The organism is Salegentibacter sp. 24, assembly GCF_004362395.1.
Taxonomy (GTDB): domain Bacteria; phylum Bacteroidota; class Bacteroidia; order Flavobacteriales; family Flavobacteriaceae; genus Salegentibacter.
Genome location: NZ_SNWE01000020.1, coordinates 1 through 81,735 on the forward strand (window position 1 = coordinate 1; position 81,735 = coordinate 81,735).

The window sequence follows — 81,735 nt, forward strand, 5'->3', positions numbered from 1 at the left end:
TTTCTTTTCAATCTTGTTTAATTCTTCCTGTGTCATTTTAAATCTGTTTGAGTATTAATATAAAAATTCTCAGACAGACTTCAAATTACACCCTCCAATGGTAAGACATAAACATTCTTTTTTCACAAATCTATTTTTGCGGCCTATCATCACAACAATAGGGTTTCAATTGGAATTACCTTTTCTGGTAATTCCATCCAACACAAAATGATATCTGGATACTTTCAGTAGTTTTTATGATTAAAGAGAGATTAATAAGTAAAGACGTTAATTTCTAAAGAGAAAATTAAATCCGCAAATTCCTTATCTTTAGTAAATCAGGGTAAGAAAAAGTTATCACACCTTTAAATCCTGATAATGAATGATTAAAAATCGAAAAACATTTCCAGCACCTTAGAAAGCAAGCTTTAAATTATAAAACCCTTTACGTGCTCAAAAATTATCTTTTTGAAAGTTTTAAAATCATTTTCAAAGTCATCCATCCTCATTTTAAGTTTATGATGTTTTTTACGGTAATCAGAATCAGATAAGCCTTTTACTTCTTTCTGCAAATTCGACAATAATCCTTCGTGTTCTCTGATGCTATCTTCTAAATCTTCAAAGAGATCTCCATGGATTTTATCAAGGTTCACCAGAAGGCCATTATAACTTTGTTTACCAATATCTGAAGAAGTGTTTTTTCTAAGTAAATTTTCAAAAAACTGAACTTCGTCTTTCCAAAAATCAATTTTAGCAAGCCATTCCATACTTTCAAAATGTAGTACATCTAATCCTGCTCCAATAAGTAAGGTAGCTTTAGGATTTAAATTTTTAGTTTCCATAATTTTATATTTTTTAAATTTTTGAAGAATTTTATGTAGTAATTCAAAAGCTCTTTCATTTCCTTATTCTTCGATTAATAAGCTTAGAAAGGGTATTGAGTGTAAATAATAAAATTGAATTTTCTTGTAGACCTTAACGTTAACGTTACCTCCCATTTTAACCTTCGAAAATCTTCAGATAAAGGTGCTTAATAATTTCAAAAAAGTAAATGATATTGATCACGCTAAAAATTACATAATTAACTAAATTACCAATCCATAATATTAAACTATACCAAAACTCCCCGATATATGTCAATAAGTCTTATATTTCCAAATGGTATTTAGAAGTTAAAACATTTGAAAACACATCTCCCATTTCCTTTAATCTTTTGGGTACGGTCTTAATATTAAAATCCAAAGGAGAAAATTCACCTTCTTCAATTTCGTTCCAAGATAATGGTGTAGAAACTGGTGTTCCGGTATAGCCACGAAGACTATAAGGAGCTACAGTATTTCTGGAAATCACATTCTGCAAATAATCTATACTTATTTTACTGCTTTTATGAGTTGTACCCTGGACCCTTAGTGTGGTGATTAAATCTGGATGTAATTTTTCAAGTGCAATACCAATCTTTTTCACCCAATTCCTTACTTCAATGAATGTGTATTCTGGAAAAATAGGTACGTACACATGCATCCCTGTACCACCGGAGGTTTTAGGAAAACCTGAAATTCCCAATGATAAAAGAAATTCATTTAAATATTTTGTTGCCCTTATAATACGCTCATAGCAAGTATTTTTACTGGCATCTAGATCGAAAATGGCTATATCAGGCTTAGAGTAGTCCGGTATTTTTGAAGACCATAAATGAAATTCAAAGCCTCCCTTAGAAGCAAACCACAAGATCCCGGCTTGTGAATCTATTATTGGAACCTGGATGGTCTTATCCTGACTAACTTCTTTATAAAAAGCTGTTTTAAATTTTTTTTTGTTTTCAACCACATCACCAAAATCTCTTTTGTAAAATGAAGAATTTCCTATACCTCTTGGAAAATAATGAACGGTTGCAGGCCTATTTTTAAAATACGGTAACATAAATTCGGTCATTTCTTTGTAATATTCAAGAACTTTTAGTTTAGTGATGCCTTCCAAGGGCCAGTAAATTTTTTGTGGGTGAGAGATCTTCAAATCATAAGCACCTACCTTCCAATTAAGCTCTTCTTCCTTTTTTGAAGCCATTTTAATATTTCTATAAAACTAATATCTCAAAAGTCGACATTATTTCCAGCATATAGAATGATTTATATCATTGGACTGATTTAATTCCTAGAGTAAATTACTTTTCGAATTCCGAAGAATAAAATTATGGTAAACAAGGAGTTTATTAAAGATTTAAGGAAAACAACAATTAAAAATAACCTATTGCTGGAGGCTTTCAAAGAACTTCCTGAAAGCCTCTTCATGCCGCAGGTTAAACCTCCATTCCCCGTAAAAGATACCTATTTGGAGGAAAAGATTATGGCCATTAAACCAAGATCTTTGGTAATATTTAAAATGCTGGAAAGTTTAAATATTGAGAAAGGAGAAAGTATTTTATGTATAGGGATAGACTCACCTGCTGTATTAGCTGCACTTTCGAGAATCTATAAAAGAGTCTATCTTGTAGAATTAAATGATATTTATGCCGAATGGGCTTTAGAAGTATTGAGCAATACAGGGGTGGAAAATGTTTTTATTAAAAGCGGAGATCCTCGAATAGGATGGAAGGAAAAAGCACCTTTTGATAGAATATTAATAGCTACAGAATTTGAAAATATCCCTGATGCATTAAAGGCACAACTTAAAATAGCCGGCCGTTTACTGATTCCTATTGGCCCGGATTGGGCCCATATAATGTTTCAGGTTATCGAGCGTATTTCAGAAACAGAGTATAGAACAGAAAGATTAAGGGATAACTTTTTTATCCCAAACCCTAAATTATTGCCTGAAATTGAATCTGAAGATTTTTCTGAAGAAGAGATTATTTCTCAGATCACCTCTAATGCTATAGCTTTTAAAAGCACAGAGGATTTCCCGGTAAACGACCTTTTGAATAGAATTGGTGATGCCAGGGTAGTATTAATTGGAGAAGCCTCCCACGGAACTTCAGAATTTTACATGGCCCGGCAGAAGATCACCAGGGCTCTTATAGAAAAGAAAGGCTTTAATATTATCTGTGCCGAAGCAGATTGGAGCGATGCTGAACAAATTGACGGCTATGTAAGGAATAGGACACTTAAGCAAGAGTGGAATCCTTTTACCCGTTTTCCTCAATGGATGTGGAGAAACAAAGAGGTATTGGGATTTATAGAATGGTTAAAAAAGTACAATCTTAGCCACAAGAATAGCATTGGGTTTTATGGGTTAGATCTCTACGGTATGGAGAATTCCATAAATCTTGTGATCGATTATTTAGAGAAAAGAGACACCAGTTTAGCCAGCCTGGCAAAAGAAAGATATTCCTGCATCACCCCATATATGGCAGATCATGCTAATTACGGAAAAATGGTGTTAAATAAACAACTATTAAGTTGTGAACTGGATGTTTTAAAAATGTTGACAGATCTGCTCTGGAACAAAAATAAATTGAACCATTCGCCTGAATATTTTTACGCCTATCAAAATGCTAATGTTGTAGTGGATGCAGAAAGATATTACAAAGCCATGTACTATGGAAGTGCAGAATCATGGAATTTGCGTGATTTTCACATGTTCCAAACGCTTAAGTCCCTTCTCTCCTATTTTAAGCCAGGAGCGAAGGCGGTCATTTGGGCCCACAATTCACATATAGGTAATGCCCTGGCCACGGAAATGTATTCCCGGGGAGAAATTAATATCGGTCATTTATGCAAGGAGTATTTTGGGGGCAAGTCTTATCATATTGGGTTTGGTACTCACGAAGGCTCAGTTGCTGCAGCACATAATTGGGGAGGAAAAATGGAAGTTATGCAGGTAAACCCCTCGTTGAAAAATAGTTATGAAAATCTTTGTTATAAAACACTAATACCTTCCTTCACGCTTCCATTGAAAGAAATAGTTTCAGGAAATAAGTTAAGAAAACTTTTAAGCACTCCTAAACTGGAGCGTGCTATTGGGGTTATTTACAGGCCTGAAACAGAACGTTCAAGTCATTATTTTCGGGCTGTTTTACCTTCTCAATTCGATGAATATATTTGGTATAATACTACTAGCGCAGTTACTCCATTAACTACAGCTACACTGGACCAAAAATTACTGGAGAATCATCCGTTTAGTTTAATAGATGAATAACTGATGTGTACTGTAGCAAATTTCAAGAAGCTTTAGAAGCCTCTTGTAACAGCCGTTGTACTTCCTGGTCTGTCACCTGGTCAAAATTCTCGTAGAACTCCCCTACCGCCATAAAAGAATCTGGGACCAAGGGGCATATTACCTGATCTATAATCGGTGAACTTTCAAACTTCTTTATTGTAGAATGTGGAGCGACCGGAGCTGCCACAACAATTTTAGTTGGTTTTTCTTTGTACAGCATTTCGATAATTGAAAGCATCGTGTTCCCGGTAGCTATCCCATCGTCTACAACAATGAGTATCTTATCCTTGAGTGACAATGGTTCCCTATCACCATAATATTCCTTTTGTCTACTGGCAAGCTTTTCTCTTATTCTGCCCGTCTCTTTTTCAATATAGGAAGCAGGAATCTCTGCTGCAGCATTACTTAAAATCCTGCTTTTAAGGGTCACGGCCCCTATCGCGAATTCCTTATGCAAAGGATGCCCAATCTTTTTTGAGAGTACGATCTCCATTGGCAGGTTCAGTACTTTGCTAATGATGAAACCCAGCGGCACTCCACCTCTGGGTATGGCAAGAACAACAGCATTTTTACCTTTGTAATAATGCAGCTTCTTAGCCAATAATAAAGCCGCTTCTGTTCTATCTTTATACATTTATTTTAGATATTTTTTAAACCAGTTTGTAGACAAAACGGCAACTTCTTACAGTTTCCCGGGTTCTTCAAATAAATGAGTTGCGCCCTCGACGATTTCTATCTTTTTTATTCCTGGTAAAAACTCGTAAGCTTTCTTATTCAGTTCGAGTACCGGTTTATCATTCCCCCCCACTATAAAAAGAGTAGGCGCTTTAACTTCTTTAAGCACGGGCATTGCCATATCTGGTCTGCCTCCCCGGGAAACGATAGCCTCAATTTTTGTGGTTTTACTTGTTGCCGCCATGATAATAAGATCAATTTCTTGATCTGCAACTATATTTCTTGTAGCTTCAATAGGTGGTAAGTTCAATATAAAAGGAAGAAAGTATGCTTATCTGGATTAGAAAATTCCTCTATACCTGCCAGAAGCTTATTAAACTAATCTTGACTATTATTGTCACTCCAAATTTTCAGATTATGATATTCTAATTTCACCGAAAGCCCTTTCAAAACATTGGATTTTTAGCTTAAAAAATATTGATGCAATTTTTAATATTGGCTATGAGGAGGCTAAAATGGTATTACGAAAAAATAAACATTTACTTTCTCAAACTGAACTCAAGGTCTAAAGAATGCCTATTATCTCATTTTTAATTCAAGAAGAATCACCATTTATTTAGTGAACTTAATAGCTGGTATTAACTTCAATTCTTGATTCGTGCTTTTAACTAATTCTCAAAACCTTTCCTCCTCTTATTTTCTTATTCTTAAGTTCTAGTAAAGCTTTATTAGCTTCTTCTAATGGATATAGCTCAACTTCAGGCTTTATACCGCTTTTAGCAGCTAATTTCAGAAAGTTCTCTACATCCTTGCCAGTTACATTGGCTACACTTTTAATTTCTTTTTCCAGCCAAAGATGGCTCCTATAAGAAAGGGCTTTTAAGTATTCTTTGTCTGCATTTTCCTTCCTAATCGCATTGATAACCAATCTTCCCCCTTTCTCAAGATTATAAAGGGCATGCACAATAGGTTTCCAGGCTGGAGTAGTATCAATGATGCAATCCAGTTTATGTGGTGACACAGCTGTACTATTCCCTGTCCAGAAAGCGCCAAGTTCATTGGCGAAAGCCCGTTCCTTTTCTTTTCTGGCGAACACATAAACTTTAGTTTCAGGATAGCGATAATTCACCATTTTAAGAACGAGATGGGCCGATGCGCCAAAACCTGTAAGTCCCAAATTTTGTCCGTTTTTTAATTGTGCAAGTTTTAAGGAACGATAACCAATGGCTCCAGCACATAATAATGGTGCCGCTTCGGCATCAGTAAAAACGTCGGGGATTTTATAGGCATATTTTTCTGAAACACACATATACTCTGCGTAGCCACCATTCACATCCCTCCCCGTAGCAAGAAAATCATCACATAGGTTTTCATTTCCATCCAAACAAAACTTACACTTACCACAGGCAGAAAAGATCCAGGCCACCCCGACGCGTTCGTCAATTTTAAATTTGGAGGTTTCTCCTCCTAACTTTACTATAGTTCCCACAACCTGGTGCCCCAGAATTATAGGAAATTGAGCAGGAGCTGTTCTTCCTTCAATTTCATCCAATTCAGTATGGCAAACTCCACAAACTGAAATTTTTATTAATACTTCATCAGGTTTAGGCTCAGGAATGGGCATATCCACTAAAATCAGGGGTTGCCTGTTTTCCTCTAAAGAGACTATTTTATTAAGCACCATTGCTCTCATTCCTCTATAATTAAAATGATGATATTACCATTTATCAAGTTTAAAAACTTACCAATTCATTGTGGTAAGATTTTATCAACTTCAAATATTTTTTGGCTTCCACCAGTGCTTTCCTTTTAGACGATTTTTCAGAAGAACTGGACGCGCGAAGACTATTTACTTTAGCCCGAACATTAGCACGATAACTTTTATAATAGATAAAAAGCTGCTGTTCCGATATATTCCTCATAACTGGAAACAGAAAGTTGTAATGACTAACGAAAAGTGCGGAAAGGTCTTCTCTATTTGAAGCATCAAGGTCCATACAGAGAAACGCAACTTCATTGAGTACATCTATCTGTCGATAATTGTCATTGAATTCTATACAATCAAAAGGTTGTGGTGCCGGCAAAAAGAAAATATTTCCTGTATGTAAATCGCCGTGACAATCCCTGAAAAACCCTGATTTAAGACGTAGTTGAAGTAACTCATGATTTTTATTTAAAAAGTTATTGGATGTTTCAATACAAGTATCAATGAGTTTATCAATTCCTTTCCCCAGATTTTCAGTAAGAAATTCCTTTTGAGTTTCCAGTTCTGAAAACTCATTCTTTAGATCCAGTACATTTTTATCATAAATCAACTTTGTTTTCTTATGAAAGGAAACTATGCATACTGCTAGATTTTTTATATCCGTAGAATTCACCGTCTTTTCCGATAAAAGTATGTCCATTTGCTTATGAGGATCTAGTTTACGCATTTTGATAGCATAATCTACCACCCTGCAATTTCTCCCTCCTATCGCATAGTTCCCGTTTAAAAGAAATATTGGTAAGACTCCGAGATATATATTTTCAGAAAATCTTCGGTTCAATTCAATTTCTCGCTTACAATAATATTCCCTCAATTCAAGTGTAGAAAAATTTAGAAAGGGATAATGAACGGGCCTTTTAATCTTATAAACAAACTCATCGCATAATATTACCCAGGAAATATGAGTTTCAATTAATTCCTTTAGATGACTTCTCTCAGGGAAAGAACCATTGGAAAGCAGTTGCTTAATTTGTTGCTTTGTCATTTTTTAGGTAGTTTAAAGCCTTTTGCAGCATATCATCTATATTCATATTTGTGGATTTCAGTTTTAGATGTGGCTGTTCTAGGGGTTCCCATTGCTGCTTAATGATTTGATAAATATTAAAATCGGCTTCACTAAACGGCCTTGCTTTTTTTAATCTCTCTTTAATTACATTTTCATCTGCCCAAATTTCAATAATAGCTAGTCTTTCTTTGGTACTTTGAAAGAATGCCTGTTTTATCTTATTACTATAGAATGTAGCATCAACAACTACACCCTTCCCTTTCGATTGTAATTCCTGTACTTTATTTAAAAGAGCACTATAAACCTTTTGCCTTTCGGAATCTGAATATGTTCTTTTTGAGAACATTTCCTTCCTCAGTCTATCGCTATTCAAGTACTCGGCATTTAATTTCTTTGCTAGTCTACTACCAAAGTAACTTTTACCAGAGCCGGGCAAACCAATAACTAGAATTACCATATTAATTTTTAATTATTGAAATTTAATGAAGATAAATACTATTACGAATGACTTAAATCATAAACATAGTTTTTAAACTATTTTACCCACTTGAGATAAAATAAGAATACTCCAGTTGAATATTCTATTTCTATGCTGAGTGATCTTAATGCTGCAGCACTCAAATCAGAGTCTAGATCCCGCCAGCAGTAGCATAAGTAAGATATAAACTGTCTGATTGTATTGTGACCGATAAATTGATTAGTTCCCTCCACAGGATTTTGATTGGAAATATCAACATAGTCCATATAAAAAACAGCAAAAAGTATCTTTTTCCCTAATTAAATACGATAGCTTCAATTAAAACTAATATTAGCAGGTTTAACACGAGAAGTATTAGAATTACACCAAACTTTTTTTAGATAAAATGCCTGATATACATCATTTTATACAATAAATATAGGCTCTAAATTATCCGTAGTAATATTAAAAAATGAAACTCATAAAAACACTACTTGTTATTTTAGGAAGGTCGCTTCCCATATTGACTTTTGGACAGAGAACGGAAATAAAGGCCAGGTAACGGTCTCAGAAAGACAGGAAGATGATATTTACCATACTGGGGAAACAATTAAGGTCATAGCCCCAGTTTTTGGTGATGTGGTTCTGGCCGGCAGTGACATTATCTTAAAAGATACCATATATCAGGACCTATTAGTGGCTGGTGGCGAGATATTTGTATCAGGTTTTGTTGCTGATGATATTAGGGCTGCCGGTGGTAAACTTACTATCGATTCTGAAGTTAGAGACGATGTTATCGTAAGTGGAGGTCAGGTAATAATTACAGAAAATGACGTGATTCATGGAAATCTTATCAATTTTTCCGGAAATATAAATATGAATGGCGTAATAAAAGGTATGTTCAGATCTAATTCGGGTAACTTAACCATGAATGGAACTATAGAAGGGGATGCCCTTTTTAAAGGGTGGAAACCTTAAATTAAATGGAGAAGTAAAAGGTAAGTCCAAAATAATTTCAGAAAACCTTAAAATAAGTGATAATGCAGTATTCCACCGAAATGTTAATTATTGGAATGAAAAAGGAACAGTAGATTTTAAAAATTCACTCTTAGGCGCAACCGCTAAAATTGATGAATCCTTAATACAAGGCCAAGAAGAATTTTCCTGGCAGCATCTTGACTGGAATAGAAGCAATTTCCTCGGTATTTACATCATTCCGATACTTATAATTTGCATAAATCGTAACTTCAGATAATTCTTGAATTTGAGCAAATATTTGTGAAGAAAACACAAAAATTAAAGCTCCAATTAATAATTTTTTCATGATCTCTCAAGGTGCGTCAGGAGAATAAAGGATTATCTGAAGCCCAGGTTCAAGAGCGCAATCAAAAGCGTATACAATATTCCCGCATAAAAGGGGATATGTACCGGATCCAGGAATCAGTCACAAAATCGCGTACAGGAACAGCTTAACGTGGGAGATGGGATATCTGTAAGACCAGATGGAACATACCAGGTTCGTAACCAACAACAAATGCGTCTTCAAAATGGCGAATGTTTATCTATGTATGGTGGGAAACTCGCCAATATGTATCAGTTTCGTAAAAATATAGCGCAGAAAAATATGATCCAGAACAAGATGCAGAAGAACATTGAAAAAGACATTCCAAAGGGCGTCCAAAAACAGGTTCAGAAAACTCCCCAGAAAGGGAAAATCAATTAATCAGAAAGGCGGCAATCAAAATTGGTTGCAGGCTTTTTTAAAATCTTAAAAAGCTACTTCTATTCTTAATAATATTTCAGGGGCTTGGTTTATGGGCCCAGGCCGATAAAAACCTACGAGAAAAGAAAAGCAGTGCAGAGATATCTTTACTATTTGCAGACATGAGCTACTCCAGTGATGCGATTTTAATGGGACGAAGAGATTCAGTGACGGCTCCTTACATAATGCCGTCAGTGGGATATTATAATCGTTCCGGTTTTTATGCCGATGCTTCTCTCTCTTATTTGGTAAAAGATGAAAACAGGGTGGATATGGGTGTGCTAAGTGCCGGTTACCGTTTTGATGCCAACGGAATTTATGGGGGGATTGCAGCTACTAAATATTTCTTTAATGAAGAAAGCTACAACGTACAATCACAAACTTCCGGAAATGTGATGGCATTGTTGGGCTATGAATTTAATTTTTTGGAACTGAGCGTAATGGGAAGCGCTTATTTTTCAGAAGATGGAGATACAGATTTTTTTGCAGGAGTAATTTTGGATAACACTCTTAGTTTAATTGAAAACAAACTTATTTTTAATCCTTCTTTCCGGTTGAATGCCAGCTCCCAGTATTTCTATCAGGAATATTATCAAACCAGCCGTTTGGGAAACCGAAAGAGAAAAAACGTTATGCAACAGGTTCCGGTAGGGACTATAGAGTTAGAAGAAGCTTCAAACTTCAATATTCTATCAGTAGAATTGAGTCTTCCCGTTTCATATTATCATAACCAGTTCATTTTCTATTTTAAGCCCCATCTTGCATTTCCGGAGGGAGAGAGCAAAATCATTACCCAAGACGCCGTGTATGAAGAAACCTTAGATGATATTTTCTATTTTTCTGTGGGGATAGGTTATTGGCTTATTCCTTGAAAACGCTCTATTAAGAAATGTTTGGTCTTGCAAAGCAATAGAAAAAGAAATATTCAAAAAGAATTTTTGTGAATTCAAACCGCATTAATTATCTTCTTTACCAAATCCCGATTCGAGTGATTTTGAATAAAAAAATAACACCATATGGTACTTTTCTATTTGCAAGTTATCGCCTTTATAAATAACTACCTTTTATTGCCTCTTCCATTTTTACAGTAAATTTTTATTTTTTGATCAATAAAACAAATTGAAATTAATTTCAATCCTTTCTAAATCGTATATTTAAATTACTGATATTCAAGTTCAAAAAATATAAGCCTTTCTAAAAACTAAAAAATTTCATAAGTGTTACCTGGAAAATAAAAACTGTGTAATATCGGTTTTTTATAAAGACTTTATGATGAAAATAAGCGCTATAAGTAATAAAAATATTCCTAGAGGAGAAGCCGTAAAAGCTAAAGATATCAGGGATGGCATATTTAATTTAATTAAAACAGATTTTCCAAGCTTTGACAAGAATGCTTATATTTCTATTGCAGAACTGAATAAATATAGAAGACTTTATTTAAGCTCCCTAATACTTCTGGAGAAAGGAGAATTGGCGCTCCTTGATAAAGATGTGATCGATGCGATAAGAAACAACTCAATTCTTTCGGAAAAAATAGAGGACGAGATAGAAGCTGAACTCACATTGGGGCAAAAATTAGCCGACCAGGTAGCGGCCTTTGGGGGCAGCTGGACATTCATCATAACCTTTTTTATAGGTATAATAATCTGGGTGGCGATAAATGTTTGGTTTCTTAGCAAAGAACCGTTTGATCCCTATCCTTTTATCTTGCTAAACCTCATCCTTTCCTGTTTGGCAGCAATTCAGGCCCCTATCATAATGATGAGCCAAAATAGACAAGAACAAAAAGACAGGGAAAGAGGAGAACACGATTATAAAATAAATCTAAAAGCTGAACTTGAAATCAAATTATTAAGTGAAAAAATTGATCACTTAATGGTTAATCAGAACAGAAAACTTTTAGAGATTCAGGAAATACAAACTGACTATTTAGAAGATCTCATGAACGAACTTAAAAAAAAACAATAGAACCAAAATTGTCTTTTTAACTCTGGTTATCTTATACACACTTATTTTTTCCCGTTTTCCAGGAATATGATGCGACCGGCTTTTTTAACAAAATCTTCGTCGTAGGTAACTAGTAAAAGCGAAAGCCTCTTTTTAAGATTTTAGAATATTAAAAAGATTTAGAATTATAGCTATCTAGTTTCTCATCGTTTTAATTAAAGGCTCATTTATTAAATCACGTGTTTCAGGATTTATCACCGAATTTGCTTGTGATCACCTATCTCTGAGTTATGATGGAAGATTATCTGGCAGGGAAATCATAGGAAATATGCAAGTCCGACGGAACCACAGCATGAGTGATTAAATAGTAAAATAGCTAAAAGGTTGGGAGGGAATATATTTGAGTAATTGCTTTTCCTGGGGGGCTTTAAATCAAGAGTAACCTTATTATTCTTAATTTAAAGCCCCTCCAGAAAATTAAAAAATAGAGTAAGCTTAAGAAAATTATAACCCCACGTACTGCAAATCCCGGTAAGCTATGAACCTCCTTCTAGATCAGGAATATCCTTCATTTTACCATTTACAGATTTACCTAAAACAATAACCTCTTTACTTTCTTTATATTCTTCAATAGCAAGCATTAATTGCTTTTTGGTATCTCTTCTAATTTTGATGCCAGTTTTTTGGTTTTTATTTCTAACTTCAATATAGTACCCATCTCTCAGGTCTTTCGCTTTAGTGGAAGGTCTTCCCATAATTAATGTCTAAATTTAAAATAGTAGTTCAATCTTTTTAATAAATATTTCTTGGGCCTAAAATAAACATAAGAAATAAACCAATAAGGAAATAAGACAGTAATATCGAAATTATTCGAATATTTTGCCTTATTTCATCATAACCTTAAAACATTGTAAAAATTTATTTTTAATTATGCCCATCGTCCCATTACGGGTAATCAATTAGCATTAATCAACCTCTAATTTAATCAATTTTTTGATTCGTTCCTAGGGATAAAAAAGAAAGTTTGCAGATTGTCTTTGGTAAAACATCCAAAGTTCGACAATGCTACTATTTCCGAGTCTTAAGCCATAACTATTTCAAAGAGGCAAATCCTATTTTGACACTCCGGATAACCATATTCTTAACCGGTAAGAGAAACCCAGGTAGCTATTTATACTTTAAATAGGGACCACTGAATCTATTAGGAGCTATACCCAAATGAAATTTGCCATTTTAGCGCTTTTGTTTATCCCAATAAACATATAAAATAAAAAGTACTAAACTGATTAATGAACCCCATAACAAACCGGTTTTGAGTTGCTGTGTACTATCACCTATAACGGCGATAAAAAATGTAAGTGGTGCTATCCCTAATAAGGTAGCTCCAATAAACTTCCAGTAGCCAATTTTTAGAATCCCACCAACAAAACTAATCGCATCATTACTTAAAAATGGATTGATCCTGGTGACAATTACGGCCCAAAAACCATAGTCTTCAATAAAGTCGCTAATCTTATGTTCTGTTTTAACACCAAGTAACTTTTGCACGATTATAGGTCCAAAATAACGACCGATAAAATATCCTACGGAAGAGGCACAAAAAATAGCAGCAAAAACAATTAAGCTCCCTCCAAGTGGCCCATATGCTAATATGGAAACTATCATTAATGCTATTGATGGAATGACTAAAAGGAACATTTGTGCAATCATCGCAACAATTAAAACAAAGGGTCCTATCCACCCAAAATCTGAAACCCAGGCTTCTATTTTTTGTTTATCGTTACTGGTAAGTACCTTCCAGGCTTCATTAAAAAATTCATTCATTGCCGGGATAAAAAAATAACCTCCTACAAGAATAGCAATTACAATAAGTGAAAACACTAATGGAGCCTTGCTTTTTTTTACGTTGGTATGATCTTGTCTTTCTATCATTGATTTAATTAAAAACTACTTCCAGAATATTTGCCTTCCCTCCTTTTCCTTCATTGGATATAAATAATCGCCCATCTTCACTAAAAGTAAGTCCTTCAGCCTGCTCAAAATCATCTTCATCTAAAGCATAGCGTCGCTCTAATTTCATTTTACTATCGGCAATAAGGAGCTGGGGTGCTCTGCCATCGAGGATATAAAATTTATTATTTTCAGGGTGTATGCTCAACGCCGAAGGCTCTAGTTTTTTACTAAGCTTTGTATCTCTTCCAGCTAATATGCGATCTCCCATATTCAGGCGAAATTCAGGCTGTTTCTGTACTTCCCCAGATTCCAAAGAAAACTGGTAGATGCCTTTATAGGTTTTATCCTGAGGTTCGCGGTCTTTAATAGCAAGAAGTAAACGCTTATTATTTTTATCCAGGGCTAAACTTTCCAGGTTTTGTTCCTCGGTCAAAAAGTTACTGTGAGGAATGGTTTGAGAATTGGCGGACAAAAAGTTTCGGACCTCAAAGATTTCTCCATCACTTCTCAAAATATAGGCCGTGTCCCCAACAATCCGGATATCTTCATAATCCCCCGATTCTGCAAATGATACGCGCTTAACAATTTTTGAAGTTTTAAGATCGAAAATAAAAATGATACCATCTTCATCCTGTATACAAGCCATTTTATCGGCACCCATCCAGTCTATCCCTGAGATCTCATCAAGTTCTTCAGGTAGTTTCCAGGCCTTGATAATCCTATAGTCAACAGGTAGATCCTGAAGTTTATCTTTCGTTACAAATTCTGTGTAACCCAGCAATATCAGGCCCGCTAGGCTTAATACTCCAAAGACGATTAACGCCACTATTTTGTTCACCATTTTCATTATTTTATTTTTATTACCAGGTGGAAATCCTACTGGTTACCTGTCCTGATTCATCAAAAATTATTTTACTATCATTTGGTTCTTCATCAAATTCTACCTGATAATAGCTGGTTCCCAGAATTTCTATTACCTCCACCTCTTCAATTTTTGTCCTAACAAAACTCTTCATAATACCAGCCTGGACGCGCTGTGGAAGAGCCTTATAGGTGAAATCATACTTATATTTATCAAAAGTTCCGTCCGGATTTAAGAAAGCCTGGTATTCCACATTATTGACAGTAAACTCTGCCTCATACATATCAGCATTTTTATCCCATTCCAGGTCCTTGGCATTCGAAAATTGCTGGGTAAATCCGTTGATTACCACAGAAGGAATGTCCGTATTTCGCATATCATCATCGTCACAAGAACTAAGCCCGAGCCCAATAGCCAGGATCATAAAAAACGTCCTTTTCATCTTTTCTGCTTTTACATTTTAAGCAAAGTTGGGGTACAAAACTGGAATAAACCTGGAATCCAAGAATAAGAGAGTTTTTAGGAAAATTTTAAGAATCTACTTGGGGAAAGGAAAGCAGGAAGCTATGTTTTCCCTCATAGGTATAATTGAGTAGGATATTGTATTTTTCAGCAATGGTATGTGCAATGGCCAGTCCAATGCCATTTGATCCCTTGACCTGTGAATTCTTCTGAAAACGGGTAAATACCTTATCAGTATCTAGAGAACCCTGGTTAGAAATATTACTTATATTGAAGCTTTTTGATGAAATCCTGATATTAATTTCACTACTTCTTTCTCCATGCATAATGGCGTTCTTTAATAAATTAGAGAGTAAAATTCGTGCAAGCCCCTTATTCATCTTATATTCTAATTGGGAAAAATTTTCTACATTTATTTTCATTTCCTTGTGACTGGCCAGATCTTCAAAATCAAGCTTTAATTCATCTATCAAATCATTGAAAACAACTAATTCCTCTTCTGGAAATTGCTGATTTTCAATTTTAGAAAGTAAAAGCAAGGAATTGTTCATTCTGGTAAGACCTTCCAGGTTATTTAAAACAGAAGCTACCAGTTCGATTTGCTCACTATTAAGGTCTTCATTTTCTACCAGGAGCTCTAATTTGTTGATACTTATAGCCAGGGGAGTTTGTAACTCATGGGCCGCATTTTCTATAAATTGTTTTTGGCTATTGTAACTTGAGATAGATTTCCCCAACATTTGTTCTATGCGGGTATTAAGCAAGTTGAATTCCTCAATGGTCGAGGGAATCGTTTTAATTTGTTGATCTTTTTCCAACCTGAAATTTTTAAGCTGTTGTAACAGGCCATAGAAGGGATTCCATATTTTTTTTAGGATCAGATTATTCAACAAAACAATACTTAAAATTAACCCGATATAAAGAAGAATAAGAGAAAACAACAAGTCTTCTATTAGATCATCCTCCTCTACCATTGAGGTAATGATCTTTAGTTTATAGAAGTTATCTCCATTTTTAAACACGGTTTCCAGTAATCTAACGGGCTCATATTCTTTTTCATTCTGCATATACATGAGCGTATCGCGGTAAGAATCCCTAAAATTTATGGCTCGCTGATCACTAATTGGTCTGATGGTATAACTTCCATCTTCAAAATCTAAACGCTGTAAAATTTCGGGATTATTTTTGGCCTGTTTAATCACCAGCATCTTGTGATTATCCAAGCCATCATCCAGACTGTCATAAATTTCATCAAGCATTTCCAGGTAAAAAATAACAGCCCAAATCCCCAGAAGGAGAAACAATATAGCAGCGAAGTAGCTCGTAGTATAATTTAACAGTTTCATTCTTCCACCAATTTATAGCCAATTCCGTAAACCGCCTTTATTTCTATTCCGGCATCAGCAGTTTTAAGTTTCTTACGCAAATTTTTGATCTGGGAATAAATAAATTCAAAACTATCGGCCTGGTCAATATGATCACCCCAAACGTGTTCAGCTAAAGCCGATTTATTAACCAGCCGGTTTTGGTTTGAAACGAAAAATAATAGAATCTCAAATTCTTTTCGGTTTAAATTAAGGAGCTGCTCACCTATACTAGCCTCGTGTTCATCGAGATCTACACATAAATTACCAATCTTAATTTTGTTATTGCCCTTAAACTGTCGCCTCCTAAGTACCGCTTTAACCCGGGCATTTAACTCGGCCATATGAAAGGGTTTCGCCAAATAATCATCTGCCCCCAGATTCAATCCCTGTAGTCTATCGTCAAGGGAATTCCTGGCTGAAACAATTATAATTCCATCTTCTATTTCTTTTTTCTTGAGGTCTTCTAAAAGACTAAATCCGCTCCCGTCCTTTAAATTTATATCCAATAAAATGCAATCATAAGTATACACTCCTATTTTATTTCGGGCTTCAGATACGCTTTCTGCCGTCTCTACCACAAAATTTTCCTTTTCCAGAAAATCTTTCATATTCTGCAGCATATCCTGTTGGTCCTCTATAATTAGAATTTTCATAATCTTGACTATTATTTACCGGAAACTAAAAGATCCGAAGAAAACTTTACAACAAACAAAATTAAAAATCATCTCTTTAAGATAATCTGTTTATAATAGTACAAAGATGATAAACAAAACTGGAAAGAATTGGTAAATCGTAATCCGGATGCTGCAACTATATCCCTCTAGAATAGTTCTCTGTCCCAAAAAAAGGCGAAATTCCAACCAGCTTGATTAGAATGAAGGATGCTTTTTAGAAATATTTAGGATTTTCCCCGGGGCTATTCCTAATTCTTTCCAGTTTTAACGGCTTACTTCGCACAGAATTTAAAAAAACAATGATTATGAAAAAAGTAATTTTATCAGGAATTTTAGCAATTTCTTCCATCGGAGTCTTTGCACAAACAAGTACGAATAATTTACCAGCTACAGCTCAGGATTTTATCCAGCAGAATTTTTCATCCGTTTCAGTACAGGAAGTAGCCGAAAATAGTAACTGGAAATTATGGGCAGATGAGAAATATGAAGTAAGCCTTTCTAACGGGGTGGAACTGGATTTTGACAAGGACGGGAATATAATCGAAATCGACAGTAATAAAGATGAAACGATACCATTGTCGGCCTTACCTACTAATATTGTTTCCTATTTAAACCAAAATCATCCTAATGCCCAGGTTACTGGTTGGGAAAAACAAAATAAAGAACAGGAAGTTGAATTGACCGATGGAACGGAAATAGAATTTGATGGAAAAGGAAATTTCCGAAAAATAGATTAAGCCTCCTCAAGAAACAGTAGCATCTAACTATTGCCCCAGAAAAAAAAATCCTGGGGCATTTTAGTTAATGATAATAAAAAGGGGCGGTTTAAAACCACCCCAAACTAGTCAACCAAACACAGTCAATATAAAAACTAGTTGAAACTAAGTTTTAGAAATTTAAAAATCAGTATTTTAAGACCTCTAAAATCCTTGAAATGTTTACGAAGTGTGGTTTTAAAAACCAAATGGTCTTTTAAATAAAAATTCTCACACTGCACATCGTCGCATTCTTTTAAACCCTCCAGTTTATTTTTATAATCGAAGAAGGTGGTCAAATGAAACTCATTAGCTTTGTTTAATAGCTCAAGTTGCTTTATTAAATAACTAGCATCTTCTTTATTTATCTCAACTCTTACGGTTTCCTTTAAGCCTGAGTTTAAAATATTACTGAAGAAATTAATTTCCTCATTAATAAAAATCAGGTGCTCCTCCCAATCCTCAGATTCGGATTGGATACTTAAGATTTGTATTTCCTCATCATTATGATGTTCCTGAAACTTCTCCATCATCTTACTTTATTTTTGCATTTTTATTTCCTTTGCCATTTGTTCCACTTTTATAATATTTATGGAATTTTTACCGGTAGGGAATTCCCATTCCACCTTATCCCCCTGGGCATAGCCAAATAAAGCTAGCGCCATAGGAGCAAGAATAGAAATCTTATGATCCTTAATGTTGCTGTGATCGGGTGTCACTATCTGGTAAGTTCTGTTTACACCAAACGGAGTAGCGATTTCAACTTTTGAATTAAATCTAACCACATCCTCTGGCATCTTTTTTTCACTCACAATTTTTGCAAAATCGAGTTCGCTTCTTAACTTTTCTATAGATGCACGATAGGTACTATCTTTATAGTACTGCGCCATAGAAACGATCCGTTTTAAAAGTTCATATTCTAACTTCTCAATTATGATTACATCATATTTCATGTCTTTAAAAGAATTTATTAAGGAAATATACCTCGCTGGTTATATGCAGTCTCAATTCTAGAAATCGCCAGGATATAAGCCGCTGTTCGCCAGTCGGTATTTCGATCTTCAACTTCCTTTTCAACTTTTTTAAATACCTGGAGCAGTTTTTTCTCTAGTTTCCCCATCACCTCTTCCAGTTCCCATAATTCGCCATTTCTATTTTGCAGCCATTCAAAATAACTTCCAATTACGCCTCCAGAGTTACATAGGATATCAGGTATAATAGTGATCCCTTTTTCCAAAAGAATGGCTTCCCCTTCCTCGTTTGTGGGACCATTAGCACCTTCCGCGATTATAGATGCCTTTATCTGATAAGCATTATCCCCGGTTATCTGATTCCCAAGAGCTGCCGGAATTAAAATATCACATTCCAATCCAAAAAACTCATCAGAATCAATTTCCTTTGCATCTGCGAACCCCTGAATAGATCCTTTCCTTGGGCTTGAATGTTCAAATAAGCTTTCAACTGAAATCCCTTTCTCATTAAATAAAGTAGCGTGGGCATCCTGCACCGCAATAAGTTTAGCACCTTCGCCAATTAAAAATTTTGAAGCCCAATAGCCTACATTTCCAAATCCCTGCACGATAAAAGTTTTATCCTTTAATGATTCCCCGCGTGATTTTATAAGTTCTTTGGTAGTTAAATACACCCCAAATCCTGTGGCCCGGTCTCGACCTTCCAAACCACCAGAACCTACCGGTTTGCCGGTTACCACATGCTGGTTTTGTGAGCGCTCTGAAGTGGATATAGTAGACATATAGGTGTCTGCAATCCATGCCATGGTTTGCGCATTGGTATTTACATCCGGTGCAGGGATATCATGTTCCGGCCCTATATTTTCTCCCAAAGCATAGGTAAACCTACGGGTAATTCGTTCCAGTTCAGCGTCAGAATAATTCCTGGGATCCAGTTGGATTCCTCCTTTTGCTCCGCCATATGGTAAACCCGCTAATGAAGTTTTCCAGGTCATCCACATTGCCAGGGCTTTGGCTGCATCCACATCTACAGTTGGGTGGTATCGCAAGCCACCTTTATACGGTCCCAGGGCATTATTATGCTGTACCCTGTAGCCAGTGAAAATCTCCACTTTTCCGTTATCCATTTTTACCGGAAAGTGAACCACGATCTCATTATTAGTAATCTCCAGGATTTTCTTAATATTTGGATTTAAATCGATAATACCGGCCGTTTTATTAAACTGTTTAATAACCGTATCATACATACTTTGTTTCGGCGTATTCTTTGTCGTTATCATTTTTATCAAATTTTATTGAAAATGCTCGCAGAACATTTTTCTGTTGTCTTTCCAGGTGCAGTGGTGTCTTAAATCGCAATTGAAACAAAGCGTTTTAAAAAGTTCACTACCTGCTCGCTGTAGCTCCTTTTCACTTTCCTTCATTACTGCCGGGTTTTCCATTTCAGCTATATTCATAGAGTCTGTTTTTGGAAAGCATTAAAGCTAAAGACGTGCCCAAAAGATTAAAAAATGAGCTATTGATATTTAAACCGCTGAATTCCAGACACAATGAGGTTCAAACAAATTTATTCCAAAATTTTCTACTGGAAGGAAATTACCCGGTTGGGAGAAATTTACCCGGAAGCTTATTTGATTTTTTCCCGTAAGGTTTTACGGTCTATTTGCAAGATTTCTGCAGCCCTGGTTTTATTTTGATCTACTGCCGCAAGTACTTTTAGGATATGCCTTTTTTCCACCTCTTTTAATGCAGCTAATTCTTCCTCCACTTCTGGAATCTGGTATTTTACGGTAGCGGGCAGATCCTGCGGAAGAATTTCATCTTCACACATTATAATAGCGCGTTGAATGACATTTTCTAATTCCCGAATATTCCCCGGCCAATTGTAACGAGTTAAAATTTCAACAGTTTTTTTAGCTAATTTTAAATTGCTTTTTCCATACTCCCGTTGGTATTTATCTAGAAAGGTTTTGGCAAGGGGTAAAATATCTTCCTTTCGATCGCGCAAAGGTGGAGTAAGAATATCGACCACATTTAAACGGTAATAAAGATCTTCTCTAAAAGTTCCTTTTTCTACCATCTCCTGTAAATCACTGTTAGTAGCCGCGATAACCCGAAGCTGGATTTTATCTGAATTTCGGGCGCCAACTTTCCTGACTTCTTTTTCCTGAAGCACGCGCAATAATTTAACCTGAACAGCCAATGTAGCCGTACCGATTTCGTCTAAAAAGATGGTACCTCCGTTAGCTGCCTGGAAGTACCCTTCTCGGGTTTCAGAAGCACCGGTAAAGGCACCTTTAGTAGATCCGAATAATTCCGATTCTAATAAATTTTCCGGAATGGCACCACAGTTCACCGCGATAAACGGGTTTTGCGCAAAAGAACCTTTGTAATGAATGGCCCTGGCCACGAGTTCTTTTCCGGTGCCGCTCTCTCCTTTAATTAAAATAGTAGCACGGTTATTTTTCACCCTTTCTATAATATCCACTAGTTCTTCAAACTTTGCTGAAGAGCCAACCATCCCGGCATAATTGCTTTCTACCTGGGAACGCCTTATTGATTTGTGAATTAAAGGCAGGTTATTAAGAGACTTCTTAACAGAAAAAAGCAACTCGCTTTTTGTAAAAGGCTTTGGTAAATAATCTAAAGCACCTGATTTAATAGCGGTGAGTGCATTATCAATAGATGGATAACCGGTAATTACCAGTTTGGGTATTCCAGGATAATGATCATCCACATATTTTACTAATTCCATCCCATTCATCCCAGGCATTTGTAAGTCAGTTATTAATAGATCGATAGTGCTATGCTTTAATATATCTATCGCTTCAACCACAGAACCGGCTTTATAAGTATGATAATTTTCCTGGCTAAGGCTCCGGTCCAGAACCTCGAGCATATCAAAATCGTCATCAACTATTAACAAGTTTTCTTTCCTTAAAGCCATATCACAAGTTCAGGGGTAGTTTAATTTTAAAGATAGTTCCTTTTGGATGATTATCCGCAATACTAATTTCACCTCGATGGCTTTTAATGATACCGTGCACAACGCTTAAACCAAGACCAGAACCTTCTCCAAGGGGTTTGGTAGTATAGAAAGGTTCAAATATCCTATTCTTCAATTCAGGGGCAATTCCTTTTCCTTCATCGGCAATTTCAATACTATAAAAGTTCTCATTGTTATGAATATCAATAACAATTTGTGAATTTTCCGGAGAATAGTAAATGGCATTAATAACCAGATTAAAAAAGACCTGAGTTAATTGTATAGGGTCTACCTGTGCTTTTAAAGCAGGATCTTCAATATGGAGTTTAAATCTGATATGCGCCTTTTTAAAATTGGGTTTTAAAAGGGAAAGTGCTTGGGTAATCACCGGTTTTATTTCGATCTTTTTAAAATCCTGTGGCATATCACAAGAGAAAAACATCAGTTTTTTCACCACTTCCCTGGAATAAATGGCGGAGTTAAGAATCTTTTTAGCATCCCGCTTGGTTTGCAATTCCTTGGTTTTCTCTTCAATAAATTCAGCAAAACCCAAAATGTTACCAAGGGGAGTGTTTAGTTCATGTGCTATTCCCGCAGTGATTTCCCCCAAAATAGATAAGCGGTCGTTCCTCTGGGCAGTTTGCTTTAAAAGCTCCTCCTGCATTTTAATATTTTGACGCTCAAAAAATAAGGCAATTTCGTCGGCTACCTTGTCAAGCAGTCGTTGCTCCTCCACCAGGAAATGCGCTTTAGACAAATCTGAAGCTGGATAATGAACTTTTATAAAACCCATTTCCTTTTCGGAAATCTCAATAACACTTATTTGCGAATAGCTTTCTAATGGAATTAGGTTTGAACTTAGGTGATAAGTTTCACACTTTATCTCCACGCTAGCAAGCTCAGGAAACCGCCAGGCATTTTTGAGGATCTGGGTGACGGAATTCAAGGTCGCTTCATAAGAACCGTTAAACTCCCTAATAGCTGATGAAACCTGATAAAGACAGGAAAGCTCTTTTATTCGCTCTTGCAACTTTTCCTCAGTAGAAATATTCTCTGATGTCATAATTACCGGTTTATGTAGGCAAAGATATGTAGAAGTGGTAGTTTCTCTATTAGATCTGCCAAGAGAAAACATCATTTAAGAATGTTAAAGTCAGGTGGTACTATTAAAAAACCTGCTTGTATTCATGGAAGATTTTTGAATGTTTACAGAGCATAAAAAAATTCTCGGTAATACTATACAAGTTTCTATTTAATTTTTAGTCTACCTTATGAAATTAATTCCAAGAATTAAAATCTTAAGTTTCCGTAAACAGATTTTAAAAAAACTAAAAACTCTCGAAGCCATTTGAGTGCAACAGTGCGGTCCGCGATTAATGTTTAGCAAAAGAAAAAGCTCCAGGAGATCCGGAGCTTTTCTTTCGCCTTATTTCAACTTGGTTTAATTCACCATAAGGACTTAATTAATCAAACTGTAAATTTGACTCAGGTTCGATTTCAGAAACCGACTTCCTACCTCCTATTCGGTAAGAAATCCCTAGATTTATTAAATAATCAGCAAAAGCTGCATCACCATTACGAGGTTCCCCTGTGACAATTTGTGTTTCAAGATCTGTTACACTCTGCGGGCGCTGTCTCCTTAATGCAACGGGTACATTTAAATTGACAGAAAATTTATTATGCATAAAAGATACTCCAGGATCTATAGAAAGAACATTTCCGGGCCTTCTAAATCCATCGCTTCCACCAATCACATCTTCCACAGGCACTCCTTCAAAACGTGCACCAAGAGAAGCAGAGAAACTTTGGGATAAACTATAGCCAAGACCGGCGCGCAGCGCAAACTGGTCTGGCACTGACATAACAGATTCATTTTCAAGTATAGGACTCAAGGTTTCTCTGAAAGTTCTTATGCCGTTAGTTTCCCTTGGGTTAAAAAGATAAAATCCACCACCATAGATAAAAAATTCGTTGATTATCGTTCGATAAAACTGAAAATCAGCGGTAAGACCAAATCCTCCGTCTCCAGGCTGTATTGACTGATCAACCGGCCTAACTTGAGGTGAATTTTCAGGACCAACATTGTAAAAAATATCTGTAGCATTATAATTTCCAGTAGGAAGCTTTATACCCAAACCTAATGCCAAATTTCCATTTAGGTGAGTTGTAGGATTAAATAGCCAGTACCCCATTCCTATTCTTATATCTGCAAGACCCCGCGAAAAAGTTTTATGCCGCTCTTCACGTCCGTGTTCATATAAAGAAGAGCGTTCATTAAGGACAGTGGGGATGGTAATTCCTGCATACAATCTGTCGGTAATTCCATAATTCAGGCTAAAATCCCAGGAATGGGAATAATTTATTACTTCAGTATTATTTGAAACCCTATCGGGTTCTTCCTGAGTTCCTTTAAAATGTCTAAATGATTTAAAGTATCGATAGTTCATGCCAAGCTGAAAATCTCCCCTGCCAAGCAAATTGCTTTCTAATTCATTACCGACACTACAGGAAAAATGCCTAATAGCAACACAACCTTGTGCCTTGATCATTTGCGGAAGAATTAAAACTGATAATAGGAAAAGGAAAAGAACGTATTTTGTTTTCATAGGCCTATAATTGAACATTTTTACTTTGTCGTAGCACCAAAGTAGTTCTATTTTAAACAGGTATAGGCTAACAGAAAATCAAAAAGATTAAGCAAAGGTTAATTGAATTAATAAGGAATTAATTAAGTAGTAGATAGTTAATTTTTAGTAATATAGTTGCTGATTTGAAACGCAGAAAATTTTATATAGCCATCTTTATCATTTCGGTAGTAGGACTATTCGTTGTTCAGTACCAATATTTAAGAATTGGGCTCAATCTTGCTAAAATACAGTTTGAACAAAAAATTGAACGCGCCGGGAACGATTTAAAAAAAGACCTTTCCAAGGAGAATCAGCTTAGTTTTTTAATTGCGGAATCTCTGGAAGGCAGCAATTATTTCACCCTAAGCCAGGATAGTTTACAAGATGCTTCCAAACATTTTTTAAATGACTTTATAAGGGACAGGTTGGTGACAAACAAGATTAAAACTGATTTCTCATATAATTTATATTCCGAGGATAAAAGTATTGACTTTAAATCTCCATTGAGTTTTAAAAGCAAGGATGTTATTATAAAATATCCGGTAAAATTAGAAGGTTATCTCCCCGAAACCCTTGAAAAGGAGGTCACGCTTGAATTACATTTTAAAGACCTTAACTCCTATTTCTTTTCTCAACTTCAGGGACTGCTTATCCCGGGTTTGCTCTTCCTGGGTGTTATTATCTTTGTAGTGATCTGGATGCTTCGATTGTTTTACTGGCAAAGAAATTTAATTACCATCACCAACGATTTTATAAATAACCTCACTCATGAACTTAAAACCCCGGTGTTTTCCATCGGGGTAGCCACTAAAATCCTGGAGAAAGATTTAAACCAGACTCAAAAACCAATCGTATTCCATATTAGAAAACAAGTAGATCGCTTGAACAGGCATATACAACAAGTGCTGGAACTAGCTAGTTTAGAAACAAAAAAAAGATTTATAGAACTCGAAATGGTTGATTTAAGACCGGAACTTTTGCTGTGGTGTGAAGACTTTAAAATGCTATCTGAACTGGAAAATTTCATTTTTGAATTTGAACTGGAACCTGGAGAATATAAGGTAAAAATTGCCATATCACATTTTGAAAACGCTATTAATAACTTATTGGATAATGCTAAAAAGTATGCCGATCATCCACGAATAAAGCTAAAAGCATATACAGAAAAAATGAAGTTGCATATTTGCATTAGCGATAATGGAAAAGGAATTTCAGAAAAAGAAAAACAGCATATTTTTAAAAAATTCTACCGGGTTCCTGAAGGCAACTTACACAGCGTAAAAGGATACGGCCTGGGACTTAGCTATGTTCAGGAAGTTATAAAAAAGCATCAAGGTCAAATAAACTTAAACAGTGAATTACAAAAGGGTACACAAATCACCCTGATAATCCCTCTAAAAAATGCCAAATAAAAAGCATAAAATATTACTGGTTGAAGACGATGATTCCCTAGGCTATCTTCTTTCGGAATATCTGAAAATCAAAGGATTTGAAGTGTTTTGGGCCCAATCTGGAAAAAAGGCTTTGGAGCTTATTGAAGCAGATTCGTACGATTTAATAATTTTGGATGTGATGTTACCCGATATAGATGGGTTTAATCTAGCAAATAAATTAAAAATCCAATATCCAGAAACTCCCTTTATTTTTTTAACAGCCAGATCCCTAAAAATTGATGTCCTAAAAGGATTTTCTCTTGGTGCCGTTGATTATCTAAAAAAGCCAATTGATGAAGAAGAACTGGTAGCTAGAATTCAGGCACTTTTATCTAGAATTAGTCCCAATGAGAAGGTAATAGATGCAGAAGACTTTACGTATAAAATAGGTGAGTATAAATTTAATAATAAATACCAGGAGCTTATTTTTAATAAAGAAATTATTCAATTAACAGCAAGGGAAAGTGAATTACTGAATTTTTTGGTACAAAATAAAAATCAGCTTTGCAGCCACAAGGATATCCTGGTTCAGCTCTGGGGTAAAAACGACTATTTTAATCGAAAAAGCCTAAACGTTTTTGTTTCTCATCTTCGTAAATATTTAGAAAAGGATCCGAAAATTAAAATTGAAAACCGTCATAAAATGGGTTTTATTTTAAAAACTGAATAATTCATATCTTCTGCTTATTTTATCATAAACATCAAATTCGTAGACAACATTGATTTAAAATATACCGACTATTTTAGCTCCTTATCATAAGGTTTTTGTTAATTACCTTTTAATAATTAAGTATTTTCTGGATGCTACTTTTTTTTGTAATTACTCCTGCTATAGGAATAATGAAAAAGGCAGCAATATAGGCTATTCAATAATCCCAATTGATAATTCAGGGGAACCCCTTGTTACCCAATTTTCACAGAAGTCATCGTTAAAGAACCCGCTACAGCTTTATCATTAAAAAAAGTAAGGTTTTCATTTTTAGCCTTTAGTCCAAGGGTATAAAGCAATGGTATATAATGCTCAGGAGTTGGGATAGCCAGTTTCGCCTCCGCTCCAAGGTTTTTATAATTAATTAGCGGATTGAAATCTCCCTGAGAAATATACTTTTTCAATCTATCATTCATCTCCAGAGCCCAATCATAACCAAAACCTGGTTCTTCAATTTTATCCCAGGCTAGCATTCTTAAATTGTGTACCATATTACCGCTACCGATAATTAAAACACCTTTATTTCTAAGATCCCTTAGCTCTTTAGCAAGTTCAAAATGGTAGTTTTCGTCCTTACTATGGTCTATACTGAGTTGTAAAACCGGAATATCTGCTTCGGGATACATATGCCTGACTACAGTCCAGGCACCATGGTCTAAACCCCAATCGTGATCTTCTACAATAGCTGTAGATTTTACCAAGTTTCTGGTTTCTTGGGCTATTAAAGGACTTCCCGGTGCAGGGTACTGAACCTGAAATAATTCCTGAGGAAAACCTCCAAAATCGTGAATGGTTTTAGGAAATTCCATACTTGTAATTCTGGTGCCTTGAGTGAGCCAATGGGCCGAAACCACCAGTACAGCTTTTGGAGTAGGCATATCTAAAGCCATTGTCTTCCAACCGGTACTAAATTCATTATCCTGAATGCCATTCATAGGTGAGCCATGCCCAATAAACAAGACTGGCATGGGCTTCTCCTGCCTGGGCAGGTTGGCTGTGAACTTATTAAAATCTGAAAGGGCTGCCATTTTTTGAATTTTAGAGAGAGGAAGCTTTTGAAAGTTTTTAAGCAGACTTTTTCTCGTAAGCCTCCTCCTAATATTTATTGTTTAATGAACTCTCCGTCCACTTCAATTTTCACCTCATCACTAAGCATTGGCTCAGGGAAACCAGCACCTAAATTAAAGTCAGATCGTTTTATGGTTCCTGTAATTGCAAAACCGGAAGTCATATCTTTACTCTGCGGATTTTCTACTGTACCACGGTGCCAAACCTCTAAAGTAACCGGTTTTGTAACGCCATGGAAGGTCAGATCTCCGGTGACTTTATATTTGTCATCTCCAATTTTTTCTGAAGAATTACTTTTAAAACTCATCTTTGGGTGATTTTCAACATCAAAAAAATCGGCGCTTTTAAGGTGGTCATCCCTTCTTTCTACCCCCGTGTTAATAGAGGCTACATCTATTTCCATTTCGTATTGAGCATCACTAAAGTCGTCCTTAGATGCTGTAATGCTGCCTTGAAATTCTCCGAACTGACCTTCTATTTCAGCAATTCCGAGATGAACAATGTCAAAAGAAACCTGCGTATGAGCCGGATCGGCTTTCCAGGTTGTTTGCGCGAAAATGTTTGTACTTAAAAAAGCGATAAACAAAAAAGAAAATACTTGTTTCATAATATTTCGTTTAAGTTAATTAATAAAGTTTTCATTTTTAATAGGCCGCTGTAAAACGCTGATTGATATGTTTGGCATTCTCGGCCTCATCTACCAGTACCACTGCCATGTCCTGTACAGAAAGTTCACTTTTTCCTTCCTCATCAAACACAGCCTTTTCCAAGCCTTTTCTGTAAGTGTTTCGTCGCTCATGTGGTTTCCCGGGAGCCATACCTATTGCCGGACTAAAGAAAGTCCAATCGAGATCTTCTTCCCTTTTAATAATCTCGAGGTATTCACTCGCAGCGGTAGCACCGGGTTTAATTTCTTCGGGAAAATTAGGGTCATCTATCACCCTTGTTCTTTCGTTTAAAAACAGACTTCCGGCACCACCAACAACAATTAACCTTTTGACTCCCGATTCTTTGACAGCCTGCTGTATAGCTTGCGCCCCTTCTAAATATTCATTATAAATATTAGGATTAGACCACCCCGGATTAAATGCGCTTATCACGAGGTCATTACCCTTAACTGCCTCTGCTAGGTCGTCTGTGCTTTTTACATCGATATCTACTTTTTTGAGCAGTTCGTGTTCAGTTATTTTGTTTGTTTTTCTAGCAATTGCAGTCACCTCGTGCCCTCTATTTAATGCTTCTGATAATATGTGTGAACCCACAAATCCGGTTGCGCCTATAAGTGCTATTTTCATAATTTTATTTTTTAATCACAGTTGCCGTCAGGTGAACAGGAATCACCTTCAGAAATCTCCAGCTGACTTTGCTTTGGTTTAAATTCTTCCCATGCTTTCTCCAGGGTTTGTAAAAATGCAGCTGTAGGCTGCGCTCCTGAAATAGCGTATTTATCATCTATCACAAAAAAAGGAACCCCTCTAACTCCAATATTGCGTGCCTCCATTTCATCTTGTTTCACCTGGTAGGCAAAAGCATCAGATTCCAGCGTGTTTTTTACTTCTTCGGCTTCCATCCCAATCGAATTACCGATTTCCTGTAAAACTTCAGTATCATCAATATTCTTTGCTTCCTCAAAATGAGCTTTAAACAATGCTTCTTCAATTTTATTCCCCAGACCTTTTGATTTAGCCAGTTGAATAAGCCTGTGAGCCTTAAAGGAGTTAGCAGTGACCGAAGTTTCGAGATTAAATTTCAAGCCTACTTCAGCAGCCATATGGGTTGCCCAGCTAAACATTTCTTTTGCCTTGGCTTCGCTCACACCTTTAGCTTTAACAAAATACTCCAGGGTACTGAGATTAGGATCTGTCTTTAGGTTTGGATCAAGTTGATAACTTTTCCATTCAATATCTACTTCTTTTTCTTGGGGGAACTGTGAGAGAGCAGCTTCGAATTTCTTCTTACCGATATAACAAAATGGGCATCTTACGTCCGACCATATCTTTACTTTCATAATTTTTAAATTAAATGATTATTAGAATTACGCTTGTTTTATAAACTGAAGCTCTCCATTAATACGAACCTCGTCACTTACCATAACACCGCCGGCTTCTAAAATTGCATTCCAGTTAAGTCCCCAGTCTTTACGATTTATCTTGCCGGTAAAAGAGAATCCTGCTTTTTGATTGCCATAAGGATCTTTCATCATTCCACCATAATCTACATCCAGGTTAACCTCTTTTGCTGTCCCTTTTATGGTCAATAGCCCAGTTAGTTTGTAATTATCAGTATCCAATTTTTCAAAAGAAGTACCTACAAAAGAAATAGTTTTGTGTTTTTCAGTATCAAAGAAATCAGCACTTCTCAAATGGATATCCCTATCCTTATTATTGGTATAAACAGAATCCGATTTTACCGTAGCATTTAACTTTGCCTTATCGAAATCTTGTCTTATAGATTCAATCTCTCCATCAAATTCCTGAAATTCACCTTTCACATTACTGATCATAAGGTGTTTTACTTTAAAGTTGATTTCACTATGAGTTGGGTCTAAATTCCATGTGGTCGTTTCCATAATTTTACGTTTTAGTTATACTAAATTATTGTGATACAAAGATCGGGAGTAAGCTCGGTCAAATGATTCACCTATGTTAAGAAAACAGAGACCATTAGAGATTCTTACGAATCCTGCTTAGCGACTGGGGCTTAATTCCTAGGTAGGAAGCGATTAGATATTGGGGAATGCGTTGAATGAAATGGGGATAGCGTTTTGAAAAACCTTTATATCTATGATCGGCATCTTCACTTATAGTTTTGGCAATTCGGGTATGTAGGGAAGCCAATGCATTTTGGAGTAGAATTCTAAAAAACCTATCAAATAGCTGATGAGAAAAACAAAGTTTTTCAAAGTCTTTTTTATGAATCATTAGAGCTCTGGTTGGTTCCAGGGTCTCTATAGTGGAAACGGCAGCAGTTTCCCTAAAATAACTCGGAGCATCGGTGATCCAGTATTCTTCAATAGCCAATTGAATTACATTTTTATTTCCTTTTTCATTAAGATAATAGGAATAGCAAGCACCTTCAAGGATAAAAAATTGATAATTACATGCCTGGCCGGTTTCAACCAAATATTCTTTTTTATCATAGTTTTTCTCAAAGGAAAGCGCTTTTAGATCGGAAAGCATCTCTTCTGATATCTCTTCCCCCAAAGTTCTTTCCATATTTTTCCTGATGAGATCCTCCATTTTTAAATTCTTTTTCCTTTTTTTAGTTCCATCATTATGTTTAAAGATACAAAGAAGCGTATGGTATACTTTCAGGAAAAAATTAATTTTATAAAAATCAGATCATGGTATGAATGTCTTGTGCCAGAATTTGGGAATTTGGATTTTATTTCCGTTAAAATCTTGTAAAAAAATATTTTCGCTTTTATCAATTCTTAGCTTTAATTTCCACACTTAACTTAGACACAACATGAATATTGAGCAAATACTCGACAAAGTATATCCACTTTCCCACTCAACCAGACTTACACTCCAGGAGAATATCGTTAAAGTAAGTTTTCCCAAACATTACATCATTTTACAAGCAGATAGGATTGAAAAAAAAATCTATTTTATCAAAAAAGGAATTGCAAGAACTTTTTTCCTTATTGATGGCAATGAAATTACATTTTCATTTGGAAAAGAAGGGGATACAATTATTTCCATGGAAAGTTATGTTGCCCACAAAAAAGGTTATGAAAATATCGAACTGCTAGAAGACTGTGAACTCTACAAAATAAATATAGAAAACTTGCAAAAGCAATTTCGAGAGAATATAGAAATTGCAAACTGGGGCAGAAAATTCGCTGAATTACATCTTCTAAAAGCAGAAGAAAGACTTATTTCAAGACAATTCGGAACGGCAACAGAAAGGTATAAAGAGCTTTTAAAAAACTATCCGGACTTAATTCAAAGGGTTCAGCTAAAGCACATCGCTTCTTATTTAGGCATAACGCAAGTCAGTTTAAGTCGCATAAGAGCAAATATATAATACAACATATTTCTTATCATATGTAAAATATTTTCTGAAACCGGTTTCAGACCTTTGTCCAAAATCCGGAAAAATATGAATATAGAAATAAGAAAAACTTCAAAAAATCTTAGTAATCAAATTAAATGGACGCTTTCCTCCTTGCTACAAAAACAGTCCAAAATCACATAAAATTACTAGGGATCAAGGATATAAAAATTGATTAAATCATAAAAGAAACACAGAGAATAATAAAATGCAAACTATAATAATTAGAAAAGTAACTACAGAGCACATAAATGAATTACAAAATATCGGAAAGCTGACTTTTACTGAAACTTTCGCTTCAGAAAATAGTGGAGAAAATATGAAAAGCTATTTGGAGGAGGGTTTTTCACTCAAAAAACTAAAGGAAGAATTAATGGATGAAAATGCTGAATTTTATTTTGCCGAAATTAATCAAGAGGTAATTGGATATTTAAAAGTCAATATCGGACAATCCCAAACAGAAATTAAAGACCATAATTCACTTGAAATTGAACGGATATACGTGTTAAAAAAATTTCACGGTAAAAAAATTGGCCAACTACTATACGACAAGGCTATTGAATTGGCTAAAGAAAAAAATGTAGATTATGTCTGGTTGGGTGTATGGGAAAAAAACTTAAGAGCAATTCGATTTTATGAAAAGAATGGATTTGAAATATTTGACAAGCATATCTTTCAACTCGGAAATGATGCACAAACTGACATTCTGATGAGACTCGCACTTAACTAAAAAAGTCGAGTCGTTAAACTCGGCATCCCATTGGGCGAGAGAGAGAACTCGAACCTCCACACATTGCTGCACTAGATCATAAGTTGTTAAAATTATTTCAGAAAATACAGCATAACATCTTAAAATCAATTAATTACAGAATTTGAAGTGTCATTTAATATCAATTAGGTATATATATAAATGAAATCAACAACAAATGTTATAAATAATTAACTTAACTAGATGGACAATCAGATTGTTATGAATTCAGGCGCATCAATACCCCTTCAAAAAAACTAATAAAAAAAGGACACTACCTTTTACCAATCCGCACCTCACTTTCGAGTCATACCACGCCAGAAAATATTAATCTTTAATTTCTATCAAGTGCAAATAAATGGCTAAATTCTCGTTTGACTGAAGGGGCAATTAACGCTGGGATAACCATGCACCTTGCCCGACATTGCTTCGGAAATATTGCAGGCGATAAAATTCCGGGTCAAATGATCCAGCAATTATATAGATATAACTCTGTCACCACGACTATGTTGTGTTAATCCTATTTTATAAGCCAGGAAACCGATATAGCTCTCAATAATATTATTGATTTTTTAATAAACCCCTTCAATAAATTAAAACCTTGAAATTAATTCAAGTAGAAAAAACAGATTTTTAATTATAATAATCCCGAAAAATATTCGGGATTATTATGAAAGTTTTAAAAACTAATCTTTAATGCTTACAAGCTCATAGACACAAGGAATCACTACAAGATTCAAAACGGTTGCAGAAAGCAATCCACCAAGTATGACCACGGCCATCGGACTCTGGATTTCACTTCCCGGCTCCCCTCCTTTTAAGGCTAGCGGAATAAGTGCAAGGCCCGTTGTAAATGCCGTCATCAGGATAGGATTTAGTCTGTCGAGCGCTCCGGATTTGATGAGTTCATAACCTTTAAGTCCCTCTTTCCGAAGATCTTCATATCTCGATACCAGTAAAATTCCGTTTCGCGTAGCGATCCCAAACAAACTGATAAATCCTATTGTGGTAGCAATGCTAACAATCCCGGAAGTAAAGTACACGATTAGGATACCACCTATCAGCGCGAGTGGCAGGTTGATGAGTACGACAAAAGCTAGTTTCACATTATTAAATTCAAAATACAATAATAGGAAAATCACGAAGATCGCAATAATGGCAGAGATCAAAAGCATTTGTGAGGCTCTCGACTCGCTTTCAAACTGCCCGCCATATTGTATCCGGTAACCTTCAGGGATAGTAACAGAAGAATTCACGGTTTCACGAATTTCTTCCACCGCACTCCTTAGATCGCGTCCTTGAACATTGGCAGCAACAACAATCTTACGTTGTACATCTTCCCGGCTTATAGTATTAGGGCTACTTACAGAGGACACATTCGCCAACTGTTCAAGTGGAACTTGTGAACCATTTGGCAAACCTATCAAAGCGGTTTTGATCTTCTCAATGCTGTTTCTCACATCCTCCTTATATCGAACCACAAGATCAAAATACTTCTGACCTTCATAAATCTCACCTACCGCGTGGCCTGCAAAGGCCACATCAACCTGTTCCATTAACTGACCAACGCTCATTCCGTAGGCTGAAAGAATCTGGCGTTTTGGTGAAATCTTGATCTGCGGTACTTCAATCTGCTGATCAACAGCTACATCAACGAGTCCTTCGATTGGAGTAATATTCTGTTCCACACTTTTACCAATTTCATATAGTTGCTGAAGATCGGGTCCAAATATCTTAATTGCGATATTGGCCCTGGTTCCCGAGAGCATATGGTCAATACGGTGGGCAATGGGCTGCCCCAACGTTATATTAACTCCTGGAACTATACTTAGCTTTTCCCGTACATCTTCAAAAAATTCCTCTTTGGATTTATCTTCCAGAGAAAACGGTACATCTATCTCAGCGGCATTTACTCCCTGTGCATGCTCGTCCAATTCTGCCCTTCCTGTCCTTCTGGTTACCACCTCTACTTCGGGCATTTCAAGTAATAATTGCTCTACCTGCTTCCCTGTCTTATTGCTTTCTTCAAGCGACATAGCGGGAGGACCTACCACACTTATCACCATCGACCCCTCGTTGAATTCGGGAAGAAAACTTCTGCCTAATTGGGTAAATAAGGCGATGCTTAGAAAAAAGGCAACTACTGTTACCAGAATCACTGTTTTAGGAATTTTAAGAGCACGATTTAATGTGGCAGCATATCGTCGCTCCAACCATTTTTCTACCTTGGTTCCTTCAGCCTGCTTTTTTAACATTTTCTCCTTTTTCAAAAGATAGGTACATAATACCGGGGTAACCGTAACAGCTACAAACAATGAGGTTAATACGGAAGTTATAAAAGCAATCCCGAGAGGTTTTAGTAGACGACCTTCCATCCCTCCAAGAAAAAAAAGCGGTATAAAAGAGACGATTATAATAAGGGTTGCTATAATGATAGAACTTCTAATTTCAACCGAAGCTTCCCGTACCACAGTTATCACTGACTGTCTTTCAGCTTTAGGTTTTCGAATATTCTCGCGCAGTCGCTTATAAACGTTTTCCACATCAATGATGGCATCATCCACCAGGGCTCCGATTGCAATAGCCATTCCACCTAAACTCATTGTATTGATCGTGTAACCCAGCATATTCAGGACGATAATCGATACTAATAATGAGATTGGGATTGCCAGAAGTGAGATTAGAGTGGTACGCCAATTCATCAGAAAAATGAATAATACAATAGCCACAAAAAAAGCTCCTTCAAGCAGGGTCATATTCAGGTTACTGATCGAGGCGTCAATAAAATCTGCCTGGCGGAAGATTTGACTCTTTATTTCCACGCTTTCCGGAAGACTTGTTTCCATTTCGGCAATGGCTACATCCAATCTTTCAGTTAGTTCCAGGGTATTTACATCGGGTTGCTTGGAAATGGTAAGAATAACTGCCGGCTTCGCGTTCAGGGAGGCATCTCCAATCTTATCTGCAGCTCCTATTTTTACTTCCGCTACATCCTTTATCTTAATGCTCTGTCCGTTCACTTGTTTTACTACGGCTTCCTCCAAGTCTTCTATCGAGTAAGCCCTACCATCTCCGTTAATGATATATTGATTCCCATACTGGTTAAGAAAACCGCCAGGAGCATTGATATTTGCCTCTTTAACCTTCTCAGTTAATTCCTCCAGGCTTACATCATAATATTTCATTTTTTCGGGATCAGCCAAAACCTGGTATTGCTTATAATCTCCGCCGATTACCACCACATTGGCAATCCCTCCGATGGCTTTGATCCGGGGACGAATTTGCCAATCAGATAAGGTTCTCAACTCCATTGGGCTTAGACTGTCTGAGGTTATTCCCAATAACATTACTTCTCCCATAATGGAGGAGATAGGTGCCATGGTAGGAGCTCCTATTCCGGAGGGAAGGTTTTCACGAACCATCGGAATACGCTCACTCACGATCTGTCGTGCCTTATATATATCGGTACCCCAGTCGAATTCAACCCACACAATTGAAATTCCTGCGGCTGAAGAAGAACGAATCCTTCTTACATTTGGCGAACCGTTCATAGCAGTTTCAAGCTGGTAGGTCACCAGTTTCTCTACCTCCTCGCTCTCCATTCCGTGAGCTTCTGTTAATATAGTCACTGTAGGTGCGGTTAGGTCGGGGAATACATCAACGTTCATATTACGTGCAAGGTAAAACCCAGTAACGCTTAGCACTACTGCTGCCAGAAGAACTAAAATCCGATTTTGAAGCGAAATTGACAATATTTTATTTAACATCTAATAGAATTTAGTGTTGGTGACCATGCCCTGGTGTTTGTTCCGACATCGAAGCCATCTTCACCTGGTAGTTACCTGTAGTTACTACAATTTCTCCAGCCTCAAGGCCGCTAAGCACCTGTACATTTTTTCCGTTTCGTTTCCCAATCTTTACCGTTCTTTTTTCGAAACTTTCTCCACCAGTTTGTACGATCACAGAAAAATTACCGTAATCTTCAAGTAGTGCGGCTTCTGGCACCACAATTCCAGTTTCAGCTTTCCCAAGAGCGATCTGCACTTCGGTAAAACTACCTTCAGGCATTTCAACCACTTGGTTTACATTGATATATACAGGAATCATTGGTTTATGGTCTTCCACTTCCTTGCCTACGGAAACAATAGACCCATCTTCAATTTCATTCCAACTTTCTTGGTCCCCTTTATACCAGATATTAGCGATGGATTCCTTGCTCGGGTTATGAGATGCACTTAATTGTGTTTTCAGTAGCTTTGATCTATCCGTTCCTATAGTGATAAGATTCGCTCCCTGTTCAACATAATCCCCATTAGAGGTGTTGATGGATTTAATAAAGCCTTCAAAAGGGGCACGGATCTGCTTACCGCCTGCTCCGTAATTAGAAGCAAGTGCCCGGTAATTTGATTCAGCTACACGAAAGTCACTTTCTACCTTTTCAAATTCTGACTTTGGAACGATCTTATCCTTATAGAGTTCCTTCTTTCGTTCGTACTCAGCTTTCGCCTGCTCGTACCTGGCTTTAGCCTGCGTGATCTCCGCCTGAATATTATTGGAAGAAAGTCCTTCACTGCTTAAATTCATCAGCAATTGACCTTTTTTTACTTCACTACCTTCCGTTAAATTTTCTGAAACGAAATTCACCATTCCGTTGGCTCCTGCGGCAAGGGTTTTGTAGGTTCCCGGTGCCGCCTGCCAGACTCCCGAAGTATGAACGATGTTATAGACTTCACCTTTAGTCACAGGTTCGGTTTGAAAATCGATCTGCCAGGCCTGCTCCTTCAAAAAACTGATATCGCCATCTTTAGCTTCCACTACATTTTCTGAAGCTTCCGCAGCCGAGCCATACACTTGCACGTCTTCAATCACAATTCTGTCCGAATACTTAGGAGTTTTGAGGTCAAAAACTAGGTCGTATGTACCCGACTCCTTCGGTTGTAAGGCGGGAGAAAAAATTCCGGGCGAAGAAGGTGCTTCCACTGTATGGCGGATTCCGCTTTTTCCTTTAATGAGACTCACCGTAACCGATCCATTTCTAACTGGCTGGTGCTCATCCAGAATAGTGAAATGAGCAGCAAATTCGCTAGTTTCACCTTCCACTAAAGCTGGAAACTCTACAAAAAGTTCTGTCTGGTTTGACCAGATGGTCTTGCTTATTACCGGAACTCCCGAGTCAAGGTGGTTTCCTTCTGCATCGTGCGGGTGATCTTCCTCTGCATTATTTGCGCAGGAAAAAAGCAAAACCGAGATGCATACTATAAAAATATATCTCATATCTGATTTCAAATTTTAGTGAGCTTCGTGCTCAGTGCCGTCATCATGTGTATGTTGATCCGATTCCTTTTGGATATCAAGTGAATCCTCACCAACCTTAAACTCTTCCTGTTCCATATGATCTTCGTTTATATGACTGCCGTCTTGATTATGCGGATGTCCATGCTCTTCTTCCTCATGAGCGTGAGCATCTGCGCCTTCTTTATGTTCGTGTCCGTGGTCTTCATTAGCCGTATCGCGACAAGCCGAAAAACCAAATACTATTATTGATGCGATAAATAAATTCTTGAAATTCATAATATTTAAATTTAGATTATAATTGATGTTTTAAAAGTTCTGCTTTTAGCTGAAGAAGTTCTTTTTCCATCTCCAGCATATTGTTATAGGCCTGCCGGTAAAATTCAACTTCCCGGTAATAATCCATAAATGAGAATTCACCCAGCTCGTAGGCTTTAAACAAAAGTTCTTCGGAATTCAGTTCCCTAAAGGTCTCCCGGTATTCCTCGTATTTTCTCTTTAACAACTGATATTGCTGATAGTTTTCCTGAAACCTGGTATAAAGCTCGGCAGTTTCAGCCCCCGTTTTAGCCTGGGCAAATTCCAAATTAGCTTTGGCCGCTTTCACCTTATTCTTACTATTCCAAAGCGGGATTGAAAGACCGCCTAAAAAGCCGGAATAATTACTGGAATTCACTCCCTGATAATTATAACCAATGCTTAGGTCCGGAAGGATCTTACTTTTTTCCAGTTTCACCTGCTGCAGGGCAAGATTCTCTCGAGCTTTGAATTGCTGAATTTCGGCATCATGCGAAAGTTTCTCTTCCCACAGAATTTGCATTTCGGCCAGTTCAGAATCTACGAAAAATTGGCCCTGATCTGCCTCAATTACATTTCCACCGTTCAATTTCTGAAGTTCCAGCAATGTGTTGCTGATCCTGATGTTGATCCGGTCCAACTCGAACTGCTCCTGTAACCAGGCCACTTTGGCTTTATGCAATTCCAGGATGCCGATTTGTTCTTCATCGAATAAACGCTGTATCTGATCATATACCTGTTTGGCCTGCTCTACTCTTTTTTTTTCTAGTTTCTTTCGTTTCTGTAAAATTTGTAATTCCAGAAGCTGTTTCTTGGCATTCAGTAATACTTTCTGACGTACCATTTCATACTCCAGTTCTAACAATTCTTTCTGCTTTTCTATTCGTTTACTTCGGGCTCCGTAAACCGTGGGAAATTCAAATCGCTGAGAGATCTGATATTCATAATAATCATCGGTCTGGTGCTCTCCGAAAGGAAGATAGAAGGCAGATACCTGTGGATCTTGAAGGTTATTCTCGGTTTTATTACCTAGATTCTGACTAGCTATATAGGATTGATAAGCCTTAAGCTCTCTGTTATTCTGGCTTATCTGCTGCAAAATATCATTTATCCCTGTAGCTTGAGCAAATGAACCTATAGAGATAAGTATCCCGCATAAAGCAGAAACTATATATCTGTACATAGTTTTTGATTTTAGTTTAATCTATTTAATAAAGGTAGGCCCGCTAATTCTTAGCAGCCTGGCTAGATATAATTAAACTAATTCTGGAGGTCCCCGAAGTGACTGTAAGAATAAATATGAGTTAAAATATTCATTGGGAGGCTGATAAATTCCAGATTTTTTTGAATCCTTATCTGCTAAAACCAAATTCTCCAAATAGAATTTATTTAAAAAGTTCTTTTTGGTTTCTTTGTTTTCAACTCTGAAATCTTCGGTAGATTCCTTTATAACAGGAATTTCATTGGAAGTACCCGTATGAGAATGAATGGCCAGCAGATAAGACAAGAATCCATTCTGTTTATCTTCCTGCTTCCTTTCGTGGTGATGATCTTCACCGGAATGTTGATGTGCAATTTTTTTGCTTTCCTTTTGATGCTCATGATGCGCATGAGGTATGATCTGATGAAACGACATCAGAATAAAGATCCCTAGAAGGAAAAAAGCTTTTATTTGAGATTTAACTCGCACCTTTCAAAGGTAAAAATAAATACCTAGTTTTTTAACTATTTAAACAATATATGATATCCTAAAAATGATATTAAAAAATTTAAGTGAAAATAAATAAGCCGACTCGTTAAAGTCGGCTTATCCCTTTGTGCGGGCGAGAGGACTCGAACCTCTATCTAGTATTTGAAAAATCACCAGCTGCAAGTTGAATACGATGGATTAGAAATAAAAATTTTGTAGGTTCATCGCAAAAGATATTGCCGAAGTAGTACAATTTTTCAATAAATGATTTTTCTTTGACAACCTATATTAGAAAAACCTCATTATATTTTTTAGTAATTATTCGAGAAATGTAGCAAAAATCACTATATTTCTCGAAATTTTACTAAAGGTGAGTTTAAGCGAATTTATAAAAGAGCGATTATCCTATGAGGAATATGCTTTTACGTGGAATGAACTAGTTGAAGGAACGTCTGGTAAATCCGAATCCTTGATACGTAATGATCTTTATTATGCTGTGGGTAATGGTGATGTTGTTTCCCTCCGGCATAAATTCTATTTAATTATTCCGCCTAGATATTCTCATTCCGGCAAACTACCAATTGAGCTATATATCGATAAACTGTTTAGTTTCCTAAATAGGAATTATTATTTAGGATTGTATTCGGCCGCGAGGTATTATGGAGCAAGCCATCAACAAATTCAAAAGGAGTATATACTTCACGATAAAACTCCATTGCTTTCAGTCTCCAAAGGAGCTGTTAAACTCGACTTTTTTACCGTTTCCAACTGGCCAGAAAAAAATATCATAAATCGTAAAGGAGATGCTGGAATATTTAAAATATCCAGTCCAGCATTAACAGCAGTCGATTTACTACACCATCAATCCAAAATTGGTGGGTTGAACAGAACACTTTCCATTTTAGAAGAGTTGTTCGAGGAAGTAGAAGTTTCGGATGTAAATGATCTGCTCTCTTGGTATTCCCAAAGAAGCGTATTGCAACGTTTTGGTTTTTTGCTAAATGAATACAATTCCAATTCTGAACCAGCCGAATTAATTTATAGTCATTTGAAGCTTCAAAAGTTTTATCCTGTTTTATTAAGTCCTAAATCGAATCAAAAAGCAGGTGCCGTCAACAATCGTTGGAAAGTGGATGTTAATATTAAAATGGAAAGTGATTTATGATACCAAGACCAGATATAGCGAAATGGCAGGTGAATGCCCCCTGGAAAGAGTTTATGCAAGTCGAGCAAGATTTGGTGATCAGTAGGACGTTAGTGGAGTTATTTTCCGATGATTTTTTGAGGGAAAATTTAGCTTTTCGTGGAGGAACCGCACTACATAAACTTTACTTAAATCCTGCTCCAAGATATTCGGAAGATATTGACCTGGTGCAAATAAAACCGGGACCAATTAAACCAATTATGAAACGGATAGGTGAAGTCCTTACTTTCTTTGAAGAAGAAAGGCGTACTCAAGTTAAAGGACACGGAGCAAAAGCACTATATCGATTCAATTCAGAATATGAGAATATCAGACTAAGGCTAAAAAACACAACAATTGGGCTTGATCCAAATGTTGTACCTATGTTGTACCAAAATAAAAAAGCCGACTCGTTAAAGTCGGCTTATTCCTTGGTGCGGGCGAGAGGACTCGAACCTCCACACATTGCTGCACTAGATCCTAAGTCTAGCGTGTCTACCAATTCCACCACGCCCGCATTCAATATATTTGCTTGTTGTAAGCGGATGCAAATATACATAAATGTTTTAATTCACAAATAGTCTGGAAATATTTTTTTTACCTTTATCTCAGTTAAAAAATAAAATATGACGGATATTAAAAAATACGTTGAAGAAAATAAAGAACGATTTCTTAACGAACTCATTGAATTACTGAAAATTCCTTCAATAAGCGCTGACTCCAACTACAAAGACGCTATGCTGAAAACGGCAGAAGCTGTGAAGAAAAATTTATTGGCCGCCGGTTGTGATTCTGCCGAAATTTGTAATACTCCAGGCCATCCAGTGGTTTATGGAGAAAGAATAATAAATTTAAACCTTCCTACGGTTTTAGTTTATGGACATTATGATGTACAACCTCCGGATCCTTTAAATCTCTGGAATTCCCCACCGTTCCAGCCTGTTATCAAAAAAACAGAAATTCATCCAGAAGGAGCAATTTTCGCCCGTGGAGCCTGTGATGATAAAGGTCAGATGTTTATGCACGTAAAAGCACTGGAATATATGACCACAAACGACCAGTTGCCTTGCAATGTAAAATTTATGATTGAAGGTGAGGAAGAGGTAGGCAGTGAACACTTGGGCTGGTTCATTGAAAAAAACAAGGAAAAACTGGCCAACGATGTAATCCTTATTTCAGATACCGGGATGATCGGCAAAAATACTCCCTCTATCACTACCGGGCTTCGTGGACTCTCTTATATTGAGGTCGAAGTTACCGGTCCAAACCGAGATTTACATTCGGGGTTATATGGGGGGGCTGTAGCAAATCCAATCAATGTTTTAACTAAAATGATTGCTTCTCTAACCGATGAAAACAATCATATCACAATTCCAGGATTTTATGATAAGGTTGAAGAGTTAAGCAAAGAAGAACGTGCTAAAATGGCCGAAGCACCTTATAGCGAAGAAGCTTATAAGAAAAAAATAGATATAAAAGATGTTTACGGGGAGGCCGGTTACTCAACTTTAGAAAGAGCTTCGATACGCCCTACTTTAGATGTGAATGGAATATGGGGCGGGTATATTGGCGAAGGCGCGAAAACAGTACTGCCGGGAAAGGCTTTTGCCAAAATTTCTATGAGACTCGTCCCAAATCAGGACTGGCAGGAGATCACTCAACTATTCAAAAAATATTTTGAAAGTATAGCTCCTGAGGCGGTAAAAGTTGAAGTAAAGCCTCACCACGGTGGGCAGGCATATGTTACGCCTATAGACAATATTGGGTACAAGGCGGCTAGTAAAGCCTATGAAGAATCTTTTGGAAAAACACCAGTTCCCCAGCGAAGTGGAGGAAGCATCCCTATTGTTACCTTATTTGAAAAAGAGCTAAAAAGTAAAATCATTTTAATGGGCTTCGGTTTTGATACAGATGCCATCCACTCCCCTAACGAACATTTTGGAATTTGGAATTATCTAAAAGGCATAGAAACCATTCCGTGGTTTTATAAATATTTTACAGAAATGAGCCAGGAATAATCTTGGCCAGAAAATTCATTGGTATAAGGAAGACTAGATATAACTCACTATTATTAACCCGCCCATAAATTCAGGCGGGTTTTAAATGTAGCTACTATCTAACCTGGTATTAAAATTAGGGATATAAATTTCTCAATTAATAAAAAGATTTCACAGATAGTTGTCTGGGAAAATATCATTTTTATATTACAGGTTTCCATAAAATCATTTTTCAACAGGTAAATAGAAATTTCGGGAACTTAGTTTTACTATATTTACAAAGTTTGCTTATAAATTCATTTTAATCTCATGGAAAAGAAAATTCTTATTCCTACTAATTTCACAAAACACGCCTGGAGTACTCTGGTGTATGCTTTGAATCTTTATAAGAATATTCCCTGTACTTTTTTTATTCTCAATGCTTATGAAGTTCCCGTTAGAATTTCTCTTAGCAGAAATCACAGTGCAGAAATAGAATCTGCAAGGGCTGAGTCCGAAAAGGGATTGCAGAAAATTCTGCAGGGTTTAAATTTCAGAAAAGAAAACCAGAAACATCAGTTCGAAACAATTTCCCGAAATAAAGATCTTGCCGATGCTATACAGGAAAGTATAGATACACATAACATAGATTTGATCTTAATGGTTTCCCGAGGCGAAAATGTTTCGATAAACTCTGCCTTTGAGAATGAAATTTCAGAGGTAACAGAGAAGGTAGAAGACTGTCCTTTTTTAATTCTTCCGGAGCAAATGCAGGAACTTCCGGAGTCCAATAGAGAAATTGTTTTCCCCACAAATTTTAAATTTCCTTTTAAAAACAAAGAAATAGCTGCACTGATAGATATGGCCGTTAATCTAAATGCCAGTATCAGGATTCTGTATATTGATAGCGATGGCCGGCCTCTGTCCAAAGAACAGGAAACCAATAAAGAAACGCTAAAAACCTATTTTGCCGAGGTGAATTTTAGTTTCCATAAACTCACCCAAACCACCGTAACCACCGGAATACATCTGTTTATTGAAAGCCGGGAAAGTAATTTCCTGGCACTTTACAAACGAAAACAGGGGTTTTTCAGTAAGCTTTTCTCCCAGCGATTTAAAGAGGATATTGATTTTAATCCCAAGGTTCCGGTGCTCATTTTAAAAGAATTGGATTAGAATTATAAGTTTGTAGGGAGATGTTGATAATTTATCCGATGCTGAAAGCATCCTTTAGAAACAAAATAAATTATTAAATCTAAGGTGTAAAACTAATTAAAATGAGAAAGTAAGATGAAAACCCTTTCTAAAGAGCAGGAAGAAGGTATAATCCACCACCTAAAAGCGCGTTTTGAAGACTACGGACATCATTATAAACAATTGGAATGGGCCGGAATTGAAAAAAAATTAAAGGGAAACCCAAAAACACTTTGGTCTTTACATCTTATGGAAGAGACCGGGGGAGCACCGAGTATTCTTGATTACAATTCCAAAAAAGAAGAATATACCTTTTGTGATTTTTCAAAAGAAAGCCCCAATGGTAGAAGAAGCCTGTGTTACGATAGAGATGCACTGGAATCCAGGAAAAAATTCAAACCTAAAAGTAGTGCCCTGGATATAGCTACTGAAATGGGCATTGAGCTGTTAACCGAAGACCTATATCGGCAACTCCAGGAGTTTGGAAGTTTTGATACCAAAACCTCAAGTTGGTTAAAAACTCCCTCTGATATAAGAGAGTTGGGCGGGGCCATTTTCGGAGATTTTAGATATGGAAAAGTCTTTATTTACCATAACGGAGCTGAATCATATTATGGGGCCAGAGGTTTCAGGGGATATTTAAAGGTGTAAAACTCCCATGAAATGACTTTAAGGTAACTACCTAAAGATACCGGCGAAAAGAATATAATAAGGAATATTTCCAATATTTAGTATTTTTTCCTTTTAAACTTTCAGAAATAATTATAATTTGGCCGCATGAAAGATGTGAAATTTGCCATAACCGATATTGAAACCACAGGCGGCGGGATCAAGGGGAATAAAATCACCGAAATTTGTGTTCTGGTCGTACAAAACGCAAAAGTTATAGCCCAATATAGCTCTTTAGTGAATCCAGGCACGGAAATCCCGTTATACATTGAAACCCTTACCAACATCAATGATAAAATGGTTGCCAATGCGCCAAAATTTTCTGAGATCGCTTCAGAAATTGATAAAATTACCAAGGATTGCGTGTTCGTGGCCCACAATGTGAATTTTGATTATAATATTATTAAAGCTGAGTTTAGCTATCTGGATCTTGTCTTCCAAAGAAAGCGCCTGTGTACTGTTAGACTAGCTAAAAAACTTATCCCGGGACTTTTTTCTTATAGCCTTGGCAACATTTGTACCTCAATAAATATTCCTCACACCGATAGACACAGGGCTTTCGGGGATTGCGAGGCTACAGTTACGCTCTTTCAACGTTGCCTTGATTTGGATCCCGACTACGAAGTCTTCAACAATCTTCTAAACCAAAGAACTGCGGCCTCCTACCTTCCCCCGAATTTTAAAAATTCGGATCTTGACAAATTACCCGCCTCGACCGGAGTTTATTTCTTCAAGGATAAGAACGGTGTTCCTCTTTATATTGGCAAGGCCAAGAATATTAAGAGCCGGGTAAAATCTCATTTTCAGGAAAAATCAAACCGGAAATATAAATTGATGCAAGCTACTTTTAGTATAGATTATGAGCTTACCGGGAGTGAATTGCTAGCCCTTTTGCGAGAATCAGCGCTAATATTAAAATATTTTCCCGAATTTAACAAGGCGCAAAAAAAAGTTAGTCGGCCCTATACTCTCACCTCCTATCACAATCAAAAAGGTATCGAGCAGTTTGTGATTCATAAAAACAAGGTGTCACCTGTAAGCTGGATGAAATTTTATACCCGCGAAGAAGCGATAAAATTTTTAGAATTTATTTGCCAGGAATTTGATCTTTGCCCAAGGTATTGTGGTTTACAAACCGGCGTTTCCCATTGCAATCATTATAAGGTTACCAGCTGCAGCGGAATGTGTAAGGATGAAATCCATAAAGACCAGTATAACCATCGGGTGTCCAAGGCTATAGATTATATAAACCAGTATGAAAACTCCTGTCTGCTTGTGGAAAAAGGAAGAACGAAAGTGGAAAAATCATTTATTTACCTTAAAAAAGGTCGTTATGCGGGTTATGGTTTTATAGAAGAGTCGGAGGATATTAAGGGCTTAGAACAATTTGAGGACTATTTAATTCCACAGACAAATTCAAGTTATGCGGATAGGATTATAAATAGGTACTTTAATACTAACAAGAACATTACCCGTTTAAACCTAAACACCAGTGAAGAAGTTCCGGACAGACAGCCGGAAGAATGGTTCGGTTAATAGCTTGGGAATCGCAGAATATATTTATATATTTATAAGACTTTAAGGGTCATCCCTGGAAAAAAAAACGGCCTCAAAGAAGCCGTTTTTTAGTTTATCCAAATTTAGTTTCTATTGCACAGGCTGGAAGGTAAATCGCTGTCCTCCAACGGAAACACCTGCCATAGCACCGGCTTTAGGCATTGTAACTATAGCAACCCCCTCTTCAAAATTAATTGAACTGGAGACTCCTTCTTCCAGTACTACTGCTGAGGCATTTGCGGAAAGTTCATAATCATTTTCTTTAAATTCTTCCAGATCTGCCTCTGTTTCAAAAAATAGAACTTCTACAAAAGCTTTCCCCCCAGCTTGGAGTCCAACATCTAATTGTTTGAGATCTGAATAACCTATAACAGCATCGTTTTTATAAACAACCCCATCTCCGGAAGCAGCTCCTATAATATACGCTCCTTTTCCAACATTGGGAAAAATTGCATATCCTGCGGAATTCTCGAAAAATTCAGCGGCATTTGGGTAGGTTTGCTTCATTTCTTCTCTTGCCTCCCTGGCATCTTTTACAAGATCATCTTCAGTGTTCTGCATACTTCCACAACTTGACATTATCAACATAGTTAATACAAATAATGGTTTGTAAAAGTGATTTGTTAGTAATTTCATCTTTATTTTATTTTTTTGGTTCTTTTTCAAATTAAGTTTTATTCCAGACAATCGGTGTTAATCGATTGTTATTTCACTTTATCTTAGCGTTTTAGTTAAATGTTAAATCTTTAAACATGTTTCCTTAAAATATAATCAGCTCATAGAGATACGTGCGATCCGGACCTGAACCCCGATAGCCAGTATCCACAAATTAAAATTTGACTTATGACCAGACTCATAAAATAGCGGAAGGACAAGGCTGATATTTGTAAAGAAATATTGTTCAACTTAAAGCTAATATTATGAATACTGAAACTGTTAAAACCGTAGCCGATTATGTAACAGAAAACATTAAAAACGCACACTTGTTTAAAAAACATGGAATCGATTTTTGCTGTGGCGGCGGCGTTAGTCTGGCCCAGGCAGCGGAAAAAGCCAATGTGAGCCTTGAGATACTAGAAAAGGAATTACAACAAACCGAGATGGTAAGCAGCCCGGGTTACGATTACAAAAACTGGAAGCTGGATTTTCTAACTGATCATATCATAAATGTGCATCATCATTACGTGGAAGAAAATATTCCGCTGCTTATTCAGTATTCAGCCCGAGTGGCCAAAGTTCACGGACGCCAAAGACCCGAACTCATAAAAATCCAGCAGTTATTTACCAAGGTAGCCCAGGAATTAAGCGCTCACCTAAGAAAAGAGGAACTTATACTATTCCCCTTTATAAAAAAATTAGTAAAAGCCCAGGAAGAAGCAACGCCAGTTGCACAACCACAATTCGGGAAAATTGATAACCCCATAAAAATGATGGAAACCGAACACGATGAAGCTGGAGCCATTTTTAAAGAAATTGCTGATTTAAGCGATAATTACACCTGTCCTGAGTGGGCCTGCAATACCTATAAGGCATTGTATTCCAAACTTGAAGAGTTTGAAAACGATCTTCACCACCATGTACATCTGGAAAACAATATACTTTTTCCAAAGGCAATCCAACTTGAACGCAGCTTAACCAACTAAAAGTTCCACTGGAAGTGCCCCCAACACCGATATGAAATTTAACTATTTATTTTAGTAAGTTGTTTTAATTGTGTTGAAGATACCCCGTCACAGGAATGTCACGGGGTTAACACCTTCTTAGCTGTGATTTTATTATGATAATCCTGCACTGCTAAAGGTTTATGTAAATCTCTGTAGGCTTTTAAGACATAGATCATTTCAACTGGTTTGCGAAGAGTTCAGTGTTTTCTTTTTAAGCTAATTTCTTTTTAGTATCTTTTTCCTTATGCCCCGTTTAAATTTAAAAGCACACCACCACATTGCATTGGCTTATTTCTTCTTGGCTGCGCTGCTGGGAATATTATTACGATTGTTTTATATAATCCCGGTTGCCGGAAATTACAGGTATATTCTCCACGCCCACTCCCATACTGCTTTATTAGGTTGGGTTTATCTGGCTTTAACCGGAATCATTTATCGTTTGTTTTTTCACAGAACAATACTTTTAAAAAAATACTGCTACCTATTCCTGGCTACCAATATCAGTTTATTAGGGATGTTGTTTAGTTTTCCTTTTCAGGGTTATGCTATGATTTCTATTATCTTTTCCACGCTTTTTCTTTTTTGCTCCTATTTTTATACCGCTTTTGTGTTTAAAAATGTTCCTGAAATCTTCCGTAAAACCCAAAGTTTTAAACTAATAAAGGCAGCCTTGTGGTATATGGTTTTTTCCAGTATTGGCCCCTGGGCTTTAGGAGTTATTATGAGTACGCTGGGAAAAACATCCCTTTGGTATAAACTCTCTGTATATTTTTATCTTCACTTTCAATATAATGCATGGTTTTTACTGGCCATACTGGGTATTCTATTCTTTCTCTTTCAAAAATTAGAATTAGATTTTGAAGCAAGTAAATTCAAGCGCTTTTTCTTCCTGCTGAATTCAGGTGTGATCTTAAGCTTTTTTCTTTCCACCTACTGGACAAAGCCTCCATTAATATTTTACTTTCTTGGCGGTCTCGGAGCAATACTGGTATTACTTGCTTTCTTACAACTTTTCGCATTTCTACTTCAAAATAAGAAACTTCTGAAATCCGGATTAAGATCAATGGAATATCGGATTTTAAAGATTTCAGGCCTGTTACTGGCTGGCAAAATTTTAATGCAAAGTCTAACGGCAATCCCATACTTTGCTGATCTGGCTTTTCATAACCTGGATTTTGTTATTGGATACTTGCACTGGGTCTTTCTTGGTTTTGTGTCCCTGGCATTATTCGCTTTTTTAAACTGGTTAAAAATAATCCAAGTTCCCAGGAATGCATTTTACTTTTACCTGGCCGGATTTATAATTTCTGAAAGCCTTATTTTTTATAAAGGCCTGGTGCTGTGGTTAGGACTTCCATTTATCAGCAATTATTTCCTCATACTGGTGTTGGTAAGTGCGTTTATTCCTGTTGCTGTGGGATGGATTTTATGCGCTAATCTTTCAAAAAAATAATTGGTGTATTCCCAGGCCTCCGAAATATGACCATCCTCATTGATAGTCATTTAGTTTTTCACCAAGTTTGTTTTGATTAAACAAGAGAGAAATGATAGCGGAAAGTATTTTACTGGAGTTTGGAGCTTCAAAAGAAACTTACCATAAAGCTGACCAGCTTTTTAGTGAAGGAGAAATTGCACTTAATTTTTTTCAGATTATATCTGGGGAAATCAAGATGAATAATTACAATGCCGATGGTAAGGAATTTATCCAGGGAATATTTGTAGACGGCCAGAGTTTCGGGGAACCGCCCCTACTGGCCGATGTAAAATACCCGGCCAATGCTGAGGCCATAAAAACTTCAGAGGTTTTAAAACTGCCCAAGCTCAACTTCCTGGAGCTGCTTACCCAACATCCCAAGACCCACCTGAAACTTACCCGTACCCTGGCCAAAAGGCTTTTTTACAAAGCCATTATGGTTTCTGAAATTTCCAGCCAGGACCCCGAACATAGAATTATCAGGATCCTTGATTATCTCAAACGCTACGTGCATCATATTGAAGGCCCCTTTAATTTTAAAGTTAACTTAACCCGCCAGCAAATCGCCGATTTAACCGGACTGCGTGTAGAAACCGTAATCAGGGCTATGAAAGGTCTGGAAAAAAAAGGTGAACTAAAAATTAAAAGTGGAAAAGTCTATCGCTAATTCGGTTTAAAAATCTTTTTTCCCCGCCAGTCTTAGCATTCCCCAAACCGGAATGAACACCCAGGCTAACAAAACAATAAAACTTATTAGGCTTCCTTTAGTTGTACCGAAGAATTCTTTAAATACCGCACCAGTATATCCGAGCAAGGCCGAAATATCCAACTTCAATAAAATCAAAGTACGACTTAGATCTATGGGATTGAGCACGCTGGCAACCAAAGCAAAATCTTCTAAAGGATATTCCTGAAAATACATTAAAAGCAGTAGGAATAAGCCGTCGTATATAATGGCCAGGAATAGCCACATTACAATGGCCATACCAAAACCCTTAATCTTATTTTCAAATTTTAGGGCAATTCCGAAAGAAAGTGCAGTAAAAATAAAGGTCAAAAAAGCACCTACTACCAATAAAGAAAAGAAATCCCAGATGGCGGAAGATTCAAAAAGTCCATAAATAATAAAAGGAATTCCCAGTCCCAGCACCAGGCTCAATGCAAGTGAAATAGCCACCCCTAAATACTGACCTAAAAAAATATGCCTTCGGGCAATAGGCTGGGCCAAAAGCAATTCGGTAAACTCCCGGGAATTATAGAAATACATTATACCAAAAATGGTCCCAATAAGGGGGACCAAAACAATAACGACATTCATCAATGTAATAATGGCATTGGAAAGGTCATTATTCAAAAACAATAAAACTAACCCCAGTAAGAGGTAAAAAAAGAAATAAACGAAACTCCAGCGACTTCTGAAAAGATCAAAAAAACTGTATTTTAGAATTTTATACATGGGTGGGTGAGGTTAAGATTTGGGCTATAGCGTGTTCAAGGTCATCCTGCCTGGTTGCAGCTTTTAGTTCACTTACGCTACCATTAAAATAAATTACACCTTCCAAAATAAATAAAATCCGATCGGCAGTTTCTTCCACAAAATTCATAATATGGGAGGTGATAATTATAGTCTTCCCCGCTGCCTTTTCTCTTCCCAGGAGTTCCCTGAGTTTGATCAAAGAAGCAGGATCCAGACCTGAGGTAGGCTCATCTAAAATAATAAGCGGACTGTCAAACATAAAACAAAGCACGATATTCACCTTTTGACGGGTACCACCCGAGAGCTGGCTTAATTTTTTATCCAAGAAGCTTTGAATGCCGAAAAAAGCAATCAATTCTTCGTCCCGTGCAGGTTTTCCTCTTAAGTCTTTAATCATTCCAATTAGTTCTTTTACCTTAAGGTTTCCGGGGAAATTAGCGATCTGGGGGAGGTAATCAATTTCTTTACGATAATCACTTTGACCTCGAATTTCCTTTCCATTTACAGCTATTCCCCCTTTTTGGGGAATAACCATACCTAATAAACTTTTTATAAGCGTAGTTTTTCCTGAACCGTTTGGCCCCAGTACCGCTATTATACCCGGGATATTTGTTTCCAGGTTTAGGCCGTTTAACACCTGTTGCGAGCCAAAACGTTTATAAAGATTCGTTACCGTTACCATTGTATTTTTTTTATAAAAGGTTGACTATCCAGGACATCGGCCGGGGTAAATATGGGAGAAACTTTTTCTGAAAATTCAATTAGATCAATAAACAAACTTCTAAGCATTACGATACTCTCTGGGGTTTTGTTTACTAAATAAGAAAACAAGCTCACCGGACGATATGGTATATCGCCAAAACTGTCCTTATCCAGATCATAGCCAGAATAATTACTCCAAAAATTTCCGTTGAAGCTATTTTCGTTACTGTGGCCGTGATAGGTGAGGTCAAATGAATTATATAAAAAGTTATTTCGCTTAAAGACATTCCTATAACATCCACCTCTAATTTTTACCGCATAGCCGTTACTCTTAAAATTGTTTTCGATGTAATTAATACGGCTGGTATTATCGGCGCTAATCCCTACGGTATTTTCTTCAAAAGTATTTTGTATTAATTCTGAATCAGTAATTTCTTTTAACAACAACCCATAAGAAGCACTCCCCCAGTTATTTTTAAAGGTATTGCGATACATTTTTATATTTTTAGAATACATCACCGCTACTCCGGCACCATTGTTTTCAAAAAGATTCCCGGAATAAATATTTCCATCAGAAAACATAAAATGAAGCCCGTATCTTAAATTGTTTTTACAAACATTATTTTTGATCTCAGCATTATCGCTAAACTCCAGGTAAATTCCGTCACGAACACCCTCCACCTGGTTATCCTCAATATGCATTTCTGAAGTTTTCCAAAGATGAATCGCGTTCCCGGAATGTGCCTGGCTTTTAGCATTGCCACTGAATTTATTCCCGATAATCCTTCCGTTTTTCGAGCGCTCTATTAATATTCCGAAGAAAATTTTATCAAAACGATTGTTTTTTATTTCAAAATTGGCTGAATTACTGATCAAAATGGCAGCAAAATCACTGGTATGACTCCTTCCAATATTGATGATTTTAAAACCTTCAATTCTAAATGCTTGAGCACTTACAATAATTGCATACCCCTGCATTTGAGCATCAATGACCGGAAAATCTTCCCCGATCAGCACCAGGGATTTATCTTTTATACTGATATTATTCTCCTTGTAAAGACCGGATTTCACTCTAATTGTGTCTCCCATTTCGGCCATTTCAACTGCATCTTTTACCGAACTGATCTCACAACTTTTACATACCGTAATTTCCCCGCCGTAAAAGTTGAATCCGATAAAAATTAGGAATATAAGGAGCAAAGCTTTCATACCTGATTAATTCAATTGGTTTTTTAATTCTTCCCAGGCCTGGAGATTCCCTCCTTTACGGCTTTGCTTTTTCACTGCAGCAAGATTTGCTCCCATGGGACTTCTTAAACTGTCATGTTGAACAAATCCTGCTTCAGTAACGGGGAGCATATTACCTGGCTTATCATAATTGGCAACCAAAATGAAGGAGGTTTGGTAATCCTTCTGAAATATATCATGAACCATACATTCGATGGCATCATATTTATACTGCTTCCCTTTATCGGTTACCAATTGGGCCGCGAAGGCCTGATCTACAATAGTCATTTGACAAAAATGACAATTGTCTACACCATAATTTATGGGTTCAGGTTGAAAACTACAGGCCGAACATAAGAATATCAGGCCTATTATTGCAAGAGAGAATTTCATCATCTGTGATTTTTGAATGCCTTTTTTCTTATCCACCAGGCGATTAATGTTAGAAACATACCCACAAACATTAGATAAGCACCGATTCTTGGATAGGAATGGGCCGTAAAATTTAATATGTCCTGAGTACCCAGTAAAGGAGGTTTATAGTTGATCGGATTACCTTCCTTATCCGTTAATTTTATAATAGCTTTCGGGTCTAAATCGGTGCCATAATCTAACAACCAATTATTAAAATCATACATTCCCAGCGTTCCCAGAATGATCATTAAAATAAACCAACCCAAAAACCAGGAAGGATGAATTTTCTTAAAAAAGCCTAGTAAACCAACTAAAACTCCTAAAGCGGCCATCACGGCTATTACCATTGGGAATACCTGAAACTCCCACATTTCTTCTGGTTTTGGAATTTTCTTCATCCCTATATAATGGTTTACCCCGTCTATATTTTGAATATCAAATTCTTCTTCCCCTACAATCCCGCTAATGAATATGTCCATCCCCATTGGATCGGGATATTGCGGCGCGGCAAGTCGTATATTCCAAAGAGGGAAATAAAACAGGCCTAACAATAAGAGCGAGCCGATAATCATTAAAATTGCCGAGCGTTTCATAAGCTTAGGTATTGTTTATTAAATCTGGAGTTATAAAAAGTCATGGTTTTGTGGAACTTTTAAAATAAAGGAGGGCGCAATCTATTTTAGGTCAACCCTCCTTTATAAAAAAACCACCTTCAACTATTAACTTTTATATTCGTCGTCCAAGCCCCATTTCATCGGGGTGTTGCTTCCTTTAGGAGAAACCCGTATATAACCCTGCATTTCCTGGTGCAGCGCCGAGCAGAAATCGGTACAATAGAATGGCCATATCCCTGGTTTTTTAGGTTCCCAGGTAATCGTTTTTGTTTGCCCGGGCATAATTAATAATTCAGAAGTATTGGCACCAATGACTGAGAAACCATGGGGTACATCAAAATCCTGTTCCAAATTGGTAACGTGGAAATATACCTTATCGCCCACGTGAATACCTTCCAGGTTATCAGGAGCAAAATGGCTTCGTACCGTGGTCATAGAAACATGTACTTCATTTCCATCCCGGACCATTTTGGTTTCGCTTTCATTAAGTGCTGCATACTTATGTTTATTTTCATCAAGTCGATAAATCTTTTTGGAATTTTCTTTGATTTTATCGGCCTTAATAGCAGCTGCATAATGCGGTTCGCCATGAGTTGGGAAATCCAACAGTAATTCCATTTTATCCCCTGAAATATCAAACAATTGTGCTGAATGCTCTAATTCAGGACCGGTAGGTAAATAGCGATCTTTGGTAATCTTATTCAAGGTTATCATATATTTCCCTTCAGGTTTCCTTGAATTCCCTCCGGGAATCATAAGGTGCCCAACAGAATAATAACTTGGCTCTCTATCCAGAACTTCCCAGGTGCCTAATTTCCATTTCACTGCTTCGGAGGAAATAAAAAATGTAGTATAAGCATTCCCTTTGTCATCAAATTCCGTATGCAAGGGGCCTAAACCTGCATTTTTTACAATGCCGGCCAATGTAGATTCAAAACTCAGGATTGGAATTCCGTAGGCCTCACCATCAAATTCCTTATTTTCAATAGCCTTTAGCATCTTGCTAAATGAATGCACCGTAAGGTCACTGGAGAGTTTTCCGTTACCGATAATATATTCCCCCGATGGATCTACATCACAACCGTGAGGAGACTTAGGTGTTGGCATAAAAAATACTGCTCCAGGGACCTGGCGAGGGTCTACTCTAAGCACTTCGTTTTTAGTTGTTGAGACCGTTGTTTGCGTACTGTGATCAAACACATTATGAACATACTCTGCTTCCATTTTCTGGCCGCCACCATTTTCCACATATTCACTTATTTTTTTCCAATTTACCGCAGCGATAAAATCCTTATCATTTTGTGAGGCATTTACTTCCTGCATCGTATGTGCTTCCTCCGTGTTATAGGTAGTAAAGAAAAACCAACCATGAGAATCTCCACGACCCGGATGGGAAAGGTCATAATTAAATCCGGGCATATCCAGTTGAAAATCAATTTCCATATGGCCTTTATCATCTACTGCAATAAAAGTCAGGGGACCTTTGAAATTACCCTTCATCTCATTTATAGGCATATCCTTTTGCGGATAAGGAACTGAAAATCGGGTTCCGGCCACCACATATTCAGTATTTTCAGTAACATAAGAAGAAGAGTGGTTCCCTGCACTGTGAGGAATTTCAATGATTTCCTCTGTTTCAAAGGTTTCCAGGCTTATCCTGGCTATTCTTGGCGTATTATTTTCGTTGATAAAAATCCAGCGACCGTCTAATTCTCCATTGGTTTGAGAAATATCAGGGTGGTGAGCATCACCCCAGGGTACCATTCCAAACGAGGTCTTTAACATATCCTTGGTTTCTTCAGAATAACCGTAACCATTGGTCGGGAATTGAGAAAATACAGGAATTTCTTTTAACATTCTTCCAGATGGAAGTCCGTATACGGTAATATTGCCACTATACCCGCCCGATAAAAAGGCGTAATATTCGTCGTGTTCTCCCGGACTTACATACACCTTTTCAGCCGCGCTGGAAGCCATCGCACCCGATTTTTCGCCTTCTTTATTTTGATTACACGAAGTAAAGCTCGCCATAAGTACAAGAGCGGCTATGATATTTTTAATTGGTTTCATACGATTGGTTTTTATATTCAAAATTGAGATTCAGGTAACATTAGTTTTCAGCATCATACTGTCTAAAATATTCCACAATTGATCTGGCTTCATCTTCCTTTAGGCCCTGGTCAGCCATTATGGCCATATTGGATTCCACCATTAACCTTTTTGCGATAGGGTCTTTTTTAATCATTTCTTCAGGGTTAAGGATCATATTCATGATCCATTCAGGGGAGCGCCTCTGGGTTACCCCAACCAGTGCAGGACCGACAAATTTCTTATCCATCTTATGACAGGCAGAGCACATATTTTTGAAGATAACCGCTCCCTGATTTGCCATTTCTGAATCAATACCTTCAGGAAAATCCAAAGATTTTACAGGTCCGATACCCTTATTGGACAAATCGTCCCCAGCCTTATCTGGAGTACTAATGACTTCAGTTTCTTTTTCTTGAGTTTCTGATGAATAATCATCTAAACTAATATTCTCTTTCTCGTCTTTCTCAGAATTACCGCAGGCCATAAACGAAAACACTAAAGTTAAAGTCAGGCCTATTTTTACAATTAATTTCATAATGATTGATTTTGATTTCAATGGTAAAGTTACCGGAGAAGTCAACCCTATTTTATGACCCCAGTCATATCGAAAAATAAAACTTGGTAAATGACTATTTATTAACCGGCCGGTACCATTAATCAGCCCACTATAGAAAAAATTATACCGCTAAAATGTCAAAAAAGAAAGAATCAAAATTTCATTTACAGATGAATAACCAAAAATCTTACATTATCTTTATAGTAATTAAATCACTGAAAAACAACAAGCCACCAATGCGAATAGCCCTTGCCATATTGATTGGATTACACGGGGTCATCCATCTTTTTGGATTTTTAAAGGCATTTGGAATTATAGAATTCAACGCAATTGCTCAGCCAATTTCCAAAAGCTTTGGCATGTTATGGTTAGTAGCTTTCATCTTATTGAGCGTGACCCTGAGCCTATTGATAATCAATTTTCGTTATTGGTGGATCATAGGAATTGCTGGCGTGATGCTATCCCAGTTTTTAATTTTTAATTATTGGAACGAAGCCAAATTCGGAACCATCTTAAACCTGATAATTCTTGCATGCGCCTTAATAGCATTTTCAACATTAAATTTTCAAAGAAAAATAACTGCTGAAATAGATCAATTGCTAACCCAATCTCAACAACCAGAGAAAATACTCGTCACAGAGCAAATGATTTCAACGCTGCCTGAAGCTGTTCAAAAATGGCTTCTAAGTTCTGGAATTGTTGGCCAGGAACTAATTCAAAATATATATCTGGAGCAGAATATTAAAATGCTGATGAAACCAGAGCAAAGAAAATGGACCACAGCCAGGGCTAAACAATATTTTACCGTTGACCCTCCGGGTTTTATTTGGTCCGTCAAACTAAACATCAGACCAGGCATTTCCATTGTAGGGCGTGATAAATTTGTAGCCGGCAAAGGAGAAATGATTATAAAACTATTCTCTATTTTTCCAATTGCAAAAGCTCAAGGCAGCCCGAAAATAGATCAGTCTACATTACAAAGGTATTTAGCTGAAATCGTTTGGTTTCCATCTGCAGCTACAAGCTCTTATATAACATGGGAAGCGATCGATGAATTCTCCGCCAGGGCCACGATGAACTATAAAGGAACAAAGGCTTCTGGTGTGTTTTATTTTGACAACCATGGAAATTTTAAAAAATTTATAGCGATGCGCTACAAAGAAGCCAGCGATCTAAAGCCCACTAAATGGATCGTTAGCGCAACTAAAATAGAAAAACGCAATGGTATTAGTATACCCGTAGCATCCAAAGTTTCCTGGAAGTTAGACAGTGGAGACTGGACCTGGTTAAAGCTGGAAATATCAGAATTAAAATACAATTGTATTAAGTGAGGCCTGAGAAAAAGATGCAGGAAAGCTGGATTGCTATTATATATATTGATGGTGGAGCTAATCCCTCCCTAGGCTCCATGTTTTTATTTTCGCTATGCTTTTGGCGTTTCTACTTTTCGTTTAACAGTCCGGCCTTCTTTAATAAGCAGGCTGATATCTTCTAAAATTAAATAAAGACAGGGAACAATAACCAGGATAATGGAAGTTGCAAAAACAATCCCGAAGCCTAATGAAATAGCCATGGGAATAAGATATTCTGCCTGGCTTGAAGTTTCCAGTATAATAGGAGTCAGCCCTCCAAAAGTAGTCAGCGTGGTAAGCATAATTGGCCGGAAACGACGGAGACCGGCTTCATGGATGGCCTGGTAGACTGAGGAACTTTCGCGTTGCTTATTAGCGAAATCTATCATAATTAAAGAGTCATTTACCACCACGCCAGAGAGGGCAATTACTCCCATCAGGCTTACCACCGAAAGATCGTATCCAAGTAAAATATGTCCAATCACAGCTCCGACGATTCCAAAGGGAATGGCAGAAAGTACTATAAGAGGTTGCGTATAACTACTAAAGGCAATGGCCAGTAAGGCATATATGATTAACATCGCCATTGCAAAACCACCCCAAAGCGACTGGGTGGATTCCCTCATATCTGCCTGACCTCCTTCAAAACTCCAGGTCAGGCCCGGGTAATCCGCTCTGAGTTGAGGGAGAACCTGGTTTTGAACTGCTTCCAGCACCTGGCTAACGGTATTGGCAGGTTCTACATCCATTCCGACATTTACCACCCTGCGACCATCACGGCGGTTTATACTGGTAAAAGCTTCCCGTTGTTCCACTTCTACCACGTCAAGCAGTGGAACTTCGACTCCTGAAGGGCTACGAACCAGGAAGTTTTCTAAATTATCGATATCCTGTCTTTCTTCCAGCGGCAATTTCACCCGCACTTCAATTTCATTGGTGTTTCTTAATTGTCTCATCGCAAGGGCTCCGAAAAAGGCATTTCTTACCTGGCGGCCTATTTCATTGGAAGTAAACCCCAGGTTCCTTCCTTCTGGTAAAAGTTTAAAATCATACTGTACTTTTCCTTTGTTAAAATTGTCATTCAGATCCCGGGTATTATCAAAGGTTTTCATTTCCTCAAGGAATTTAGCACTCGCCTGTTCCAATACTTCAATATCGGTATGACTAAGGTCCACGCTAATATCCTGTTGATAACCTCCCGGGCCACGTTCTGCTTCGAAAGTTATTTGGTCCACTCCTGCAATGTCGCCAATATTATCACGCCATATCGCTATAAGTTCCTTGGCTGACATCTCTCTTTCATCCGGGGGAAGCATGACAATTTCCACATCAATAAAGTTCTGACCACGCACGTTAGTTTTCACCCCTTCTGCTACTTTATAAAGATCCTTTTCTTCAAACATGCTCAGGGTAGATTCGGTTATTTCTTCTGCAACCCTGGCAGCCTGTTCAGGAGTCGTGCTTACAGGAAGTCTTACTCCTGCTTCGATCTCATCAGCCGCAACTTCAGGCATCATGATCATTCCCATATGATCACTGTATCCATAACCTCCAATGATAAGCAGCAGCGCCATTGCTGCAGTCAGGGTAATGTACCGGTATTTAAGACATACATCAAGAACGGGACGGTAATATTTATCAATGATCCGGTTGTAGCCCTGAGCAAAAGATTCCTGCATTTTTTCAAGTCGAGCTGCCCATCCCTTTGTTTTTTTAGCTTTAAGATGACCAAGGTGGGAAGGCAATATAAATAATGCTTCCAATAAAGAAACTGCAAGAATGACAATAACCACTGCGGGCAAAGGCCACCAGAATTTACCAGTTTCCCCTGGCATAAAAAGCAATGGTACAAAAGCTATGATGGTGGTAAGGATGCTAAAAACCACTGGCTTGGAAACATCTTTTGTCCCGGCAATAGCCGCATCAATTGCACTTAATCCTTTTTGCCTGTATTGGTGAACATTCTCTCCTACCACAATAGCATCATCCACAACAATACCCAGCACCACCAGGAAACCGAACATCGAGATCATATTAATACTAAGTCCGAAAAGGGGCAGGAAGATAATCCCTCCGATAAAAGAAATGGCCATTCCCATCATCACCCAGAAAGCCAGCCTGTACTCCAGGAACAAAGCCAGGATCACCAATACGATCACAATGGCCATAATTCCATTTTCGGTGAGCAGGGATAGGCGCTCCCTGTAATCTTCAGCAGTATTGCTATCGATGCGAAATTTTACTCCCGGGGGTAACTGGAAATCCTCGATGATCTCCAGTACGGTTTCTTCAATTTCGAGCGGAGACTGATTTCCAATACGAAAAATACTAAGGTCTACGGAAGGTTTTTGGTTAAATTGACCGTGAAACCCTGTTTCCTCAAATCCGTCGGTAATCATTGCGATATCCTTAAGGAGGACCCTTGCCCCTGAAGAAGAGGAAACAATTGTAATATTCCCGAATTCTTCTGCCCATTGCTTGCGTTCCTTCATTCGAAGTAAAATTTCTCCGGAATGTGTTTCAACTGCACCCGCAGGTACGTCCTCACTGGACTCAGCTATGATATTGGCTACCTGCCCAAGCGTTAGGTTATATTGCCTTAAGTTATGCCTGGGGATCTCAATATGGGTCACATAATCAGGTACATTGCCTATCTCTACCTGCGTAATTTGTGGATTGCTCAATAGGCGGTTTCGAAGCCGTTCCGCTAGAATCCTTAGCGTCCAGATGTCTGATTCGCCATAAATGGCAATTTCCATCACATTGCGCTGGCGGGACTGAAGGTTTACCTGTGGCCGTTCAATATCGTCGGGAAAGGTCTGAATTCGACGCACTCCCTGATCTATATCCTGAAAAGCCTGCATCCGGTTGGTACCGGCTACCAGTTCAATAAGAATATTACCGGAGCCTTCATTGGCAGTAGAAGTAATCTCTTTAATTCCTTGAATTCCTCGAATGGCTTCCTCTACCGGGAGTAAAATTCCCTGTTCCACCTCAGCAGGGGCAGCCCCGGGATATGCCACATTCACTTCGACATAATCCAGCTGGAATTGTGGAAAGACTTCCTTCTGAATATTGAACATCGTCCAAATTCCACCACCTATTAGGATGATCATAAGCAGATTGGCGGCAATAGAATTCCTGGCCATAAATGCTATAGCGCCTTCCTTTCTTACTTTTTTATCTTTCCCTTTGCCCATAACTGTTACTGCTCTAGGTTTTTCTGCTGCTCGGCATTGTTTCCAGGGGTTGATTCGGATGCTTCGGTCCTAAGTTTGACCCCCTCGGAAACCACACTTAGATTTGTGGTAACCACTTCCTCTCCCTGGCTGAGCCCATGACTTATGTAAGCATATTTAGAATCTGTAAGAATGACCTCTACCTCTCTAATGGATAATTCCCCATCCTGGTTGACCCATACCGTCTGGTTTGTTCTCAAATAATCGCGGTTTAAACGAACTACCTCTTCGATTTCCCGACCCTGGACAGCTGCCTTGACAAAACCGCCTATAATGAGTTCTCGCTGGGTATTGGTCGTATCTTCTCTGGCCAAGGGATCCTCAACGCTAACGAGGACTCGGGCAAGACGGGTCTGATCGTCAAGAGCCCCTATCTGTTGATCCAGATAACCTACACGAGAAATTCCCTCCGGCCAACCGGTATCTCGTATCTCTACTGTTGATCCTTTTTTCTCTTCAGATTTAGGAAAAGATAACCATTGTAGTTTATCCACCGGAACGCTAAGGATGATCCAATACTTTTCGCTGCCTACCAATCGGCCCAGAACCTCACCCGGGCTAACCTGTGATCCCACCGTTACGTTCTGGCTCAAAATATGAGCATCAAAAGGAGCTTTAATCGTTGCCCGTGATAATTCCAGTTCGGCCTGTGCTACGGCCGCATTGGCTGCCTTTACCTGTGCTTTTATAGCATTTAACTGAGGTGTTCTAAGAACCAGGGCTCTTTGATTTTCAGAAAGAGAATCCACTCCTGCAAGTTCCAAATCCTGCTCCGCCACTTCCTGTCGTCCCATTTCCATTTTTAGGTTGGTTTGGGCCTGGAGTAAATCACTTTTTCTTAATTCCAAAGTATTTCGGAAATCTGAGGGATCAATCCGTAAGAGTACAGTTCCCTTTTGAACAAAGCCTCCGGGAACAAATTCATCTGACCTGTATATAATCTGACCACTCACCTGCGAACTTAACATCACATCTTCTACCGGCCGTACCATGCCGGTAGCCTGAATAACGGGTTGAAAATCTCCCTCTTCTGCTTCCACTACATCTATCAGCATTGGTGTTTGCTTTGTGGCACCTTCAGAACTTGCAGTAGGTTCAGTTGAAAAAATGAGAAAAGTAACAACTACCGCAAGGAGCAGGATGCCCAAACAGATGATCAATATTTTTTTAGTGCTCATATAAGCTTTCTCTTTATTAGAATTCCTGGGAATCAATTCGTTCTGGTTCAAACCCACCTGCCAATGCGCGATATAAAGTGATCCTGTACTCAAGAAGGGTTTGCCGGGCTTCAAGAATATCCCTTTGTAGCTGTTGTTCCTGATCCAAAGAAAGCAGCACGTCCAGGTATTCAGTAAGTCCGTTAAGATATTCTACTCTTAATTGTTTATTTGTTTTTTGTACAAGCTGCAGTCGCCGCTCCAGCACCTCTATTCTTTCCTTTTGTTTTTGTTCCTGTATTAGTGCATTTTCAACTTCTCTAAAGGCATCTAATACCGTTTGTCCATATAAATAAAGCTGCTGGTTCTTTAGAGCTTCCGTGCGATCAACCTCAGCACGAAGCCGTCCACCGTACAACAGGGGAGCAACCAAATTACCAGCCAGGGTATACGCCCAGTTCTGGAAAAGATTTCCATAATTATTTGCCCTGGACTGAGCACTCAAATCAAAGGATAGCCGCGGATATTTGCTTCTTATGGCCTGGGCCATTTCCCGGTCAGAAGCCAAAACTAAATGGTATGCCTGCTTGACATCGGGACGTCGTCTTATAAGTTCTAATGGAAGCCCCGTTTGGGGAAGAGGGGGTAATTCAGGCAGCCCATTTTCCGGTATTTTATATTGATTTTGAGGTGGACGACCCAAAAGCACAGCCAACTGGTTTTTTAGCAGGGCCAGTTGAGTTTCATAAAATATCTTCTGGTTCCGGGTACTTTCCAGTAATTGTTGCTGGCGCAGGATATCTACTGCCCTTATTTGCCCACCTGTAAATCTTGCCAGAAAAAGTCGTATGATATTTTCATTGGTTTCAATTTGCCTATTTGTTAATTCCAATTGTTTTTTCAAGGTGAGCAGTTGAAACCAGGTTGCACCTATTTCTGCTGAAAGGGTCATAGCCGCAGCCTGATAATCATAAAAGGATGCCTGTGCTCTAAATTTTTCCGCCTGAATTCCAGCGCGAATCCTTCCCCACAGGTCAATCTCATATCCGGCAGCAAGTCCTGCCTGAAAGTTTTCACCTCCTACAAAATCGGGTTCCGGACGACTTATTCCACTGCGGGCAGTAAATTCAATATCGGGCCATAAAAATGATTTTTCTCTTCTCACAATGGCCTGGACTGCCATAAACTGCTGCCAGGTCGCGGAAAGATTGAGATTTTCTGAAAGAGCGCTGTCAATAAGCTTATTTAGAACAGGATCATCAAATGAAGTCCACCATTTTTCCGGAATGACTTCTGTCCCGGTATAAGAAAACTCCTGAGCTTCTTCAATGGGGGCTTCTATATTTTCAAGTTTTGGGGAGCAGCTTAACGTACAAAGGCATATCAGTGGTAGCCATATACCAAATGGCAGCTTTACAGCGGATAAACCGGCTTTAGTCTGAAATAGTTTATGAGGTAAAATAATATCAACTTCAATAGAAACTCCTGCTACTATGATGCGTAATTGCATCTATGGCTGCTTCCGTTTCAGGTTCCTAATTCTTTATACATAGCATCTTGTAAGTTACTATTTTTTTGGAAGTTGACAACAGCTGCTTTATTTTAGAGAAAAAAGATTATTTAACTGTTGAAAAAACCTTTGTTTTTTGCCTTTTCTCTTAGCTCATCATGGGTTTAGATGAGGCTTATTTAAAGTCATAAAGAATTCAACCTCAATGGCTCTTTTTGAACAAAATGAAACGATATTTGTTACTAGTTTACTTATTCATTTTATCTTACCCTTGTTATAGATATTTAAAATACCTATTTTAATAGTTTCTGAATCAATAGCTCACAATTAGTAAATTCGATTTAATGAGGCATGCCATATGTTATATAAGTAATAAGGAAGAATCCCTAAGCTTTTCACTAGTACTTGAATTATTGGAATTCTCTCGCGAACAAAATTCAATACACGACATAAAAGGGGTTTTACTTTATTCTGAAGGAAATTTTTTCCAAATTTTAGAAGGTGATAAAAAAACAGTATTAGCATTGTTTGAAAAAATAAAAAATGACCCGCGTCATTATGGAATTATTCAGATAATTGGTCAAGACATAGAACAAGGTGCTATTGATGGCTTCAAGGTGGACGTAATTAAAGATGAGGAAAAAGTCACCCATGAATTACCTCCTGAATATACCGAGGCTTTAGTGGGTATACCACCTCAGACTAAAAGTTCCATGGAAAATATGCTCAGGACTTTTATCGCTACTCGTTAATCCTTACTAAAGGCATGAACTTCGTATTCTTTTCCTTGAAGGTCAAGTCGCCTTTGATCAAAATTGAGAAGGTTCGCAGTCTTGTATTTTAATATTCTCCTGTAGCACTTAAATTTCAGCTTCCTTAATGGAAGTCAACAGTGAAATGAGAATGTTTTTATCCTACTCCCCTTTTTGCTAAATTTCATAACTTCCTTCTAAGCTTTCTTTAAGTTTCTGTGCCATCGGAGTAAAGGAAGTATAGCAAACACCACCAGAAATGATACCGCCAATAAAAGGAATAGCTTTACTTATACCTTGAGAAAGGATTTTCTTTGTAAGCTTTAAGCCAACCCACCTGGCTATATTCTGCTTTAGTACGTAAAACGTTGTTTCATTTAATGTTATCTGAGGTACCCTCGAAAGAGTTTCAGCATTCAAGGCTTGTGAGACATTGACAACCGCTTGGTTTGAGTCTTTGACCCCATACATAACTCCTATAAATAAAGTGAGGTGAGAAACCAGGTCCTTATCACCCCGTAACTGTGGATAGCCGTATAAATATGCCAATTTTTGCGCTAAGACAATCACATGGTAGTAATATTGTGTTAAATCTGCTGGTATTGTCGCAAGCATAGCAAGGCCTCCTGGCATTCCTGATAATGTGGATATACCTGTAACTTTTAATGTATGACTTTTTATAATGTTTTTTGCAATCTTTTCACGTACCTCACTCGATATTCCCGCATGTCTTACTGAAGTAGTCATAGCTTTTTCAATCTGACCAATAGTACAATAGCCCCTGAGATTCCTCTCCAAAAAATCAAGCCGGTTAATCCTTGCGCCTGGAATTTCCAAGGACTTCTCTAAAATTTTATAATAGGCTTTATTGACGTCTTTCATATATTGTTTTTTAAAATAAACTGGAACTAAGAAACAGTTCTCTAACCCATAGGTTAGCTACATCCTCAAGCTATGCATGGTCGATAGAAAATATTCCTTTTCAAAAAAGATACATTAAAATGTCTGGAAAAACTGAGGTAATTAAAAGCTTATGAATTGATTATGATAATTTAAGAAATTTTATACCTGTAGTCACAAAAGTGGCTCAGGTTAAAAAACTAATTGTAGAAAACCTACTGCAAATTCTTATAGCTACCAGGCCGGATCCTGAAAAATTCAGATGGATAAAATTTTAAATATTAAAAAAAACCAATTTAAATCCTGAGGAATTAAAATATAGAAGAGAGATTGGGAAGATTTAGATAACAGTTGCTTTTTTTACCAAAAACAGGAAGGTTATCGCTCGTTAAGAAATACAAAGAAGCCTTTCTGGATAGATTTTGAGAAAAATTAGTTATATTTTTCTTTTCTTCTTTTTAGTAAAAAATTACTGGTGAACTCGATTATAAAAAATAGCACCGCTAAGCTTATGCCCCCAAAAATGAAATATCCATAATAAAGAAAATTAGGGATAAACAGACAAAGGAATACCATAAGGTAACAGATTCCCATTAATATGAGAACAAGATGACGCCAATATCGAATAATTATCATAACAAATATACTATTACCTCTCTTCTTACAATTATTATACCTTTCCAGTCTCAGCGATAAAATCTTATTTTTAGTAAAAAAAAGGACGGATTAGCTAATTAATTAAAAAAACATCATACAGGTCACCAATAGATCCCTTATTAAAAATCCCTTAGAATTCGAAACCTTATATGGTGAATAGATTTATCAATGCTTATTTGACAAGCCAACCAGCTGCGGTCTGTTTTGTTTCTGCAATATTTCCCATAAGTTATTCAGTATATATTGACATTTAAAATTTCGGTGAAAATGCCAAATAGGTCATTCCACATCCATCTACCAAAAAAACATCTATGTTCAACGCGTTCAAAGATTAAAAAACCAGAAAAAGCCAAGTATGAGTGAAATCATATTTCTTCTCCTTTTATAACTGTTCCTTTGAAGATACTTAAAAGAAATAAAAAAATGAAAAAAGCATCTTTAACCGAAAACATCACCTACAGCGAGAACCGACCAGCTGTGGAGGTCCTAATGGAAACGGAAACCAACAAAGAAATCCGAATAGTTTTTAAAACTGGTCAAGTCCTCAAAGAACATAAGACACCCTTCCCCATTGTCGTAGAAATATTTGAAGGGGCTATTGATTTTGGTATTAATGGTGAGAAACAATTATTGAATAAAGGAAGTTTAATTGCCCTGGAAGGAAATGTGCCACACGATCTTAGCGCGAAAGAGGATAGCATTGTAAGATTAAGTCTCACCAAAGCTGATTCCGCTAAACGAGTAGAAGAGGTTGCAGAAAGTTCAAAATGAACAAAAACAATCACCCTTAACACGGGCATTAGATTCTTGCTAAAATGAGTAAAAGGTCCTGAAAAAATTTGGGCTATTACAATCCATTGAGGCATAAAAATAACACCAAAGAATTCCATGGCCGACTTTGCCCTGGAATGAGGTGTACCGCTTCAATTACACAAAATAAAAGTTCTCAATCCTATACTCATAGATCTTCCATTTTTTGAGCCATCCGACGAATCTCCTGATCGAGTTCCATTACCGAATCTTTGAAAATTTTAAATAATTCATCATTCTTCCAAAAATAAAGATCTGGGTCATCTAATGAATTTAATATCCCTTGCATCCTTACAATAGGTGCTCGTACTAAATGGGATTGAGACCAAGAAATATCCTTTAAAATCTCATTTTTAGTTCTAATTTCTTCGATCATGCTTTTCGTTTCTGTCACATCCAGAACTGCTCCAACTATTCTTTTTGGTTTACCGGAGGGAAAACGTAGAATAAAACATCTATCTGTAACATAAATTTTTTCATTATTAATTAGAAACGCATAATCCTGCTTCCAAATTTGAACCTTTTTATTCTCCAAAGCTTCAAAAAAAGAAGTCTTAATTCTTTCCCTGTCATTTTCATGAATTTTACAAAACCATTGATCTAAACTGCCTTGATCGTTTTTCTTTCCGTATATCTTTTGAAAAGAAGCACTTCTTGTTACTTCATTTTTTTGAACTTGCCAGTCATAGATCATCTCATTACTGGCTTTCATAGCTAGGGAGAATCTTTCATTAGCTACCTCTAATTCACTTTCTTTCTCTACCAGGTCACTAATATCGCTAACTCCTCCCACAATACGAATGGGTATGCCCTCCTTATCTCTTATTATATAACCTTTATCCTGTACAAATGCATACTCCCCATTTAACTTTTTAAAGCGATATCGACAGGTTACAGCATTAGCTGTTTTATTATCGAGTTGTAATTTTAATGTAGTTGTAGCTTTTGTGAAATCCTCGGGATGAATTAATTTATTCCAAAATAAACCTTTATTAAATTTACTAGAGGAATAGCCCCAAATTTTGTTATTTCCCCTTTTAAAACGAATCACTTTTTTTTCTATTAAATCCCAGTCATATATAAGGATTTCAGAGGCAATTGCAGCTAATTCGAAACGCTTCTGAATATCCGTAGCTATTGTAGAAAGGCATTCTGATCTCTTTTGAAGCAATTTCTTATAATTATTACTGTGGAAATAATCTTTTAGGCGACTAAGAATAAAATTAAAAATGACCCTCTCCTCCTCCTGAAGCTTAGCTGGTGTCTTATCGGAATAAATAAGCAATGCGCCTTCAAGATTTTTACGCAAAAAAAGAGGAACTATGATTAAAAGATCCGCTTTACAATGATCAAAAAATTCGCTTAAAGCTGGGGTATCCAATTTTCGAAAATAGCCCGGTGAATCTTCGAATTTGTAATTTTCAAGTAAGCAGTTTATAACTCCTATTTGCCTCTTGCTGTAACTCCTTGAAGCAGATAAATTACTGCAGATTTGATAATTAAACTTGGAAAATTGAACAAAGTCAATACATTGGTAACCTAATTCCTTTTCTAAAATTACAAATATTTTTTTCCAGGAACCTAAATCATTTATAGATGTTTTGCTTAAATATTTTAAAAGCAGGAAACTTATCTCAGCGACTGTTTTTTGGGGCTGACACATACACACTATGCCGTAGCTTCAGCCAAGATTTTAAGTATCATTATTAAAAACATATATAACATAAAAACACTCCTTTGAAATTAAACATTTGTTAATATCAACTAAGTACGAAAGTAATTATAAATTTGTTATCGGTTAATTTTTTAAAACGTATTTTTTACTTTTATCCAGCTTATTTGCCTTTAATCGATTTATCTTAAGAGATTATATTGTATTCATAATTCGCAGTCTTCGATGAAGGAACTAGCATTTATGACTAAAGGAATTGGAAAGTCATTGACAAGTAGGAAAATGGTATATTAACTGTCAAAAAATTAAGAGCTATCGGTTTGCATAAATTTCAAACACTGTTACCCATGTGGGTAAAGCCAATTCCTTTATCTACAAAGTTTTTCTTTGATTCTATAAAATCAGATTTCACAAATATGAAGGCAAAACGAGTAATTGAGGTGCTTACTAAAAACCTCATTTAGTATAATAAGGATGCTTAACATATTAAAACTGAAATGCATACCGTACTTTTAAACCATAGGCCAAGGTCTTGAGTTCGCCCATATCTTGACTGAGCCCCTCATCCGGTAAGGATGATAACACACTAGCAATGGTAAATTCTGTTGGATCCTGAGGATTATAATTGATCAGTTTTGCCCGGGATATTTCAGGTTGGATATCATTAAGTCCATAATCAAGGAAAAGGCCCAGATAGATGGATTGTTCGTTTGCCAGCATTAACTTCAGTCCACTCTCAAAGTGACCTATAAAATTGGTTTTCAGCCCGAGGTCAGTCTTTGAACTTTCTCCCGGGCCAAACTCGCCAAAACCGGCAAATTCCGGGTCGGTGAGTTCCACATTATATTGAGGGTAATATCCACTGGTCATCAATGAGGTATACAGAGTTTCATACTCTGATTTTAACACCACACCTACTTTAATACCACTGGCGGCATAAAATCGAATTTTACCTGGTGTTTCGTATTGGACTTGCAAGGGAATATTCATAAAATAGACATCCTGATTTTCAGAAATATCCTCAAGGGTGTAGCGAAACTCAAAGTCCTCTCCTTCTGAATCCTGGGTGGTATAAGCTCCGTCTATTTGAGCCAGGTAAAGGGAAGCTTTCATATACTGTAACTCCACGCCAGTACCGATACTCCAATTTGGAGATAAATAATAAGCATAGCTTGCCCCGATACCAAAACCATTTTCCATATCACTCTTCTGATTGAATACTTCATAATCCAGCTTGGAAAAAGCACCCTGAAGGTAGAGTGAAACTTCATTTTTTGATTGTGCAAAAGATTGACTGGTCACATTTAACAGAGCAAGCAGTATTAAAAGCTTGCATAGGGATGTTTTATCAAATATTATTCTAATAGCTCTGTACATAGGTATAGTTTAATTTTTAAAATCTAATGCATATTATTTTACAATAAACTTCAGGGTTTTATGGATGTTTTGCGTATCTATTCTCAATAGATATATTCCTATCTGAAGATTGTTAGGCAAAGAGATATTTGTGAATTCACTTTTAGATTTCAAGGTTTTCAAAAGCACTCCGTTCAGGTTATGTATGGAAATTTCCATCGTTTCAAGTTCCTCCTTAGGGAAATCAACAAAAAGCTCCATGGTTCCACCAGATCTTACTGGGTTAGGTGCTAAAGTTACCTGGAAAGAACTTCTTAATTGAACGTTAGAGACACAAGTCCTTAAAACCTCCCCCTCTTCAGTTTCGACGACCACATAATAATTACTCTCTGGATCCAATGCATCATTGATATCATCTCCAACGGAATAATATTGACCATTACCCACCACGGAACCATTCCTATACCAACGATAACTCACAAATGAATAGCCGCCATTGGTTTCTGAATTATTATTTACCAGTAAAACATTATTGAATTTTTGTATAACGATATCTCTAAAATTGAAATTCTTCTCGATAATGATAGTGTAAGTTTTGGTGGAAGTCCCATCTTCGGAGGTTACCGTCACTGTCTTCTGATAAATACCTGGTGAGGATATGGTCATTGTAAGGTTAGCCTCCTGGTCAAGAGTAGCACCCTGATTGGGCTCAAACTGGATTTGGATCTGACTTACATTGTCCTCACAATCTATAAGGTAATAGATCTCTTCCTGGGGATTGGAGTACATCCTCCCGTTTATGGAAACCCTATTTAATTTCGCCTCATTTCCGATAATTGTGAGTGTCCTTACCACCGGATCTGCAGCTTCATAATTTTGATTTCCTTGCTGCTTGGCAGTAATGGTGATGGTTCCCGGGCTTAATATTCTCACAAAACCTCGTGAACCAACAGTTGCAGCTGGATCCTCTGATTCATAAGAATAAGAATAAACAACAGGCAAACCTGAACTTGATAAAGCATCCAGTTGGAAATAACCATCTCTTTGATAACGGTTTTCAAGGGCATCAAAACGGATTTCCTGGGGAGCCTTAGTAATGACAAGCTGTGCACTTAATACCTTATCCAAAGAATTAGCTGAGCTTATAGTCGCAACAACGGTATAATTCCCTGCATTAGTTTTCCCGTTGTTATCATAGCTAACACTTGCCCCCTGGGGTAGCCCGCTAACTGTGATGCTTTTTGTACTACCGTCATAAATAAAACTTTCATTCTCAAAGACCACCCCTTCAATTTCTGAATATTCAATAGACAAAGTCACTTCTTTTGAAGCAGCTAAATAATTATTGGTTTCTTTTGATGATACAGTAACGTCGAACGTTCCTGCCTCGCTATACCCCTGTTGTGGGCTATAAATCAATTCTGTTTCTGAGTGATTCAATTGTGCCTTTACGAGTTTCAATTCCCCATCATAGGTGAAGCTTTGCTGTGCATCGGTCGTAATTAGGGCCTGGGCTTTTTCTATTATCAAGTTTGCCGCTAATTCCAGATCGTTATAGTTCTCCTGACTGATCTTCGCAATGACCTTATGGATACCCGCCTGGGTCTGTCCGTTATTCACATAGGTTACTTGGGCCTCTTCTGGTAGGTGATCAACAAATATACTGTGCTGGCTGCCATCATAGGTATAGGTAGCATCTCCAAAAGTAACCTCTGTAATGGATGCAGGAGTGATAGTGATATCAGCTGTCAAGATCAAAGGAATATAGTTGGGTCCGGTAATAGTTGTCGTAACCTCTTGACGACCAACATTTACCCTTTCATTGTTCGTGTATAAAACTTTTGTTCCGCTCGGTATTTCTCCTTGTATTTCAAGAGATTTAGGAGTTCCATCATATATAAAGTTTGCATCTTCAAAGATGATTCCATCAATAGTTGCGGGCTTGATCTCAAAGGTAGTTCCTTCAAAATCAATCATATAATTTTTGGTTGCATTTAAGCTACCTAATTGGATCGCATAGGTTCCAACATTTTCTCCTTCAGCCCTACTCAAAATTCCTGTTAAGACGTTTTGATCATCTCCTCTTTTAAAACCTGTTGCAATATAGGTGAAGAGCGGATCTGATTCTCCATAGATCTTACTCTGTCCGACATTAGCAATGATCTGCAAGCTTGCTTTCGTAATTTCAAAATCTGAACTATTGAAACTAATTGAATAATTGTTTCCTGCTTTTAGACTTCCTTTACCGATAGCATACGTTCCAATATCCTCTCCTGGCTCTCTGTCTAAAGTACCAGAAAGCACAGGTAAAGAATCTCCATTTTCAAAACCGCTGACTGTATAAGAGAAAACTGGATCCGCATCACCGTAGACCTTGCTTTGATTGTCATCCACCGTAATGCTAAGTGTCTTTTTCAAAATTGAAAACTCCGTTCCCTTATAGTCAATGATATAGTTCCTACCTGCATCAAGAGTTCCTAAGGTAATGGAATATTTGCCCACGTGTTCTCCCTCTTGTCGACTCAGGGATCCGCTTAAAATACTTTCATCATCACCGTTTCCAAAATTGGTTGCGCTATAAGTTAGTACAGGATCATTTTCTCCATACATCTTAGCCTGGTTGGAATCAGCAATAACAGTTAAGCTTCTTGGAGTAATTGTAAAGTCTGTGCCCGAATAATTTAGCCTATAGTTGACCCCAGCATCAAGGGTTCCCTGAGTGATCATATAACTCCCTACGTTTTCCCCTGCTGTTCTGGTAAGTGCACCACTTAGGATGGTTTCATTATCTCCGCGTTCAAAACCGGTGGCTGTGTAGGAGATAACTCCATCTGCTTCACCGTAGATCTTACTTTGATTAATTTCTGGAGTGACATTTAAACTAGCAGGAGTGATCGTAAAGTCTGCTACTTCAAAATTGATCGTGTAGTTATCACCTGCACCTAGTGTTCCCAGATTGATAGGGTAAGTACCTACGTTTTCTCCCAATGCTCTTTGCAGTTCTCCTGTTAAAATTGAAACATCATCCCCATTATCTAGTCCCGTAGCAGTATAGGTTAAAACTGGATCCCCTTCTCCATAAACTTTGTTTTGATCCTCGGTTACTGTGATGGTCAGGGTCTTTTCTGAGATTGTAAAATCTGATCCCTTATAATCGATATTATAGTTCACACCAGCAGATAGGTCACCTAAGTTAATAGGATAGCTGCCTACGGTTTCACCCGATCGTCTACTCAAAGCTCCGGTTAAGATGCTCTCATCGTCCCCATTTCCGAAGTTGGAAACTTGATAGGTGAAAGTTGGATCAGTAGCTCCATAAACCTTGCTTTGATCCTGGTCAGCGATCACCCTCAGTGTTCTTGCCGTGATTTCAAAGTCAGCTCCAAAGTAGTCAATAATATAATTGTCCGTTGCTACCAGGCTTCCCAGGTTGATGGGATAAGTTCCAACATTTTCCCCTGCTTCCCTTTCGAGTTCTCCCGATAAAATAGACGGACCTTGAGTGAATCGAAAACCACTAACTGTATAACTAAGATTTGGATCTTCTTCACCATAGACTTTATTTTGACCTGCACTTGCGGTCACGGTCAGGGTGGCCGGGTTAATTTCAAAGTCAGCGCCCAGGTAATCTATGATGTAATTATCCCCAGCACTTAGACTCCCCTGGTTGATTGCATAAGTCCCAACATTCTCTCCAGCTTGCCTTTGGAGTTCTCCTGTTAAAATAGATGGCCCTTCACTAAATTGAAAACCGCTAGCTGTATAGCTAAGCTTTGGATCTTCCATACCATAGACCTTGTTTTGACCTGCACTGGCGCTCAGAGTAAGTGTTGCTGGTTTTATTTGAAAGCCGGTCCCGATAAAACTGATCGTGTAGTTATCACCTGCACTGAGCGTACCAAGATTGATAGGATAAGTACCAACATTCTCTCCCGCTTCTCTTAATAGATCACCACTTAGAATGGACTGATCGTCCCCATTTTCAAAACCGGTAGCAGTATAGGTTAAAACTGGATCTGCTTCTCCATAAACTTTGTTCTGGTCCTCGGTTACTGTGATGGTCAGGGTCTTTTCTGAGATTGTAAAATCTGATCCCGTATAATCGATCTTATAGTTCACACCAGCAGATAGGTCTCCTAAGTTAATAGGATAGCTGCCTACGGTTTCACCCGACAGTCTACTCAAAGCTCCGGTTAAGATGCTCTCATCGTCCCCATTTCCAAAGTTGGAAACTTGATAAGTGAAAGTTGGGTCAGCATCTCCAAAAATTTTGCTTTGATTCGGGTTGGCCATCACGGCTAATTCTCTTTGTTTAATTTCAAAATCCGATCCAATGTAGGTAATCGTATAATTTGTCCCGGCATTAAGTGTTCCCAGGCTAATGGGATAAGTACCCACGTTCTCCCCAGGCATTCTTGACAACTCGCCCGTTAGGATATTTTCATTATCACCATTTTTAAATCCAATCGCAGTATAGGTTAAAGTCGGATCATTTTCACCGTAGATCTTTTGATCATCGGCATCTGCAGACACCTTTAATGTAGCTGGAGTGATGGTGAAATTGACAGGAACAATGCTTATAAAGTAATTTGCTCCAGCATCCAGACTTCCTTTTTTCAGAGCATAGGTACCTACAGTCTCGCCTGTAATTCTGGTTAACTTCCCGGAAATAATACTTTCATCGTCTCCAAGATTAAAGCCTGTGGCAGTATAGGTGAAAACTGGATCACTCTCCCCGTAAACCTTACTTTGATTTAATGTCGGAGTAATTACCAGTTCTGAAGGGACATCATTGTCTGTGATGGTGATCATAGCTTTTTCGGAAGTGCCTATGGATACCTGTAGATTGTCTGTTTCCACCAGGCTAATAATAACCGTTTCATTCCCTTCCACATCCAGGTCATTCAGGACATCCAGCGGAATACGTACAGATTTGGTATTAGCGGGGAATATAAACGAAGTTCCGATATTTCCATAATCTGTCCCTTGAGTAGCTGTACCTGTTATCGCTATGTTTACTGTGGTATTGCTGGCAAATAAGTTGTCTGTGGTCACCTCGAACCCTCCATCAATATCATCTTCCTCTGCCTGATTTAAAGCGGTAATACTCAGCCTGGCTGACAAATCCTTGGTTACTATATCAGAAGCATTTGAACCTACATTTCCGGCAGCATCCTTCAAGGTCAACTCCAGTGTTATTTCGCCATCGGGCAAGCTGCTTAGGTCAATTCCTGAAATTCGCTGATTCGATAAACTCACCGTTCCAGAACCACTTATAATTGTACTACCGGCCTCACTGCTAAAGCTGTAATTAAAAGTAGTTCCCAATTCTGCTCCTGAGAGCGTAAAACTAACCTCCTCATCATTTACTCCATTGATAATATCCTGATCTATATTCACCGAATAGCCGGTAGGTTCAATCGCATCCACAAAAAGAAAGGCCGTAGAACCCACAGCATTGAGGGTTAGAATCGCATCATTACCGGAATCATCCACTATGGTGCTTCCATTGGAATTAAGTTTTCCTAAACTGATTCCATCCGTATCCAAATCCCCATTTTGAATTGTATATCTGAAGACTATCGCACTAGTACCAGAGCCAGAAAGGTAGCCGGCCTGTCTTGTTTGAGAACCAATGGTAATTGCAAGTTGAGGCGCTCCCCCTGTTGTATTGATCGTAACCTTTTCATTGAAGTTTATCGTAAAATCCAAATTCTGACCTGAAGTATAAGTTCCGTTAACTGGAGTTGATACGCTAGCCACTGCAGGCGCTGTTGCATCCACTAAAATACCGTTAGTAGTACCTATTGAATTTAAAAGAAGATTGGCATTATTACCTGCTGCATCTTGGATACTTCCTCCATTGGTAGCTAGTGCTCCAACTTGAATTCCGTCTAAATCTAAATCTCCTGGCGCAATGGTATATCTAAATACGATAGCACTGCTTCCTGAACCGGACATGTAATCAGCCGAGACATTTTCTTCTCCAATAATCAATACAATTGATGGAATACCAGTATCGGTCTTCACGTTTACAACTTCTGCAAAATTAACTGTAAAATCCAAATTTTGCCCCCCTTTGAAGGTCCCATCTGAAGGAGTATTTACGGAACTTACCACTGGAATCACTGCATCTACCAGCACTCCCGAAGTCGTTCCCATATTACTTAAATTCAAATCAGCTGCAGTTCCATCAGGGCTTTCCATGGTTCCATCATTAGTGGTCAAATTACCTATTGTTATGCCGTCTTGATCTTCTTCACCATTTTGAACAGTGTACCTGAAGACTAAAGAACTACTACCTGAGCCAGAAAGATATACAGCTGCTCTTGCTGAAGCACCAACTGTCAATGAAAGCTCAGGCATACCGTCAGCAGTATTTACTACCACATCACTTGAAAAATTAACTGTAAAATCCAGGTTTTTTCCCTCCACATAGCGATCGTTTGCCGGAACAATGACCGAAGTAACTCTTGGCAAAGCCAAAATTTCCAGCTTTGCCAAATAATCTTCACCGCTGCTGAGGGTTCCGTCACTTACTTCAAACTGGAAGGAAGTATTGATCGTTCCATGTTGGATATACTGTAAATTGCCCGTATCCAAAACATTCTTTGGGATTCGTTCACTTACAGACACCTCTTCTGCCTCATCATAAGAATTATCGCCATCAGCGTCAACATATAAGATTCCCTCTGCAGGAATTGACTCTATCTTCAAATCCACCAATGGTTCTCCATCTAAATCCTTGTAACCGAAATTTGCTGCAGAGAAAATATAAACCTGTCCCTCAAGCGGATTTACTGTGAAATTTATGGCAGTTGGAAGGTCGTTTACTGGGATGATATCTATTTCAATAGTAGCGATCAAAATATCATTTCCTCCTCCAAGGCCAATATTCCCATTATCATTAATTCTCACCTCTACAGAGGCGGAAGCATCACCGGTAAGATTGGCATCAGGACGGAAATTTATATTTGTTGGCTGACTGATGTAATTGGTTAAATTAGTCAAATTACCGGTTAAGGTTAACTCACCTGTCAAATGTCCAGAAAGGGTAATTCCTGTTCCGGCAGCTATATCAAAAATTCCTCCTGTAGCTGATAGTTTCAATGTCACCTCCCCGCTTCCAGCATCAACATCACTGATAGTTGCTGATGATATATCAAATGGATTATCAGAAGCATCTTCCTCCACAGCAATTGAATTCGGCAATCCGGTCAGTTTAGGATCATCATTAATAGCTTCAATGTCAAAACTCACCGAAGCGACATTGGAATCTACCTCTGCGTCATTGCTGAAAAATGAAATGGTTCCGCCATTGGTCCCATTTAAATCAGGATTTGGAGTAAAAGTAGCCGCTGTTAGTGCTGCATTAATATTGGCAAGGGAACCTGAAGCGGTAAAGCTAGTTGAACCATTTCCATCTCCGTTAAAAGTAATTCCTGTAGTACCCAGGCTTATAGTCCCTCCGGTAACTGTAAAGCTGACAGTTTGATCATCTCCATCTACATCAGCTACTGCAAAAGCATCCGAAATAGGAACGTCTACATCATCTTCCTGGACAACGGGAGCAGCTGGAGGTGTTGCCACTGGAGGCGAATTACTTACCTTACTTTTGTTATCCGTGGCTGGATTCCCAACATTACCTGATAAATCTGTTAAAGTTACTGAAAGGGTCACCGTTCCTACATTCAAGCTACCTAAGTCAATTCCCGTAACTTGTTGATTTACGGAACTGATCGTTCCTGAACCAGATATAGGGGTTCCGCCCCCTGAACTTGTAAAAGTATAATTATAGGTGGCATTTAGTTCCGCATCAGTAAAAGTGAAACTGACATCATTTTCAGTTGCATCTGCAATAGGATCCTGATCTATATTAACCGAATAAGCATTAGGGGCCTCATCATCGGTGCAGAAGCCGAAATTATCTACATTCAAATACTGGAATGCTCCTCCTATGGAAATTTCAAGTTGATCTACGGGAATTATAGAATTGTCCACTCCTCCTTCTGTAGAAAAATCCAAAATGGTATAACCACTATTTGTCGTCCCATCAGTTTCAAAACCAGAGTTCTTGGTAATTGTATAAACAGTGCTTCCACCTTGCTTACCTACCAAGGTAAGTGTTCCGTTTCCAGTTGGATTGGTTCCATCTGCTAAGGAGGAAAGATAAATAGCCATGCTATTAAGAAGGACAACACCATTATTAGAAGAAATGGTGTAGTTACCGGTTCCTGTATTTATTAGGGTATACCTTGAACCATCAATGCCGATTGTGGGAGTTTCAGTGCGCACCTCCATATTTCCGGTAATGCTAAAATTATTACTACCAATAGAAAAGGCTTTACTTCCATTGGTCTCATCTTCTAATGTCTCTATCAGACAAGGGCTCACATAATGAGTTTGTCCCGAGGTGAAGCCGGCAGTACCATTATTTCCGTTGCTGTTAGTAATATTGGTTCCTTCTTTAAGATCCAAACGTAAACTTCCTTCCCCTATAATATTATTTACTGTAACTGTATAGGAAGAACCTGAACCTGATACAGAACCAATAGAACCGTTTGCAGTACCCGTTCTATTTAAGTCGAAATCATCGCTGCTAACATTTAAAGCTGCTTTACTAAAATTAACTGCAAAAGTTATCGAAGAAACATTGGAAAGAGGTGCTCCTGTTAAGGAAATGGAAGTTATCTCAGCAGGAATCTCCGTTTCATCCACGAAGACAGGACCATAAGTAAAGTGGTCCAAATGGAAATTAATATCTACGGCTTGAATTCTTATTTCATCTACATCATAAAAATCTGGATCCCCAGCAAAGTCCTTCAATCCTGCGGTGCCGGAATTAAAATTAATAGATTTTGCTGGACCAACAGCTGATCCATTTTTAAAACCCTGAATGGTTCCTGAGGGGCTGGCAAAACCAGCATCTTGTAAGAATATACTCCTGAATTGAAATTCACTGCCATCATTTTTTTTAATAGTCCACCGGGTCAATGCTCCAATGTTGGTGTTAGTATCATAAAGACTAATTGAACCCTGAAAACCTGATCCGGATCTAGTCACAATTCCAGCACCATTTGCCAAATTTATTGAAAAGGTAAACCCACCGGTTGAATAGGACTGAGCCAAATATTGGTTTTCTGAAAGACCATTAAAATCAACGGTAGTAATTTGTGCAAAAGCTGTTTGCAGAAAGAAGGTAAAAAACAGAAAAATTAGAAGTAGTTTTTTTTTCATAATAGAAGGACGTAAAGAATTGAAGCAAGCGTAAAAAGTCCTTTGGAAAAAGTTGATTCCAAAGGACTATAAGAATTAGTTTCTACTTGGAAAAATACCAACTAGTGCTATAACATAATTAACTCCTAAATAAGGATTTCGATTGTTAAAAGGCATATTACCTCCTGAACTACCTATAGCTGGTGAAGCCATCGATGAATTAGCTGTGTTACCATAAGAATTAACAGAAACTACCGGACTTTGTCTATCTTCTTGAAACTTTGAAACAGCCGGATAATTTCCAACTGGACTAGATGCGGTCCCTGCCTCATTACTTGCTTGGAGGTTGTGAGAATGAGAAGGCATATTATTAGTGTTTAAGGTGATTTGTTCAGCTCCTGCTTTTTCTCCGATGTTGATTGGTGAAAGTCCAGGTCCTTCCCCTAATCCCACAGCGCTTCTTCCTCTTAGATCTGGCAAGGCAAAGTTAGTGCGACCATCTCCGCCATACATTGTTCCCAAAAGAGAAAATAAAGCTTCATTTCCTGAAATCGATAATAAACGACCGTCACAAAATGCCCAACCTCGTGGTTCGAAGTTGAATCCTACCATCATAATTTGTCCAATAAAAGGTTCCATAATAATTTGTTTTGAATTGTTGATTATTTAATTAATTGATATTTAAAAAATTAGAATATTTGAAAAGTTCAAAATGTTGTTTCATCTTGTCTGACATATCTCTGTTGAAGAATTAAGACCTTGAACCTTTGAAATGATCCATCCGCCGCTTTAATCATATCGTAATTTATTTCCTCTTCCCAATTTTTCATTTTGCCCTTAACCTCCCATACTTCCTAAATCTATAGAATGACATAAAAACCTCCTGCCTGATATAATCAGTTGTAGTTTTTCAAAGATTTTTGGAAGAGATTTTTGATACGGTATAGGCATCGGATTTTTTATCCGGCCCAAATAGTCCGGGCTTATTTTAGCATTTCCACTAGCTGCATCATTCTTTCCACCTACCGAGACGCTAGGCTTAGCGTCCACACTTAAGGTTTGGGTATAAGAAAATGTTTTGCAGAAAAAATAAGATTGGGAATAATTGGCTTGTAATTTTGAAGTAAGCCTCTTTTCGGTTCCATAGCTAACTAGCTCCGAATCAAATGCAGATTGTCCATCTCTACCGGATAATTTAATCTGTAAAAAAGAATCATCACTGTATTCTTCCCCTATGCCTGCCTTTATTAAATTTTCTGACAGCACATCTATATAAAATAGATCAACATATTTGGAATAATAATCAAGTATATCTTTTCCGTACCTATTCTCGATGATCATGTTTTCTAAGTTATAATTGGCAATAAATTTAGTATTTGGTTGCACTAATTGACCAACAAACTTAATAACAAAACATTAATGATATATGTAAGAATTTACATATAAATAAGGGAAAAACCCCCTTGATTGTTAATTTTTTATAAAACCTAAGAAGTGTTTTACGTTAAAAAAAGTTAAACTACCAGTAGGAGAAATTTTTAAAAATCATTTCCAAAGTCCCATCACGAAATTTTTCGAAATTCTTTGGTGGACCCCCAGTAAATAGTATGAAATCTTTTTTTAAATGTGAATAATCGTAATAATCCCAATTCTTTATTATTTCCGAGATGGTCTTTTTTTCTAATAAGAATTCTCTTAGTAAATTATTGAATTGTATTAATTTGATAAAAAATTTAGGGGATACCCCTATTTGCTTATAAAAGTAGGTATTTAAAGTACTTCTGGAAAATGGATATTTATTTAAAATATCTTTTATAGCCACCCTGCCCTGGCTTTTAAAAATATCCTCTATAATCTCATCTATCGGGGTAATTTTAGTCCATTGGGGATAAAAACTATCGAAGTAGTTATCTATTTTTTCTAAGGCTTTATCCGGACAGTTTACCTGTTCAAGTTCTTGGTATAATAAATTTAGTAAAGCACCAGATACCGCCATGGACATATCAAAATGGGAGTTACGAGCATTTTTCGCATCCTCTTTGGTTATATTATTCCAATGAAATGGCTTTATAGCAAGTGTAATTAATTTTGCACCTTTCTCAGCTTGTAATGAAAAATAATTCTCCACGGGCTGAAGTTGAATCCTACCCAATTCTGGTCTTGTCCCATCGGAGTTGATCTTTTGAATACTCCCATAAATAAAATTTAAATAAACCTTACCTGAACCGATTAAATTATAACTAGTAATCTCACTATCATAATTTATAATTGTGATACTTAAAAACAAAGGGTGATTTTGCAGGACCCGATTTAGAGAGAGTAAGGAGGTCATAAGTAAAACTCAGTACTTGAAATATTTTCAAAGCTTAAATATAGAAATTTTTAATTTTTCTTTAAACCTTCAATAATAAGGAGTGGTTTAGAAAGCATAAATCTTTAAACTGGAAAAATTTGTGACTGCTGATGATCCTGATCGAAATAAATCATTTAAGAATTACCAAATTATTTACTCTTCCCTGATGATTGGGAGTGTAATCTGAACTCTGTCCTTTGCTTCACTCCTTCGGGGGTACCCCCGAAGGAGTGGTTGCCAAATCGAGCCTAATGCGGTCTTCAAATC

Annotated in this window: 70 protein-coding genes, 1 tRNA gene and 1 pseudogene; 22 read left to right on the top strand and 50 right to left on the bottom strand. The window is 37.5% G+C overall.

Translation table 11 applies throughout. From position 1 onward, the window contains the following. Positions 1-407: 407 nt before the first annotated feature. Together DET49_RS13750 and DET49_RS13755 are read right to left on the bottom strand one after the other, a co-directional pair. On the bottom strand, positions 408-821 hold the full coding sequence (locus DET49_RS13750) for a hypothetical protein (RefSeq protein ID WP_133548652.1): 414 nt from the start codon (positions 819-821) through the stop codon (positions 408-410). Between the two features lie 304 nt (positions 822-1,125). Continuing rightward, positions 1,126-2,043, bottom strand: coding sequence for a DNA polymerase domain-containing protein (locus tag DET49_RS13755; RefSeq protein WP_133548653.1), 918 nt, complete (start codon positions 2,041-2,043; stop codon positions 1,126-1,128). Positions 2,044-2,169: 126 nt separating this feature from the next. Here DET49_RS13755 and DET49_RS13760 point away from each other — a divergent pair, with 126 nt between their 5' ends. Beyond that, positions 2,170-4,113: an erythromycin esterase family protein gene (locus DET49_RS13760; RefSeq protein WP_133548654.1), complete on the top strand. Its 1,944-nt coding sequence runs from the start codon at positions 2,170-2,172 to the stop codon at positions 4,111-4,113. Between the two features lie 22 nt (positions 4,114-4,135). Here the strand turns inward: DET49_RS13760 and DET49_RS13765 are convergent, their stop codons facing one another. From DET49_RS13765 to DET49_RS13785, 5 genes are all read right to left on the bottom strand, one after another. Further along, entirely contained in the window at positions 4,136-4,768 is a 633-nt protein-coding gene (locus DET49_RS13765; protein WP_133548655.1) for a phosphoribosyltransferase, read from the bottom strand. Between the two features lie 48 nt (positions 4,769-4,816). Further along, a complete protein-coding gene (locus DET49_RS13770) occupies positions 4,817-5,119 on the bottom strand; it encodes an alpha/beta hydrolase (RefSeq protein ID WP_208109655.1) in 303 nt (100 codons plus the stop codon). Between the two features lie 354 nt (positions 5,120-5,473). Beyond that, the gene (locus DET49_RS13775) at positions 5,474-6,502 is read right to left on the bottom strand and encodes a zinc-dependent alcohol dehydrogenase family protein (protein ID WP_133548657.1); all 1,029 of its coding nucleotides are present in this window, start codon (positions 6,500-6,502) and stop codon (positions 5,474-5,476) included. 40 nt (positions 6,503-6,542) lie between these two features. Next, the gene (locus DET49_RS13780) at positions 6,543-7,559 is read right to left on the bottom strand and encodes a hypothetical protein (RefSeq protein ID WP_133548659.1); all 1,017 of its coding nucleotides are present in this window, start codon (positions 7,557-7,559) and stop codon (positions 6,543-6,545) included. Beyond that, positions 7,540-8,037, bottom strand: coding sequence for an AAA family ATPase (locus DET49_RS13785; protein ID WP_133548661.1), 498 nt, complete (start codon positions 8,035-8,037; stop codon positions 7,540-7,542). Before DET49_RS13785 ends, DET49_RS13780 begins: the two co-directional genes overlap by 20 nt. 639 nt (positions 8,038-8,676) lie before the next feature. Between DET49_RS13785 and DET49_RS13790 the strand changes: the two genes are divergently transcribed. From DET49_RS13790 to DET49_RS13805, 4 genes are all read left to right on the top strand, one after another. Beyond that, entirely contained in the window at positions 8,677-9,015 is a 339-nt protein-coding gene (locus DET49_RS13790) for a hypothetical protein (RefSeq protein ID WP_133548663.1), read from the top strand. Between the two features lie 442 nt (positions 9,016-9,457). Beyond that, the gene (locus DET49_RS13795) at positions 9,458-9,760 is read left to right on the top strand and encodes a DUF6799 domain-containing protein (protein WP_317130326.1); all 303 of its coding nucleotides are present in this window, start codon (positions 9,458-9,460) and stop codon (positions 9,758-9,760) included. 161 nt (positions 9,761-9,921) lie between these two features. Continuing rightward, positions 9,922-10,671, top strand: coding sequence for a hypothetical protein (locus DET49_RS13800; RefSeq protein ID WP_133548667.1), 750 nt, complete (start codon positions 9,922-9,924; stop codon positions 10,669-10,671). 400 nt (positions 10,672-11,071) lie between these two features. Then, a complete protein-coding gene (locus DET49_RS13805) occupies positions 11,072-11,767 on the top strand; it encodes a DUF1003 domain-containing protein (protein WP_133548773.1) in 696 nt (231 codons plus the stop codon). A 515-nt stretch (positions 11,768-12,282) separates the two neighbouring features. Here the strand turns inward: DET49_RS13805 and DET49_RS13810 are convergent. The 6 genes from DET49_RS13810 to DET49_RS13835 form a co-directional block, all read right to left on the bottom strand. Continuing rightward, entirely contained in the window at positions 12,283-12,501 is a 219-nt protein-coding gene (locus tag DET49_RS13810; RefSeq protein ID WP_133548669.1) for a hypothetical protein, read from the bottom strand. A gap of 478 nt (positions 12,502-12,979) precedes the next feature. Continuing rightward, positions 12,980-13,678, bottom strand: a complete 699-nt coding sequence (locus DET49_RS13815; RefSeq protein WP_133548671.1) for a TVP38/TMEM64 family protein — start codon at positions 13,676-13,678, stop codon at positions 12,980-12,982. A 4-nt stretch (positions 13,679-13,682) separates the two neighbouring features. Beyond that, complete coding sequence (locus DET49_RS13820; protein ID WP_166636580.1) at positions 13,683-14,540, bottom strand: SdiA-regulated domain-containing protein; 858 nt, start codon at positions 14,538-14,540, stop codon at positions 13,683-13,685. Positions 14,541-14,559: 19 nt separating this feature from the next. Further along, positions 14,560-15,003, bottom strand: a complete 444-nt coding sequence (locus tag DET49_RS13825; protein WP_133548675.1) for a PepSY-like domain-containing protein — start codon at positions 15,001-15,003, stop codon at positions 14,560-14,562. Between the two features lie 88 nt (positions 15,004-15,091). Further along, entirely contained in the window at positions 15,092-16,369 is a 1,278-nt protein-coding gene (locus tag DET49_RS13830) for a sensor histidine kinase (protein WP_133548677.1), read from the bottom strand. Continuing rightward, the gene (locus DET49_RS13835; protein ID WP_133548679.1) at positions 16,366-17,043 is read right to left on the bottom strand and encodes a response regulator transcription factor; all 678 of its coding nucleotides are present in this window, start codon (positions 17,041-17,043) and stop codon (positions 16,366-16,368) included. The genes DET49_RS13830 and DET49_RS13835 overlap by 4 nt, the downstream gene beginning before the upstream one ends. A 326-nt stretch (positions 17,044-17,369) precedes the next feature. On the opposite strand from DET49_RS13835, the gene DET49_RS13840 reads away from it, so the two are divergent. Then, positions 17,370-17,801 (top strand): PepSY-like domain-containing protein, encoded by a 432-nt coding sequence (locus DET49_RS13840; protein ID WP_166636581.1) that lies wholly within the window; start codon positions 17,370-17,372, stop codon positions 17,799-17,801. A gap of 134 nt (positions 17,802-17,935) precedes the next feature. On the opposite strand, the gene DET49_RS13845 is transcribed toward DET49_RS13840, so the two are convergent. The 7 genes from DET49_RS13845 to DET49_RS13870 all read right to left on the bottom strand — a co-directional run bounded on the left by DET49_RS13845 (position 17,936) and on the right by DET49_RS13870 (position 24,382). Then, the gene (locus DET49_RS13845; RefSeq protein ID WP_133548682.1) at positions 17,936-18,352 is read right to left on the bottom strand and encodes a hypothetical protein; all 417 of its coding nucleotides are present in this window, start codon (positions 18,350-18,352) and stop codon (positions 17,936-17,938) included. 6 nt (positions 18,353-18,358) lie between these two features. Continuing rightward, complete coding sequence (locus DET49_RS13850) at positions 18,359-18,772, bottom strand: GreA/GreB family elongation factor (protein WP_133548684.1); 414 nt, start codon at positions 18,770-18,772, stop codon at positions 18,359-18,361. Between the two features lie 17 nt (positions 18,773-18,789). Further along, the gene (locus tag DET49_RS13855; RefSeq protein WP_133548686.1) at positions 18,790-20,070 is read right to left on the bottom strand and encodes a Glu/Leu/Phe/Val family dehydrogenase; all 1,281 of its coding nucleotides are present in this window, start codon (positions 20,068-20,070) and stop codon (positions 18,790-18,792) included. 12 nt (positions 20,071-20,082) lie between these two features. Then, positions 20,083-20,247 (bottom strand): hypothetical protein, encoded by a 165-nt coding sequence (locus tag DET49_RS18510; protein WP_166636582.1) that lies wholly within the window; start codon positions 20,245-20,247, stop codon positions 20,083-20,085. 170 nt (positions 20,248-20,417) lie between these two features. After that, complete coding sequence (locus DET49_RS13860; protein ID WP_133548688.1) at positions 20,418-21,737, bottom strand: sigma-54-dependent transcriptional regulator; 1,320 nt, start codon at positions 21,735-21,737, stop codon at positions 20,418-20,420. Between the two features lies 1 nt (position 21,738). Next, positions 21,739-22,839, bottom strand: coding sequence for a sensor histidine kinase (locus DET49_RS13865; protein ID WP_133548690.1), 1,101 nt, complete (start codon positions 22,837-22,839; stop codon positions 21,739-21,741). A 400-nt stretch (positions 22,840-23,239) separates the two neighbouring features. Further along, positions 23,240-24,382 carry a hypothetical protein gene (locus tag DET49_RS13870; RefSeq protein WP_133548692.1) on the bottom strand — a complete coding sequence of 381 codons (1,143 nt, stop codon included), beginning with the start codon at positions 24,380-24,382 and terminating at the stop codon, positions 23,240-23,242. 164 nt (positions 24,383-24,546) lie between these two features. Here DET49_RS13870 and DET49_RS13875 point away from each other — a divergent pair, with 164 nt between their 5' ends. Continuing rightward, a complete protein-coding gene (locus DET49_RS13875) occupies positions 24,547-25,815 on the top strand; it encodes a sensor histidine kinase (RefSeq protein WP_133548694.1) in 1,269 nt (422 codons plus the stop codon). Then, a complete protein-coding gene (locus tag DET49_RS13880; RefSeq protein ID WP_133548695.1) occupies positions 25,805-26,506 on the top strand; it encodes a response regulator transcription factor in 702 nt (233 codons plus the stop codon). Before DET49_RS13875 ends, DET49_RS13880 begins: the two co-directional genes overlap by 11 nt. 233 nt (positions 26,507-26,739) lie before the next feature. Here DET49_RS13880 and ygiD read toward each other — a convergent pair whose 3' ends face one another. The 6 genes from ygiD to DET49_RS13910 form a co-directional block, all read right to left on the bottom strand. Then, complete coding sequence (gene ygiD / locus DET49_RS13885) at positions 26,740-27,573, bottom strand: 4,5-DOPA dioxygenase extradiol (RefSeq protein ID WP_133548696.1); 834 nt, start codon at positions 27,571-27,573, stop codon at positions 26,740-26,742. 74 nt (positions 27,574-27,647) lie between these two features. Then, positions 27,648-28,220: a YceI family protein gene (locus DET49_RS13890; RefSeq protein ID WP_133548698.1), complete on the bottom strand. Its 573-nt coding sequence runs from the start codon at positions 28,218-28,220 to the stop codon at positions 27,648-27,650. A gap of 37 nt (positions 28,221-28,257) precedes the next feature. Beyond that, complete coding sequence (locus DET49_RS13895) at positions 28,258-28,908, bottom strand: NAD(P)-dependent oxidoreductase (protein ID WP_208109656.1); 651 nt, start codon at positions 28,906-28,908, stop codon at positions 28,258-28,260. An 11-nt stretch (positions 28,909-28,919) separates the two neighbouring features. Continuing rightward, on the bottom strand, positions 28,920-29,621 hold the full coding sequence (locus tag DET49_RS13900; protein ID WP_133548702.1) for a DsbA family protein: 702 nt from the start codon (positions 29,619-29,621) through the stop codon (positions 28,920-28,922). 27 nt (positions 29,622-29,648) lie between these two features. Next, positions 29,649-30,182 (bottom strand): YceI family protein, encoded by a 534-nt coding sequence (locus DET49_RS13905; protein ID WP_133548704.1) that lies wholly within the window; start codon positions 30,180-30,182, stop codon positions 29,649-29,651. Between the two features lie 94 nt (positions 30,183-30,276). Then, positions 30,277-30,828 (bottom strand): Crp/Fnr family transcriptional regulator, encoded by a 552-nt coding sequence (locus DET49_RS13910; RefSeq protein ID WP_166636583.1) that lies wholly within the window; start codon positions 30,826-30,828, stop codon positions 30,277-30,279. A 253-nt stretch (positions 30,829-31,081) separates the two neighbouring features. Here DET49_RS13910 and DET49_RS13915 point away from each other — a divergent pair, with 253 nt between their 5' ends. Together DET49_RS13915 and DET49_RS13920 are read left to right on the top strand one after the other, a co-directional pair. After that, on the top strand, positions 31,082-31,642 hold the full coding sequence (locus tag DET49_RS13915; RefSeq protein ID WP_133548708.1) for a Crp/Fnr family transcriptional regulator: 561 nt from the start codon (positions 31,082-31,084) through the stop codon (positions 31,640-31,642). A gap of 235 nt (positions 31,643-31,877) precedes the next feature. Beyond that, positions 31,878-32,399 (top strand): GNAT family N-acetyltransferase, encoded by a 522-nt coding sequence (locus tag DET49_RS13920; RefSeq protein WP_133548710.1) that lies wholly within the window; start codon positions 31,878-31,880, stop codon positions 32,397-32,399. A gap of 704 nt (positions 32,400-33,103) precedes the next feature. Here the strand turns inward: DET49_RS13920 and DET49_RS13925 are convergent. The 5 genes from DET49_RS13925 to DET49_RS13945 form a co-directional block, all read right to left on the bottom strand. After that, entirely contained in the window at positions 33,104-36,184 is a 3,081-nt protein-coding gene (locus DET49_RS13925) for an efflux RND transporter permease subunit (RefSeq protein WP_133548712.1), read from the bottom strand. Between the two features lie 10 nt (positions 36,185-36,194). Continuing rightward, entirely contained in the window at positions 36,195-37,691 is a 1,497-nt protein-coding gene (locus DET49_RS13930) for an efflux RND transporter periplasmic adaptor subunit (protein ID WP_133548714.1), read from the bottom strand. Between the two features lie 15 nt (positions 37,692-37,706). Further along, entirely contained in the window at positions 37,707-37,988 is a 282-nt protein-coding gene (locus DET49_RS13935) for a hypothetical protein (RefSeq protein ID WP_133548716.1), read from the bottom strand. 16 nt (positions 37,989-38,004) lie between these two features. Next, positions 38,005-39,189 carry a TolC family protein gene (locus DET49_RS13940; RefSeq protein ID WP_133548718.1) on the bottom strand — a complete coding sequence of 395 codons (1,185 nt, stop codon included), beginning with the start codon at positions 39,187-39,189 and terminating at the stop codon, positions 38,005-38,007. A 72-nt stretch (positions 39,190-39,261) separates the two neighbouring features. Next, complete coding sequence (locus DET49_RS13945) at positions 39,262-39,642, bottom strand: hypothetical protein (RefSeq protein WP_243729675.1); 381 nt, start codon at positions 39,640-39,642, stop codon at positions 39,262-39,264. 424 nt (positions 39,643-40,066) lie between these two features. Between DET49_RS13945 and DET49_RS13950 the strand changes: the two genes are divergently transcribed. Continuing rightward, positions 40,067-40,861 (top strand): type IV toxin-antitoxin system AbiEi family antitoxin, encoded by a 795-nt coding sequence (locus DET49_RS13950; protein WP_133548722.1) that lies wholly within the window; start codon positions 40,067-40,069, stop codon positions 40,859-40,861. 53 nt (positions 40,862-40,914) lie between these two features. Then, positions 40,915-41,223: pseudogene (locus tag DET49_RS13955) on the top strand (nucleotidyl transferase AbiEii/AbiGii toxin family protein); the annotation flags it as partial. Positions 41,224-41,311: 88 nt separating this feature from the next. Here DET49_RS13955 and DET49_RS13960 read toward each other — a convergent pair. Further along, positions 41,312-41,396 (bottom strand) — tRNA-Leu (locus DET49_RS13960). Positions 41,397-41,505: 109 nt separating this feature from the next. Between DET49_RS13960 and DET49_RS13965 the strand changes: the two genes are divergently transcribed. The 4 genes from DET49_RS13965 (at position 41,506) to DET49_RS13980 (ending at position 46,254) form a co-directional block, all read left to right on the top strand. Further along, a complete protein-coding gene (locus DET49_RS13965) occupies positions 41,506-42,897 on the top strand; it encodes a dipeptidase (RefSeq protein WP_133548724.1) in 1,392 nt (463 codons plus the stop codon). Positions 42,898-43,185: 288 nt separating this feature from the next. Beyond that, on the top strand, positions 43,186-44,031 hold the full coding sequence (locus DET49_RS13970) for a universal stress protein (protein ID WP_133548726.1): 846 nt from the start codon (positions 43,186-43,188) through the stop codon (positions 44,029-44,031). Between the two features lie 114 nt (positions 44,032-44,145). Next, positions 44,146-44,700, top strand: coding sequence for a DUF4256 domain-containing protein (locus tag DET49_RS13975; RefSeq protein WP_133548728.1), 555 nt, complete (start codon positions 44,146-44,148; stop codon positions 44,698-44,700). A gap of 126 nt (positions 44,701-44,826) precedes the next feature. Further along, positions 44,827-46,254 carry an exonuclease domain-containing protein gene (locus DET49_RS13980; RefSeq protein ID WP_133548729.1) on the top strand — a complete coding sequence of 476 codons (1,428 nt, stop codon included), beginning with the start codon at positions 44,827-44,829 and terminating at the stop codon, positions 46,252-46,254. A gap of 111 nt (positions 46,255-46,365) precedes the next feature. Here DET49_RS13980 and DET49_RS13985 read toward each other — a convergent pair whose 3' ends face one another. After that, on the bottom strand, positions 46,366-46,911 hold the full coding sequence (locus tag DET49_RS13985) for a lipid-binding SYLF domain-containing protein (RefSeq protein ID WP_133548731.1): 546 nt from the start codon (positions 46,909-46,911) through the stop codon (positions 46,366-46,368). A 284-nt stretch (positions 46,912-47,195) separates the two neighbouring features. On the opposite strand from DET49_RS13985, the gene ric reads away from it, so the two are divergent. From ric to DET49_RS14000, 3 genes are all read left to right on the top strand, one after another. Continuing rightward, the gene (gene ric, locus DET49_RS13990) at positions 47,196-47,918 is read left to right on the top strand and encodes an iron-sulfur cluster repair di-iron protein (RefSeq protein ID WP_133548733.1); all 723 of its coding nucleotides are present in this window, start codon (positions 47,196-47,198) and stop codon (positions 47,916-47,918) included. 265 nt (positions 47,919-48,183) lie between these two features. After that, positions 48,184-49,392: a hypothetical protein gene (locus tag DET49_RS13995; protein WP_133548735.1), complete on the top strand. Its 1,209-nt coding sequence runs from the start codon at positions 48,184-48,186 to the stop codon at positions 49,390-49,392. A 91-nt stretch (positions 49,393-49,483) separates the two neighbouring features. Then, the gene (locus DET49_RS14000; RefSeq protein ID WP_133548737.1) at positions 49,484-50,080 is read left to right on the top strand and encodes a Crp/Fnr family transcriptional regulator; all 597 of its coding nucleotides are present in this window, start codon (positions 49,484-49,486) and stop codon (positions 50,078-50,080) included. 6 nt (positions 50,081-50,086) lie between these two features. On the opposite strand, the gene DET49_RS14005 is transcribed toward DET49_RS14000, so the two are convergent. The 7 genes from DET49_RS14005 to DET49_RS14035 form a co-directional block, all read right to left on the bottom strand. Continuing rightward, positions 50,087-50,869 carry an ABC transporter permease gene (locus DET49_RS14005; protein WP_133548739.1) on the bottom strand — a complete coding sequence of 261 codons (783 nt, stop codon included), beginning with the start codon at positions 50,867-50,869 and terminating at the stop codon, positions 50,087-50,089. After that, entirely contained in the window at positions 50,862-51,572 is a 711-nt protein-coding gene (locus DET49_RS14010; RefSeq protein WP_133548741.1) for an ABC transporter ATP-binding protein, read from the bottom strand. Before DET49_RS14010 ends, DET49_RS14005 begins: the two co-directional genes overlap by 8 nt. Further along, positions 51,566-52,801, bottom strand: coding sequence for a nitrous oxide reductase family maturation protein NosD (gene nosD, locus DET49_RS14015; protein WP_133548743.1), 1,236 nt, complete (start codon positions 52,799-52,801; stop codon positions 51,566-51,568). The genes DET49_RS14010 and nosD overlap by 7 nt, the downstream gene beginning before the upstream one ends. 6 nt (positions 52,802-52,807) lie before the next feature. Then, positions 52,808-53,215, bottom strand: coding sequence for a nitrous oxide reductase accessory protein NosL (locus tag DET49_RS14020; protein ID WP_133548745.1), 408 nt, complete (start codon positions 53,213-53,215; stop codon positions 52,808-52,810). Further along, positions 53,212-53,826, bottom strand: coding sequence for a hypothetical protein (locus DET49_RS14025; RefSeq protein ID WP_133548747.1), 615 nt, complete (start codon positions 53,824-53,826; stop codon positions 53,212-53,214). The genes DET49_RS14020 and DET49_RS14025 overlap by 4 nt, the downstream gene beginning before the upstream one ends. A gap of 126 nt (positions 53,827-53,952) precedes the next feature. Further along, entirely contained in the window at positions 53,953-55,917 is a 1,965-nt protein-coding gene (gene nosZ / locus DET49_RS14030) for a Sec-dependent nitrous-oxide reductase (RefSeq protein WP_133548749.1), read from the bottom strand. 40 nt (positions 55,918-55,957) lie between these two features. Then, positions 55,958-56,473: a c-type cytochrome gene (locus tag DET49_RS14035; protein ID WP_133548751.1), complete on the bottom strand. Its 516-nt coding sequence runs from the start codon at positions 56,471-56,473 to the stop codon at positions 55,958-55,960. A 155-nt stretch (positions 56,474-56,628) separates the two neighbouring features. On the opposite strand from DET49_RS14035, the gene DET49_RS14040 reads away from it, so the two are divergent. Then, a complete protein-coding gene (locus DET49_RS14040) occupies positions 56,629-57,825 on the top strand; it encodes a DUF6920 family protein (RefSeq protein WP_243729677.1) in 1,197 nt (398 codons plus the stop codon). 92 nt (positions 57,826-57,917) lie between these two features. On the opposite strand, the gene DET49_RS14045 is transcribed toward DET49_RS14040, so the two are convergent. From DET49_RS14045 to DET49_RS14055, 3 genes are read right to left on the bottom strand one after another with little or no spacing between them, the layout of a single operon-like run. Continuing rightward, positions 57,918-61,046, bottom strand: coding sequence for an efflux RND transporter permease subunit (locus DET49_RS14045; RefSeq protein ID WP_133548753.1), 3,129 nt, complete (start codon positions 61,044-61,046; stop codon positions 57,918-57,920). Positions 61,047-61,051: 5 nt separating this feature from the next. After that, a complete protein-coding gene (locus DET49_RS14050; protein WP_133548777.1) occupies positions 61,052-62,263 on the bottom strand; it encodes an efflux RND transporter periplasmic adaptor subunit in 1,212 nt (403 codons plus the stop codon). Between the two features lie 16 nt (positions 62,264-62,279). After that, a complete protein-coding gene (locus tag DET49_RS14055; RefSeq protein WP_243729678.1) occupies positions 62,280-63,752 on the bottom strand; it encodes a TolC family protein in 1,473 nt (490 codons plus the stop codon). A 344-nt stretch (positions 63,753-64,096) separates the two neighbouring features. Between DET49_RS14055 and DET49_RS14060 the strand changes: the two genes are divergently transcribed. After that, entirely contained in the window at positions 64,097-64,504 is a 408-nt protein-coding gene (locus DET49_RS14060) for a BLUF domain-containing protein (protein WP_133548755.1), read from the top strand. Positions 64,505-64,681: 177 nt separating this feature from the next. Here DET49_RS14060 and DET49_RS14065 read toward each other — a convergent pair whose 3' ends face one another. After that, the gene (locus DET49_RS14065; protein ID WP_133548757.1) at positions 64,682-65,386 is read right to left on the bottom strand and encodes a hypothetical protein; all 705 of its coding nucleotides are present in this window, start codon (positions 65,384-65,386) and stop codon (positions 64,682-64,684) included. A gap of 1,098 nt (positions 65,387-66,484) precedes the next feature. Here DET49_RS14065 and DET49_RS14070 point away from each other — a divergent pair. Then, positions 66,485-66,832 carry a cupin domain-containing protein gene (locus DET49_RS14070; RefSeq protein WP_133548759.1) on the top strand — a complete coding sequence of 116 codons (348 nt, stop codon included), beginning with the start codon at positions 66,485-66,487 and terminating at the stop codon, positions 66,830-66,832. 187 nt (positions 66,833-67,019) lie between these two features. Here DET49_RS14070 and DET49_RS14075 read toward each other — a convergent pair whose 3' ends face one another. From DET49_RS14075 to DET49_RS14100, 6 genes are all read right to left on the bottom strand, one after another. After that, positions 67,020-68,180, bottom strand: a complete 1,161-nt coding sequence (locus tag DET49_RS14075; RefSeq protein WP_166636584.1) for a PAS domain-containing protein — start codon at positions 68,178-68,180, stop codon at positions 67,020-67,022. 849 nt (positions 68,181-69,029) lie between these two features. Then, a complete protein-coding gene (locus DET49_RS14080; protein ID WP_133548763.1) occupies positions 69,030-69,920 on the bottom strand; it encodes an outer membrane beta-barrel protein in 891 nt (296 codons plus the stop codon). Positions 69,921-69,953: 33 nt separating this feature from the next. Further along, on the bottom strand, positions 69,954-79,136 hold the full coding sequence (locus DET49_RS14085; RefSeq protein WP_133548765.1) for an MBG domain-containing protein: 9,183 nt from the start codon (positions 79,134-79,136) through the stop codon (positions 69,954-69,956). Positions 79,137-79,211: 75 nt separating this feature from the next. Next, positions 79,212-79,754: a phage tail protein gene (locus DET49_RS14090; RefSeq protein ID WP_208109657.1), complete on the bottom strand. Its 543-nt coding sequence runs from the start codon at positions 79,752-79,754 to the stop codon at positions 79,212-79,214. A gap of 198 nt (positions 79,755-79,952) precedes the next feature. After that, the gene (locus DET49_RS14095) at positions 79,953-80,456 is read right to left on the bottom strand and encodes a hypothetical protein (RefSeq protein ID WP_133548769.1); all 504 of its coding nucleotides are present in this window, start codon (positions 80,454-80,456) and stop codon (positions 79,953-79,955) included. A gap of 178 nt (positions 80,457-80,634) precedes the next feature. After that, positions 80,635-81,402, bottom strand: coding sequence for a helix-turn-helix domain-containing protein (locus DET49_RS14100; RefSeq protein WP_133548771.1), 768 nt, complete (start codon positions 81,400-81,402; stop codon positions 80,635-80,637). Between the last annotated feature and the right edge of the window lie 333 nt (positions 81,403-81,735).

What these genes read in the sequence shown, in the direction of transcription:
- DET49_RS13750 (WP_133548652.1), bottom strand. Translation starts at nt 821, where the DNA reads ATGGAAACTAAAAATTTAAATCCTAAAGCTACCTTACTTATTGGAGCA.
- DET49_RS13755 (WP_133548653.1), bottom strand. Translation starts at nt 2,043, where the DNA reads ATGGCTTCAAAAAAGGAAGAAGAGCTTAATTGGAAGGTAGGTGCTTAT.
- DET49_RS13760 (WP_133548654.1), top strand. Translation starts at nt 2,170, where the DNA reads ATGGTAAACAAGGAGTTTATTAAAGATTTAAGGAAAACAACAATTAAA.
- DET49_RS13765 (WP_133548655.1), bottom strand. Translation starts at nt 4,768, where the DNA reads ATGTATAAAGATAGAACAGAAGCGGCTTTATTATTGGCTAAGAAGCTG.
- DET49_RS13775 (WP_133548657.1), bottom strand. Translation starts at nt 6,502, where the DNA reads ATGAGAGCAATGGTGCTTAATAAAATAGTCTCTTTAGAGGAAAACAGG.
- DET49_RS13780 (WP_133548659.1), bottom strand. Translation starts at nt 7,559, where the DNA reads ATGACAAAGCAACAAATTAAGCAACTGCTTTCCAATGGTTCTTTCCCT.
- DET49_RS13785 (WP_133548661.1), bottom strand. Translation starts at nt 8,037, where the DNA reads ATGGTAATTCTAGTTATTGGTTTGCCCGGCTCTGGTAAAAGTTACTTT.
- DET49_RS13800 (WP_133548667.1), top strand. Translation starts at nt 9,922, where the DNA reads ATGAGCTACTCCAGTGATGCGATTTTAATGGGACGAAGAGATTCAGTG.
- DET49_RS13805 (WP_133548773.1), top strand. Translation starts at nt 11,072, where the DNA reads ATGAAAATAAGCGCTATAAGTAATAAAAATATTCCTAGAGGAGAAGCC.
- DET49_RS13810 (WP_133548669.1), bottom strand. Translation starts at nt 12,501, where the DNA reads ATGGGAAGACCTTCCACTAAAGCGAAAGACCTGAGAGATGGGTACTAT.
- DET49_RS13815 (WP_133548671.1), bottom strand. Translation starts at nt 13,678, where the DNA reads ATGATAGAAAGACAAGATCATACCAACGTAAAAAAAAGCAAGGCTCCA.
- DET49_RS13820 (WP_166636580.1), bottom strand. Translation starts at nt 14,540, where the DNA reads ATGGTGAACAAAATAGTGGCGTTAATCGTCTTTGGAGTATTAAGCCTA.
- DET49_RS13825 (WP_133548675.1), bottom strand. Translation starts at nt 15,003, where the DNA reads ATGAAAAGGACGTTTTTTATGATCCTGGCTATTGGGCTCGGGCTTAGT.
- DET49_RS13830 (WP_133548677.1), bottom strand. Translation starts at nt 16,369, where the DNA reads ATGAAACTGTTAAATTATACTACGAGCTACTTCGCTGCTATATTGTTT.
- DET49_RS13835 (WP_133548679.1), bottom strand. Translation starts at nt 17,043, where the DNA reads ATGAAAATTCTAATTATAGAGGACCAACAGGATATGCTGCAGAATATG.
- DET49_RS13840 (WP_166636581.1), top strand. Translation starts at nt 17,370, where the DNA reads ATGAAAAAAGTAATTTTATCAGGAATTTTAGCAATTTCTTCCATCGGA.
- DET49_RS13845 (WP_133548682.1), bottom strand. Translation starts at nt 18,352, where the DNA reads ATGATGGAGAAGTTTCAGGAACATCATAATGATGAGGAAATACAAATC.
- DET49_RS13850 (WP_133548684.1), bottom strand. Translation starts at nt 18,772, where the DNA reads ATGAAATATGATGTAATCATAATTGAGAAGTTAGAATATGAACTTTTA.
- DET49_RS13855 (WP_133548686.1), bottom strand. Translation starts at nt 20,070, where the DNA reads ATGATAACGACAAAGAATACGCCGAAACAAAGTATGTATGATACGGTT.
- DET49_RS18510 (WP_166636582.1), bottom strand. Translation starts at nt 20,247, where the DNA reads ATGAATATAGCTGAAATGGAAAACCCGGCAGTAATGAAGGAAAGTGAA.
- DET49_RS13860 (WP_133548688.1), bottom strand. Translation starts at nt 21,737, where the DNA reads ATGGCTTTAAGGAAAGAAAACTTGTTAATAGTTGATGACGATTTTGAT.
- DET49_RS13865 (WP_133548690.1), bottom strand. Translation starts at nt 22,839, where the DNA reads ATGACATCAGAGAATATTTCTACTGAGGAAAAGTTGCAAGAGCGAATA.
- DET49_RS13870 (WP_133548692.1), bottom strand. Translation starts at nt 24,382, where the DNA reads ATGAAAACAAAATACGTTCTTTTCCTTTTCCTATTATCAGTTTTAATT.
- DET49_RS13880 (WP_133548695.1), top strand. Translation starts at nt 25,805, where the DNA reads ATGCCAAATAAAAAGCATAAAATATTACTGGTTGAAGACGATGATTCC.
- ygiD (WP_133548696.1), bottom strand. Translation starts at nt 27,573, where the DNA reads ATGGCAGCCCTTTCAGATTTTAATAAGTTCACAGCCAACCTGCCCAGG.
- DET49_RS13890 (WP_133548698.1), bottom strand. Translation starts at nt 28,220, where the DNA reads ATGAAACAAGTATTTTCTTTTTTGTTTATCGCTTTTTTAAGTACAAAC.
- DET49_RS13895 (WP_208109656.1), bottom strand. Translation starts at nt 28,908, where the DNA reads ATGAAAATAGCACTTATAGGCGCAACCGGATTTGTGGGTTCACACATA.
- DET49_RS13900 (WP_133548702.1), bottom strand. Translation starts at nt 29,621, where the DNA reads ATGAAAGTAAAGATATGGTCGGACGTAAGATGCCCATTTTGTTATATC.
- DET49_RS13905 (WP_133548704.1), bottom strand. Translation starts at nt 30,182, where the DNA reads ATGGAAACGACCACATGGAATTTAGACCCAACTCATAGTGAAATCAAC.
- DET49_RS13910 (WP_166636583.1), bottom strand. Translation starts at nt 30,828, where the DNA reads ATGGAAAGAACTTTGGGGGAAGAGATATCAGAAGAGATGCTTTCCGAT.
- DET49_RS13915 (WP_133548708.1), top strand. Translation starts at nt 31,082, where the DNA reads ATGAATATTGAGCAAATACTCGACAAAGTATATCCACTTTCCCACTCA.
- DET49_RS13920 (WP_133548710.1), top strand. Translation starts at nt 31,878, where the DNA reads ATGCAAACTATAATAATTAGAAAAGTAACTACAGAGCACATAAATGAA.
- DET49_RS13925 (WP_133548712.1), bottom strand. Translation starts at nt 36,184, where the DNA reads ATGTTAAATAAAATATTGTCAATTTCGCTTCAAAATCGGATTTTAGTT.
- DET49_RS13930 (WP_133548714.1), bottom strand. Translation starts at nt 37,691, where the DNA reads ATGAGATATATTTTTATAGTATGCATCTCGGTTTTGCTTTTTTCCTGC.
- DET49_RS13935 (WP_133548716.1), bottom strand. Translation starts at nt 37,988, where the DNA reads ATGAATTTCAAGAATTTATTTATCGCATCAATAATAGTATTTGGTTTT.
- DET49_RS13940 (WP_133548718.1), bottom strand. Translation starts at nt 39,189, where the DNA reads ATGTACAGATATATAGTTTCTGCTTTATGCGGGATACTTATCTCTATA.
- DET49_RS13945 (WP_243729675.1), bottom strand. Translation starts at nt 39,642, where the DNA reads ATGTCGTTTCATCAGATCATACCTCATGCGCATCATGAGCATCAAAAG.
- DET49_RS13965 (WP_133548724.1), top strand. Translation starts at nt 41,506, where the DNA reads ATGACGGATATTAAAAAATACGTTGAAGAAAATAAAGAACGATTTCTT.
- DET49_RS13970 (WP_133548726.1), top strand. Translation starts at nt 43,186, where the DNA reads ATGGAAAAGAAAATTCTTATTCCTACTAATTTCACAAAACACGCCTGG.
- DET49_RS13975 (WP_133548728.1), top strand. Translation starts at nt 44,146, where the DNA reads ATGAAAACCCTTTCTAAAGAGCAGGAAGAAGGTATAATCCACCACCTA.
- DET49_RS13980 (WP_133548729.1), top strand. Translation starts at nt 44,827, where the DNA reads ATGAAAGATGTGAAATTTGCCATAACCGATATTGAAACCACAGGCGGC.
- DET49_RS13985 (WP_133548731.1), bottom strand. Translation starts at nt 46,911, where the DNA reads ATGAAATTACTAACAAATCACTTTTACAAACCATTATTTGTATTAACT.
- ric (WP_133548733.1), top strand. Translation starts at nt 47,196, where the DNA reads ATGAATACTGAAACTGTTAAAACCGTAGCCGATTATGTAACAGAAAAC.
- DET49_RS13995 (WP_133548735.1), top strand. Translation starts at nt 48,184, where the DNA reads ATGCCCCGTTTAAATTTAAAAGCACACCACCACATTGCATTGGCTTAT.
- DET49_RS14000 (WP_133548737.1), top strand. Translation starts at nt 49,484, where the DNA reads ATGATAGCGGAAAGTATTTTACTGGAGTTTGGAGCTTCAAAAGAAACT.
- DET49_RS14005 (WP_133548739.1), bottom strand. Translation starts at nt 50,869, where the DNA reads ATGTATAAAATTCTAAAATACAGTTTTTTTGATCTTTTCAGAAGTCGC.
- DET49_RS14010 (WP_133548741.1), bottom strand. Translation starts at nt 51,572, where the DNA reads ATGGTAACGGTAACGAATCTTTATAAACGTTTTGGCTCGCAACAGGTG.
- nosD (WP_133548743.1), bottom strand. Translation starts at nt 52,801, where the DNA reads ATGAAAGCTTTGCTCCTTATATTCCTAATTTTTATCGGATTCAACTTT.
- DET49_RS14020 (WP_133548745.1), bottom strand. Translation starts at nt 53,215, where the DNA reads ATGATGAAATTCTCTCTTGCAATAATAGGCCTGATATTCTTATGTTCG.
- DET49_RS14025 (WP_133548747.1), bottom strand. Translation starts at nt 53,826, where the DNA reads ATGAAACGCTCGGCAATTTTAATGATTATCGGCTCGCTCTTATTGTTA.
- nosZ (WP_133548749.1), bottom strand. Translation starts at nt 55,917, where the DNA reads ATGAAACCAATTAAAAATATCATAGCCGCTCTTGTACTTATGGCGAGC.
- DET49_RS14035 (WP_133548751.1), bottom strand. Translation starts at nt 56,473, where the DNA reads ATGAAATTAATTGTAAAAATAGGCCTGACTTTAACTTTAGTGTTTTCG.
- DET49_RS14040 (WP_243729677.1), top strand. Translation starts at nt 56,629, where the DNA reads ATGTCAAAAAAGAAAGAATCAAAATTTCATTTACAGATGAATAACCAA.
- DET49_RS14045 (WP_133548753.1), bottom strand. Translation starts at nt 61,046, where the DNA reads ATGGGCAAAGGGAAAGATAAAAAAGTAAGAAAGGAAGGCGCTATAGCA.
- DET49_RS14050 (WP_133548777.1), bottom strand. Translation starts at nt 62,263, where the DNA reads ATGAGCACTAAAAAAATATTGATCATCTGTTTGGGCATCCTGCTCCTT.
- DET49_RS14055 (WP_243729678.1), bottom strand. Translation starts at nt 63,752, where the DNA reads ATGCAATTACGCATCATAGTAGCAGGAGTTTCTATTGAAGTTGATATT.
- DET49_RS14060 (WP_133548755.1), top strand. Translation starts at nt 64,097, where the DNA reads ATGAGGCATGCCATATGTTATATAAGTAATAAGGAAGAATCCCTAAGC.
- DET49_RS14065 (WP_133548757.1), bottom strand. Translation starts at nt 65,386, where the DNA reads ATGAAAGACGTCAATAAAGCCTATTATAAAATTTTAGAGAAGTCCTTG.
- DET49_RS14070 (WP_133548759.1), top strand. Translation starts at nt 66,485, where the DNA reads ATGAAAAAAGCATCTTTAACCGAAAACATCACCTACAGCGAGAACCGA.
- DET49_RS14080 (WP_133548763.1), bottom strand. Translation starts at nt 69,920, where the DNA reads ATGTACAGAGCTATTAGAATAATATTTGATAAAACATCCCTATGCAAG.
- DET49_RS14085 (WP_133548765.1), bottom strand. Translation starts at nt 79,136, where the DNA reads ATGAAAAAAAAACTACTTCTAATTTTTCTGTTTTTTACCTTCTTTCTG.
- DET49_RS14090 (WP_208109657.1), bottom strand. Translation starts at nt 79,754, where the DNA reads ATGGAACCTTTTATTGGACAAATTATGATGGTAGGATTCAACTTCGAA.
- DET49_RS14095 (WP_133548769.1), bottom strand. Translation starts at nt 80,456, where the DNA reads ATGATCATCGAGAATAGGTACGGAAAAGATATACTTGATTATTATTCC.